The sequence below is a fragment of the Mesorhizobium sp. WSM3879 genome (assembly GCF_002294915.1).
In the GTDB taxonomy this organism is placed as follows: domain Bacteria; phylum Pseudomonadota; class Alphaproteobacteria; order Rhizobiales; family Rhizobiaceae; genus Mesorhizobium.
Genome location: NZ_NSFZ01000014.1, coordinates 1 through 112927, shown reverse-complemented (window position 1 = coordinate 112927; position 112927 = coordinate 1). Strand labels below are relative to the sequence as shown.

General features: G+C 64.4%; 109 protein-coding genes and 1 riboswitch. Of the genes, 59 read left to right on the top strand and 50 right to left on the bottom strand.

Going from position 1 to position 112927, the window contains the following annotated elements; genetic code table 11:
• Window positions 1–94: 94 nt before the first annotated feature.
• A complete protein-coding gene (locus CK218_RS30375) occupies window positions 95–382 on the bottom strand; it encodes a hypothetical protein (RefSeq protein WP_143749702.1) in 288 nt (95 codons plus the stop codon).
• 214 nt (window positions 383–596) lie between these two features.
• Window positions 597–1949: a hypothetical protein gene (locus CK218_RS25410; protein WP_095829280.1), complete on the bottom strand. Its 1353-nt coding sequence runs from the start codon at window positions 1947–1949 to the stop codon at window positions 597–599.
• Between the two features lie 461 nt (window positions 1950–2410).
• Between CK218_RS25410 and CK218_RS25405 the strand changes: the two genes are divergently transcribed.
• From CK218_RS25405 to CK218_RS25395, 3 genes are read left to right on the top strand one after another with little or no spacing between them, the layout of a single operon-like run.
• Entirely contained in the window at window positions 2411–3904 is a 1494-nt protein-coding gene (locus CK218_RS25405) for an efflux RND transporter periplasmic adaptor subunit (RefSeq protein ID WP_245435188.1), read from the top strand.
• On the top strand, window positions 3901–7035 hold the full coding sequence (locus CK218_RS25400) for a multidrug efflux RND transporter permease subunit (protein ID WP_095829279.1): 3135 nt from the start codon (window positions 3901–3903) through the stop codon (window positions 7033–7035). Before CK218_RS25405 ends, CK218_RS25400 begins: the two co-directional genes overlap by 4 nt.
• Window positions 7032–10250, top strand: a complete 3219-nt coding sequence (locus CK218_RS25395) for an efflux RND transporter permease subunit (RefSeq protein ID WP_095829278.1) — start codon at window positions 7032–7034, stop codon at window positions 10248–10250. The genes CK218_RS25400 and CK218_RS25395 overlap by 4 nt, the downstream gene beginning before the upstream one ends.
• 298 nt (window positions 10251–10548) lie before the next feature.
• Here the strand turns inward: CK218_RS25395 and CK218_RS25390 are convergent, their stop codons facing one another.
• Complete coding sequence (locus CK218_RS25390) at window positions 10549–10839, bottom strand: muconolactone Delta-isomerase family protein (RefSeq protein ID WP_066997354.1); 291 nt, start codon at window positions 10837–10839, stop codon at window positions 10549–10551.
• A 117-nt stretch (window positions 10840–10956) separates the two neighbouring features.
• On the opposite strand from CK218_RS25390, the gene CK218_RS25385 reads away from it, so the two are divergent.
• Window positions 10957–11847, top strand: a complete 891-nt coding sequence (locus CK218_RS25385; protein WP_095829277.1) for a LysR substrate-binding domain-containing protein — start codon at window positions 10957–10959, stop codon at window positions 11845–11847.
• Between the two features lie 70 nt (window positions 11848–11917).
• Here the strand turns inward: CK218_RS25385 and CK218_RS25380 are convergent, their stop codons facing one another.
• The gene (locus CK218_RS25380) at window positions 11918–12529 is read right to left on the bottom strand and encodes a TIGR00730 family Rossman fold protein (RefSeq protein WP_066997348.1); all 612 of its coding nucleotides are present in this window, start codon (window positions 12527–12529) and stop codon (window positions 11918–11920) included.
• Between the two features lie 116 nt (window positions 12530–12645).
• Here CK218_RS25380 and CK218_RS25375 point away from each other — a divergent pair, with 116 nt between their 5' ends.
• From CK218_RS25375 to CK218_RS25360, 4 genes are all read left to right on the top strand, one after another.
• Window positions 12646–14238, top strand: coding sequence for a LysM peptidoglycan-binding domain-containing protein (locus CK218_RS25375; RefSeq protein WP_095829276.1), 1593 nt, complete (start codon window positions 12646–12648; stop codon window positions 14236–14238).
• 132 nt (window positions 14239–14370) lie between these two features.
• Window positions 14371–14718 carry a metalloregulator ArsR/SmtB family transcription factor gene (locus tag CK218_RS25370; protein ID WP_066997341.1) on the top strand — a complete coding sequence of 116 codons (348 nt, stop codon included), beginning with the start codon at window positions 14371–14373 and terminating at the stop codon, window positions 14716–14718.
• Window positions 14719–14725: 7 nt separating this feature from the next.
• Window positions 14726–16609: an ABC transporter ATP-binding protein/permease gene (locus CK218_RS25365; protein ID WP_095829275.1), complete on the top strand. Its 1884-nt coding sequence runs from the start codon at window positions 14726–14728 to the stop codon at window positions 16607–16609.
• Window positions 16610–16742: 133 nt separating this feature from the next.
• A complete protein-coding gene (locus CK218_RS25360) occupies window positions 16743–17084 on the top strand; it encodes an antibiotic biosynthesis monooxygenase (RefSeq protein ID WP_095781498.1) in 342 nt (113 codons plus the stop codon).
• On the opposite strand, the gene CK218_RS25355 is transcribed toward CK218_RS25360, so the two are convergent.
• Window positions 17063–17956 (bottom strand): SMP-30/gluconolactonase/LRE family protein, encoded by an 894-nt coding sequence (locus CK218_RS25355; RefSeq protein ID WP_095829274.1) that lies wholly within the window; start codon window positions 17954–17956, stop codon window positions 17063–17065. The two genes, CK218_RS25360 and CK218_RS25355, sit on opposite strands and share 22 nt — an antisense overlap.
• A 128-nt stretch (window positions 17957–18084) precedes the next feature.
• On the opposite strand from CK218_RS25355, the gene CK218_RS25350 reads away from it, so the two are divergent.
• Both CK218_RS25350 and CK218_RS25345 read left to right on the top strand, forming a co-directional pair.
• Window positions 18085–18822: a phosphatidylserine decarboxylase gene (locus CK218_RS25350; RefSeq protein ID WP_280950835.1), complete on the top strand. Its 738-nt coding sequence runs from the start codon at window positions 18085–18087 to the stop codon at window positions 18820–18822.
• 75 nt (window positions 18823–18897) lie between these two features.
• Entirely contained in the window at window positions 18898–19641 is a 744-nt protein-coding gene (locus tag CK218_RS25345; RefSeq protein WP_245435193.1) for a phosphatidylcholine/phosphatidylserine synthase, read from the top strand.
• 254 nt (window positions 19642–19895) lie between these two features.
• On the opposite strand, the gene CK218_RS25340 is transcribed toward CK218_RS25345, so the two are convergent.
• Together CK218_RS25340 and CK218_RS25335 are read right to left on the bottom strand one after the other, a co-directional pair.
• On the bottom strand, window positions 19896–22118 hold the full coding sequence (locus CK218_RS25340; RefSeq protein WP_095829271.1) for an AMP-binding protein: 2223 nt from the start codon (window positions 22116–22118) through the stop codon (window positions 19896–19898).
• A 306-nt stretch (window positions 22119–22424) separates the two neighbouring features.
• Window positions 22425–22832 (bottom strand): 4-oxalocrotonate tautomerase family protein, encoded by a 408-nt coding sequence (locus tag CK218_RS25335; protein ID WP_095829270.1) that lies wholly within the window; start codon window positions 22830–22832, stop codon window positions 22425–22427.
• Between the two features lie 113 nt (window positions 22833–22945).
• Here CK218_RS25335 and CK218_RS25330 point away from each other — a divergent pair, with 113 nt between their 5' ends.
• Window positions 22946–23800, top strand: coding sequence for a LysR substrate-binding domain-containing protein (locus tag CK218_RS25330; RefSeq protein WP_095829269.1), 855 nt, complete (start codon window positions 22946–22948; stop codon window positions 23798–23800).
• 148 nt (window positions 23801–23948) lie between these two features.
• Here CK218_RS25330 and CK218_RS25325 read toward each other — a convergent pair whose 3' ends face one another.
• The 17 genes from CK218_RS25325 to CK218_RS25240 form a co-directional block, all read right to left on the bottom strand.
• Window positions 23949–24848: a DMT family transporter gene (locus tag CK218_RS25325; RefSeq protein WP_095829309.1), complete on the bottom strand. Its 900-nt coding sequence runs from the start codon at window positions 24846–24848 to the stop codon at window positions 23949–23951.
• Window positions 24849–24906: 58 nt separating this feature from the next.
• Entirely contained in the window at window positions 24907–25800 is an 894-nt protein-coding gene (locus tag CK218_RS25320) for a DMT family transporter (protein WP_095829268.1), read from the bottom strand.
• A gap of 141 nt (window positions 25801–25941) precedes the next feature.
• On the bottom strand, window positions 25942–27444 hold the full coding sequence (locus tag CK218_RS25315) for a peptidase S10 (RefSeq protein ID WP_095829267.1): 1503 nt from the start codon (window positions 27442–27444) through the stop codon (window positions 25942–25944).
• A 140-nt stretch (window positions 27445–27584) separates the two neighbouring features.
• The gene (locus CK218_RS25310; protein WP_067001363.1) at window positions 27585–27809 is read right to left on the bottom strand and encodes a hypothetical protein; all 225 of its coding nucleotides are present in this window, start codon (window positions 27807–27809) and stop codon (window positions 27585–27587) included.
• A 130-nt stretch (window positions 27810–27939) separates the two neighbouring features.
• Entirely contained in the window at window positions 27940–28581 is a 642-nt protein-coding gene (locus tag CK218_RS25305) for a hypothetical protein (protein WP_095829266.1), read from the bottom strand.
• 76 nt (window positions 28582–28657) lie between these two features.
• Window positions 28658–29401 (bottom strand): SDR family NAD(P)-dependent oxidoreductase, encoded by a 744-nt coding sequence (locus CK218_RS25300; RefSeq protein WP_067001369.1) that lies wholly within the window; start codon window positions 29399–29401, stop codon window positions 28658–28660.
• Window positions 29402–29428: 27 nt separating this feature from the next.
• Window positions 29429–30910 (bottom strand): amidophosphoribosyltransferase, encoded by a 1482-nt coding sequence (gene purF, locus CK218_RS25295; protein WP_095829265.1) that lies wholly within the window; start codon window positions 30908–30910, stop codon window positions 29429–29431.
• Window positions 30911–31021: 111 nt separating this feature from the next.
• On the bottom strand, window positions 31022–31702 hold the full coding sequence (locus tag CK218_RS25290) for a CvpA family protein (protein WP_095829264.1): 681 nt from the start codon (window positions 31700–31702) through the stop codon (window positions 31022–31024).
• A 27-nt stretch (window positions 31703–31729) separates the two neighbouring features.
• Window positions 31730–33148, bottom strand: coding sequence for a DNA repair protein RadA (radA, locus tag CK218_RS25285; protein WP_095829263.1), 1419 nt, complete (start codon window positions 33146–33148; stop codon window positions 31730–31732).
• A gap of 230 nt (window positions 33149–33378) precedes the next feature.
• On the bottom strand, window positions 33379–34869 hold the full coding sequence (locus CK218_RS25275; protein WP_067330253.1) for a replicative DNA helicase: 1491 nt from the start codon (window positions 34867–34869) through the stop codon (window positions 33379–33381).
• A gap of 269 nt (window positions 34870–35138) precedes the next feature.
• Window positions 35139–36104, bottom strand: a complete 966-nt coding sequence (locus CK218_RS25270; RefSeq protein WP_095829262.1) for a small ribosomal subunit Rsm22 family protein — start codon at window positions 36102–36104, stop codon at window positions 35139–35141.
• Window position 36105: 1 nt separating this feature from the next.
• Window positions 36106–36429 carry a YnfA family protein gene (locus tag CK218_RS25265; RefSeq protein ID WP_095781493.1) on the bottom strand — a complete coding sequence of 108 codons (324 nt, stop codon included), beginning with the start codon at window positions 36427–36429 and terminating at the stop codon, window positions 36106–36108.
• Window positions 36430–36500: 71 nt separating this feature from the next.
• Entirely contained in the window at window positions 36501–37784 is a 1284-nt protein-coding gene (locus CK218_RS25260) for a cyclopropane-fatty-acyl-phospholipid synthase family protein (protein ID WP_066995637.1), read from the bottom strand.
• A gap of 226 nt (window positions 37785–38010) precedes the next feature.
• A complete protein-coding gene (gene rplI, locus CK218_RS25255; protein ID WP_095779181.1) occupies window positions 38011–38595 on the bottom strand; it encodes a 50S ribosomal protein L9 in 585 nt (194 codons plus the stop codon).
• Between the two features lie 207 nt (window positions 38596–38802).
• The gene (gene rpsR, locus CK218_RS25250) at window positions 38803–39051 is read right to left on the bottom strand and encodes a 30S ribosomal protein S18 (RefSeq protein ID WP_006203718.1); all 249 of its coding nucleotides are present in this window, start codon (window positions 39049–39051) and stop codon (window positions 38803–38805) included.
• On the bottom strand, window positions 39051–39545 hold the full coding sequence (rpsF, locus tag CK218_RS25245; protein ID WP_066995640.1) for a 30S ribosomal protein S6: 495 nt from the start codon (window positions 39543–39545) through the stop codon (window positions 39051–39053). The genes rpsR and rpsF overlap by 1 nt, the downstream gene beginning before the upstream one ends.
• Window positions 39546–39905: 360 nt before the next feature.
• Entirely contained in the window at window positions 39906–41852 is a 1947-nt protein-coding gene (locus CK218_RS25240; protein WP_082980493.1) for an LTA synthase family protein, read from the bottom strand.
• Window positions 41853–42109: 257 nt separating this feature from the next.
• Here CK218_RS25240 and fabD point away from each other — a divergent pair, with 257 nt between their 5' ends.
• The 8 genes from fabD to gmk all read left to right on the top strand — a co-directional run bounded on the left by fabD (window position 42110) and on the right by gmk (window position 49002).
• Window positions 42110–43051, top strand: coding sequence for an ACP S-malonyltransferase (gene fabD, locus CK218_RS25235; RefSeq protein ID WP_095829261.1), 942 nt, complete (start codon window positions 42110–42112; stop codon window positions 43049–43051).
• An 82-nt stretch (window positions 43052–43133) separates the two neighbouring features.
• Window positions 43134–43253, top strand: a complete 120-nt coding sequence (locus CK218_RS31495; protein WP_278056440.1) for a hypothetical protein — start codon at window positions 43134–43136, stop codon at window positions 43251–43253.
• A 104-nt stretch (window positions 43254–43357) separates the two neighbouring features.
• A complete protein-coding gene (gene fabG, locus CK218_RS25225) occupies window positions 43358–44095 on the top strand; it encodes a 3-oxoacyl-[acyl-carrier-protein] reductase (RefSeq protein WP_095779178.1) in 738 nt (245 codons plus the stop codon).
• 314 nt (window positions 44096–44409) lie between these two features.
• Window positions 44410–44646, top strand: coding sequence for an acyl carrier protein (locus CK218_RS25220; RefSeq protein WP_006203723.1), 237 nt, complete (start codon window positions 44410–44412; stop codon window positions 44644–44646).
• A gap of 34 nt (window positions 44647–44680) precedes the next feature.
• Window positions 44681–45943, top strand: coding sequence for a beta-ketoacyl-ACP synthase II (gene fabF / locus CK218_RS25215; protein ID WP_095779177.1), 1263 nt, complete (start codon window positions 44681–44683; stop codon window positions 45941–45943).
• A 103-nt stretch (window positions 45944–46046) separates the two neighbouring features.
• On the top strand, window positions 46047–47276 hold the full coding sequence (mltG, locus tag CK218_RS25210) for an endolytic transglycosylase MltG (protein ID WP_067330283.1): 1230 nt from the start codon (window positions 46047–46049) through the stop codon (window positions 47274–47276).
• A 155-nt stretch (window positions 47277–47431) separates the two neighbouring features.
• Window positions 47432–48322 carry a YicC/YloC family endoribonuclease gene (locus CK218_RS25205; protein ID WP_066995699.1) on the top strand — a complete coding sequence of 297 codons (891 nt, stop codon included), beginning with the start codon at window positions 47432–47434 and terminating at the stop codon, window positions 48320–48322.
• 5 nt (window positions 48323–48327) lie between these two features.
• Entirely contained in the window at window positions 48328–49002 is a 675-nt protein-coding gene (gene gmk / locus CK218_RS25200) for a guanylate kinase (protein ID WP_066995702.1), read from the top strand.
• Window positions 49003–49050: 48 nt separating this feature from the next.
• On the opposite strand, the gene rsmA is transcribed toward gmk, so the two are convergent.
• The 6 genes from rsmA to lptF form a co-directional block, all read right to left on the bottom strand.
• Complete coding sequence (gene rsmA / locus CK218_RS25195; protein WP_095829260.1) at window positions 49051–49884, bottom strand: 16S rRNA (adenine(1518)-N(6)/adenine(1519)-N(6))-dimethyltransferase RsmA; 834 nt, start codon at window positions 49882–49884, stop codon at window positions 49051–49053.
• A gap of 23 nt (window positions 49885–49907) precedes the next feature.
• Window positions 49908–50942: a 4-hydroxythreonine-4-phosphate dehydrogenase PdxA gene (gene pdxA, locus CK218_RS25190; protein ID WP_095829259.1), complete on the bottom strand. Its 1035-nt coding sequence runs from the start codon at window positions 50940–50942 to the stop codon at window positions 49908–49910.
• Between the two features lie 78 nt (window positions 50943–51020).
• Window positions 51021–51947, bottom strand: coding sequence for a peptidylprolyl isomerase (locus tag CK218_RS25185; RefSeq protein WP_066995711.1), 927 nt, complete (start codon window positions 51945–51947; stop codon window positions 51021–51023).
• A 206-nt stretch (window positions 51948–52153) separates the two neighbouring features.
• The gene (locus CK218_RS25180; protein WP_179294599.1) at window positions 52154–54568 is read right to left on the bottom strand and encodes an LPS-assembly protein LptD; all 2415 of its coding nucleotides are present in this window, start codon (window positions 54566–54568) and stop codon (window positions 52154–52156) included.
• Window positions 54568–55650 carry an LPS export ABC transporter permease LptG gene (lptG, locus tag CK218_RS25175; RefSeq protein WP_095779172.1) on the bottom strand — a complete coding sequence of 361 codons (1083 nt, stop codon included), beginning with the start codon at window positions 55648–55650 and terminating at the stop codon, window positions 54568–54570. Before lptG ends, CK218_RS25180 begins: the two co-directional genes overlap by 1 nt.
• Window positions 55651–55652: 2 nt before the next feature.
• Entirely contained in the window at window positions 55653–56852 is a 1200-nt protein-coding gene (gene lptF / locus CK218_RS25170; protein ID WP_095779171.1) for an LPS export ABC transporter permease LptF, read from the bottom strand.
• A 349-nt stretch (window positions 56853–57201) separates the two neighbouring features.
• Here lptF and CK218_RS25165 point away from each other — a divergent pair, with 349 nt between their 5' ends.
• Both CK218_RS25165 and CK218_RS25160 read left to right on the top strand, forming a co-directional pair.
• Complete coding sequence (locus CK218_RS25165) at window positions 57202–58728, top strand: leucyl aminopeptidase (RefSeq protein ID WP_095829258.1); 1527 nt, start codon at window positions 57202–57204, stop codon at window positions 58726–58728.
• Window positions 58729–58735: 7 nt separating this feature from the next.
• Window positions 58736–59185, top strand: a complete 450-nt coding sequence (locus CK218_RS25160; protein ID WP_066995722.1) for a DNA polymerase III subunit chi — start codon at window positions 58736–58738, stop codon at window positions 59183–59185.
• Window positions 59186–59378: 193 nt separating this feature from the next.
• Here the strand turns inward: CK218_RS25160 and CK218_RS25155 are convergent, their stop codons facing one another.
• Both CK218_RS25155 and CK218_RS25150 read right to left on the bottom strand, forming a co-directional pair.
• The gene (locus CK218_RS25155; RefSeq protein WP_095829257.1) at window positions 59379–60155 is read right to left on the bottom strand and encodes an OmpA family protein; all 777 of its coding nucleotides are present in this window, start codon (window positions 60153–60155) and stop codon (window positions 59379–59381) included.
• Window positions 60156–60262: 107 nt separating this feature from the next.
• Window positions 60263–63502 carry a DUF6212 domain-containing protein gene (locus tag CK218_RS25150; protein WP_095829256.1) on the bottom strand — a complete coding sequence of 1080 codons (3240 nt, stop codon included), beginning with the start codon at window positions 63500–63502 and terminating at the stop codon, window positions 60263–60265.
• Between the two features lie 257 nt (window positions 63503–63759).
• Here CK218_RS25150 and CK218_RS25145 point away from each other — a divergent pair, with 257 nt between their 5' ends.
• On the top strand, window positions 63760–64713 hold the full coding sequence (locus CK218_RS25145; RefSeq protein ID WP_179294598.1) for a glycosyltransferase family 2 protein: 954 nt from the start codon (window positions 63760–63762) through the stop codon (window positions 64711–64713).
• Between the two features lie 34 nt (window positions 64714–64747).
• On the opposite strand, the gene CK218_RS25140 is transcribed toward CK218_RS25145, so the two are convergent.
• Together CK218_RS25140 and CK218_RS25135 are read right to left on the bottom strand one after the other, a co-directional pair.
• Entirely contained in the window at window positions 64748–65038 is a 291-nt protein-coding gene (locus tag CK218_RS25140) for a hypothetical protein (RefSeq protein WP_127215833.1), read from the bottom strand.
• A 238-nt stretch (window positions 65039–65276) separates the two neighbouring features.
• Complete coding sequence (locus CK218_RS25135) at window positions 65277–67952, bottom strand: DUF6212 domain-containing protein (RefSeq protein ID WP_095829254.1); 2676 nt, start codon at window positions 67950–67952, stop codon at window positions 65277–65279.
• Between the two features lie 206 nt (window positions 67953–68158).
• On the opposite strand from CK218_RS25135, the gene CK218_RS25130 reads away from it, so the two are divergent.
• The 3 genes from CK218_RS25130 to CK218_RS25120 all read left to right on the top strand — a co-directional run bounded on the left by CK218_RS25130 (window position 68159) and on the right by CK218_RS25120 (window position 72300).
• Window positions 68159–68674, top strand: a complete 516-nt coding sequence (locus CK218_RS25130) for a hypothetical protein (RefSeq protein WP_245430699.1) — start codon at window positions 68159–68161, stop codon at window positions 68672–68674.
• 138 nt (window positions 68675–68812) lie between these two features.
• Entirely contained in the window at window positions 68813–69553 is a 741-nt protein-coding gene (locus CK218_RS25125; protein ID WP_143749701.1) for a sulfotransferase domain-containing protein, read from the top strand.
• A gap of 332 nt (window positions 69554–69885) precedes the next feature.
• Window positions 69886–72300: a sulfatase-like hydrolase/transferase gene (locus CK218_RS25120; RefSeq protein ID WP_179294597.1), complete on the top strand. Its 2415-nt coding sequence runs from the start codon at window positions 69886–69888 to the stop codon at window positions 72298–72300.
• Window positions 72301–72328: 28 nt separating this feature from the next.
• On the opposite strand, the gene CK218_RS25115 is transcribed toward CK218_RS25120, so the two are convergent.
• From CK218_RS25115 to CK218_RS25105, 3 genes are read right to left on the bottom strand one after another with little or no spacing between them, the layout of a single operon-like run.
• Window positions 72329–73312, bottom strand: a complete 984-nt coding sequence (locus CK218_RS25115; protein WP_095829251.1) for an NAD-dependent epimerase/dehydratase family protein — start codon at window positions 73310–73312, stop codon at window positions 72329–72331.
• Window positions 73313–73343: 31 nt separating this feature from the next.
• The gene (locus CK218_RS25110; RefSeq protein ID WP_066995901.1) at window positions 73344–74420 is read right to left on the bottom strand and encodes a glycosyltransferase family 2 protein; all 1077 of its coding nucleotides are present in this window, start codon (window positions 74418–74420) and stop codon (window positions 73344–73346) included.
• Window positions 74421–74425: 5 nt separating this feature from the next.
• Window positions 74426–75343: a lysylphosphatidylglycerol synthase domain-containing protein gene (locus CK218_RS25105; RefSeq protein WP_095829250.1), complete on the bottom strand. Its 918-nt coding sequence runs from the start codon at window positions 75341–75343 to the stop codon at window positions 74426–74428.
• 488 nt (window positions 75344–75831) lie between these two features.
• Between CK218_RS25105 and CK218_RS25100 the strand changes: the two genes are divergently transcribed.
• Entirely contained in the window at window positions 75832–76323 is a 492-nt protein-coding gene (locus CK218_RS25100; protein WP_245435187.1) for a DUF995 domain-containing protein, read from the top strand.
• A 190-nt stretch (window positions 76324–76513) separates the two neighbouring features.
• Here CK218_RS25100 and galE read toward each other — a convergent pair whose 3' ends face one another.
• The 3 genes from galE to CK218_RS25085 all read right to left on the bottom strand — a co-directional run bounded on the left by galE (window position 76514) and on the right by CK218_RS25085 (window position 79966).
• Entirely contained in the window at window positions 76514–77647 is a 1134-nt protein-coding gene (gene galE / locus CK218_RS25095) for a UDP-glucose 4-epimerase GalE (protein ID WP_095829306.1), read from the bottom strand.
• The gene (locus CK218_RS25090) at window positions 77647–78708 is read right to left on the bottom strand and encodes a UDP-glucuronic acid decarboxylase family protein (RefSeq protein WP_095829249.1); all 1062 of its coding nucleotides are present in this window, start codon (window positions 78706–78708) and stop codon (window positions 77647–77649) included. The genes galE and CK218_RS25090 overlap by 1 nt, the downstream gene beginning before the upstream one ends.
• 790 nt (window positions 78709–79498) lie before the next feature.
• Window positions 79499–79966 carry a carboxymuconolactone decarboxylase family protein gene (locus CK218_RS25085; RefSeq protein ID WP_095829248.1) on the bottom strand — a complete coding sequence of 156 codons (468 nt, stop codon included), beginning with the start codon at window positions 79964–79966 and terminating at the stop codon, window positions 79499–79501.
• 136 nt (window positions 79967–80102) lie between these two features.
• On the opposite strand from CK218_RS25085, the gene CK218_RS25080 reads away from it, so the two are divergent.
• Genes CK218_RS25080 through CK218_RS25070 form a run of 3 tightly spaced genes read left to right on the top strand, consistent with a single transcriptional unit; the run spans window position 80103 to window position 82239 of the window.
• The gene (locus CK218_RS25080) at window positions 80103–80747 is read left to right on the top strand and encodes a TetR/AcrR family transcriptional regulator (RefSeq protein WP_245322283.1); all 645 of its coding nucleotides are present in this window, start codon (window positions 80103–80105) and stop codon (window positions 80745–80747) included.
• A 12-nt stretch (window positions 80748–80759) separates the two neighbouring features.
• Entirely contained in the window at window positions 80760–81383 is a 624-nt protein-coding gene (locus CK218_RS25075; protein ID WP_095829246.1) for a hypothetical protein, read from the top strand.
• 7 nt (window positions 81384–81390) lie between these two features.
• Window positions 81391–82239 (top strand): 23S rRNA (adenine(2030)-N(6))-methyltransferase RlmJ, encoded by an 849-nt coding sequence (locus CK218_RS25070; RefSeq protein ID WP_095829245.1) that lies wholly within the window; start codon window positions 81391–81393, stop codon window positions 82237–82239.
• Window positions 82240–82263: 24 nt separating this feature from the next.
• Here CK218_RS25070 and CK218_RS25065 read toward each other — a convergent pair whose 3' ends face one another.
• Window positions 82264–83019: a helix-turn-helix domain-containing protein gene (locus CK218_RS25065; RefSeq protein ID WP_095829244.1), complete on the bottom strand. Its 756-nt coding sequence runs from the start codon at window positions 83017–83019 to the stop codon at window positions 82264–82266.
• 181 nt (window positions 83020–83200) lie between these two features.
• Here CK218_RS25065 and CK218_RS25060 point away from each other — a divergent pair, with 181 nt between their 5' ends.
• The 5 genes from CK218_RS25060 to CK218_RS25040 all read left to right on the top strand — a co-directional run bounded on the left by CK218_RS25060 (window position 83201) and on the right by CK218_RS25040 (window position 86191).
• Window positions 83201–83623, top strand: coding sequence for a VOC family protein (locus tag CK218_RS25060; protein WP_095829243.1), 423 nt, complete (start codon window positions 83201–83203; stop codon window positions 83621–83623).
• A 118-nt stretch (window positions 83624–83741) separates the two neighbouring features.
• The gene (locus CK218_RS25055; protein ID WP_245435186.1) at window positions 83742–84011 is read left to right on the top strand and encodes a DoxX family protein; all 270 of its coding nucleotides are present in this window, start codon (window positions 83742–83744) and stop codon (window positions 84009–84011) included.
• 110 nt (window positions 84012–84121) lie between these two features.
• Complete coding sequence (locus CK218_RS25050; RefSeq protein WP_095829242.1) at window positions 84122–84574, top strand: hypothetical protein; 453 nt, start codon at window positions 84122–84124, stop codon at window positions 84572–84574.
• 205 nt (window positions 84575–84779) lie between these two features.
• On the top strand, window positions 84780–85358 hold the full coding sequence (locus tag CK218_RS25045; protein ID WP_095829241.1) for a TetR/AcrR family transcriptional regulator: 579 nt from the start codon (window positions 84780–84782) through the stop codon (window positions 85356–85358).
• Complete coding sequence (locus tag CK218_RS25040) at window positions 85355–86191, top strand: DMT family transporter (protein WP_095829240.1); 837 nt, start codon at window positions 85355–85357, stop codon at window positions 86189–86191. The genes CK218_RS25045 and CK218_RS25040 overlap by 4 nt, the downstream gene beginning before the upstream one ends.
• A gap of 20 nt (window positions 86192–86211) precedes the next feature.
• Here CK218_RS25040 and CK218_RS25035 read toward each other — a convergent pair whose 3' ends face one another.
• Together CK218_RS25035 and CK218_RS30370 are read right to left on the bottom strand one after the other, a co-directional pair.
• Window positions 86212–86805 (bottom strand): TetR/AcrR family transcriptional regulator, encoded by a 594-nt coding sequence (locus CK218_RS25035; protein WP_095829239.1) that lies wholly within the window; start codon window positions 86803–86805, stop codon window positions 86212–86214.
• Window positions 86806–87108: 303 nt separating this feature from the next.
• Window positions 87109–87438 carry a hypothetical protein gene (locus CK218_RS30370; protein WP_128373723.1) on the bottom strand — a complete coding sequence of 110 codons (330 nt, stop codon included), beginning with the start codon at window positions 87436–87438 and terminating at the stop codon, window positions 87109–87111.
• 106 nt (window positions 87439–87544) lie between these two features.
• On the opposite strand from CK218_RS30370, the gene CK218_RS25030 reads away from it, so the two are divergent.
• The 5 genes from CK218_RS25030 (at window position 87545) to CK218_RS25010 (ending at window position 90312) form a co-directional block, all read left to right on the top strand.
• Window positions 87545–87895, top strand: a complete 351-nt coding sequence (locus CK218_RS25030) for a hypothetical protein (RefSeq protein WP_066995775.1) — start codon at window positions 87545–87547, stop codon at window positions 87893–87895.
• 249 nt (window positions 87896–88144) lie between these two features.
• Window positions 88145–88603: a GNAT family N-acetyltransferase gene (locus CK218_RS25025; RefSeq protein ID WP_348628737.1), complete on the top strand. Its 459-nt coding sequence runs from the start codon at window positions 88145–88147 to the stop codon at window positions 88601–88603.
• 120 nt (window positions 88604–88723) lie between these two features.
• Complete coding sequence (locus CK218_RS25020; protein WP_095829238.1) at window positions 88724–89320, top strand: glutathione S-transferase; 597 nt, start codon at window positions 88724–88726, stop codon at window positions 89318–89320.
• 116 nt (window positions 89321–89436) lie between these two features.
• Window positions 89437–89820 (top strand): TfoX/Sxy family protein, encoded by a 384-nt coding sequence (locus CK218_RS25015; protein WP_280950834.1) that lies wholly within the window; start codon window positions 89437–89439, stop codon window positions 89818–89820.
• 75 nt (window positions 89821–89895) lie between these two features.
• A complete protein-coding gene (locus CK218_RS25010; RefSeq protein WP_095829236.1) occupies window positions 89896–90312 on the top strand; it encodes a GFA family protein in 417 nt (138 codons plus the stop codon).
• 93 nt (window positions 90313–90405) lie between these two features.
• On the opposite strand, the gene CK218_RS25005 is transcribed toward CK218_RS25010, so the two are convergent.
• Window positions 90406–91053 carry an outer membrane protein gene (locus CK218_RS25005; RefSeq protein WP_095823622.1) on the bottom strand — a complete coding sequence of 216 codons (648 nt, stop codon included), beginning with the start codon at window positions 91051–91053 and terminating at the stop codon, window positions 90406–90408.
• A 412-nt stretch (window positions 91054–91465) separates the two neighbouring features.
• On the opposite strand from CK218_RS25005, the gene CK218_RS25000 reads away from it, so the two are divergent.
• The 8 genes from CK218_RS25000 to crcB (CK218_RS24965) all read left to right on the top strand — a co-directional run bounded on the left by CK218_RS25000 (window position 91466) and on the right by crcB (CK218_RS24965) (window position 97607).
• The gene (locus tag CK218_RS25000) at window positions 91466–92230 is read left to right on the top strand and encodes an SDR family oxidoreductase (protein WP_095829235.1); all 765 of its coding nucleotides are present in this window, start codon (window positions 91466–91468) and stop codon (window positions 92228–92230) included.
• Entirely contained in the window at window positions 92227–94311 is a 2085-nt protein-coding gene (gene uvrC, locus CK218_RS24995) for an excinuclease ABC subunit UvrC (RefSeq protein WP_095829234.1), read from the top strand. Before CK218_RS25000 ends, uvrC begins: the two co-directional genes overlap by 4 nt.
• Before the next feature lie 104 nt (window positions 94312–94415).
• Complete coding sequence (pgsA, locus tag CK218_RS24990) at window positions 94416–95012, top strand: CDP-diacylglycerol--glycerol-3-phosphate 3-phosphatidyltransferase (RefSeq protein WP_067330383.1); 597 nt, start codon at window positions 94416–94418, stop codon at window positions 95010–95012.
• Window position 95013: 1 nt separating this feature from the next.
• Window positions 95014–95271: a molybdopterin converting factor subunit 1 gene (gene moaD, locus CK218_RS24985; RefSeq protein ID WP_067330385.1), complete on the top strand. Its 258-nt coding sequence runs from the start codon at window positions 95014–95016 to the stop codon at window positions 95269–95271.
• Window position 95272: 1 nt separating this feature from the next.
• Complete coding sequence (locus CK218_RS24980) at window positions 95273–95752, top strand: molybdenum cofactor biosynthesis protein MoaE (protein WP_095829233.1); 480 nt, start codon at window positions 95273–95275, stop codon at window positions 95750–95752.
• Window positions 95753–95971: 219 nt separating this feature from the next.
• Window positions 95972–96388, top strand: coding sequence for a YbaY family lipoprotein (locus tag CK218_RS24975; protein ID WP_095829232.1), 417 nt, complete (start codon window positions 95972–95974; stop codon window positions 96386–96388).
• Between the two features lie 220 nt (window positions 96389–96608).
• Window positions 96609–96682: riboswitch (Fluoride riboswitch) on the top strand.
• Between the two features lie 98 nt (window positions 96683–96780).
• Window positions 96781–97173, top strand: coding sequence for a fluoride efflux transporter CrcB (crcB, locus tag CK218_RS24970; protein WP_066995797.1), 393 nt, complete (start codon window positions 96781–96783; stop codon window positions 97171–97173).
• 32 nt (window positions 97174–97205) lie between these two features.
• Window positions 97206–97607, top strand: a complete 402-nt coding sequence (gene crcB / locus CK218_RS24965; RefSeq protein WP_245299616.1) for a fluoride efflux transporter CrcB — start codon at window positions 97206–97208, stop codon at window positions 97605–97607.
• A 146-nt stretch (window positions 97608–97753) separates the two neighbouring features.
• Here the strand turns inward: crcB (CK218_RS24965) and ndk are convergent, their stop codons facing one another.
• On the bottom strand, window positions 97754–98176 hold the full coding sequence (gene ndk / locus CK218_RS24960; protein ID WP_095829231.1) for a nucleoside-diphosphate kinase: 423 nt from the start codon (window positions 98174–98176) through the stop codon (window positions 97754–97756).
• Between the two features lie 176 nt (window positions 98177–98352).
• Between ndk and CK218_RS24955 the strand changes: the two genes are divergently transcribed.
• Window positions 98353–98568: a hypothetical protein gene (locus tag CK218_RS24955; RefSeq protein ID WP_095829230.1), complete on the top strand. Its 216-nt coding sequence runs from the start codon at window positions 98353–98355 to the stop codon at window positions 98566–98568.
• A 140-nt stretch (window positions 98569–98708) separates the two neighbouring features.
• Here CK218_RS24955 and CK218_RS24950 read toward each other — a convergent pair whose 3' ends face one another.
• On the bottom strand, window positions 98709–99401 hold the full coding sequence (locus CK218_RS24950; RefSeq protein WP_095829229.1) for a glutathione S-transferase family protein: 693 nt from the start codon (window positions 99399–99401) through the stop codon (window positions 98709–98711).
• Between the two features lie 54 nt (window positions 99402–99455).
• Between CK218_RS24950 and CK218_RS24945 the strand changes: the two genes are divergently transcribed.
• From CK218_RS24945 to CK218_RS24930, 4 genes are all read left to right on the top strand, one after another.
• Window positions 99456–99965, top strand: coding sequence for a DinB family protein (locus CK218_RS24945; RefSeq protein WP_066995808.1), 510 nt, complete (start codon window positions 99456–99458; stop codon window positions 99963–99965).
• Window positions 99966–100193: 228 nt separating this feature from the next.
• Window positions 100194–100772 carry a hypothetical protein gene (locus CK218_RS24940; RefSeq protein WP_095829228.1) on the top strand — a complete coding sequence of 193 codons (579 nt, stop codon included), beginning with the start codon at window positions 100194–100196 and terminating at the stop codon, window positions 100770–100772.
• Between the two features lie 186 nt (window positions 100773–100958).
• Window positions 100959–101744, top strand: coding sequence for a GGDEF domain-containing protein (locus CK218_RS24935; RefSeq protein ID WP_066995812.1), 786 nt, complete (start codon window positions 100959–100961; stop codon window positions 101742–101744).
• Between the two features lie 154 nt (window positions 101745–101898).
• Window positions 101899–102462: a hypothetical protein gene (locus CK218_RS24930; RefSeq protein WP_095829227.1), complete on the top strand. Its 564-nt coding sequence runs from the start codon at window positions 101899–101901 to the stop codon at window positions 102460–102462.
• A 302-nt stretch (window positions 102463–102764) separates the two neighbouring features.
• Here the strand turns inward: CK218_RS24930 and CK218_RS24925 are convergent, their stop codons facing one another.
• Together CK218_RS24925 and CK218_RS30780 are read right to left on the bottom strand one after the other, a co-directional pair.
• On the bottom strand, window positions 102765–104846 hold the full coding sequence (locus CK218_RS24925) for an ATP-dependent helicase (RefSeq protein WP_095829226.1): 2082 nt from the start codon (window positions 104844–104846) through the stop codon (window positions 102765–102767).
• A gap of 160 nt (window positions 104847–105006) precedes the next feature.
• Window positions 105007–105162 (bottom strand): hypothetical protein, encoded by a 156-nt coding sequence (locus CK218_RS30780; RefSeq protein ID WP_082980499.1) that lies wholly within the window; start codon window positions 105160–105162, stop codon window positions 105007–105009.
• Window positions 105163–105287: 125 nt separating this feature from the next.
• Here CK218_RS30780 and CK218_RS24915 point away from each other — a divergent pair, with 125 nt between their 5' ends.
• Window positions 105288–105470 carry a hypothetical protein gene (locus CK218_RS24915; protein WP_095829225.1) on the top strand — a complete coding sequence of 61 codons (183 nt, stop codon included), beginning with the start codon at window positions 105288–105290 and terminating at the stop codon, window positions 105468–105470.
• Window positions 105471–105686: 216 nt separating this feature from the next.
• Here CK218_RS24915 and CK218_RS24910 read toward each other — a convergent pair whose 3' ends face one another.
• Window positions 105687–106655: a LysR substrate-binding domain-containing protein gene (locus tag CK218_RS24910; protein ID WP_095829224.1), complete on the bottom strand. Its 969-nt coding sequence runs from the start codon at window positions 106653–106655 to the stop codon at window positions 105687–105689.
• Window positions 106656–106765: 110 nt separating this feature from the next.
• Here CK218_RS24910 and CK218_RS24905 point away from each other — a divergent pair, with 110 nt between their 5' ends.
• The 5 genes from CK218_RS24905 to CK218_RS24880 all read left to right on the top strand — a co-directional run bounded on the left by CK218_RS24905 (window position 106766) and on the right by CK218_RS24880 (window position 110031).
• Window positions 106766–107593 (top strand): hypothetical protein, encoded by an 828-nt coding sequence (locus CK218_RS24905; RefSeq protein ID WP_179294595.1) that lies wholly within the window; start codon window positions 106766–106768, stop codon window positions 107591–107593.
• A gap of 41 nt (window positions 107594–107634) precedes the next feature.
• Entirely contained in the window at window positions 107635–108702 is a 1068-nt protein-coding gene (locus CK218_RS31215; RefSeq protein ID WP_245435192.1) for an EamA family transporter, read from the top strand.
• A 5-nt stretch (window positions 108703–108707) separates the two neighbouring features.
• Window positions 108708–108950, top strand: coding sequence for a hypothetical protein (locus tag CK218_RS24890; protein ID WP_245299618.1), 243 nt, complete (start codon window positions 108708–108710; stop codon window positions 108948–108950).
• A 351-nt stretch (window positions 108951–109301) separates the two neighbouring features.
• Window positions 109302–109742 (top strand): MucR family transcriptional regulator, encoded by a 441-nt coding sequence (locus CK218_RS24885; RefSeq protein WP_095829303.1) that lies wholly within the window; start codon window positions 109302–109304, stop codon window positions 109740–109742.
• Between the two features lie 10 nt (window positions 109743–109752).
• Entirely contained in the window at window positions 109753–110031 is a 279-nt protein-coding gene (locus CK218_RS24880; protein WP_095829223.1) for a hypothetical protein, read from the top strand.
• Window positions 110032–110533: 502 nt separating this feature from the next.
• Here the strand turns inward: CK218_RS24880 and CK218_RS24875 are convergent.
• A complete protein-coding gene (locus CK218_RS24875; RefSeq protein WP_095779140.1) occupies window positions 110534–110788 on the bottom strand; it encodes a hypothetical protein in 255 nt (84 codons plus the stop codon).
• Between the two features lie 128 nt (window positions 110789–110916).
• On the opposite strand from CK218_RS24875, the gene CK218_RS24870 reads away from it, so the two are divergent.
• The gene (locus tag CK218_RS24870) at window positions 110917–112794 is read left to right on the top strand and encodes an ABC-F family ATP-binding cassette domain-containing protein (protein WP_095829222.1); all 1878 of its coding nucleotides are present in this window, start codon (window positions 110917–110919) and stop codon (window positions 112792–112794) included.
• Window positions 112795–112927 lie beyond the last annotated feature (133 nt).

Below are 112927 nucleotides of genomic sequence, written 5' to 3'. Positions count from 1 at the left end.
GTCTGAGCGAGCCGCTGCCGCTCAGACCAGATAAGATGGGCCGCCCATGAAAGGGAAAGCCCGCCCCTGGCAATCTGGGACGGGCTGGCCTTGGCTAGCACCCTTCGGTGGTCTTTTTCATCTGGCCAGGCGCGGCCGTTTTCGCATCGGTATCCTGCTGTCCGGGAGCTGCCTGTTTCGCGCTGCCCGTCTGCTGGCCAGGCGCGCAGTCCTTTGCCGAATTGGTCGCGCCCGTGGTGGTCGGGTCGGTGTCCTGTGTGCTGGGTGTCGTTGTCGTGGTCGTCGTCGTCGTGGACGATCCGCTGGTGGTGCTGCTGGATTGCGCCATGGCAAGGCCGGCGGACATGGCCACAATGGCTGAAGCGAGAAGAAGCCGTTTCATTCATCATCTCCTGGAAGCGGCGATGTCCCTTCTCTTGTGAAACAGCGAAAGGAAGCGTCGGTTCCCTTGGCTGCAGCCGGTGCTTACCAGGAAGGAGCCGGTGCCCTACTTGACGAGGCCGAGCGTGACCCGCGCGCCGGTGCCGGCAGGCGCTTGCGCGAAGGCAAGTCCAGCCCGCAGCTGGCGCCAGTGATAAAAGCAAGACTGAACAGTCCTACTCCTGCTGTCCCGCCAACGCCGCCTGAACGGCCGCGATTCCGGGATCGCGACCTTTGAGCAGATCGTCGATCGACCATGGCGCGGCAATGTCGGGCTCTAGCGTCTTGAGCGCAACCGGCTTGCGGCCCTTGCCTTCGTCGATGGCGGCGACAAGCACGGGCCTCGTGCCGGTGGCGGAACTCGGTTGCGCCATGCCGACGAAACAGTCGGCGTAGGCCTTGCAGCCGTTTTGAAGGTCGTAGCGCTGCGTCGCGGACTGCAGCACGAGGCCCGAATGCGGCAGCGTCACCTGCTGCTGATCGGCGAAGAACATCATGCGGTCGCCGGGCGCTTCGCCGACCAGTGTGACCCTGTCCCCACCAGCCTGCTTGAGATAGGCGACGTCGACAATTCCCGCCGAAAAGGTAATCGGGCTTTCCAGAACGAACAGCCGTCCCGGCGGTTTGACGCGGGACGGCCAGGAACTGAGGACATCGCGGGTCAGCATCAAGTTGCCGCCGGTGTTGAAGCGCATATCGAGGACGAGGTTCTTGCGGCCGAGACGGACCCGGGCGGCTTCGACCTCAGCCAGGAAATCGGCGATCTTCCCGGTCTTGCCGTCGACGTTGCGCCTGATCTCGGCGACGACGCCATCGAGTTCGGGCGCATCGCGCCAGCGGAAAGGCTGTTCCTGATCCTGCAGCGGCCAGGGCGCGCGGCCCTTGGGAAAAATCTTCACCCAGCCGCGGCGCTGCGGCTCCGGGGCGAGCTTGCGGTCGATGATGCGGCCGTCGGGCGTCTGGAAGCGAAAGGTCGCGTCGCCGGCGGCATTGGCGAGCCCGAGCGCATGCAGCAGATCGGGCCGGACGATCGCGTCGGTCGCCTCGATGTCGCGCCATGCCGCCACGCCGCCATGCAGGCTGCGCAGCGCCGAGGAGACTTCAGCAGCCGGATGGCCGTCGATGCCGGCGAGTCGGCTGCCCAGCAGATCGCCGTTTTGCGGGCTGGCCGCTATGACGTAGAAGGCGCCGTCAATGGGTAGCAAAGACATCGCCACACCATTGGCGCGCGGCAACTTGCAGGTCGTGTGACCATTGTCGGCCAGTGCCGCGATCTGGCAGAGATCGACAGCGAAGACGGTCGCGTCGGTCGGACCTGCCGCGGTTTCGAGCGCCTGCAGCCGCGATGCCGCTTCCACGCGGGCGGCGCTGGAAAAAGACTTGTCGACATCGAGGAAGTCGTGACGGAAGACTTTCAGATCCTCGACCTGTGCGTCATGCGAGGTGACCCCGTCCGGACTTTGCACGGTCGCGTGGCCGAGCGCCAACAGGCTGAGCAGGGGCAAGGCGAGCAGCCGTGCAAAGGTCATGGCTTCCCTCTTCGATCGCGATCCGGCCCGCTGCCGATAAAGCTGAGGAATAGGGCAGCTTCGCACGTCGCTGCGTTCACATCTTTGCGAGCGGGATGGAGTGGGGTCCCCCTCGGAGGCTGCGGTTGCGCCGGACGGGAACGACGTCCGACCGTCGAAAAGGCGGTCCGCCGCGCGGGCCGGGTTCACCCCTTAAAGCCTTGTCATCATTGGCCGGCGCGGCGCGGCCGGTCACTCTCACGCGATGGGGGCACGGTAGCCGAACAGCTCGCCCGGGCATGCATTTGTGAGTGTGGTCTTCAACCTAACCCATTCAATTCTTACGGGAATTTAATGTCGCGCACAATTGCATGGCCGGGTTCCGGCGTTATGTTCCCGGCCGGATTGCGTCTTGGGCCTGTGACTCTGGCCAAGGACGTGGTTGACCTGGCCGCATGCTGGTTCGATGGATAGGTGACAAAGTGGACGACGAAGTCGCCAGCCGGCTACAGCCGCTCCGTGAGCCGATGGCAGACATCAAGCCGGTGGTCGTGCGTCGCCGGCGCCGCGGCTGGATGGTCGCGCTGCTGCTGGTCGCGGCTGGAGCGGGCGTCGCCTTCTGGCTCCATCCAGCACCGGTGCACCAGCAAGGCGCGCGCGGCGGCGGGCGCTTCCGGGGCGGCGATCTCGGCGCGCAGCCGGTCGCAGTCGCCTCGGTGACGCAGGCCGACATCCCGATCACGCTGGAGGCGCTGGGCACGGTGACCTCGCTGTCGACGGTGACCGTGCGCCCGCAGGTCAGCGGGCAGATCACCGCGATCGCCTTCACCGAAGGGGAAATGGTGAAGAAGGGCGATTTTCTTGCCCAGGTCGACGACCGCACTCTCCAAGCCTCGCTGCATCAGCTGCAGGGGCAATTGAAGCACGACCAGGCGCTGCTGACCGATGCCAGGCTCGACCTCGACCGCGATCTGAAGCTGACCTCCAACGCCATCACGCAGCAGGCGGTCGACCTGCAGCGCGCGACCGTGCAATCCGACGAGGGCACGGTCATGTCCGACCAGGCGCAGATCGAGGCCGTCGAGGTCAATATCGCCAACAGCCATATCGTTGCACCTGCCGACGGCCGCATCGGCCTCAGGCTGGTCGATCAGGGCAATTACGTCACGCCTTCCGACAGCACCGGCATTGCGGTGATCACCGAGATGCAGCCGATTTCGGTGCTATTCTCGCTGCCCGAGGACACCCTCGCCGAAGTGCTGGAACAGACGCATGGCAATGCCGGGCTCAAGGCTACCTTGTTCGACCGCAACGACACCAAGCAGATCGCCGAAGGCACGCTGCAGACGATCGACAACCAGATCGATCCGACCACCGGCACCGTGAAGCTGCGCGCCGTGTTTGCTAACGCCGACGGCGGGCTTTATCCCAACCAGTTCGTCAACGTGCATCTCCTGGTGCGCACCCTGACCGGCGTGACGGTGCTGCCCAACGCCGCCATCCAGCACGGCGCTCCAGGCACTTTCGTCTATCAGCTCAACGACGACAGCACTGTCTCGGTAAAGACCGTTTCCCTTGGCCCGGGCGACGCCTCGGTCACGCAATTGCTGTCGGGCCTTCCGCCGGGCGCCAAGGTGGTCGTCGATGGCGTCGACCGGCTGAAGGACGGCGCCAAGGTGACCGTGCCTGACAACGGCGCCGCGCCGACCGCCGGCGCTGCATCTCCCGCGCAGCCGCAAGCCGCGGGTAGGGGCAGCGGGGCCGCCGGTGCGCCGGCCGCCGCGACCAGCAATACGTCTGCCGTCAACCCCGGCAACGCGCCCGCGATCTCGAGCAGCCAGCGCCGAGGTTCGGCAGGCGACGGCGCGGACGCATCGGGCGATGCCGGCCGCAAGCACCACCGCCACCATCGTCGCGACGGCAACGGTAATAGCGGCAGCAGCGGAAATGGCGGCGACAGCGGCGAAGCCCAATGAGCACGCCAAGCGGTCTCGTCTCCGGCTGGCTCAACCCGTCGCGGCCCTTCATCCTGCGGCCGGTGGCCACCACGCTGATCATGGCGACCATCCTGGTGGTCGGCATGATCGCCTATCTTTTCCTGCCGCTCTCGGCCTTGCCTGAGGTCGACTACCCGACGATCCAGGTGCAGACCTTCTATCCCGGCGCCAGCCCGGAGGTCATGACGACTTCGGTCACCGCGCCCCTGGAGCGCCAGTTCGGCCAGATGCCGGGGCTGGAGCAGATGTCGTCGGGGAGTTCGGCCGGCGCCTCGGTCATCACGCTGCGCTTCAGCCTCGACCTCAGCCTGGACATTGCCGAGCAGGAGGTCCAGGCGGCGATCAACGCGGCCGGCAACCTTCTGCCCGCCGACCTGCCGGCGCCGCCGATCTACGCCAAGGTGAATCCGGCCGACGCGCCGATCCTGACGCTGGCGATCACCTCGAAGACGCTGCCGCTGACCGAAGTCGAGAACTATGCCGAGACGCGGCTGGCGCAAAAGATCTCGCAGCTTCCGGGCGTCGGGCTGGTCAGCATATCCGGCGGCGAGCGGCCGGCCGTGCGCATCCGCGTCAAGCTCAAGGCGCTGGCCGCCATGGGGCTCAACATCGACGATCTGCGCACCACCATCGGCACGCTTAACGTCAACACGCCGAAAGGCAGCTTCGACGGGCCGGCGCGTTCCTATACCATCAACGCCAACGACCAGATCAGCGACCCCAAGACCTATGCGGATATGGTCGTCGCTTACCGCAACGGCGCGCCGGTCAGGCTGGGCGAGGTCGCCGATATCATAGAGGGGCCGGAGAACTCGAAGCTGGGCGCTTGGGAAAACCGCTCGCCGGCGATCCTGCTCAACATCCAGCGCCAGCCCGGCGCCAACGTCATCCGCGTCGTCGACTCGGTGAAGGCGCTGCTGCCGCAGCTTCGCGCCGGCTTGCCGGCGGCGGTCACCGTCGAGCCGCTGACCGACCGCACGACCACCATCCGTGCCTCAGTCCATGACGTCGAGTTCGAGCTGGCGACGGCGGCGCTTCTGGTCGTGCTCGTCACCTTCCTGTTCCTGCGCAACATTCCGGCGACGATCATTCCGAGCCTGTCGGTGCCGCTGTCGCTGATCGGCACGTTCGCGGTCATGTATCTTTGGGGCTTCAGCCTCGACAATCTGTCGCTGATGGCGCTGACCATCGCCTCCGGCTTCGTCATCGACGACGCCATCGTCATGATCGAAAACATCTCGCGTTTCATCGAGCATGGCGACGATCCGGTCACCGCCGCGCTCGAAGGCTCGGCCCAGATCGGCTTCACCATCATCTCGCTCACCGTCTCGCTGATCGCGGTGCTGATCCCGCTTCTGTTCATGGGCGACGTCGTCGGCCGCCTGTTCCACGAATTCGCCATCACGCTTGCGATCGCCATCGTCATTTCGGCCATCGTCTCGCTGACTCTGGTGCCGATGATGTGCGCCAGGCTCCTCAAGCCGCCGTCCGAACGCAGGCAGGGCGCGCTGGCGCGCGGCGCCGAGGCCGGCTTCGACGCTGTCGCGAATGGCTATGCCGCCGCCTTGCGGTGGGTGCTCGACCGTCAGGCGCTGACGCTGCTGGTCGCCGCAGCCACGCTTGCGCTCACCGTCTATCTCTATGTTGTCATCCCGAAAGGCTTCTTCCCGGTTCAGGACACCGGCGCGATTTCGGCGGTCACCGAGGCCGCGGGCTCGGCCTCCTACGCCGACATGGCAGCGCACCAGCAGGCGCTCGCCGATGTCATCCTGAAGGACCCGGATGTCGCGAGCCTGTCGTCCTTCATCGGCGTCGACGGCCAGAACATGACCGCCAACAGTGGCCACATGCTGATCAATCTCAAGCCGCGCGACGAGCGCGCGGCCGATGCCAGCGCGATCATCCGGCGGCTGGCTCGGGAGACCGACGTCGTGACCGGCATCGCGCTGCATATGCAGCCGGTGCAGGACCTGAGCGTGGACTCCACCTCCAGCGCGTCGCAGTACCAATACGTTCTGCAGGATTCGGATCCGGCCGAGCTGGCGACGTGGACATCAAAGCTCACCGATAGGCTGGTGGCACTTCCCGAACTCGCCGACGTAGCCAGCGACAGCCAGCAGAGCGGGCTTGCGGTCGACATCACCATCGACCGAGCGACGGCGGCACGCTTCGGGATTACGCCAGCGACCGTCGACAACGCGCTCTACGATGCCTTCGGCCAGCGCATCATCTCGACCATCTTCACCCAGTCGAACGAATACCGCGTCATCATTGAAGCCGACCCCTCGGTGGGACAGACGCCGGCTTCGCTGGGCTCGATCTACCTGCCGTCCTCCGGTTCCGGCCAGGTGCCGCTATCGGCGATCGCCAATATCAGTGTCCGGCAGGCGCCGCTGCTGGTGAACCACCTTGCCCAGTTCCCGGCCGCGACCATCTCCTTCAACCTCGCCCCGGGCGTGTCGCTCGGCGACGCCACCGCGGCGATCAGCAAGGCGGAACATGACATGCAGCCGCCCGCCGGCCTGGTCACCGGCTTCCAGGGCGCCGCGCTTGCCTTGCAAAGCTCGCTCTCCAACGAGCTGCTGCTGGTGCTCGCGGCAGTCGCCACCGTCTATGTCGTGCTTGGCGTGCTTTATGAGAGCTTCATCCACCCGCTGACGATCCTCTCGACGCTGCCCTCGGCAACCGTGGGCGCGCTGGTGGCGCTGATGCTCGCCGGCCACGATCTCGACGTGATCGGCATCATCGGCATCGTGCTCTTGGTCGGCATCGTCAAGAAGAACGCCATCATGATGATCGACTTCGCCCTGCAGGCCGAGCGCCTGCAGGGGCTGGACCCGCGCGAGGCGATTTACGAAGCCTGCTTGCTGCGGTTGCGGCCGATCCTGATGACGACGATGGCCGCGCTTTTCGGGGCGCTTCCGCTCCTGCTCGGCGGCCTTGCCGGCTCGGAATTGCACCAGCCGCTCGGCATCACCATCGTTGGCGGGCTGATCGTCAGCCAGGTGCTGACGCTCTTCACCACGCCGGTGATCTACCTTGCCTTCGATAGACTGACGCGGTCGGGGGCGCGTGAAGCGAGAGCGCCGGCCGGCGGGCTCACGCCGTGAACCTCTCCGCGCCCTTCATCGCCAGGCCGGTCGCCACGACGCTGCTGGCCATCGGATTGGCGGCGGCGGGCCTGATCGCATACGTCAATCTTCCCGTCGCGCCGCTGCCCAAGGTGGATTTCCCGACCATCTCGGTGCAGGCTTCGATGCCAGGCGCCAGCCCCGACACGATGTCGACCGATGTCGCGGCGCCGCTCGAACGCCATCTCGGCCAGATCGCCGGCGTTTCCGAGATGACGTCGCGCTCCGGCACCGGCTCGACCAACGTGGTGCTGCAATTCGACCTCGATCGCGACATCAACGGCGCCGCGCGCGATGTTCAAGCCGCCATCAACGCCGCGCGCGCCGACCTCCCGTCCGACCTGCGCAGCAACCCGACCTACCGCAAATACAATCCCGCCGACGCGCCGGTGATGATCCTGGCGCTGACCTCGCGCACACTCACACCCGGTCAGCTCTACGATGCCGCCGCGACCGTGCTCCAGCAGCGCCTGTCCCAGGTCGAGGGCGTCGGCAATGTCGATCTCGGCGGCTCGTCGCTGCCCGCCGTTCGGGTGGAGCTCAATCCAGGCGCGCTGTTCCATTACGGCATCGGCCTAGAGGATGTGCGTGCGGCACTTGCCTCGGCCAATGCCCGCAGTCCGAAGGGCTTCGAGGAAGGCGGCGCGCTCCGCTACCAGCTCTACACCAACGACCAGGCGAGCCATGCCGCCGACTATCGCGACCTGGTGATCGCTTGGCGCAACAGTGCGGCGGTGCGCCTCGCCGACATCGCAGATGTCGAGGACTCGGTCGAGGACGTGCGCAATCTCGGCCTCGCCAATGGCGTGCCGGCCGTGCTTTTGGTGCTCTATCGCGAGCCCAACGCCAACATCATCGACACGGTCGACCGCGTGCGCGCGCTGATCCCGACACTGCAGGCTTCGGTGCCGGCGGATGCACGCCTCAGCATCGCGTCCGACAGCAGCCTCACCATCCGCGGCTCGCTGCGCGACACCGAGCTGACGCTGGTGCTGGCGGTGCTGCTGGTCGTGTTCGTGGTGTTCTGCTTTTTGCGCGACTGGCGCGCGGCGCTGATCCCGAGCGTGGCGCTGGTCGTCTCGATCCTCGGCACCTTCGGAGCGATGTACCTGCTCGGCTACACGCTCGACAATCTGTCCTTGATGGCGCTCACCATCGCCACCGGCTTCGTCGTCGACGACGCCATCGTGGTGCTGGAAAACATCATGCGCCACATCGAGGACGGCATGCCGCGCGGCCGGGCGGCGCTGGTCGGCGCTCAGGAGGTCGGCTTCACCGTTCTGTCGATGAGCGCTTCTCTCGTCGCCGTGTTCCTGCCGATTCTGTTGATGGGCGGCATACTCGGCCGCCTGTTCCAGGAATTCGCCATGACCTTGTCGCTGGCCATCGCCATTTCGCTGGTGCTGTCGCTGACGGTGACGCCGATGATGTGCGCGCATTTTTTGCGCGCGGGTGCAGTCCGGTCGGAGCGCCGTTCCATCCTCGCCCGCTTCGGCGAAAGCGTCTTCGAGCGCGTCCGCGCCGGCTACGGCCGCTCGCTCGCCTGGTCGCTCGACAATGCCGAGGCGATGCTCATCATCCTGATCGCGGCCGTCGCGTTCAACGTCTACCTCTATACGATCGTGCCGAAGGGCTTCTTCCCGCAGCAGGACACCGGCGAGCTGATCGGCGGCCTGCGCGCCGACCAGGCCATTTCCTTCCAATTGATGCGGCAGAAATTCGAGCGGCTGGAGACGATCCTGAAGAGCGACCCGGCGGTGGCGAACGTCGTCGGCTACATCGGCGGCCGCCAGACCAACTCCGGCTTCGTCTATGTCAACCTGAAGCCGAAGGGCGATCGTGCGCCGCTGCAAGCGGTGCTGGGGCGGCTGCGCGCGCAGCTCAGGCAATTGCCCGGCGCGCAGCTCTTCCTCAACCCGCGCCAGGAGATCAGGGTCGGCGGCCGCCAAAGCCTCGCCACGTATCAATACACGCTGCAGGCCGATACGACCGCGGATCTCGACGAATGGGCGCCGAAACTCGTCGAATTGCTGAAACAGGCGCCGGAGCTAACCGACGTCAATTCGGACCGCGACGAGGCCGGGCTCGAAACCAACATCACCGTCGACCGCGAGAGCGCGGCCCGGCTCGGCCTGACGCCGGCGAGCATCGACAACACGCTTTACGACGCCTTCGGCCAGCGCCAGGTGTCGACCATCTTCAACGCCCGCAACCAATATCACGTGGTGATGGAAGTCGCGCCGCGCTATCTGCAGGATCCGAGCGCGCTCAACGGCATCTATGTCAGCACCTCGGGCGCGGCGGCGAGCGGCACGCAGAAGACCAACGCACTGGCCGGCAGCCTGTCGGGCTCGCTGCAGAATCAGGCAACCAATGCGATCGCCGTCACCGGCCACGGCAGCGCCTCGAGCGGCGCCGCCGTCAGCACCTCGGCCGAGACCATGGTGCCGCTCGCCGCCTTCAGCACCTACGGTCCGGCGACCACGCCGCTTTCGGTCAACCACCAGGGCCACTTCGTCGCCACGACGATCTCGTTCAACCTTGCCGATGGCGCCACGCTCGGCGACGCCTCGGCAGCAATCGACCGCGCCATGGCGGAGCTGAAGATGCCGGTGTCGATCCACGGCTCGCTTGCCGGCACCGCACTCGCCTTCCGCTCCAACCTGCTCAACGAGCTTCTGCTGATCGCTGCCGCACTCGCCACGATCTATGTCGTGCTCGGCGTGCTCTACGAAAGCTACGTGCACCCGATCACCATCCTGTCGACGCTGCCCTCGGCCGGCATCGGCGCGCTGCTCGCGCTCATCGTCACCGGCATGGAATTCGACGTGATCTCGCTGATCGGCATCATCCTCTTGATCGGCATCGTCAAGAAGAACGCCATCATGATGATCGATATGGCCTTGCAGGCCGAGCGCCAGGAAGGGCTTGCGCCGCGAGAAGCAATCCACAAGGCGAGCCTCCAGCGCTTCCGGCCGATCATGATGACGACCTTTGCGGCTTTGCTCGGCGCATTGCCGTTGGCGCTCGAGACCGGCACTGGGGCGGAGCTGCGCCAGCCGCTCGGCATCGCGATCGTCGGCGGCCTCATCGTCTCGCAGCTTCTCACGCTCTACACCACGCCGGTCGTCTATCTCTATCTCGACCGGCTCAGCGCCCGCAGACCGACGCTGCGAGTGGCGCCGGCGGAGTGATCGGCACCGCGACCTTGGACTGTTCGACCGCGCGAAGCGAACAGTTCGGCCCATGAGGCGGCGCGCCTTCATATCGCTCGACGCCACCCAACGCGCTTGATCGTGAGATCTGTGCTATCGCTTCGTGAACTGGCACGATGCTTCATCATCGGATGCGCCCTCGAAGGGCGCGACCAGTTCCTGCTCACCCGGCCATGCCCGAGCGCTACACCGGGGCGTCGCGGGCGGGCCTTTTGCGTCGCATCTTTGGTCTATAGGTGCTGCCGGGTGAGCGGCAGCACCTCTCTTCATGCCGGTCTCAGCGCTTCGGGCCGAAGCCGGGATAGGGATTGAGCGGCACGATCGCCGCGATGTCCATCATTCCGGCCTCGACCAGGGGCAGGGTGGCGAGATGGCCGCGCACCTCTTTGTCGTCGGCAGCCTCGAACATCATGCCGCTGCCGGGGATGTCACCGCGGTTCCAGACCTGGCGCACGGCGCCTTGCGCATAGAGCGTGCGCCGCTGCTCGGCTTCGCCCGGAAGCAGCGGCGCGAAATCGCTATCGCTGAACTTTTCGGTGTTGCGGGTGAGAAGGGCAAAGAACTGCATGGCGGTCTCCTTTGTGGCCGGTTGATGCGGAAGATATCGCGCCGGCTGGTCAGACTGTCCAAGACTGATTAGGCTAAAAGATCAGACCTTGAAGGACTTAAATCATAGAGACGCAGAATGCTTGACCTGCGGCAGATCCGCTATTTCGTTGCCGTCGCCGAGGCCGGCAATGTCGGCCGCGCCGCCGAGCAGTTGCATATCTCGCAGTCCCCCTTGAGCCGGCAGATCATGCACCTCGAGGAGCAACTCGGCGTCACGCTTTTCGAGCGATCGAAGCAGCGCGTCCATCTCAACGCCGAGGGCAGGGCTTTCCTTGCCGAGGCGCGCGCTCTGCTCGTCAATGCCGCGCGGCTGGAGGAGCTCGGCCGCAAGCTTGCAAGCGGCGCGACCGGCAGCCTCGCCATCGGCTACGTCGAGGGGGCGGTGCATGCCGGGCTGATCGCCGCGATGCTCAGGGAATTCCGCCGCGAGCGGCCGGATTTTCATCTGCAACTGAGAAGCCGCCGCACGGCCGCGCAGTTCGAGGATCTGCGCCAGCGCGTGCTCGACCTCGGATTCATCTACGCGCCGGCGCCGCAAGGCGATCCGGATATCGAGAGCATGCTGGTGCGGCGCGAACCGCTGGTGCTGGCGATCCCCGAAGGCGATCCGCTTGTCGATGCGAGCGACATCAGGCCCCGCCATCTTGACGCCCGCGTCTGGATCACCGTCGTGCGCCAACCCGACGACACCAACCGAGCCCAATTCCTGGCGGCCTGCGTGGAGGCCGGTTTCGTGCCCGACATCGCCTACGAGACGGCCGATCCCTTGACCTCGCTCGGCCTGGTCAGCGCCGGGCTGGGCCTGGCGACGGTACAGGAAAGCCTGCAAAGCGCCGCGCCGGCCGGCATCGTCTTTCGCGACCTGCCATGGTTCAAGCGCAGCGTTGAAATCCATCTCGCCTGGCGGCGCAATGACCGGAGGGCGGTGATTGAGGATTTGAGGAGGACGGTGAGCGGTGAATGGTGAATAGCGAATAGTTACTATCTGGCAGTGGACAGATTTCGGCTCGCGCGATCCGCACTATTCACCATTCACCTTACATTTTGTCGATCACCGCCTGCACGCCTTCCGTCGGCGCGTCGACCGACGAGCCCGCCACCATGATGGCGGCGACGATTGCCTCGGGGTCGTTGACCACCAGCGGCTTCACCCTATGTGCGGTGTGGATGAAGCCTTCGCCCGACATGTGCTCGATGAGCGCCAGCATCGGGTCCCAGAAGGCCTTGATGTTGGCGAACACGATCGGCTTGCGGTGATGGCCGAGTTGCGCCCAGGTCATGATCTCGACGATCTCCTCGACCGTGCCGATGCCGCCCGGCAGCGCCACGAAGGCGTCGGATTTCTCGAACATCCTGTGCTTGCGCTCGTGCATGTTGTCGGTGATCACCAGCTCGTCGAGCTTGTCGAGAGCGGTCTCGGTCGCCTCCTTGTTGATCAGGAAGCGCGGGATGATGCCGGTCACCTTGCCGCCGGCCTTGAGTGCCCCGTCTGCGACGGCGCCCATGATTCCCTTGGTGCCGCCGCCATAGATCAGGCGCAGGCCGGACTTCGCCAGCGAGCGGCCGAGCAGGTGGCCGGCCTTGACATAGGCCTCGTCGCGGCCCGGAGACGAACCGCAATAGACGCAGACGGATCGAATCGTGTTCATGTCATGATTGGTGATAGGGACGGTTGGCGCGGTCAAGCCCAAGGACGGGCTTTTTCTTGTGAGCTTGGTGAAAACACGCTAGACCGGCGTTAGGTGGCTAAGGGGCAGAAAAGATTATGGCTATCAATTCTTCCAAGGCGTTTTTGTTCGCGGCGGGCGGCGTTGCCGTCGTCGCGGCGGTCGCCTACGGGTCGGGCGCGCTCGACCCATACATCAACAAGCAGAATCCGCCGCAGGTCGCGTCGCTGCCGCAGGCAGGCACGAAGCCGGCTGAATCCTCAAGCACCTCCACCGAGGCGCGCGTACCGCAGGCGCAAGCCCCGGCCAATACAATGGCGCCCGCCAACAACACGATGGCGCCGGCCAACAAGATGGCGCCCGCCAACAATGCAATGGCGCCTGCCAACAACGCGACAGCCCCGGCGGAATCCGCCCCCGCTCAGGCGCCGGCCGCCGCAGGACCCACGCTGCCAACCTTCGATGTCGTGCGCGTCGAAGGCAATGGCTCGATCGTCGTCGCCGGCAGCGCGGCGTCCAATGCCAAGGTCGAGGTCCTGAACGGCGGCACGGTGCTCGGCTCGACCGATGCCGGTCCCGATGGTGCCTTCGCCATCGTGCTCGACGATCCGCTGAAGCCCGGCGACTACACGATCACGCTGCGCTCGACCGCTGGCGGCGTCGCCGTCGCCTCGGCGCAGACCGCCGTCGTCTCGGTGCCGCAGAGCCCGACCGGCCAGGTGCTGGCGATGGTCGAGGAGCCCGGCAAGCCGTCCGAATTGCTGACCATTCCGCAGCCCGCGGCCAAGCCGGCGGCACCTGCCGCCACCGGTCAGGCAGCCGCCCCGGATCCGCAGGTCCCGGCCGCAACCGCGCCGGCGGCGTCTGCCCCGGTGACGGCGCCGGCTGCAACGGCACCGGCAGCTACGGATCAGGCTTCCGCCCCGGCGACCCAGAACGCCGCCGCAGACGAACCGAAGATCGCCGTCGAGGCGGTTGAGATCGACGGCGGCAAGATCTTCGTCGCGGGCAGGGCCGATCCCGGCCGCAAGGTGCGCGCCTATGCCGACGATGTACTGCTTGGCGAGGCGAAAACTTCGCCTGACGGCCATTTCCTGATCGAGGCGGCGCGCGACATTCCGGTCGGCAACCACACCATTCATGTCGACGGCCTTGCCGACGATGGCGATAAGGTCGTCGCCCGCGCCGCTGTCCCGTTCGAACGCGAGCCCGGCGAGTCGATTGCCGCCGTCGCGCCCAACCAGGCCAAGCCCGCCGACAGCAAGCTCGCCCAGGGTGCGGGGTCCCAGCCCGCGGAGGCAAAGTCCGGGGCAGCCAATCCCGCCGAGACGACGGCGCCGGCCACCGCTACCGCCGAAGCGGGCAAGCCCGCCGCGACCGCCGACACGTCGGCCGAGGTCGCCGAAGCGAATCCTGCGGCCGACGTGCCTGAGACCATGGCGCCGAAGCTCGAACACGTCGATGGCGCGGTCATCATCCGCCGCAACGATACGCTCTGGCGCATCTCGCGGCGCGTCTATGGCCATGGCGTGCGCTACTCGACCATCTATCTCGCCAACCAGGATCAGATCCGCAATCCCGACCGCATCTGGCCCGGTCAGGTCTTCAAGGTCCCCGGCAAGTCGAAGGAAGGCGAGCCTGCCGACATGAAGGCCATGGGTGACCAGATGACGGCGCCAAAGACGGAGTAAGAGCGCAATCCCCCTCGTGGGGATGCCCGGCAGGGCAGAGGGCGCTGCCCCGCCGGCGTTCGACACTTCCTACCGTGCTACCCATCCGCCTGGCTTGCCCTCTCATCCTCCATCGTTTATCGGCGATGAACGATGACCGAATCCTTATCCGTCAACCGCGCCCTCAATAGCCGAGCCCTCGACAGCCGCGGCATCGCCACGCGGTTCGCGGCGCTGTCGCATCCGGCACGCATTGAGATCCTGAAGCATCTCTCGGCCAGTAGCTGCTGCTCCTGCCGCGAGGTGGTCGATCATCTCGATCTCGCCCAGTCGACCGTTTCGCAGCATCTGAAGATCCTGGTCGAAGCAGGGCTCGTCCGCTTCGAGGCGGATCGCCAGCGTTCACGCTACGCGGTGGACCGCGCTACGCTCGCTGAAGTCTCGGCGTCGCTCGCGGCTCTGGTCGATTCCTGCTGCGGCAAAAGCATGAAAGAAAGCTAAGAACAAAATGGCCGACAAGACCGTCTCCGCCGAAACCGGCACCCTCACCACACTGCGCAATCTGTGGCCCTATATGTGGCCGGCCGACCGCGCCGACTTGAGAGCCCGCGTTACCTGGGCGACGCTGCTTCTCGTCGTCGCCAAGGTCACCCTGGTCGCCGGTCCCTATTTCTTCAAATGGGCAACCGATGCGCTCGCCCACGCCTCGAAGTCGCCGCCGCCGCTGCCCGCCTTCATGCTCGCGCCGGTGATGCTGGTCATCGCCTATAATGTGCTGAGGCTGGTCCAGCTCGGCTTCAACCAGCTGCGCGACGCGCTGTTTGCCCGCGTCGGCCAATATGCGGTGCGCCAGCTTGCTTTCCGCACCTTCGTCCACATGCACCAGCTGTCGCTGCGTTTCCATCTTGAGCGCCGCACCGGCGGTCTGTCGCGCATCATCGAGCGCGGCACCAAGGGCATCGAGACGATCGTGCGCTTCGTCATGCTGAACACGGCGCCGACCATCCTCGAATTCGCACTGACGGCCGGCATCTTCGCCTACACCTATGGCTGGAAATACGTCGCCGTGGTCGCGGTCACCGTGTGGATCTATGTCTGGTTCACAGTCAAGGCCAGCGACTGGCGCATCTCGATCCGCCGCGACATGAACGAAAGCGACACCGACGCCAACACCAAGGCGATCGACTCGCTCTTGAATTTCGAGACGGTCAAATATTTCACCAATGAGCGCATGGAAGCCGAGCGCTTCGACCGCTCGATGGCGCGTTATGAAATTGCCGCCACCAAGACCTGGACCTCGCTCGGCTGGCTTAACTTCGGCCAGGGTCTCATCTTCGGCCTCGGCACGGTCATCGTCATGTGCATGTCGGCGCTCGAGGTGCAGGCCGGCACGCAGTCGGTCGGCGATTTCGTCTTCATCAACGCCATGCTGATGCAGCTTTCGGTGCCGCTCAACTTCATCGGCTTCATCTATCGCGAAATCCGCCAGGGCTTGACCGATATCGAGCACATGTTCGACCTGCTCGACGTGCCCCAGGAGATCGTCGACAAGCCGGACGCCAAGCCGTTGAAGGTGAGTGCCGGCAAGGTCGAGTTCCGCGACGTGCACTTCTCCTATGATTCGAACCGCAAGATCCTGAAGGGCGTCTCCTTCGAGGTGCCGGCCGGCAAGACGGTCGCCATCGTCGGCCCCTCCGGCGCAGGCAAGTCGACTATCTCCAGGCTTCTGTTCCGCTTCTATGACGTGCAGCGCGGCCAGGTGCTGATCGACGGCCAGGACATCCGCGACGTCACGCAGGAGAGCCTGCGCGCGGTGCTCGGCATGGTGCCGCAGGACACGGTGCTCTTCAACGACACCATCGCCTACAACATCCGCTACGGCCATGTCGGCGCCAGCGAGGAGGAGGTGCGCAAGGCCGCCGAGCTCGCCCAGATCGGGCCGTTCATCGAAAAACTCCCCGACGGCTACCGCTCGATGGTCGGCGAGCGCGGGCTGAAACTGTCGGGCGGCGAGAAGCAGCGGGTCGCGATCGCCCGCACGATCCTGAAGGCCCCGCCGATCCTGATGCTGGACGAGGCAACCTCGGCGCTGGACACCCAAACCGAGCAGGAGATCCAGGCAGCACTGGACCTCGTCAGCAAGGGACGCACCACCCTTGTGATTGCTCACCGGCTGTCGACGGTGATTTCGGCCGACGAGATCATCGTGCTCAAGGACGGCCAGATCGCCGAGCGCGGCACCCACGCCGCGCTCTTGCGCCAGCAGGGCCTCTACGCCTCGATGTGGGACCGCCAGCGCGAGGCCACCGAAGCCGAGGAGCGCCTGCGCATTGCGCGTGAAAGCGACGAGTTCGGCGTGATCGTACGGAGAAGGACGTCGGAGGTGAGCTAGCGCCTCTTCCTTCTCCCACAAGGGGAGAAGGGGAAATCGGCGCAAAATCCCCTTGACCTCAACCTAGCTTGAGCTTGCAAACCGTCTCCGAACCCCTGCGAAGCAAGCCTTCCAAGAACGGAGACTGATCGAAATGAGCAATAAAGATCAACGCGCTGGCAGCGTGTTCCGGGTCGACAAATTCGTCGTGCCCGCGGAAGCCCGCGACGAGATCGTCGGCAAGGTCAGGATGACGCACGAATTGCTGCGCCAGCAGGACGGCTTCGTGCAGGACTTCCTGCTCGAGCAGTTCTCCGGCCCAGGCGAATTCAACATCGTCACCATGGTCGAATGGGAAAGCCAGGCCGCGGTCGACAACGTCGTGCCGATCGTCAAGGCCGCGCACGAGCGCATCGCCTTAAGCCCGCAGGCAACGATCGCACGCCTCGGGGTCAAAGCGGATATCGCGCACTATCAGCGCGTGCCGGAGGCGTAAGACGGCCAGCCCGCGCCGGGTGCAGGCGCGACGACGCCCAGTACCTGGCCGGTGCGGGCGTCGCCGACCATGTTCTCGAAGCCGCGCCATTCGGCGGCGGTGATGAACAGCGTCCTGCCGTCGGCACCGCCCAACATGCAGGCAAAGCAGCCCCGATCGACCTCGACCTTGTCGATTTTCGCACCGCCCTCGCGCACCCTGACACAGTGCCGGTTTGGCACATCCGCATACCAGACGCAGCCTTGGGCGTCGACGCAGATGCCATCGGGATAATCGTTGCCGAGATCTGCCCAGACGCGCCGGTTGGAAAGGCTCCCGTCGTCGCCAATGTCGAAGGCTGTCAATCGCCTGGCGTGGGACTCAGCAACGATCAAAGTCCGGTTGTCCGGCGTTACCGCCATGCCGTTGGCGAAGGCGATGTTCGCGGCGACCTGCTGGACCACGCCGTCTGACCTGATCAGCACGATGGTGCCTGGTCCGAAATGCTCACCCGGCGCTGGCGCCGGCCCGCCGCCATTGACATAGATGTTGCCGCGTCCATCGACGACGATTTCGTTCCAAGGATTTTTCGACAGTCGCCGGAGATCGGCATGGGTCACGAGCGCCCCGTCCGCCTCCTGCCTGAGCAGCAGGCCTCCCCGACCGGAGACCACCAGGAGCCGCCCGTCCGGCAGCCAGTCGATCGAATACGGCAGAACAGCCGGCACGGTTAGCATGACCTCGCTCGTGCCGTCCTCTTCCACGGCGACGATTTCGCCGGTGCCCCAGTTGCAAAGCCAGAGCCGCCCCGCATGCCAGCGCGGGGACTCACCGAAGGCGAGGCCCTTCGTTATGACCGTTGCTGTGCTGGTGGCGGATTTCGGCGATGGCATTGGCTGGCTCCTTGGGCGCCTTGTCTATCCAAGGACGGATGGCAGAGCCGCGTTCCGACAGCCGGCGCTAAAATCACGGCAATGAGTCCTTCCCCATTGTTGCGTTGCGGGGAGGGGGGCTTTCGGCTATTGAGGCCGGACCTGAAACAGGGACCGCCCCAAGCCCTATGACGCTTCTCGATACGATCAAGAATACGTTCGTTCCGATCCATCGCGAGGGCTATCCCTTCATCGCCGCCTTCGGCGCGGCCACGCTGTTCCTCGGCTATTTCTCCTCGATCCTGTTCTGGCTCGGGCTGATCCTCACCGGCTGGTGCATCTATTTTTACCGTGACCCAGAGCGCGTCACGCCGGTCGACGACCGGCTGGTGGTCAGCCCGGCCGACGGCGTGGTTTCGGCGGTCGGGCCTGCCGTGCCGCCGCGCGAGCTTGGCCTGGGCACGGGCGAAATGACCCGTATCTCGGTGTTCATGAATGTCTTTTCCTGCCACATCAACCGCGCGCCGGTGCGCGGCAGGATCACGCGCATTGAGCATCGTCCCGGCAAATTCCTCAATGCCGAGCTCGACAAGGCAAGCTCGGAGAACGAGCGCAACGGGCTGGTCATCGACAGTCCCAACGGCACCGTTGCCGCCGTGCAGATCGCCGGCCTTATGGCGCGCCGCATCGTCTGCTGGGCCGAGCAGGGCGGCTCGATCGGCATCGGCGAGCGTTTTGGCCTGATCCGCTTCGGCTCCCGCGTCGACGTCTTCCTGCCGTCGAACGCCGTGCCGCGCGTCGCCGTCGGCCAGACGGCGGTGGGCGGCGAAACGGTGCTTGCCGAGTTCGGCGGCGCGGCGGTCGCCCCGCTGGTCAGGATTTCCTGAGCGGTGGGCGCGCCTTTCAAGAAGTTCGAGGCACACGCCAGCGGCGGCCCTCGCATCCGCGAGATCCCGATGCGCATGGTGCTGCCCAATCTGGTGACCGTTCTTGCGATCTGCGCCGGCCTGTCCGGCATCCGCTTCGCCTTCGAGGACCGCTTCGAGCCGGCCGTCGTCATGGTGCTGCTCGCAGCCTTCCTCGACGGCATCGACGGCCGCTTGGCGCGCATGCTGAAGGCGACGTCGAAGTTCGGCGCGCAGATGGATTCGCTGGCCGATATCGTCAATTTCGGCGTCGCGCCGGCGCTGGTGCTCTATGCCTTCCTGCTCGACCGCGCCGGCTCGCCGGGCTGGATCGCGGCACTCCTGTTCACCATTGCCTGCGGCATGCGGCTCGCCCGCTTCAATGTGCTGGCCGACGACACCGACCAGCCGGCCTGGCAGACCGAGTATTTCGTCGGCGTCCCGGCGCCGGCGGGCGCGGTGCTGGTCATGCTGCCTTGCTATCTCTACTTCCTGCGGCTCGGCCTGGAACCGACCCGGGCGGCGGCCTTCGTTGCCTCTGGCTTCACCGTGCTCGTCGCCTTCCTCTTGGTCAGTCGCCTGCCGGTGTATTCGGGCAAGAGCGTCAAGGTGCCGGGAGACAGGGTGCTTCCGGTCATCCTCGGCGTCGTGCTCTACATCCTGCTGTTGATGGCCTATCCCTGGTACACGCTGACCGCATCGGTCGCCGGCTACCTCGTCTTCCTGCCGTTCTCGGTGCGCGCCTATTCGAAGCGGGCCATGCGCGAAGGCGAGAAGGTGCCGCCTTCGGATATCGGATAAGCACTGCGCCCATCTCCCGTTGCGGGAGATAGCCATTTCAACATCTTAGCGAAGCTAAGTGTTGGAAATCGCAAGAGAGGGGAAAAGCGCTGACATGAGAAGTTGGCGCTCTAGAAGGAGCAGCCTCTGCGCCCTACGAAATCCCCTCTCCGGTATTTTCCAAGCACTTGCTCGGGGACGAGCCCGCTCGCGAATGCAGGAAAATGCTTTCTCCCCCACAAGGGCTGGCTCACAAGGGGGGGAGATAACCCGCGCTACGCCGCCACCCCCAATCCCAGTCGGTCGATCGCCAGCTTCCGCGCCGACACGTAATCCGTCTTGCCGGAACCCAGCACCGGGATCTCTTCCACCTTGATGATGTCATTGGGCACCATCAACTCGGCCGCGCCGGCCTTCTTGCCGAACTGGCGCAGCTCTTCGGCATTGGCATCGTCGGCCGTGGTGACCAGCACGATGCGCTCGCCGCGCCTTTTGTCGGGCACCGCCACCGCGGCATGGCGCTGTTCCGGCCACAGTGACTGCACCAGCATCTCGACCGCACCCAGCGACACCATCTCGCCGGCGATCTTGGCAAAGCGTTTTGCCCGCCCGCGGATGGTGATGAAGCCGTCGCGGTCGACCGAGACGATGTCGCCGGTGTCGTGCCAGCCCTCGAGCGGCTGCAACTCGCCGGGGCGGTCGGCGGTCATGTAGCCCATCATCATGTTCGGCCCGTCGAGCCACAGCCGGCCGCCCTCGCTGATGCCCTCGACCGGCTCAAGCTTCATGCGGATCGCCGGCAGCAGCCGGCCGACCGTGCCGTCGCGATTGTGGATGGCGGTGTTCACCGCCACCACTGGCGCCGCCTCGGTCAGCCCAAAACCTTCGATGATCGATGCCTGGAAACGGTCGCGGTAGGTGCGCCTTGTCTCGGGCTTTACCGCTTCAGCGCCGGCAACAACGAAACGCAGGCTGGAGAAATCGCCGTCCTTGGCAGTGCGGGCATAGTTGGCGAGGAAAGTGTCGGTGCCGAACATGACGGTCGGCTTCACCTTGCGCGCGATCTCCGGAATGATCTTGTAGTGCAGCGGCGAGGGATAGAGGAATAGTTTCACGCCGGTTACCAGCGGCAGGATAGTGCCGCCGGTCAGCCCGAACGAATGGAAGACGGGCAGCACGTTGAGCAGGATATCGGCCGGCGAGATCGTGATGCGCGCCTCGGCCTGCATGGCGTTGGCGAGAAGGTTGCGGTGCGACAGCACCACCGCCTTCGGCGTTCCTTCCGAGCCCGAGGTGAACAGGATCACCGCTGGTTTCGACGCCTGCTGCCGCTGCAGCGGAAAACGCCAGAAAAGCGCCGCCGCGACCTTGTCGAGCAAGGTCACGCTCTCGCGCACATCCTCCAGCCACAGCATCTTGGCGCCGCCCGCCTCGACGGCGGTGACGATGTCGTCGATGGCGGCCTTCTCGATGAACGCGCGAGAAGAGACCACTGTGCGAATGACCGCCGTGCGGATCGCGGCGGTGACGCTCGCCGGGCCGGCGGTGTAGTTGATCATCGCCGCGATGCGGGCCGCCGAGATAAGCCCGACAAAGGAGAGCACAATGCCATTGGCATTGGGCAGGAGCAGGCCGACCGCTTCGCCGGGCGCCGTCACCGCCTCGAAGCGGCGGCCGAGCACGCGCGCGCCGATGAACATCTTGCGATAGCTGAGCGTGCCCGAAATCACGTCCTCGATGATCGGATGCGAGGCACCGACGCGATCCGCCGCGTCGCGCATGGCCAGGAACAGGCCGCGATCGAGATTGCTGCCGTAGAGCCGCGCCTCGGCAAACCGGTCGAACAGGGCGTTGGTGTTCGACACCATGTCGGGGTTGCGAGCCACGAGCTCGGCGACGGTCATCGGTTCCAGCACGCTGAGCGACAGGCGCGGGAACCAGTGACGCGGCGCCTTGTCGGCCGGCGTCAGCGACATCGGCAGGTCGCGCGCACCGGCGACGAAGATCGGCACGATGCGGGCGTCGGCCTGCATGGCGATGCGGGTGATGGCGCGGAACAGCCGGAACGACTTGACGTCCGGCTCGACGTCGTCGGGCAGATAGACCGCAAGCCGGCCCTTGCCCTTCAAAACGCGCACCAGCCGCCGGCTGACGAAGAGATGTTCGGCATTGAAGGCGATGGTGCGGGCAAGCTCGCGCCACGGCTCCAGCCAGGGCGAGCGGGCCGAGGCCTCGTCCAGAATGTGCAGCGTGTCGTCAGGCAAGAGCGACAGCATCAGCGCCGGCTCGATGCGCGATTGGTGCGAAACGACATAGATCACCGGCGTGCGGGCATTGCGGGCAATGCGGATGCGATCGTCGGCAATGCGGTAGGCGAGCTTGAACGGCACGTAGAGCAACGCCTGGGTAAAGCGCAGGTCGAGCCGGAACCTCTCGATCACGCCAATCAGCAGCCAGGCAAAGACAAGACCGGCAAGCAGCGCCAATGTCAGGATCATGCCGCTCTCTCCCAACGTCCTCCACGGTGCGGCTCTTGCGCGGCCGCTTCGGTGGCAGAAGGTAGCGGAAGTGGGGGCAAGGTCAATGTGGGGTTGGGAGGGCGCTCCGGTCTATCCTTGCGGGAGAAGGTGGCCGAGCGAAGATCGGACGGATAAGGTGTGTCGGACGGACCGCTTCGCTGAATATGCAAGTGCCTGAAAGCAATCGATTCTTCGAGGCCGTGCTTCTTCCAGAACCCCCTCATCCGTCTCGGCGCTGGGCGCCGATCGACCTTCTTCCACAGGGGGAGAAGGGAAGGCGTGCCGCTACGCCACCTTCAGTCTCCCGCTGATGAAGCGGAACTCCTGGCTCTTGCCGCCAAAACCGTAGGCCGCCGCCGGAACCTCATGCACCAGCGCGTAGCTTTCCTCATGGACGCCGCCGAGCAGGCGGCCGAACGCGTCGAAAATCGCCTTGAGATAGGCTTCGAGCTCGAGCTTGGTGTTGGTGCCGTCCACCACCTTGATGTCGAGCCAGAAGGTGCTCGTGCCATGCCCGGCCAGCGACTTGCCGCCGGCGAACCAGTGCTGCGGATCGACGTAGCTGACCGCAACCGCGGTGATGGTCGGGTCCTTGCACAGATGCGTGGCCGTAATCTCGGTAATCTCCTTCGCGATCGCGGCGGAACGCTTTGCGTCGGGCTCGCCGGTGACGCTGACATTGATGATCGGCATTTTTCTCTCCTTCGCTTCTGACGGCTTCGCGCCGCCGATGAAGGGACCATGCCACTAGCCGTGCATCAAAAAAATCGAATTGTCTTTGATAATTACTTCGATATCACCGAAGTATGGAAACTCTCGATCCCGACCTGCTCAAAACTTTCCTCGCCTTCGTCGATGGCGGCTCCCTGGCCAGGGCGGCGTCCGCTGTCGGCCGCTCCCCATCCGCCGTCACGGCGCAGATGCAGCGGCTGGAGGACATCGTCGGCGAGCCGCTGCTCGCGCCCCAGGGCCGGGGCCGCGGCCTGACGCCTGCCGGCGAGGACCTTGTCGGCCATGCCAGGCGCATCCTTGCCGTCCACACTGAGGCCTGGCTGGCGCTGAAAGGCGCGCGCGTCGGCGGTCGCATCGCCATCGGAACCACGCAGGACTTTGCCGATCGTGGCCTGCCGGAGCTGTTGCGCGCCTTCGCCGCCAGCCATCCGCGCGTCAGGATCGAGCTGCGCGTCGGCCGCTCCCTGGAGCTCGGGTCCGCGCTGCAGGCGGGCCAGCTCGATCTCGCGATCACCATGCGCCATGCGCCATCCCCGGATGAAGCGTTCCTGATCAGCGAGCCGATGCTGTGGCTCTGCTCGGAAAAAGGGCTGGCGACGCGGCAGGACGTGGTGCCGCTGACGCTGCTCGATCCCTATTGCGGCTTCAGGGAGGCTGCGCTCAATGCACTCGACGCCGCCGGCCGCCGCTACCGCATCGCTGCCGGCAGCTCCAGCCTTGCCGGCCTGCGCAGCGCGGTCAATGCCGGCATCGCGCTGACGCCGCGCACCCGGCGTCTTGCTCATTCCGGTATCGTGGAAGCGTCCCCCGATCTCAACCTGCCGCCGCTGCCAATGGCCGGCTTCGCCATTCGGCTCGGCCGCGAGGCGGCTCGTCCGGCGCGGGATCTCGCGGAGCTTCTGGGCACCGGCCTGGCGCTGCCGCCCTGAACGGCCAGGAACGCCCAAAGAAAAAGCCGACCTTTTTGCGGGTCGGCTTCTAGTCGGACGGGTCGAGGGGTTTGGGGGGACTTGGGGGGTGACCCGTCGATCTAACAATGCCTGAGTCGAGTGATGGTTCCGTGACCGCGAAAAAAATTTACGAACGCGTCGATTTGGCTCTCGACCAGTCGCGTGCGGCGTGCGCGAAAACCGCGCAAAGCACGATCGCGCCGCCGACGATGCTGGCCAGCGGTGGGAATTCGCCGAGGAACAGCAAGGCGAACAGGATGGCGAACGGCACTTCGGCCGAGCCGAGCAGGCCGGATTCGGCGGCGGGGATAAGCCGCGAACCTTCGGTCCACAGGATCGAGGCCAGCGCGAAGGAGCAGCCGAAGGTGGCAAGCAGCACCATATCGCGGGTCGAAACGGCAACCGGGTCGGTGACGAACCAGCCGAGGACGAAGAGCAGGAAGGCCGACACCGCGCCGGCCCAGACGACGGGCGAGTCGCGAAAGGCGCGCACCATGATCATGTAGAGCGCGCTGCCGGTGGTCATCAAAAGCGCCAGCCCGTCGCCGAACAGGTGACCGCTGCCAAAGCCGCCGCCCACCATGACGGCGACGCCGCATAGCGACACGGCCGCCGCCAGCATCGTCTGCAGCCGGAATTTTTCCCGCACCAGCAGCAAGGCAAGCAGTGCGGCTATGAAGGGTGAGGTGGCGTAGATCACCGCGACATTGGCGACATAGGTGTATTTGAACGCCGCGATGAAGGCGATGCTGGCGGCAGCCCCCTCGACCGCAAGCAGCCAGCCGCGCCAGCCGAGCCTGAGGCTCTCGCGCCCGCCCGAGCGGCGGCGGCGCCACAGCACGTAAAGAGCAATCAGGATCGAGCCGAAGAAGCCGCGCCAGCAGGTGATGGTCAGCGGATCGGCATGGATCGACTTGGTCAGCACGCCGGTGAGCGCGAAGGCGACGGCCGAGGCCGAGACCAGCACGACGCCCAGCATGCGCTCGGCTGTGGCGTCGGCGGTGCCCTTGCCAAGCTTTTCAGGCATGTCGACCGTATCCGTCATGGCACCAGACTATGCCGCTCGTGCTGACAGCCTTCTGTCATCAGTCCTCGACCCGTTTGCGGAAACGCTCGTTGCCGACGATCAGCAGGCCGGCGCCGACGATCAAAGCCGCGCCCGTGAAAACTTCGGTTCTCGGCACGTCGCCCCAGATGGCGAAGCCCAGCGCGAACGCCCAGACCAGCGAGGTGTATTCGAATGGCGCCACGATCGACACCGGCGCCCGTTTCATGCCCTCGAACAGCATGTATTGCGCGACGCCGCCGAGCGCGCCGACGCTCATGAGAAGCATGAGTTGCGGCGCGTCGGGCATGCGCCACCAGATCAGCGCCGGCACTGCCGAAAAAAGCAGGAAGTAGAAATTGTTGAGCACCAGCTGGATCGTCGTGCGCTCCTGCATCGCGGTCTTGCGCAAGAGCACCACGGCGATGCCCCACAAAAGCGCTGCCGCCAGCACAAGCAGCACTGGCACGGAGAAGCCGAGACGCGCCGGGTCGCAGGCGATGAAGACGCCAACGAATCCGACGAACACCGCCGCCCAGCGCAAGAGCGGCACGGTCTCGCCCAGCATCACCACTGAAAGCACGGTGACGATGATCGGCGCGGCGTAGTAGATGGTGGTGAGCTCGGCGAGCTGCAGCGAGCGTGCGGCGTTGTAGTAGCAGAGCCAGGCCGCGAGCGTGAACGCGCTGCGCACCAGCATCGGCCGCACGATCGGCGAGTTTGCGGTGTCGGCGAACAGCGTCCGTCCGCCGATCGCGCCGCAGGCGGCAAGGACGGTGACCGAGCGGAAGAACATGATCTGCCACACCGTCATGCCGGCCACCAACAGCTTGATCGAGGCGTCCTGCGCCGAAAACAGGAAATAGGCGGCCGCGGTGAACAGGATGCCGGCCAGCACCCTTTCGCGGCTTTCGAGGACGACGACATCGGCCATGCGGTATCGATTTGCCAGCGTGGAGGCGGCTCCGCCCCATCGGATCCACTTCTGCCAGCTATACGGGCGAAAGCTTCTACCGCGCTGTTCCAGCGCGGCGCTTGCGTTGGGGCAGAGCCCTCGTGGCCGATCGAGAAGCGCTCACTGCGTCGCCTCGTAGAGCTCGGAGGCTGCCTCCTTCAGCGCGCGCCTTCCGTCGGGCCTGAGGTACATCATGTGGCCGCCCTCCACGACATCGAGCCGGATCGGTTTGGCGTCGGCGAGCGAGGGAAGCTGGTTCACCAGATAGCGCGAAGCGAGATAGGGCGTCACCAGGTCGGTATAGCCGTTGACGATGACCACGCCGAGCGAGGGGTTGAGCGAACGCGCCCGCTGCAGGTCGTTCATCGCCCCGGCATAACCTTGCCCCGAGGTGCCGTACTCCCAATTGCGACTGATCTCGCCGTTGAGAAGGCGGTAGCTGACATCCGTGCGATAATTCAGTTCGTTACGGGCGTAAGCGACAAAGGCCGAGGTCAGCACCGGCACACTGCGGTCAAGCACCGGGTCCGGGCCTTCTATGCGGGCGCTGCCCGGCGAGATATCGGCGGTGCTGATCGTGGCATCGTACGGGCTGAGCACCTTGCCCTTGGCGCGCTGGAACTCGCGGGTGAACAGGCCGGTAGGGACACGGGCGAAATTGCGCTCGACGAGTTCGAGCGGCAGGCCGGTGATTTCCGCCACGCGCCCGCTGGCGAGCTTGCCGCCTTGCTCCAGCCCGCTGGCGAGCGCCGTCAGATAGTCGCCAAGCGCATAGTGCTCGACCTCGGCCAGCCTGTCGCGCAGCGCCTCGCCGCTGACGCCGTCGGCGCGAAGCCGCACTGCCGCCAGCGAAGGCAGTTCGAGCGCCCAGTGCAACTGGTCGAATTGGTCCGGCCGCACCAGCATGAACTCCAGCGCCGGCGAGATCAGCACGATGCCGGAGGGGCTCAAACCGACATCCTCCTGCAGCGTCCTGGCGAGCAGCGCGGCGCGAAAGCCGCCATAGCTTTCGCCGGCGAGGAAGAGCGGTGAAGCGGTGCGGCCGTTCTGCGCCAGATAGAGCCGTATGAAAGCGCCGACCGAGCTGGCGTCCTGGTCGACGCCCCAGAACCCTTTCGTGTCCTGGCCCGGCGCTTCGCGGCTGTAGCCGGTGCCGACCGGATCGACGAAGACGAGATCGGTCATGTCGAGCCAGCTGTCCGGATTGTCGACGAGCCTTTGTGGCGGCGGCAGGAATTGGCCGTCGGCAGCGGTCGCAACGATGCGCGGGCCGATCGCGCCGAGATGCAGGTAGGCGGAAGCCGCGCCCGGCCCGCCGTTGAAGACGAAGGTGATCGGCCGCTCTTTGGCCAGGGCGGGCGACTGCTGCGTGTAGGCGACGTAGAAGATCTCGGCCGTGACCTCGCCCTTGCCGGAAAGCAGCGACAGCGTGCCGGCCTTGGCCTGGTAGTCGAGCTTGCGCCCGCCAAGGGTGATCGAATGCTCGGTGACCTGCGGCGGCGGCAGAAGCGACAGCACGCCGCCGGCCGGCGTCGGCCGTTCAGGTGTCTCGGCGCCGGCTGGCTGCGCAAAGGCTGTGAGCGCCAGGAGGATGAAGGGCAGGAGCTTCAACTTGGACCGCATGCGACCTCCGCGGGAACGACCCCCGCAAAGGTATGGCCGGGGCGGCCGAAGTCAAAGGGCATAGGCTTGGCGCTGCGTTGGAACTGCGATCTCCCCCGTCGCGGGGGAGATTGGCTCACAAGGGGGGAGATCAGCTGGCGCTACTGTGCCGATGGCACTTCCGCATCCCCTTCGTCGGTGAAGGGCGAGGCGCTCGGCACGCACTGCACGGCCCAACCCTGCGGCGTCGGCTGCTTCTGATATTCGGCAATCGCGTTGGTGCACTGTTCGCGGGTGTCGAAGGTGCTGGGCAGCACCGCCATGCCGCCCTGCGGGCCGGCGATCACAAGATACCAGACCAACGCTACGCTGGGGGTGGCAGCCATGGGAATTCCTCTTTGCTGGATGTCGGAGTCGGATCGATGCTAGCAACTCCCAGCAAATGGCGAAAGCGGGGCGGCGGCATACGCTCCCCCGCCCTGGTCACAGACCCGTGAACGACCGCTGGCCGGACGCTTATTCGACAGCGAAGCAGTAGAACAGGCCGTCGCCGCCCGTGCCTCTCAACGCCTCCTGGCTGCAGCCGCCGCGCGAAGCATGTGAGGAATTCCACGACTTCGCCGCGGCCGATTCGTCGAGGCCGGCGCGGTCGTGATGGCCCGTCATGGCCGCCCCTTCCGCGCCGCTCATCGTCCAGTCGCCGCAGGTCTGGTCGGCGATCTTGGTGCCATCGGGCTTGGAGCCGGTCAGCACGTCGTGGCGGTTGGGCTTGTCGCCGCGGCCGTTGACGACTTCGCCTTTCTCGGTAAGCGCCGTCTGCTTGCTGATGGCGTTGGCGTCGCTGTGCAGCGAGGCGACGTCGTCGGCGATCTTCTCGCCCTTGGCATTGAACCAGGGACCCTTGCCGATGCGGTCGCGCGCATCCTCGGCGCTGGAGGAGAGATAGGCGTGCCAGGTCTTGCCGGTGACACCGGCCGCTTCTGCCAGCGAGGCGCAATGCGCGTCCGCACCCTTGAGGCCGCCGAGATCGGCGCCCTTGCCGGAGCCGACGCTGGTGACGAAGAAGCTCATCTTGGCATCTTGCGACAGGGCCGCGCCTGCCGTGGCGGCGAGTGCGGCGGTAATGGCGGTGGCGGCAACGAGAAGAAGTCTGCGCATGTCGGTCCTCCGGTTTCGAATGTTCTACATTCGAAGAACGTAGCCGGAGGCCTGTTTCATCCGCCTTGAGGCAGGTTTATTCCGGTTGCCGATAGGCGACGAAACGGTTGTGCCTGGCCTGGAAGATCAGCCCGGTTTCCTTCAAGTCCGGGCTTGCCAGCGGCACGATGCGTTTGGCGATCTCGGACGGATGCGGCAGCGTCTCGGGATCCTCGCCCGGCATGGCCTGAGCGCGCATTGCGGTGCGGGTGGCGCCCGGATCGGCGGCGTTGACCCGAAGCGGCAGGCTCTCGGTCTCATGCGCCCAGGAGCGCATCATCGTCTCCACCGCGGCCTTGGAAGCCGCGTAGGGCGCCCAGAAGGCGCGCGCCGAGTGCGCCGCGTTGGAGGACATGATGATCGCGCGTCCGGCGTCGGAGAGCCGAAGCAACGGATCGACCGAACGGATCAGGCGCCAGGTCGCGGTGACGTTGACGGTCATTACCTTATCGAAGGTTTTTGCTTCGACATGGCCGATCGGCGAGATCACCCCGAGTATACCGGCATTGGCAACCAGGATGTCGAGCTTTCCCCAGCGCTCGTGGATGGCGCCGCCGAGCCGGTCGATGCCCGCCATGTCGGCGAGGTCGAGCGGCACCAGCGTCGCCTGTCCGCGGCCGTCGGCCTTGATCGCATCGTCAAGCTCTTCCAGCCCGCCGACGGTGCGGGCGACCGCGACGACATGCGCGCCGGCGGCAGCCAGTTCCCTGGCGATGAAGTAACCGATGCCGCGCGAGGCGCCGGTGACGACCGCGACGCGGCCGGAAAGGTCGAGGGTCATGTGAGGGATTCCGTGGGGTGGACCGGCTTATGATCCGCCGCTCGCCAGCAGCGACAGCGTGCGCACGTTGTCGTGGCCTTCGAAGTCGAGCAGGCGGGTAGGGTACTGGCCGGTGAAGCAGGCGTCGCAGAATTGCGGCTGGTCGTTGTCGCGGCGCGCCTCGCCGACGGCGCGGTAGAGCCCGTCGATCGACAAAAACCCGAGCGAATCGACGCGGATGAACTCGGCCATCTCCTCGACCGACATGCGCGATGCCAGAAGCTTCGATTTCTCCGGCGTGTCGACGCCGTAGAAGCACGATGCGCTGGTCGGCGGCGATGCGATGCGCATATGCACTTCCTTCGCGCCGGCGTCGCGCACCATCTGCACGATCTTTTGGCTGGTGGTGCCGCGCACGATGGAATCGTCGACCAGCACCACGCGCTTGCCCTCGATCATGCGGCGGTTGGCATTGTGCTTGAGCTTCACGCCCATGTGGCGGATGGAATCGCCCGGCTGGATGAAGGTGCGGCCGACATAGTGGTTGCGGATGATGCCAAGCTCGAAGGGAATGCCCGCGGCCTGGCTGAAGCCGATCGCGGCCGGCGTGCCGGAATCCGGCACCGGCACGACGATGTCGGCCTCGACCGGGTTTTCCTGCGCCAACTCGGCGCCGATGCGCTTGCGGACCTCATACACGTTGCGGCCCTCGACCGAGGAATCCGGCCGCGCGAAATAGACATATTCGAAGATGCAGAAGCGGGTCTTCTGCGGCTCGAACGGGAACAGGCTTTCGATGCCCTTGGCGGTGATGACCACCATCTCGCCCGGCTTGATGTCGCGCACGAAACGAGCGCCGATGATGTCGAGCGCGCAGGTTTCCGAAGCAAGTATCCAGGCGCCGTCGAGGTCGCCGAGCACCAGCGGACGGATGCCGAGCGGATCGCGGCAGCCGATCATCTTCTTGGCCGTCATCGCGACCAGCGAGAAGGCACCCTCGACCTGGCGAACGGCATCGATGAAGCGCGAGTTCAAATCGCGTTCCTTGCTGGTCGCGACCAGATGCAGCAGCGTCTCGGTGTCGGAAGTGGAGGAGAAGATCGAGCCCTGTTTCTGCAATGCGCGCTGGACGGTGAGCGCATTGGTGAGGTTGCCGTTATGGGCGACCGCAAGGCCGCCTTCGGCCAACTCGGCGAAGAAGGGCTGGATGTTGCGCAGGCCCGCGCCGCCGGTGGTGGCGTAGCGGGTGTGGCCGATGGCGCGGTTGCCCTGCAGGCGATCGATGACGTTCTGTTTGGTGAAGGTGTCGCCGATCAGCCCGACATGACGCTCGACGTGGAACTGGGTGCCGTCATAGGAAACGATGCCGGCGGCTTCCTGACCGCGATGCTGGAGCGCGTGAAGCCCGAGTGTGACGATGGCAGCCGCGTCCTGCCGGCCGAAAATGCCGAACACGCCGCACTCGTCACGGAAATGGTCATCGGCCTCGGCGGAAAGGACTTTGCCTGCGTCTGCCGTTGAGTCTGCCATCTGGGGCTCAAGCTCCGCTAAAACCGCCATATAAGGCGATCGCTCATCGAACGCAACGCATGCGATGCCGCATTCATAAAATGCAGGCCAGTGCCGGAACTGGCCTGGATTTCAGTTTGCCGGCGCCGGAGCGGCGGGAGCCGGGGCGGGGGCTGGGGCCGGCTCATTGTCGGCCGGCGCTTCGCCTTCGCCGTCGTCGGGCGCCGTCGCGCTGTCGTCGCCGGTCGCCGGCGGTTCGGCCGCGGGCTGGTCGGTGGTCGCCGGCGCGCCGGCCTGGGGGGTGCCCTTACGCGTGTATTTGTTGACCAGCTCTTCCGTGTTCTCGGGCAGCACGCTTTCGAGCTTGGCGCCGATCGTCTCGAGCAGCGGCCGGGACTTGGCATTGGCAACCCAGGCGGGCGCCTTGGCGCCGGCCAGCCAGTTGAAGAACAACAGCGCCACCGCGACGACCAGGATGCCGCGCGCCGCGCCGTAGAGGAAACCGAGCGTGCGATCGAGCGCGCCGATGCGCGAATCGATGATCCAGTCGGCGATCTTCATGGTGATCACCGAGACGACGATCAGCGCGATGACAAAGACGATGCCGGCTGCCGCGGCCATGGCGATCTTGTCGTTGTCGACATAGGGCTGAACGTAGGGCAGGACCGGCTTGTAGAAGAAGAAGGCCGCCGCCGCCGCCGCTGCCCACGACACCACCGACAATACCTCGCGGGAAAAGCCGCGCACCATGGCAAGCATCGCCGAGACCAGGGTGAAGCCGACGAGAATTCCGTCAAGCAGCGTAATCGGCATGTCTTTCGCCCCACATCATGAGCTGCATCACTCCCGCTCGTCGGCGCGACTGCGCCGTGAGCCGGCTATGCGCGCCACCAGGTCGGCAAGCTCGGTGGGCTGGAAAGCGCCGGCCGCGATTCCCCCGGCCCCATTACCGCCAACGACTTCCTCGCTGCCGAGCGGCAGCACCGCGCTTCCGAAACCCAGCTTTTCGGCCTCTTTAAGGCGCTGCTGCGCATGCGCAACCGGCCTCACCGCGCCCGAAAGGCTGATTTCGCCGAAATAGACGCAATCGGCGGGAAGGGCAAGACCGGTGAGCGACGAAACCAATGCTGCGGCGACCGCGAGATCGGCCGCCGGCTCCGAGATGCGGTAGCCGCCGGCGACATTGAGATAGACGTCGTGCTGGCCGAAGCGGACGCCGCAATGCGCTTCCAGCACCGCCAGCACCATGGAGAGCCGCGCGCCGTCCCAGCCGACGACGGCGCGGCGCGGCGTGCCGAGCGAAGAGGGCGCCACCAGCGCCTGGATCTCGACCAGCACCGGCCTTGTGCCTTCCATGCCGGCGAAGACGGCGGCGCCGGGCGACTTCGCATGCCGCTCGCCGAGGAACAGCTCGGATGGATTGGCGACCTCGCGCAGGCCGTTGTCCGACATCTCGAAGACGCCGATCTCGTCGGTCGGCCCAAAGCGGTTCTTCACCGTGCGCAGGATGCGGAAGTGGTGGTTGCCTTCGCCCTCGAAATAGAGCACGCCGTCGACCATGTGCTCGACGACGCGCGGGCCGGCGATCTGGCCTTCCTTGGTGACATGGCCGACGAGCACGATCGCGGCGCCGGTGGATTTCGCATAGCGGATCATCGCCTGGGCGGCCGCGCGCACCTGGGTGACCGTGCCGGGCGCCGAATCGGCAAGATCGGTCCACAGCGTCTGGATGGAATCGAGGATCACCAGATCGGGCCGCTTGCCGTCGGCGATTGTCGCGAGGATGTCCTCGACATTGGTCTCGGCGGCGAGTTCGACCGGCGTCGACGCCACGCCGAGGCGCTGAGCACGCAGCCTGATCTGTGCCACCGCTTCCTCACCCGAAACATAGACGATGCGGTGGCCTTTCGAGGCCAAAGCGGCTGCGGCCTGCGTCAGCAGCGTCGACTTGCCGATGCCGGGATCGCCGCCGACCAGAAGGGCGGAGCCGCGCACGAAGCCGCCGCCGGTGGCGCGGTCGAGCTCGCCGATGCCGGAGACGATGCGCGGCGCGTCCTCGATGTCGCCGGAGAGGCTGGTGAGCACCACGGCGCGGCCCTTGCGGGCATTGCGGGTGTTGGCCGGCCCCGAGCCGATGCCGCCCGCGGTGCCTTCCTCGACCAGCGTGTTCCACTCGCCGCAGGCGTCGCATTTGCCGGCCCAGCGCTGATGCACCGAGCCGCAATTCTGACAGATGAACTGAACGCGCGATTTGGCCATTAGCGTTGGGCCGATCGCAAATTTTCGAAGGCCGGCGTTCCCGTCCACCCCCCTCTGACCCGCCGGCCATCTCCCCCGCAGGGGGGGAGATCAGCAGCTTGGCCGCCGGCGCTCTTCTTGCAACGGCGGCGATTGGCGAAGGTCGTGGCAACAGCCAATCTCCCCCCTTGCGGGGGAGATGTCCGGCAGGACAGAGGGGGGTGTGACGGAGCGCTGACGTGGGCCAAAAGCTACTCAAACCTCTCCGGCAAATGATGCTCCTCGGCCAGGTCCGAGAACCGCGTGAACTCGCCATGGAAGGCGAGGCTGACGGTGCCGGTAGGTCCGTGACGCTGCTTGGCCACGATGCACTCGGCCTTGCCGCGCGCCTCGTTCATCTCGTTTTCCCACTTGATGTATTCGTCGGTGCCGAGCTTCGGCTCGCGGTTCTTGAGGTAGTATTCCTCGCGGTAGACGAACAGCACCACGTCGGCGTCCTGCTCGATCGAGCCGGATTCGCGCAGGTCCGAGAGCTGCGGGCGCTTGTCGTCGCGGCTTTCGACCTGACGCGACAGCTGCGACAGCGCGATGATCGGCACGCCGAGCTCCTTGGCTAGAGCCTTCAGGCCCGTGGTGATTTCGGTGATTTCCTGCACGCGGTTCTGCGAGGCGCGCGCGCTCGAGCCCTGCATCAGCTGGATATAGTCGATGACGATGAGGTCGAGGCCGCGCTGGCGTTTCAGCCGCCGCGCCCGCGCGGAGAGCTGCGCGATCGAGATGCCGCCGGTCTGGTCGATGAACAGCGGGATCTTCTGCATCGTCTGCGAGCAGGCGACCAGCTTCTCGAAATCCATCTCGGAGATCTCGCCGCGGCGGATCTTCGATGACGAGATTTCGGTCTGCTCGGAGATGATGCGGGTGGCGAGCTGTTCCGACGACATTTCGAGCGAGAAGAAGCCGACCACGCCGCCATTGGCCGCCTTGAAGGTGCCGTCGGCCTGCTGCGCCGGTTGATAGGCCTCGGCGATATTGAAGGCGATGTTGGTGGCCAGAGAGGTCTTGCCCATGCCGGGGCGCCCGGCAAGCACGATCAGGTCGGAAGGCTGCAGGCCGCCCATGCGGCGGTCGAGATCGCGCAGGCCTGTGGCGATGCCTGACAGATGGCCGTCGCGCATATAGGCGGCGTTGGCCATGTCGACGGCGGTTTTGACCGCGTCGTTGAAGCTCTCGAAGCCGCCGTCGTAGCGGCCGGTCTCCGCGAGCTCGAACAGGCGCCGCTCGGCGTCCTCGATCTGCTCCGAAGGCGACATATCGACCGGCGCGTCATAGGCGATGTTGACCATGTCCTCGCCGACGGTGATCAGCGCCCGGCGCGTGGCGAGGTCGTAGATGGCTCGTCCGTAATCGGCGGCGTTGACGACTGTGACCGCCTCGACGGCGAGCCGCACGACATACTGCGCCACCGTCATGTCGCCGACCTTCTCTTCCGCCGGCAGGAAGGTCTTCAGCGTGATCGGCGTCGCGATCTTGCCCATGCGGATGAGCTCGGCCGCGACCTCGAAAATCTTGCGGTGCAACGGCTCGTAAAAATGTGCGGGCTTGAGGAAATCCGAGACGCGGTAGAAAGCGTCGTTGTTGACCAGAATTGCGCCAAGCAGCGCCTGCTCGGCCTCGATGTTGTTCGGTGCCTCGCGGTAGAGCGGTTGCTCCGCCACGCCGAGCTTGCGCGCTGCTTCAGCCATGATGTCCCCGATTTCGATCCCGCTTCCTCGATATCAGAACTGGAAAAATCGGTGCTGACTTATCTGCAACAGTAAGGTTCCAACCGGCTTCGATGCTCGCGATTCACAACCGAAATTTTTCCGTGGAAAGAATCGTCATTGACTCGAATCGAAGTGCGCAACCCTAGCGGGCCTCGAACGAGAACAAAACAGGAAAATGCGATGCCGGCTATGTCAGTCGTGGCAAGCTCGTCTGCGCGGTGTCGCCTCGCCCCTGAATCACAAGCGGCTCAGCCAAGCGTGTCGCCCCAGTCCGCCCGCCTGGCCGCCTTGAAGACTTCGCCGTCGCGCTTGCTGGAGAGGCGCTCGCCGGCATGGCCGTTGGGCTGGCAGAGCTTGAGCACGACTTTGCCCGAACCGCCCTTTGGTGGCGCGATCACGCGTGACGCGCGCGCCGGCGCCGGCAGTCGCGAGGCGGCGAGGTAGATGAACTTCTCGTCCTCCCACGGCACGTCGGCGTCCTTGGCGAGCCGATGCAGCCGCGAACGCGCGACGCGGCGCGAGAAATGGCACCAGTCAGGCGGAGCGAGCGGGCAAGGCGCTTCATGCGGGCAGGGCGCCGAGACATGCGCGCCGGCCTCGATGAGTTGCCGGCGCGCGGCAAGGATACGCTGCCAGCCGGCCGGCGTGCCGGGCTCGACGATCAGCAGCGTGTCGGCCGTCAATCGCCAGAACCGGTCGACGAGTTTTGGCAGCGAGGCCGGCGCGATCTCGTCGAGCACATAGGCGACGCTGATCAAGTCCGCCGGGTCGAGACCGTCGAGATCGATGGTGGCGTCGCCGGCTACCCAGCTCGCGCGGGCAGCGATCGCGCCGGCGGCCAGCGAACGGCCGACCTTGCGCACCGCCGCGCTTGCCTCGACCAGAACCGCCCGTTCGAGCTCCGGCCAGGTATCGGCCGTGGCCCAAAGCATGGTGCCAGGACCGGCGCCGATATCGAGCAGGCTTTTCGGCTGGAAATCCGGACGGGCGTCCGCCAGCGCGTCCAGGCAAGCGCGAACGGCGGCATAGGTGGCGGGCAGCCTGGTCGCCAGGTAAGCCTTCACCGCCATGTCTTCGCCCATATGCAGGCGGCCGTCACGCAACTCGGCGCGATAGCGTTCCGAAAGCGTTCTCGCGGCCTGTTTCAGCGCCGGCAGCGGTACTTTTTCGAGCAGGCTGTCGACGCCTTGCCGGAGCGCGGTGGGCAGTTCCAATTCAGGCTCCTCTTGGCGCGAGCAGGATCACCGAGACGCCGACGATCGAGAGCGCGGCGCCGGCGAGGTCGAAACGGTCGGGGCGCACGCCTTCGGCTAGCCAAAGCCAGCCGAGCGAAGCGGCAATGTAGATGCCGCCATAGGCGGCGTAAGCGCGACCGGCGGCGCTCGTGTCGACCAGCGCCAAAAGGAAGCCGAACAATGCCAGCGACGCCAGACCTGGCACCAGCCAGAGCGGCGACTTCCCCAGCCGCCACCAGGCCCAGAAGCAAAAGCAGCCGGCGATCTCGGCAAGTGCCGCCGCGATGTAGATTAGGTAGTTCATGAAAAAGGCCTCGCGAACGAGACCTTTTTCGTGGCGTCAGGCCGCAATGGCAAGCGGCAATCGCCGCCGTTCTATTCCACCTTCTTGCGGCGGGTCGGCTTGACGGCGGGCGTCGCCGGCTCCTGATGGCCGAGGTCGCGCAATTCCAGCGCCTTCTCGCATTTGGCCATATAGTCGCGCGTCATCGGCAGCGTGTCGTTCTTCTTGGCGATCTGGAACTGGAAGATCACCAGGTCCTGCCAGCGGAAGGCGGCTTCCGAGGCCGCGAGGTAGAACTCCCACATGCGGCAGAAGCGCTCGTCATAGATAGCCTTAGCCTTGTCGCGGTTGGCGGCAAAGCGCTGGCCCCAATGCTTCAGCGTGTCGGCGTAGTGAAGCCTGAGAATCTCGATGTCCGTGACGATAAGGCCCGATTTCTCAATCGCCGGCAGCACTTCCGACATCGACGGGACGTAGCCGCCCGGGAAGATGTATTTGCGGATGAAGGCGCTGGTCGCCCACGGCACACCGGACCGGCCGATGGTGTGGAGCAGCATCACGCCGTCGGGCTTGAGCAATGTCGCCGCCTTGTCGAAGAAAGTCCGGTAGTGGTTGACGCCGACATGCTCGAACATGCCGACCGAGACGATGCGGTCGAAGCGTTCGTTGAGCGCGCGATAATCCTTGAGGTCGAAATGCGCGCGGTCCTGCAGGCCCAGTGCATGTGCGCGGTCGGTGGAGACGCCCTGCTGCTCGGTGGATAGCGTCACGCCCTGCACGTCGACGTCGAAGGCCTTGGCGAGATAAAGCCCGAGGCCGCCCCAGCCGGAGCCGATATCGAGCACCGTCTGGCCGGCTTTAAGTCTCAGCTTGGCGGCGATGTGGCGCTTCTTGGCGACCTGCGCTTCGTCCAGCGTCATGTCGGGCTGTTCGAAATAGGCGCAGGAATACTGCATGTCCTCGTCGAGGAAGAGCTTGTAGAGTTCGCCGGAGAGGTCGTAATGGCGCTGCACGTTGCGGCGCGATCTCGACGCCGTGTTGATCTGCTGCAGGCGGCGGAAGGCATGGCGCAGACCTTCGATGGCCTTCGACCAGGTCACGTCGATGCCGCCGCTGCCCATGTTCTGGAAAGCGATCCGCATCACCCCGAGGACGCCGCCCTCGGGGATGTCCAGTTCGCCATCCATATAGGCTTCGGGCACGGCCAGCATCGGATCGAAGGTGATCGCGCGCTCGGCATGCATGGTCTTGATGTGGATGTGTACCGGTTCGCCGCTGCCGTCGCCGAACTTATGCGTCGTGCCTTTCGGCCCGGTCACTTTGAGGTCGCCGGTCCGCACCAGCCGTTCGAGAACGTGTTTCAACAGGATGTTCATGACCAAATGTCCCCTCAGACGGACCATCCGGCAGTCGGACCGAATGCCAAATCGAAAGTGCCACAGCGCATCGCCCGCGTCCAATCGACGCGCTACGCCGTAATCTGCAACAAGATATAGGGATCAGAAAAGTTCCTATTGGCACAAAAAAGCCCGGGTCGAAGACCCGGGCGTTGGTCCAGCCGGCGCTGGACGAGGAGCCGCAGCGCGGCTCCTGCCTTGTCGATCAGGCGTTGTCCTCGCCGCCTTCGAATTCGGCGTTCGGATCGAAGAAGTTTTCCGGCCGGGCGTTGTCGTTGATGTCTTCGCCATAGATGGCTTCGGCCGTCGTCAGCGTCTCGCCCTTGGCCTGGCGCTCCGCCTCATCGGCCGAACGGGCGACGTTGAGCGTCACCGTGACCTCGACTTCAGGATGCAGCGCGATCGCCACGTTGGAGAGGCCGATGGTCTTGATCGGCTGGTTGAGCTCGATCTGGTTGCGGCTGACGGAGAAGCCCTCGGCGGTCAGCAGTTCGGCGATGTCGCGGGTCGACACCGAGCCGTAGAGCTGGCCGGTCTCGCCGGCCGAGCGCACGACGATGAAGCTCTTGCCGTCGAGCTTCTCGGCGATCTGCGCAGCCTCCGACTTGCGCTCGAGGTTGCGGGCTTCGAGCTGGGCGCGCTGGCCCTCGAACTTCTTCTTGTTGGCTTCGTTGGCGCGCAGCGCCTTGCCCTGCGGCAGCAGGAAGTTGCGGGCGAACCCATCCTTGACCTTGACGGTTTCGCCCATCTGGCCGAGGCGGGAAATGCGCTCGAGGAGAATGACTTCCATGGTTTCGTTCCTTTGGTTGGCGCCATCGCGGATGACGGCGGATTCTTTGGGAACAGGTCAGGAAGCAAATGGCGTCTTCGCCGGTGTCGCTGTCCTGCCTGTTTTGGCAGTTAGAGGTTTATGGCCTCAACTCGGGATTTGAGCCTGCCCATCGCGGCGCCCGTCGCCGTGGGCCGAAGCGGGCGGCAAGCCGCCCGCATCAATAGCTTAGCGAACCACGTAGGGCAGCAGGCCGAGGAAGCGGGCGCGCTTGATCGCCTTGGCGAGCTCACGCTGCTTCTTCTGGCTGACGGCGGTGATGCGCGATGGCACGATCTTGCCGCGCTCGGAAATGTAGCGCTGCAGCAGACGCACGTCCTTGTAGTCGATCTTCGGAGCGTTGGCGCCGGAGAACGGGCAGGTCTTGCGGCGGCGATGGAACGGGCGCCGGGTCGGGATCTGGTTGATGTCGACCATTATTCTGCACCCCCTTCAACGTTTTCGCGCGGACGGCGCGGACCACGGTCGCCGCCATCACGGTCGCCGAACGAACGCGGGCCACGGTCGCCGCGGTCGCGATCGCCGAACGAACGCGGGCCACGGTCGCCACGGTCGCGGTCGCCGAAGCCGCCGCGCTCGGAGCGCTCTTCGCGCTTCTGCATCATCGCCGAGGGGCCTTCCTCATGCGCCTCGACCTTGATGGTGAGGAAGCGCAGCACGTCTTCCGACAGGCCCATCTGGCGCTCCATTTCGTTGAGCGCGGCCGGCGGGCAGTTGATGTCCATCAGCGTGTAGTAAGCCTTCCGGTTCTTCTTGACCCGGTAGGTGAGGGACTTCAGTCCCCAGTTCTCGATCCGGCCGACCGATCCGCCATTGGCGGCGATGACGCCCTTGTACTGTTCGACAAGCGCATCAACCTGCTGCTGCGACAGGTCCTGCCGGGCAAGAAACACATGTTCGTAAAGAGCCATTATGTTTTTCTGCCTTTCTTCGTTTCTCTCACCGGCCCTCGCGGCTAAGCCTCTGCAACTTGTCTGACCCGGTCGCAAAGGCGCGCGGGGAAGAAAGGAGCATCACGAGACGGTCGAGAGCGGAGACACGGGAGGCCCAAAGCGCTTCTGGCTTCATGACGTGGCCCTCCAAGGCCACGGCCCTCCGTTCAGCCCCCAGCAAGGACCGGCAGATTGCCGGCGTCTATACAGCAATTCGTGAGGAAGGCAAGGGCGGGAGAGAGGGCCGGCGGCTCCGCAGTGTCGCAGGCCTGGCGGCGCTTGTGGGAATTGGCTGACCCGCCGGCCGCAGGTCGGCCATTTCGTCGGAAGGCGATCCACTCAGCTCATATGCGCGACGAGCGGGACTACCGTCTCGGGGAAGAAGTCGGGCGCGACCCGGCGCTTGCCGAACATCATGTCGTACTGGATCAGCCGGAAATCGTTGATCTTCGGATCGATCTTCTTCTGCCGCGCCCAGTCGGGCGTCGCCTCGCCGGAGGGCGACAGCAAAAGGTTGCGGTCAACCACCCGGTAGTGCTCGCGCAGCGCGCCGAGGAAGCCGGTGTAATAAGGGTGGGTGATCCCGGCCGTGGTAAGGATATGATAGGGCAGGAAGGCGGGGCTCACCGAGCCCAGATTCTCGACCGGACCGGAGCGGTTCGACCAGATGATCAGCGGCGTGTCGTGATGCTCGAGCGCTGCCTCGGGCGTCGGCTCCTTGCGCGGCGCGACATTGTCCTTGAGGAAGCCGGTCTCGACATAGACCGGGCCGAGCGGCGGCAGGTGGTCGCCGAAGAAGGCGATGATGGTCGGCCGCTCGCGCTTCTTCGCCCAGTCGATCAGGCGCTGCAGGCCGCGATCGGCGTCGGCCGAGCCTTCGGCATAGGAGAGCAGCGATTCCCGCGCCCAGGTGCTGATCGGCGCGTCGACGCTATGGGTCGGATTGTAATAGCGGTAGGGCTCGTAGGGCCCGTGGTTCTGCAGGCTGACCGCGAACAGGAATACCGGCTCTTCGCTGGCATCGGCCTCGCGCATGATCTCGTCGGTCATCGCCGCGTCGGAGGCCAGCGGCCCGCGCTTTTCCATCGGCGGCAGCGTCTCTTCCGAGCGGAAGTCGCTGAAGCCGAAATCGGCGTAGACGGCGCCCCGGTTCCAGAACCAGTTGGTGCCCGGGTGGATGGCGCGCGCCCTATAGCCTTCGCTCTTCAGGAAAGTCGCCAGCGACGGCGTCGGCGTGCGCACATATTGCTGATAGGGAATCGAGCCCGCCGGCAGGAAGGCGTTGGAGAAGCCGGTCAGCGCCTCGAACTCGATATTGGCGGTCATGCCGCCGAATTCCGGCGAGAACATCGAGCCCGAGCGCAGCGCGCGCACCGTCGGGATCGGATCGGGCTTGATGCTGACGCCGGGAAGCTCCGTCGGATCCCAGAAGGATTCGCTCATCACCACGATGATATCGGGCTTCTGGTCGGGCACCGAGGCGGCAACCCCGGGACGCGCGATCGCATCCATCGTCTTCTCGGAATAGCCGGGCGGGGCCGAGACATGCGCCATCGGCACGTTGAGCGCGAAGGCGAGCGCGAAGCCGTTGGAGGCATAGTTCTCCTTCTGGTCCCACATGATCGGGATGATCTGCAGCCTGTCGCGCGTCCACGAGAAGGTGGCGTAGTCCATGATCGAGACGAAGAAGGCGAGCAGCGGCACGGCAAGCGTCAAGCGCGCCAGCCGTCCCTTGCGGCTGAGGATCGGCACACGCCGGCGCCAGAGCCGCCAGCCATAGACGAGCAGCGCGAGGCTGGCGACGATCGCCGCCGCAAGCAGCACTGCCGTCCAGGGGCGCTCGCGCACCAGAAGCGGCATCAGCGCCATGATCTGGCGGGCATAGAGGAAATCGGTCGGGTAGAGCGGATCGCCAAGATAGTGCGATTTCTGGTGACCGACAAAGGCCAATGCCAATGTCACCGGCGCGACGATCATCAGGCTTTGATGGCTGCGGCCGAGTATGGCGTCGAGCCCGATCAGCACCAGCGAAAAAACGATGATGGTGGTCCAGCCGGGCTTGAAGGGCTGCAGGAAGAAGTCGACGGTGCCGAAGAAGTCGCCGCGCACGATCCATTCGATGGCGAAGACCAGAAGGGCGGAGGCAAGCAGCGTCGCCAGGCCGTAGCGGACAATCGGCCATCTGCGCCCCGGCAGATAGCCGGTGGACGGATCGTCTTCCAAAAATTGCGGCGCGGGTTTGGCCGCGCCTTTCCTGATCCTAGCCACTTTGCTTCCCCGGCCCATGTCACGCGTCTTCCACTCGCGTCACGCCACTGTCATCGAAATGTCACACAAAGCTAGCGCCTGTGGCGGAAATAAGAAGAGCCAGCAAACGATTCGTGAGCGGTTTTCATCAGGTGTGATCGCCAAAAAGCCTTTCAGAACAGGGAACTCGGCCGTTGTCCCGGCTGGAACAGTCGCTGAACTGGCGCTTGCGGGCTTGACTTGGCCGTCCGCCTTGCGCCAGAGGCAGGGAAAAACCAGCTGCTGGAGACGCTAACATGGCCGTCGCATTCACCTTTCCGGGACAGGGCAGCCAGGCCGTCGACATGGGCAAGGACCTCGCCGATGCCTTTCCCGAAGCGCGCCATGTCTTCGAGGAAGTCGATGAGGCGCTCGGCGAGAAACTGTCGAAGCTGATCTGGGAGGGGCCGGAAGAAACTCTGACGCTGACGGCCAATGCCCAGCCGGCGCTCATGGCGGTGTCGCTGGCGGCCGTAAGGGCGCTGGAATCCCGCGGTTTTTCGTTGAAGGACAAGGTGGCTTATGTCGCCGGCCATTCGCTTGGCGAATATTCGGCGCTTGCCGCAGCCGGCTTCGTTTCGGTGGCCGATGCCGCGCGGCTGTTGCGCACCCGCGGCAACGCCATGCAGGCGGCGGTGCCGGCGGGCGAGGGCGCCATGGCCGCCATCATCGGGCTGGAGCAGGCCGATGTCGAAGCCGCCTGCGCCGAAGCGGCACAAGGCTCGGTCTGTCAGATCGCCAACGACAATGGCGGTGGCCAACTGGTGATTTCCGGCGCCAAGGCGGCCGTCGAACTGGCGGCGAAGCTGTGCACCGAACGGGGTGCCAAGCGGGCGCTGATGCTGCAGGTCTCGGCACCTTTTCACTCGGCATTGATGACGCCAGCCGCCGATATCATGCGCGAGGCGCTGGGCGGAGTCGCGAAAAGCGCGCCGGTGGTTCCCATCGTCTCAAATGTTTCGGTCACGCCGACCAGCGACCCGGATGAGATTGCCCGCCGCTTGGTCGAGCAGGTCGTCGCCCGCGTGCGCTGGCGCGAGACGGTGGAATGGTTCGGCGCCAAAGGTGTCGCGACGCTCTACGAGGTTGGCGCCGGCAAGGTGCTGTCGGGCTTGGCGCGACGCATCAACCGCGATATCGCGACCGGCGCCATCGGCACGGCCGCGGACGTCGAGGCGGCGCTGGCAACTTTAGGATAAACGGGAAACTCTTGCTGGCAGGTGCGGCATTCCTACTTCCATCCGTCTTTCTCCCGAAGTCGAGCATCGCCTCGACGATCTCGTGGCGATGACTGATCGAAGCAAAGCCGAATACCTGCGTGACTTCGTTGAACGTGGACTCGAAGATCTCGAGGACTATTACTGGGCTGCGGAAGTGCTGGAGCGGATCCAGGCTTGGTGAAGAATCGGTCGTGAGCGCCGAGAACTTCTGATATGGCCTGGACAACATGACAAATGCGGAACGAGGGTCGCTCGCGGGGCGTCCGGAAGAATGAGGTTGAAGCAATGTTCGAACTGACCGGCCGTAAGGCGCTCGTCACCGGTGCATCGGGAGGCATCGGCGAGGCGATCGCCAGGGTGCTGCACAGCCAGGGCGCGATCGTCGGCCTGCACGGCACCCGCGTCGAGAAGCTGGAAACGCTGGCCGGCGAGCTCGGCGACCGCGTAAAGCTCTTCCCGGCGGATCTGACCAACCGCGACGCGGTCAAGGCGCTCGGCCAGAAGGCGGAGGCCGATCTCGAAGGCGTCGACATCCTGGTCAACAATGCCGGCATCACCAAGGACGGCCTGTTCGTGCGCATGTCGGACGCCGACTGGGATTCCGTGCTCGAGGTGAACCTGACCGCCGTGTTCCGTCTCACTCGTGAACTCACCCATCCGATGATGCGCCGCCGCCATGGCCGCATCATCAACATCACCTCGGTGGTCGGCGTCACCGGCAATCCCGGCCAGACCAATTACTGCGCCTCCAAGGCCGGCATGATCGGCTTTTCCAAGTCGCTAGCGCAGGAGATCGCCACCCGCAACATCACCGTCAACTGCGTCGCCCCGGGCTTCATCGAATCGGCCATGACCGACAAGCTCAACGACAAGCAGAAAGAAACCATCATGGCGGCGATTCCGACGCGGCGGATGGGCACCAGCGCCGAGGTTGCCTCGGCCGTCGCCTATCTCGCGTCCAACGAGGCGGCTTATGTCACCGGCCAGACCATCCACGTGAATGGCGGCATGGCGATGATCTAGGGTATTTGAGATTCAGGTGATGCCGGCCTGCAAACGGCGGCTTCCTGCGCTTCCGCTCCGGCCCTCGAAAGCCGCCATTTTCGGCTCGGCTTGAGCTGAATCTCACACACCTGGGCGACCGAGCCCCGGGCGCCTGTGAAAACAGCCATTTCGGCTTGGACGCCCGCTGTTTTTCGTGTAATGCGGCCGGCAACCCGGCGGTTCGGGCAAAAACCGGTCCTGTGGCGTTGCGTTTCCCACAAGACCATCTTTCAGCTTGATTAGCGGCATTCCGCCCGCTAACGAAGACAACACAACGTAAGACGAGGCCCCAAATGAGTGACACCGCAGAGCGCGTCAAGAAGATCGTCATCGAGCATCTCGGCGTCGATGCCGACAAAGTGACGGAGCAGGCGAGCTTCATCGACGATCTGGGCGCGGACAGCCTCGATACGGTCGAACTCGTGATGGCGTTCGAAGAAGAGTTCGGCGTCGAGATTCCAGACGACGCCGCCGAGACCATCCTGACTGTCGGCGATGCCGTGAAGTATATCGATAAGGCCTCGGCCTGAGGCTTTCCGCGGGTATCGCCGGGGAGGACCTGCGATGAGGCGAGTCGTCGTCACGGGCCTTGGCCTGCTTTCGCCGTTCGGCATGGGTGTCGAGCACAGCTGGAAGGAACTGCTTTCCGGCCGCAGCGCCGCCTGCCGCATCACCGAATTCGAGGTGGACGACCTTGCCTGCAAGATCGCCCACGTCATTCCGCGCGGCGACGGCTCGAACGGCACCTTCAATCCCGAGGCCGTGCTCGAGCCGAAGGAACTGCGCAAGATCGGCGACTTCATCCTCTACGGCATCGCGGCGGCCGACGAGGCGCTGGCCGATTCCGGCTGGAAGCCCGAGACACATGAGGACCAGTGCGCCACCGGCGTGCTGATCGGTTCGGGCATCGGCGGCATCGACGGCATCGCCGAGAACGCGATGATCCTGAAGGAGCGCGGCCCGCGCCGCATCAGCCCGTTCTTCATCCCCGGACAGATCATCAACCTGGTCTCCGGCCAGGTTTCCATCCGGCACGGGCTGAAAGGCCCGAACCATGCTGTCGTCACCGCCTGTTCGACGGGCGCGCACGCCATCGGCGATGCCGCGCGTCTGATCATCTGGGGCGATGCCGACGTCATGGTGGCCGGCGGCGCCGAAGCGCCGATCACCCGGCTTTCGATGGCAGGTTTCGCCGCGTGCCGCGCGCTCTCCACCGAGCGCAACGATGCGCCCGAGATCGCTTCGCGCCCCTATGACCGCGACCGCGACGGCTTCGTCATGGGCGAGGGCGCCGGCGTCGTCGTCCTGGAGGAGCTCGAGCACGCCAAGGCGCGCGGCGCCAAGATCTATGCCGAGGTCACCGGCTACGGCCTGACCGGCGATGCCTATCACATCACCGCCCCGGCCGAGGACGGCGACGGCGCCTTCCGCTGCATGACGGCGGCGCTGAATCGGGCGAAGCTCTCGCCCGCCGACATCGACTACATCAATGCGCACGGCACCTCGACCATGGCCGACACGATCGAGCTCGGTGCCGTGGAGCGGCTGGTCGGCAATGCCGCTTCCAAGATCTCGATGTCGTCCACCAAGTCGTCGATCGGTCATCTGCTGGGCGCTGCGGGCGCCGCGGAAGCGATCTTCTCGATCCTCGCCATCCGCGACAACATTGCCCCCGCCACCATCAACCTCGACAATCCGGAACGCGAGACGGCGATCGATCTCGTGCCGAACAAGCCGCGCCAGCGCCAGATCGATGTGGCGCTGTCGAACTCCTTCGGCTTCGGCGGCACCAACGCCTCGCTCGTCTTCCAACGTTACGATGGCTGAACATTCAGCATACCGGCAGGTCCGCCGCCTGCCGTCATTTTTGCCAAATTTGCCCCTACACTTCGGCTAGGGGATTCGTTGCAAGATCAGACGGTAGGGCGCCATGAATACAAATCCGGGCGGCGGTGGAGAATTCGGACAGCGTCAGGCGCAAGGACCGATCGTGCCCAAGACAGCCGCCGAGGCGCTGCGCCCCGAGGCTGGCACGCCGCCGCCGTCGAAACGCTCGCGCGCGTCGCGCAGCCAGGTCGTCGTATTCCTGAATTTCTTCCTTTCGTTGGTCATCCTGGTCGTGCTTGCCTCGGGTGCCGCACTCTATTTCGGCATGCAGGCCTTCATTGAGCCGGGTCCGTCGGCCAATGGCGACACCTTCATGGTCAAGCCGAACACCGGCGTTCAGGAGATCGCCGACCAGCTGGAGCGGCGCGGCCTGGTCAGCGATGCGCGCATCTTCAGGCTGGGGGTGCGTGCCACCGGCAACGATTCCGCGCTGAAGGCCGGCGAATACGCCATCAAGCCGCGCGCCTCGATGCGCGACATCATGGAGCTGTTCAAGAGCGGCAAGTCGGTGATGTATTCGCTGACCATCCCCGAGGGGCTGACCGTTGAGCAGGCGCTGCAGCGCGTGGCCGAGCAGGAGGCGCTGACCGGCGACATGCCGGCGGCCATGCCGCCCGAGGGCAGCATCGCGACCGACACGCTGCGCTTCACGCGCGGCGCCACCCGGCAGCAGATGGTCGAAAAGCTGGTCGCCGACCAAAAGAAGCTGGTCGAGGACGTCTGGGCGCATCGCGCGCCCGACCTGCCGATCGCCAATATGGAGGACTTCGTCATCCTGGCCTCGATCGTCGAGAAGGAGACGGGCAGGGGCGACGAGCGCTCGCGCGTGGCCGCGGTCTTCCTCAACCGGCTCGCCAAGGGCATGCGGCTGCAGTCGGATCCGACCATCATCTACGGCCTGTTCGGCGGCAAGGGCAAACCGGCCGACAGGCCGATCTATCAGTCCGACATCGAGAAGCAGACGCCGTATAACACCTATCTGATCAAGGGCCTGCCGCCGACGCCGATCGCCAATCCGGGCCGCGCCGCACTCGAGGCGGTGGCCAATCCGTCGAAGACCGACGACCTTTATTTCGTCGCCGACGGCAATGGCGGCCATGTCTTTGCCGCGACGTTGGAAGAGCACAACCAGAACGTCGCCCGCTATCGGGCGGTACAGAAGAAGCAGGCCGATGCGGCGGCCAAGGCCTCCGGCCAGACGACGGCGCCGGCCACTCCCGACGACGGTGCCAGTGCAGGCGCCAGCGGCGAAAATGGCGACGCGGCCCAGTAGGCCGCGGTGATTGCCGGATCTGGCCCGCCTCCTTTGACGCCGGGCCGTATTCATGTTTTGAGGGGACATCCGACGCTGGCCAGAGGTCCGGCGTCTTGCTAGGGGCGCATGCTCGGGCAATCGCGCCGGGCCTGCGTCAAGGGGTGACACGCATCATGAACGTGCAGAGCATGACCGGTTTCGCGCGAGCCGTCGCTGAGCTCGACGGCACGTCGATCGCCTGGGAAGTCAAATCGGTCAACGGCAAGAGCGTCGAGGTCAGGCTGAGGCTGCCGCAGGGTTTCGACCGGCTGGAGCCCGCTGTAAGGCAGACCGTGCAGAAGCGCTTCGCGCGCGGCAATTTCCAGGCAACGCTGACTGTCGCGCGCGCCGCCGCCCAGCAGGCGCAGCCGGTGGTCAACGAGGCGTTCCTGAAGGACCTGGCGGGACTGGCCAAGCGCCTCCAGGAGCAGTTCGGCACCGCGCCGGCGACGGCTGACGGTCTGCTGGCGCTGCGCGGCGTGCTCGACATCCTTGAGACGGTCGAGACCGAGGAGGAGCGCGCCGCCCTCGACGCGACGATCCTGTCGGCGCTGGACATGGCGCTGGCCGGATTGGAGCAGGCAAGGCAGAGCGAAGGTGCCGCGCTGCGCAAGTTGTTGTCCGGCCATATCGACGCCATCGAGGCGCTGACGCTGAAGGCCGAGGCCGACCCGTCGCGCGAGCCGGCGGCGATCCGCGAGCGCATCACCGAACAGGTCCGCCTGCTGATGGATGCGTCGGCCAATCTCGACGCGGTCCGTCTGCATCAGGAAGCGGCCTTCCTCGCCACCAAGGCCGATATCCGCGAGGAGATCGACCGGCTGAAGACGCATGTCGCATCAGGCCGCACGCTGCTTTCCAGCGGCGGCGCCGTCGGCCGCAAGCTCGATTTTCTGGCGCAGGAATTCAATCGCGAATCGAATACCTTGTGTTCCAAGTCGAATGCCGCCGCGGTCACCGCGATCGGGCTGGAGCTCAAGGCGGTGGTCGACCAGTTTCGCGAGCAGGTTCAGAATCTGGAGTGACGGGGATGGTTGCCAAGGAGCCTACGGCCGCCAGGGATCTGGGGTCCCGCATCCGCCGCCGCGGGCTGATGCTGGTGCTGTCGTCGCCGTCGGGCGCCGGCAAGTCGACGATCGCGCGCAATCTTCTGGAAAGCGATTCGAGCCTGGAGCTGTCGGTCTCCGTCACCACCAGGCCGCGCCGCGGCTCGGAGATCGAAGGCGTCCACTATCTTTTCCGCACCATGCGCGAGTTCGAACGGTTGCGCGATTCCGACGCGCTGCTCGAATGGGCCGAGGTGCACGGCAATTTCTATGCGACGCCGCGCGAGCCGGCCGAGGCAGCGCTTGCCGAAGGCCGCGACATGCTGTTCGACATCGACTGGCAGGGCGCCCAGCAGCTCAAGGAGAAGATGCGCGCCGACATCGTCTCGATCTTCATCCTGCCGCCTTCGATGAAGGAGTTGAAGGCGCGCCTGAAGCGCCGCGCCGAGGACCAGGAGCAGGTCATCGAGACCAGGCTGAAGAATGCCCGCGTCGAGATCGAGCACTGGAAGGAATATGACTTCGTCATCGTCAACGACGATCTCGACCGCGCCTTCGCCGAGGTGCGTGCAATCGTTACAGCCGAGCGCCTGCGCCGCGACCGTCGGCCGGGCCTGTTCGATTTCATCTCGGGCTTGCTGGACGAGAAGACGGAGTGAGAGGCAGTGCCTCCCCTTCTCCCACAAGGGGAGAAGGAGGCCGGCGGGCTACAGCGCGTTCGTCAACCTTACGAACTCTTCCACACTCAGCGTCTCGGCCCGGCGCGTCGGGTCGATGCCGGCGCGGGTGAGCAGGGCCTCTCCGCCCAGGCTCTTCACGCTTTGCCGCAGCATCTTGCGGCGCTGGCCGAAGGCGGCTTCGGTGATGCGGCCCAGCCTCTTGCCGTCGGTGGGCAGGGGAGATGGACGCGGCACCAGATGCACCACCGAGGACGTGACCTTCGGCGGCGGAGTGAAAGCTTGCGGGGGCACGTCGAAGGCGATCTTTGCCTCGGTGCGCCAGCCGGCAAGCACGCCGAGCCGGCCATAGGCGCCGCTGCCCGGGCTTGCGGTGATGCGCTCGGCCACCTCGCGCTGGAACATCAGCGTCATCGATTGATAGAAGGGCGGCCAGTCTGCCGTCGTCAGCCAGCGGATCAGAAGCTCCGTGCCGATGTTGTAGGGCAGGTTGGCGGCGATCTTCACCGGGCCGCCGTCCGTCGTGCCGGCAAGCGCGGCAAAATCCGTCTTCAGCGCATCGCCGGGAATGACCTCGAGCCGGCCGGGATAATGGCCGGACACCTGCGCCAACGCTTCCAGACAGCGCTCGTCGCGCTCGATGGCGATCACGCGTTTGGCGCCGTTGAAGAGCAGCGCCCGGGTCAGCCCGCCGGGGCCGGGCCCGACCTCGATCACGGTCGTCTCGCTGAGGTCGCCGGCCGCGCGCGCGATCTTGCTGGTCAGATTGAGGTCGAGCAGGAAATTCTGGCCGAGCGCCTTCTTCGCCTGCAAACCGTGGCGCTCGATCACCTCGCGCAGCGGCGGCAATCCGTCGATGGTCATGCGCCCCCCGCTCAAATCGAGCCTCATGTCGCCGCAGTCCGGCGGCCGCTGTCGGCGAGGCGGCGCGCCAGCCTGAGCGCCGCGATCAGGCTGTCGGCGCGTGCAATGCCCTTGCCGGCGATGTCGAACGCCGTGCCGTGGTCCGGCGAGGTGCGGATGAAGGGCAGGCCGAGCGTCACATTGACGGCCTCGTCGAAGGCCAGCGTCTTGGCCGGGATCAGCGCCTGGTCGTGATACATGCAAAGGGCTGCGTCATAGCCGGCGCGTGCCTGCGCATGGAACATCGTGTCGGCCGGCAGCGGCCCGACGGCGTCGATGCCCTCGGCCTGAAGCGCCTCGACGGCAGGCAGGACGATCGACAGATCCTCCGCGCCCATCGCGCCGCTTTCGCCGGCATGCGGATTGAGCCCGGCGATGGCGAGCCTGGGCCGCGGGATGCCGAAGCGGCTCTCGAGGTCGGCCGCGGTGATGCGTCCTGTGGCCACGATCAGCTCGCTCGTCAGAACCTTCGGCACCTCGGCAAGCGCGATGTGGATGGTGACCGGAACCGTGCGCAATTCGGGCCCGGCAAGCAGCATCACCGGCGTCACCTCGGCGCCGGTGTGGCGCGAAGCCAGATGCGCCAGGTATTCGGTGTGGCCGGGAAAGCGAAAGCCGGCGTCGTAGAGCGGCTTCTTGGCGATGGGGCAGGTGACCACCGCGGCGGCGCGGCCGGCGAGGCAGTCGGCGACGGCGCGGTCGATCGCTTCGATGGTGCCCGCGGCATTGGCCGAATTCGGCTTTCCGAGACTGTCCAGATGCCGGGCGTAGAGTGGGACGACGGGCAGTGCGCGGGGAAAGTGATGCGCCGCTTGCCCCGGCAAGGTCTCCATGATCGCCACGTTGGCCCCGATCTGACGCGCCCGCGCCTTGATCAGTGCAGGATCGGCGAGCAGGTAGAAGGGCGGCACGCCGGCGCTGTCGCCCGCCTGCCAGGCGGTGATGGCGATCTCGGGCCCGATGCCGGATGGATCGCCGACGCTGAGCGCCAGCGGCGCGTCGGTCCTACTTGCGCTCATGGCGTCACGTGGGGCGCCATGCCTGCTTCGAAGCAGGGCGGGTGGCTCGAGCCTTGTTCTGTCATGCGCCGAAACGGCCTATCGCTCGACGATGGTGGCCTTCTTGCGCAGTTCCTCGACATATTTCTTGCTGAGCTCGTCGGCGTCCTTGTCGTTGCTGCCGCCTTCGGCCTGGAACACCATCTGGGCGGCCTTGTCATCGGAAACCTCGCGCGAGGAACAGATACCGATGAACTCGACGCCGCGTTCGGTCTCGCGCGTCGGCGTCGCCCCTCCGACCTTGGTCGCCTTGATCTGTTCGGCCCAGTCCGACGGCAATTGCGGCGCCAGCACGCGGCCGAGATCGCGCACCGTGACGTCGATCAGCCCCTTGGCGAATTCGCGCGTGGTGTTGCAGCCGTTGAAGCGGGCACGCATGGCGTCGGCCTCGCGCTTGCGCTTGGCAAGCGTAGCCGAGCGCTCGGAAGCGGGCACCACGAAGATGACCTGCTGCAGCATATATTCCGTGGCGCTCGGCTTGGAGCCGCCCTTGTCGAGCATGCGGCGGACCGCGTCCTGCTCGGTCACCGAGCCACCCTCGCCGGAGCGGTAGCGCGCGCCAAGCGCCTGGTTCCAGGCCATCTGCGCGCGGATGAACTCCTTGAAATGCTCCTTGGTGACGCCCGACTGCGCCATGACGGCGTCGAGCTTCGCGAGCGGCATCTTGTTGTTGGAGGCAAAACGCTGATAGGCGGCGTCGACCTGCTGGTCGGTGATGCGGATGCCGAGCCGCTTGGCCTCGGCAAGCCGCAGCGTCTGGTCGATCATTTCCTTGGCCGCGTCGCCTTTCTTGCGCTGCAGCTTGAAGAATGCGGCGCGATGGGCGATGTCGCCGGTGGTGATCGGTATGTTGTTGACGACATATTTGATCTGGCTGGCGAATGCCGGCGGCGTCATTGCCGCGATCGAAACCGAGGTCGCCGCCACCAGCAGCGCGAATCCTGCCGAAAACAGGTATTTCCTCATCTCACCTTCCCAATTCCTATCCGCCACGACGGCGCCGCACGTCCTCCGAACGCATGCGCTACGTGGTCGACCCCATGCCCGTCCTATGCGGCGAAACAATGTCGCCGGCGCATGACCCCGAGAATCGGCCCCACTTTCGAAGGATCACGCGCCAAACCAAGCTTCACGCCAGCGACGGCGCACGCCGTGACCGGCGCTGCCTCCGCTTACTGGATCGTGTCGACGCCGCTGGTCGACGAGCCGAAATCGCCGAGCGTGCGGAACGACAGGTTGAAGCCGATATTCTGCGACACCTCCTTGGTGACCGTATCGCGCGTCTGCGAGAACGTCATCACATAGGTGAAGCAGGAATCGTTATAGGCGAAGCCGACGCCGTCCTTAACCAGGACGCTTGTCTCCAGGTCGTAGGTGCCGGTGCCGAAGACCCGCCAGCTCTCGGCCAGGTGCGTAGAGGCTCCGAGCGTGACCTCGTGGCGGTCCGTGGCGAAGCCGTAGAGCGGCTGCGCCTGGATGAAGGCATATTTGGCGCTGAGCGAAACCGGCAGGCCGGAATAGGCCGCCTTGATCTCCGCGCGCCTGACCTCGAATGTCTGCTCGTCGAACCGGCCGCTGAGCGAGCCGGAGAAGCCGCTCGGGCTGTTGAAGCCGATGAGGCCGACATAGTCGGACTTTGCGGTCTGCAGGCCCGAATAGGCGCCGACATTGACGAGGTCCGGCGCGTCGAAGGAGTTCTCGCCGCCCAGTTGGTAGGACTGGCCGAAGATGGCGTTGGTGCCCCAGCCGTTTCCATAGGCGCCGGAGTAGCGGAAGCCGACATTGGCGCGCGTGCCGCCTTCGATGCGATCGTAGCCGGAGAACTTGTCGCGTTCGAACAAGGTCGTGGCGTCGAAGACGAAGCTCTGCGCGTCCTCGTTCGGAATGGCCAGCCCGCCGACATATTGCTCGTTCGGCCGCACGAAGATCTGCGCTGTCGGCTCCAGGACATGACTGGAGTTCGACATCGAGAACAGGAGCGGCCAGCGCATCTCCAGGCCGAGCGTGGCCATGTAGCGGGCGAGCGAGGAGCGCATGTCGACATCCTCGCCGAGATTCGCCGCCATCTGGTTGACCGCCGCCAGCGATTCGGATGTGGTCGACACATAGCCGGCGTCGCCACGGAAGGCGAGCAACGGCGTCAGCTGTAGTCCGTCATCGGTGGTGAAGGTGCGCTTCCATTCGGCTTCCGCCGTCAACCGGCTGGACTGGCCCTCGAGGCCGCGCACGTTGTTGATGGAATTGTGGTCGAGCGGATCGGCCAGCACCGCGTCCAGCCGGTCGCGGCTGATGACCCGCGCATTGACATTGAGCGACAACTGCCCGCCCGCCACCGACATGTCGGGAATATAGGCGTAGTCGAACGACGGCAGCACCCAGGGCTGCTTGGCGGAGCGCGCCGTCGGGTCGCTGGACAGCGTGTCTTCCTGCACCTCGAACCGCATTGCCCTGACGTCGAAATAATTACGGTCGCTCAGGCCCGTCAGATAGATCGACGACTGGTGGACGAGGTCGTTGTAGCCGTCGATGTTATAGGTGCGCGAAAAATTCTTGTCGGTCTGCAGCAGCACGTCCCAGCCGAAGTTCCAGCGCTCGTTGATGGCGAACTGGCCCTTGGTGCCCATCATGCCGCGGAACTTGTTGGGATCGTTTGGCTCTCCCGAATCGACGGTAAAGCGATTGCCCGTGCCGATGAAGGCGTCCGGATCCTGCTGATTGATGCCGGCGATTTTCAGGCTGTATTCGCCATTGTTGAAGCGCTGACGCCATTCGGCCTCGCCGAGGAAGCCCTGCTTGGTGAAGCCGCTGCCGGTGACGGTCAGGTCATAGGTCGGCGAGAGCGCGAAATAGTAGGGTACTTTGAGCCCGACGCCGAGGTTGTTGTTGTAGACGATGCCGGGGATCAAGAAGCCGCTCTTGCGCTTGACCGTCGGGTCGGCGATCTCGAAGGCTGGCAAATAGGCAAGCGGATAGCCGAAGAACTCGAAATTCGCATTCTCAAAGCGAACCGTCTTCTTCTCGCCGTTCCAGATGATCTTCCTCGCCTTGACGCGCCATGTCGGCGCCGAGTCGGGCTTGTCCTCGCAGGGCTCGCAAGCGGTGTAGATGCCGTTGTGGAATGTCGTCAGCACGCCGCCCATGCGCTCGGCGCTTTCGGCGGCGAAATAGGCCTTCTCGACCGTCTCGACGCGCAGCGCGTTGACGAAGCCGTCGGCGAAATCGTCGGTGATGTCGATGTGCTCGGAATTGATCTTGGTGCCGTCGCTGTTGATGAGCTCGACGGCGCCGCTGGCGACGAGGCGCTTGGTGTCGCGGTTGTACACCACGCGCTGGGCGACGAGCTTGTTGCCGCCATAGTCGATCTGCACGCCGCCGACGGCCGTCACCGTGTGCTTGTCGTTGTCATAGACGAGCGTATCGGCGGCCAGCAGCATCTGTGTGCCGGAGGGAACAGGCTTTGCCGTGATGGTCTGCGCCAGCGCCGGCACCGTCGGTACCACGCAAGCGAACAAACATGCCAAGGCTGTCGCCCCATAAAGGCGTGCCAGGCCGGCCTGCCTATGGCTGCGCAAACCAGCCTCCCTCACTAGCCGTCTTCCTTGTATAGCAGAAAAGTCACCCCGAAGAACATAGCCACGACAACCGGAACCCATGCAGCCACCATTGTAGGCACGAATCCGGCGACCCCGAATGCCTTGACCAGTACCGAAACGACATAAAGCAGAAAGCCGGCCAGGACGCCACCCAGAATCATCGTCGCCGACTGCCCCATCCGCGCAAATCGCATTGAAACTGTTGCCGCAATCAGCGTCATGGCGACGAGGAGGAACGGCAGCGCCACCAGCGAATCAAACTGCATGGCGAAGGCATTTGCCTTGAGGCCGAAGGAGCGGGCAACCTCGATCTTTGCCGGCAGATCATAGAACGGGATGGTTTCCGGGCGCGCCAGGCGTTCCTGCACGAATTCCGGCTTGAGGTTGGTGGCCACGCGGTCGGAGGTCTCGGCACGGATGTTGCCGTCCTTGAACAGCTTGACGTCCTGCAATTCCCAGTAGCCGTCGCGCAGGAAGGCGCGCGCGGCGTCCTTGCGCTCGACGATGTTGCCCTGCTGGTCGAGGACGAAGAATACCGCGTCCGCCATCTCCAGTCCTTGGTTGAGGATGGCGCGGGCGCCGATGATGGTGTCGCCGGAGTTGGTCTTTTGCCTCAGCCAGGGCGTCGTGTCCTCCGCGACGGCGTTCGACTTGCCGGCGCGCAACTGGTTTTCCATCTGCTCCGACCAGGAAAAGCCGTGCGCGGCGATCGGGTTGAGCACGCCGACCGACAGCAGCCCGAACATCAGCGCGCCGACGCAGCACGGGAACAGGAACTGCCAGGCCGAAACCCCAGCCGAGCGCGCGATGACAAGCTCGTAGCGGCGGTTGAGCGAGACCAGCGTCGCCATCGCCGAAAACAGCCCGACGAAAGGCACCGTCTGCAGCATGATCATCGGCATCCTGAGCGCCGAAATGGCGAAGGCGGTGCCGTAGGTGAAGCCCGGCAGTCCGGTCGTGCGCCCCGAAAGTTCGGTGAAATCGATCAGGAACACCAGCGCCAGAAGGCCGAGGAAGAACCAGATGGTGATCGACACGTAGCGGAAGAAGAAGTAGCGGCCCAGCGTCCAGCCCATCGTCAGGCTCCCTGGCCGGAGGTGCCGCGCCGGGCGAGCCACAGCTTGAGCGCCGTCCAGCCCTCGCTGACGCGGCCGGCGAGATTCGTCATCCAGTCGGCCCAGGCGGCGGGCAGTTCCATGCTCCGCGACGAGACGATGAACCAGGCGGAGACCGCCGACGCCACGATCGGAACGGCGTAGACCATATAGGCGTAGTACCAGACTTTGTCGGCCTTGCCGGCGGCGAAGAAGCCAAGCCAGCGGACGAAAAGGGCGATAGCGATTGCCGTGATCAGCGGATGGATGCGCGCCTCGCGGTGCGAGCGCGCGTCGCCCGCGACCGCAAGCGCGATCAGCGCGAAGACCAGCGAATAGGACCATTCGGAGAAGCGCTGGTTGACCTCGGCCGTATAGCTGCCCGGATTGCGCTGGTACATCTTGTCGTTGGGATCCGGGTCGAGCAGGTATGGCGTCGTCCGGTCCTTGGGCAGCAGCGTGATCTCGTTCGCCGCCGACATGAAGGCCGACAGGTCGAAGGCGTAGGAGGTGAAACGGATGACCGAAAGGTCGCCGGTCACCGATTTGCGGTTGATGACGCCGTCATTCATCATCAGCACCTTCTCGTCGCCTTTTTCGACGATGCTGCCGGTCTTTGCGTAATAGGTGAGGTTGGCGCCTTCCTCGCGCGAATCGGCGACGAAGATGCCGCCGAGCTTGTTGTCGGGCAGCCGTTCTCCGATCTGCAGGAACAGGCCGTCGTCGATCTTACGGAAGGTGCCTTCCTGGATGATCAGTGACAGAAGGTCGGCGCGCGAGGCCGCCACCAGCTGCCGGTTCTTCTGCCTGGCATAGGGATCGACGCCGTTATCGACGGCAAAGGAAAAGACGCTGGCCGCCAGCGCCAGCAGAAGGATCGGCCGCGCGATCGCCCAACGCGAGGCGCCCGCGGCGTTGATCACCGCCAGCTCCGAATCCGTGTTCATGGCGCTCAGCGTCTGCGCCACCGCGACCACAAGCGCGAACGGCACCACGATCGGGACGATCGAGGGGATGATCAGGGCCGCGACTTCGAAGAAGGTCAACGCCGACTGGCCGCTGTCGGTGACCAAGTCGATCTTGGCGAGCACCTGCGTCGTCCACACGATCGCCAGTGTCCACGCCAGCGCCGCCAGGAACATCGCGGTAGCGCGACGCATGATGTAGCGTTCAACGACCTTCATGAAGGCTTTTCTCGATTGTGCCGAACGGCATCATGCCCGCCGACAAGGTAGTCATCCGCCGACGCCTGCACAACCGGGTCCATAGGCGGCTCATCTGGTTTGTCCTCTCCACGCCACGCGCCCGGCGCGGCGGAGTCTCCGCGTCAATGAATAAGAAATGCGAAACATTGATGGTTAACAACAGGTTGCGGCATGAAGCTTGCGTTCCGCCGCGACGAATCCTTGGTTGGTTTCGGCGCCGATATAGACAGCGATTTCGGCCAAAGTCTTGCCAAATGGCCGAAAACGACCAAATGTCGCGCACGCTTGAAAGCCGGTTCGCGGCGCCTCACCCCGGAAGCAGGATCTGATGACCTCGAGACCTTCGATTGCCTTCGCCAAATTCGCCGCGCCCAAAAAAGGCAGCGTCTTCGTGCTTGCGGCCGACGGCGGCGGCCTTGGCGATGCCGCGAAGGCCTGCGACCCGGCTGGCGCATTGGCGCGCGCGTTTCCGGTCGCCGATTTCTCCGGCAAGTTCGCGAGCTCGGTGGAAGTGCTGGCGCCGGAAGGAACCTCTGTCGACCGGCTGGTGGCGGTTGGCGCCGGCAAGGTCGCAAGCCTCGACGACTACGCCTGGCTGAAGCTCGGCGGCGCGGTTGCTGCCGCGCTGCGCAAGGCTGTGGAAGTCGCAGTCATCCTCGATCTCCCGGACCTCCAGCCGGACGGCAGGCAGGCGGCGCACCTTGCCGCCGGCATCCTGCTGCGCAGCTACGGCTTCGACAAATACAAGACCAGGAAGGACAAGGAAGAAGGCCAGTCCGACGCCAAGGGGGCCGAGATCAAAAAGGCCGAAACCGCAAAGCCGGCCAAGATAACCATCCACTGCGCAGACCCTTCCGCCGCCAAGAAGGCGTTCGCCGCGGAAGAGGCCGTTATCGACGGCGTGCTGCTTGCGCGCGATCTCGTCAACGAGCCGGCCAATACCCTCGGTCCGGTCGAGTTCGCCGCTCGCGCGAAAGAACTGGAAGGCCTTGGCGTCGAGGTCGAGATCCTCACCGAGAAGGAGATGAAAAGGCTCGGCATGGGCTCGCTGCTCGGCGTCGCGCAGGGCTCGCCGCGCGGCGCCCGCATGGCCGTCATGCAATGGAAGGGCGGCAAGGCCAAGGACGCGCCGATCGCCTTCATCGGCAAGGGCGTCACCTTCGACACCGGCGGCAATTCGATGAAGCCGGCCTCCGGCATGGAGGACATGAAGGGCGACATGGGCGGTGCCGCCGCGGTCACCGGGCTGATCCGTGCGCTGGCCGCCCGCAAAGCCAAGGCCAATATCGTCGGCGTCATCGGCCTGGTCGAGAACGCCGTCGACGGCCATGCGCAACGCCCGGGCGACATCGTCACCTCGATGTCGGGCCAGACGATCGAGGTCTTGAACACCGACGCAGAAGGCCGCTTGGTGCTCGCCGATGCGCTCTGGTACACCAACGATCGCTTCAAGCCGAAATTCATGGTCAATCTGGCGACGCTGACCGGCGCCATCATGGTCGCGCTTGGCCAGCACTATGCCGGCCTGTTTTCCAACAATGACGAGCTGGCCGGCAGGCTTTTCGGCGCCGGCCAAGCGACGCAGGAGCGGCTGTGGCGCATGCCGCTTGGCGCCGAATACGACAAGCTGATCGAGTCCAAGAACGCCGACATGAAGAACATCGGCGGCCGCTATGGCGGCGCCATCATCGCCGCGCAGTTCCTGCAGCGTTTCGTCAAGGACACGCCCTGGGCGCATCTCGACATCGCCGGCACCGCGATGGGCGCGCCGGCGAGCGAGATCAACCAATCCTGGGGCTCCGGCTTTGGCGTACGGCTGCTCGACAGGCTGGTGCGCGACCATTATGAAGGATAAGGCTGTCGTGGCTGACATCCTGTTCTACCACCTGACCGAATCGACGCTTGAGGAAGCCCTGCCGGGCCTGCTCGAGCGCAGTGTCGAGCGCGGCTGGCGCGCGGTCGTGCAGACCGGCACGGAGGAACGGCGGGACGCGCTCGACCAGCATTTGTGGACGTTTCGCGACGACTCCTTCCTCGCGCACGCCACCGACCGCGAAGCCTATCCGGCCGAGCAGCCGATCCTGCTCACCACGGGGGAGGGCAACCCCAACGCTGCCCAGATCCGCTTCCTGGTCGATGGTGCGCACCCGCCCGAGCTTTCGGGCTACGAGCGCGCCGTCTTCCTGTTCGACGGCCACGACGCAGCGCAGCTCGAAGGCGCGCGCAGCCACTGGAAGACGATGAAGGAAGCCGGCCACGCGGTGACCTACTGGCAGCAGACGCCCGACCGTCGCTGGGAGCGCAAGGCGTGAGAGTGATCAGCGGTCGCTGATCGTCGTCTTGTTGATTTTCGTGCTGGGCGGGAGGCCCTTCACCTGTCGGTGGACTTGGCCGGCGATATGCACTTTAACCCCGAAGAAAGTGTTCATGATTTGCTCGACGGACATTTCCCCACCGAGCACGGGTGGCCTTTCAAAGTCGTGACATTCGCCGGCGGCAGGCGCTCTACATCAGCGATGCGGTGGCCATGCGGTTTTTGGCGGTATTCGGGTTCTTGTCGCCGACATACTCAACATTCGTATCGACCAGCCGGTCGCTGTCGATACCGGCTGCGCTCAGAATGTCCATGATTGCCTTGATCCGCTGTTTGGCGAGAGTCTTGTTCGCCTTTGCCGCATTGGCGCCCGTGATCTCCTTGGCGGCCAATGCCGTCAGTTCCACGTTGCAACGCGAATCCTTGATGCTGTTGGCGAACTTCTCGAGGTCGCGTTTGACCGGGGGTGAAATCACCGAGGATCTGCTGTCGAAGAAGAGGGCGACCTGGGCAGGGCTTCGCTTTTCATACTGCCGGCAGGAGATCCCTTGCTTCGGCAAGGTATACAGGATAGCGCTCCGCGCCTGGTTCTTATCGCTGGCGCTATCGTCGACCCAATGAGAAAGCGCCAGCACCATTTCGGGCTTGACGCCCTGCGCTTTCAGAAACGCGCGTGTGGCGTTCAGCCTTTGGCCGGCAATGCTGTCCGCCTTGTCGTACGCGCCTTCCTTGCTGGCCGTCGCGTAGAGCCGGTAGCCGCAGTCGCGACCGGCGTCCTTGACGAATGCCGCCAGCCCTTTCGCGGTTTCGTCGGAAATCTTGCCGTCGCCCTTTTTGAACAGGACGCGGTACGAGTTCCACTGGGTGCACTTCGGCCCGACGTCGCGCTCCTGGGCGGCGGCTGTGAAAAATGCGGCGCTGACGGGAATGATGAAAAGACCCAGGACAAGGCCGACAATACTTTTCATTTCTTTGGCGCCTTTCCACACTGACCCGATCTGTTCTTATCGCACTTCGCACCTCTGATTCGCACCCATGAAAGGTCACGTTCGCGCGATTGGCGGGCTCCCGCCCTTCAGTCCCAGACGAGCAGCAATTTGCGCCAGAAGGCGTTGGACGGCATCGGCTTCGAACCGCGCGGCAGTTTGATGGCCAGATAGATGGTCAGCCATTTGCGGTCGATCTCCCGGACGGAAACCTTCAAATCGTGCAACTCGAAAGGTTTCGAAATCCGCGTCCATCCGGAGAATGCCAGCGCGCCGACCGGCGTGTCGTTTTTCCAGACCAGTTTTTCTTCCGGCCGGCCCAGCGCCATGGCGAATTCGAACGGCGAGGCATCCTCGTGGGCGATCTCCACCGTGGCGATGACACTGCGGGCAAAGGTCGGGAAAGTCGAATTGAGGGCGGCGACAACCGGGCCATGGATGCTCGGCCGCAAAAAGATACCGCCATTGTCCCCGGCGACCAGCAATGCCGGCAACTCGGACGGATAGTTCGTTACAAGCGCTGCGCGCTTCAGCTCCTCGCCGGTCAGCCGCCGCATGCGTTGACGTTCTTGCGGCGCGTTGAGACGCGGGTGCTTCCCGCCGGTCGAAACCACATTTCGGACCTGAATGCTTGAAAAGCCCCCGAGCACCCGAGCGTCCGGCCGATTGCCGCCGCATCTGACGGCGAGCAGCAGGTCGCGTCTGCCGGGAGCAGGCGAGTGGACGCCCGTTGCGATCTCGCGTGGTTCGTGCGGGCGGCTGACATCGGCCCAACCGTTCCCGTCGCCATCCTCGATGAGCCGGGCGAGCTGGTCAAAGGTCTGGTTTTCCGCGTCCACGATCGCGATCTGGAACTGCGCCGGTGCGGTCAGTGCCTCATCGAGATAGACCCAGCAGCTGGCGCTGATCGTCCCCGCCGGACAGACGCCCTTCAGCAGCGCCATTGAGACGGTGCCGGCGGTGGCTTGGACAAACAGCTGGTCCGGCGACTGCTCGACATAGCTCAAGAGATCCGCATCGGCAGCCGGATGCGAGCCAACATAGGCGCGGCGCAGGGCTTCGACCGGGAGGTAGCGCTCGCTGTAGAGCGAGGAATGGAGTTCCGGCACTGTTTCTTCAGCGGCGGCGTTGAGCAGTTCGACGACGCCCAGCGTGAAGTCGGACCGTCCGGCGTGAGCGAGCAGCGAAATGGCCGTATCGGCCCTGCCTTCTCGCGCCGCAATCTCGGCCAGCAACTGCACTGCGTCCGCGGAGTTGGGGGAGGCTGCGCTCAGCCGCAGATACCGTTCGTCCTTGACGCGCAGTTCAAGGTTCCAGAGGTTGAGGTCCTTCTCATGATCGGCAGTGTTCGAGCTGATGCCGAGCTGCACGAACATGTCGGTGTGCGCGAACTTGTGCTTTCGAAACACATCGATGATCGGCCGGCGATTCCTCAGCCACTCGGCATTGCGGTTCATGCCGGCCGGCGAAGACCGGTACCAGTACAGCGGCTCCGGCACGGTGACGATTTCCAGACCCGCGAGATCGGCGCGCAGGAAGAATTCCCAATCGCTCGCCGAAAAGCCGCGCTCCTCGTTGAGGTAGCCAACCTTGTCGAACACCTCGCGCCGGAACATCGCATTGGCGTCGCCATACGGATTGGTAATTAGCGCAATGTCCGGCGGACCGCCGACCGGAAAGTAGAGCATATAGCCGCTCTTGGTGTCCGGCGGCACGAAGGGCTCGTTGAGCCATTTGGCGAAAGTCGTGCAGATATCGGCGCCGGACTTTTGCATGCCGGCCACGAACGTGCTGACCGCGTTGGGGAAGAGAGCGTTGTCGTCGTCCAGGAACAGGATAAAGGACCCCTTGGCGGCGCGAATACCGGTGTTGCGCGCTTTGCCGAGGAAGCCGTTCTTCTGCCGGATGATCCGCCAGCCGCGTTGCTCGAACTCGGGCTCGATTTCATTGAGCAGCCGAATTGCGTCCGGATCCGTGCTGCCGTCATCGACGACGATCAGTTCAATATTGGGGTAGTCCTGGCGCCGGACCGAGGCAATCGCCTGCGGCAACAGCCGCGCCCGATTGTAGTGCGCCGTGATGATGGATACCAGCGGCGGTCGGCTGCGGTTCCGGCTTGGGCCGTCGGCTCTGGCCGGATGCCGGCACAATTTGACGTGCAGTTTGCTCCAGGCCTTCTCGCGCGCTTCCCGGTCAAGCAACGGTTTTGCCGGACCGAACGAGCGGCTCTCGAGCACGGATTGGATCTTGGCCGCGATCGCGGAGGGGGATGCCTCCACCATGACCGCCTCGGCGGACTCCGGCTGAAGCAGCCCGCGTATGCTGCCGACGTCCGTCGTGACGAACGGGATCTTCTCGTCAAGGCACGTCACCACATCCAGCGGGAGCTGCGCGGCCGAGTGCGTGATTGCCACCAGCGCATGGCTTTGCCGCAGGTAACGAAAGATCTCGGGCTCGTCCCGGATGGGCAGCAGTTTCAGCTTGAAGGGCCAATGCCGGGCGCGCCGCAGGATCATGCCGCCCGAATGCTCGCCGAGCACATGACCAAATGCGCCGACGATCGTCACGGCCAGGTCCGTCACGCCATTCTCGGCCAGGCGATCCAGTGCGTCGCAAAACAGCGTCAGTCCGCTTCGCGTCTTGGTGCCCGAGAAATGAACCACCTCGGCGGCCGGTTTTTCCCGGGGCCGGTAGTGATCGACGGCGAAGTTCGAACGCCACTCCTCCGGCTGCAACGGCGTCGCGATGTGCTGGCTGGCCGGCAGTCTCCACCCCGCCTTGGTCATCCAGTCGAGCAAGGACTGGCCTGTGACGACGAGATGGTCGCAGGTCTCGGCGGAGGTCCTCTCCATATGGGCGACGGTCATCTGCTCCTTGCGTTCGATCGCCCTGGCGTTAGCCTCCAGATCCCACATGAGCGGCCCATGCGCGAGCACCACGAGGATGGGAGGGTCGGCAAAGACACCCGTGCGCTTGGCGACGGTGGGGAAATGCGCCAGCCCGCCTTCAAGCGCGAAATAGACGACATCGAAGGGGTTCTGTTTGAGGTAGTGGTAGACGGCTACGGAATTCTTGTCGCTGGACTCGAGGCCACGCAGCAATTCGGGTGACCGGGGCAGCAGCTCGAGCCGCACCAGGAAATTATCGAAGCTCCATTTGGCGAGCCTGTCGATTTCCTGCTCGTCGGGCTGGCTGCCGAGCGGGCTCGGCACCCATAGCAGCGTGACCGTGTCGCCGATTTTCGCCAGGTGCTGCGCCAGCGCATATGTCGCCGACCCTGGATCAGCGGTAACCGTCGAGCCGAACTCGACTTCGGAAACGACACACACCCTGCGGGGTTTGTGGCTTGACTGCCGCTTAGGCGTAGAGATTGCGCCCGTCTTCGAACCAACCTTCAATCGGTCCCCCTCGATCCTCAGCCGCAGCAGTCTTGCCAACAGGTGGATAACACTTTGATAATCGTCTGACCGGGATAATCATCGCAAGCCTGTCCAGGCTCCTCGCGCAAACCGTATTGATTGGCGTTCGCATGCTTGCCCATCGACCTCCAAAACACCTTGAGCGGCTGGACCATAGGCCGCTTGACGTGCGCAAGGACGAGATTCTGTGCTTCGTTGCACTGCGCAACGAGAGGACGTTGCTGCCGCATCTTCTCGAACATTATCGAAGGCTCGGAGTCGACCGGTTCTTCTTCCTGGACAACGGCTCGACGGACGGGACGCGAGAACTAGTCCTGCAGCAGCCGGACAGCCATTGTTTCCACACGGAGGGGTCGCATTTCGCAGAGAACATCACCCCGCCGCGATGGATCAACACATTGATGCGCGTGTTCGGCTCCGGCCACTGGTGTCTGTCCGTCGATGCCGACGAGCTTCTTGTCTATCCCGATCTCGAGCGCGTCAGCCTGCGCCGGCTTTTCAATTATCTCGAGTCGACCGGGGCCGAAGCTGTGATCGGATCCATGATCGACATGTACGCGGACGCACCGTTGGCGGAATGCAGCTACGACGGCAGCATCCCTCTGGTGGAGGCATCCCCCTATTTCGATCCGGAGCCGGGGTGGTTGCGCGCTCGGGATGGACTTTATCCTCCCGAGCAAATGTTCGGCGGGGTGCGCGAGCGCGTTTTCTGGCGCGGCCGCTTCAAGCAGACCTTTCCACCGTGCCTGACCAAGGTGCCGATCGTGCGGTGGAGCAGGGACACACATTATCACGCGGCGCAGCACACCATCAGCAAGGTGCGGTTCAGCGAACTCCGCGTCGCGCTGCTGCACTTCAAATTTGTTTGGGGCTTCCAGCAGAAATCGGCATCCTCGCTAGGCGAGAATGCGCAACTGAAAGAAAAGACGCTCGAAGAGCGCGCCGCCTATATGGAAGCCCTGGAGCTCAATCCGAAGCTCTCGCTTCGCAACGACCGGTCCGTGCGCTATCGCGGCGACACAGCCCAGCTCGTGGAACTCGACTGGATGAAAACCTCGGATCGCTACGCCGAATTCGTCGCGACGGGCTGGCCGCGGTTACACGAAACCGCGGCCAGCTGATCTGACGATCTATTGGCGAAAATGCGGCCGGCAATTATCCGCCGTAGCGGCCGCCGCCATCCCCGCCATTGCCGTTCCCACCGCCCCCGGCAAACTGCGACAAGCTGTTCAAAGCAAGCGCTTTGCAGGCCGTTGGCGCATTCGGATAACGATGCAGGTAGTCCTCTAGCGCCTCGATGGTGCCGATCTTGAGGGCCTGCTCGCAGGCGAGCTCGGCTTCCTTGATTGGAGCAACTTCGATTTGCGCTTGCGCCGCATTCGAAAACGCGACGCTCAACCCGAGCAGACTGAGTCCGCCCAGAAGTAGCGACTGTATCTTACGCATTACGCCCACCCTTGCCACTACACACCCCATAGGGTGTTGATACTATTGATTTGTTAGCAATTTGTCAACCATAGCGGAAGAAATCGGCTTGAGAGATGGTTAACTTTGAGCGGCTGCTTGGGCCTGTGAAGGCTATTTCTCGCCGACGGGGCTGAATCGCGTCGTGGCCGCAGAAATGCGGCGCCGAAAAACAGGCGAACGGGGCAGCATGTCGAGTTCAGATTTCGAACGTCCTGCTTTAGTCGCTGAACACCGTCAGCGTCCGAAAGAAGGCGTTGCTCGGAGCACCGTTCGGTCCTTCCGCGAAGCGCACCGCGAGCACGATCGAAAGCGGCATCTTGCGCCTGACATTGACCGTCGCCGCCAGGGCGTGGCGCACGAATCTGTCGCGGACCGTCATCCAGCCGGAAAAGCCGATTGTCTGCGCGCCGACATCCTGCTGCCAGTCTATAGGCCGGTCCGGGCGGGCGAGCGCCAGGCCGAACGCGATTGCCGGAGCCTCGGCATGGGCGAGTTCGATGGCGGCCTCTATTCTGCGGAAGAAGGGCGGGAATTGATGATCGATCGATGCGGCGACCGCACCCTCCGCATGCGGGCGCAGGAACACGCCGCCGCCGTCGGGCGCCACCAGCAACAACGGCAGCGCGGCAGTGCGCGGCGTAAGCAGCCTCGCGCCCCTCAGCACGTCGTAAGCGAGCGCGCCTGAAGCGCCGGCCGCCACGGCTCTGCCTGATGCGTCTGGCTGCGGCCTGGCGAGACCGTCTCCAAGCAAGGCGGCGGCAGTATCGTGGCGGCCGACCGAAGCGGCGATGCCGGCGAGCGTCTCGATCGCTTCCTCGCCGTTCGGCTCGAGGTCGCTGAGAGCCTGATATTTGCGATCGGCAGGCGTATATTTCAGGTTCTCGCGCGCGCTGTCGACTTCGGAACCCGCCGTGTTCTGCGCGATGGCCATCTGGTGGAGCAGCCGGGTGTCATCGGGTCGCAGCGTCCGCAACGCCTCCAGGACAGGCAAGCGGTTGTCGTACCAATTCGACGTGCGGAACATGCCGTCCGGTTTCGACCGGTACCAGTAGAGCGGCTTTGGAATGGGCCTGAGCTTGAGCCCGGCGAGTGAGGCCCGCGCGAAGAACTCCCAGTCGTGCATGGCATAGCCGGGATCCTCAAGCCAAAATCCGATCTGCGAGAAAACAGACCGGCGCACCATCGCATTGGCGTCGCCATAGACGTTGTGGATCAGGCCCAGCGCGTCGGGGCCGCCAAGCGGCAGATACTGGATCAGGCCGTCGGCCCGGTCCTCGGGCACGAAATCCTCATAGAAGAGCAATTGGAAGGCCGTGCAGATGTCCGCGCCCGATGCCGCCATGCCACGGACGAAAAGCTCGACGGCTTCCGGAAAAAGCGCATTGTCGTCGTCCACGAACAGGATCAGTTCGCCGCGCGCGGCGCGCACGCCGGCATTGCGGGCGGCGCCAAGATGCTTGTGCGGCCGGCGCAGGATCCTCCATCCGCGCTTACGGAAGCCTGGTTCCAACGTATCCAGCAATTGCCTGGCTTCTTCCAGATCGCTTCCGTCGTCGACCAGCACCAGTTCAAGATTGCCGTAGGTTTGCGCCTCGACCGCTTCGATGGCTTGTTTGAGATAGAGCGGCCGGTTGCGATGCGCCATCACCACCGAAACCAGGGGCGCCGCTTGGGCCTGCTTGCGAATGCGCTTCCGGGCAGCGGGCACATGGCGTGTATCCAACCATGCCTTGCGGCAGGGGCCCGTCATATCGACCCGCCGTGGCCGTGGCGGTTTCTCGAGCGCCGCCAGCATGGCGGCCGCCAATTGCGCCGCGTCGGGCTCGACCAGCGGCGGCTGGCCGGCTTGAGCCTTCCAGGCTTCGGCATTCGCGCCGGCATTGGTTGCGACGAAGGGCAGCCCTGCCGCGGTGCATGCGCCAACGGCCTCGCCGGTCGATGCGGCAAGGCTAGGGACAACGGCCAAGGCGCCGCTGCGTGCGAGGTAGTCGAGCCTCTCCTCGAGGGTCGCGCGCGGCAACAGCTTGAGCCGGAACGGCCAACGTTCGGCGCGCCGCAGAAGCAGTCCGCCGCTGTGCTCGCCCATGATCTTGCCGAATGGACCGAACGCGGTGAGGGTCAGCCCTTCGGGCGCCGATTGCGCGAGGATGTCGAGCGCGTCGCAGAGCAGCGTCAGCCCGTCACGAAAGCGCGATCCGGCCAGGGCGGCAAGCTCACGCGCCTTGCTCGCGATGGGTGGCTGCGGCGCTTTGGTCCGGACGGCCCGAAGCGGTGGCGGCAGCACCGTCGCCTTCCGCACCTTCCAGCCTCTCGACAGCATCCATTGGCGCAGGGCGGCGGATGCACAGACCGTCCTGTCGGCCATCTCGGCGCAGTACTTTTCCATGTAGGCCGTGGCGATCGCCTCGGTGCTGCCCATGAATGTTTTGTCGGCCTCATGCGCCCATTCTTGCGGAGCGCGGGCAAGGAGGACGATCGGCGGCGTGGCGAAGGCGTCGGTCTCAGCCGCGAGCAGGGTGAAGTAGGGCAGGCCACCCTCCAGCGGCGCGTAGACCAGATCGTAACTGCACCGCTCGAGATAATGCAGCAGCGCAGCGGAGCGGCTTTCGGGCGTCGCCAGCGAGGGAAGTAGCTGGTCGGACCGGTCGAGAACCTCCAGTTTGACCGAGGCGGCCCCGAACTCCGCCCGGCGGGCAGCTACCTCGTCCGTGGATGGCACGTCCCGGCCGGCAACCCACAGCAGCGTGACGTCGTCTCCGTTTTCGGCGAAGAGCCTTGCAAGTTCGCCGGGCGCCGAGGCATCGTCTTTATCGGCGTCACGCCGGATCGCAGGCGTGACCACGCAGATGCGGCGACTACCGCCTTTCGGCTTCGGCTTGCTTGCAGCGGTCATTGAACGTTCCTCTGACCCAAATCGACCGGCAAGGCTTGCCGGATTTACTTTTCAGTGATCATCCTTCTGCGCCGTTGATAAACCAGTGCAATCAAGCGGCTCCTAAAAAGACTGTGCAATCAGTCGATTGTTACAAGTTTATCGACACGGCATAACCAATCTTTACGCGTCCGGGCTAACCGTTCACGGCATAGCAGGAGGCGCGAATGAAAACGATATTGAAGTTTCTCGCTGCGCTCGCCTTGACGGGCGCGATGATCTCGACGAGCTCGGCAGACCAATTGCTGCGTCCGCGCATGAATCTCGGGAAGGGCTACGTCAAGACGATCAGCGGCGACCGCGGCGGCTATGTCATCGACTATGCCATCCGCATGCTGAAGATGCGCCGCAGCGGCGGCTTCGTGCGCTTCAACGGTGCGTGCGATTCGGCCTGCACGCTTTACCTGGCGATGCCCAAGAGCAAGCTCTGCGTCACGCGCAACGCATCGTTCGGCTTCCACCTGCCGTATGGCGCCGGGGCGCGTGGCAACCAGGTCGCGGCCGACTTCATGATGAAGAACTACCCTGGCTGGGTTCGCGGCTGGATCGCTAAGCGCGGCGGCCTGAAGAACTCCGTCACCACCATGACCTATGCGGATGCGAGCCGGTTCCTGCCGACTTGTCCCGCCGAACAGCGTTCGACCATTGCGAGCCTCAGCCCAACGCGCCTGCGCGGCGGTTGAACCCCGCAGCAAGTGCTGGGACACCGACGACGGCGGGTGCTTCAGGGCGCCCGCCGTTGCCGTTTCAAGCGGCCGCTCACATTTGAACGGAGAGGTCGTTTGTGTATGTTCGGGCAAACTCCAACGGGTGTGGCGTGAATGCAGTCTTGTCAGAAGTTCGTGCTGATCGCTTCGCCACGAACCGGTTCTCAAGCGCTCAATCGCCATCTCAACCAATATGACGGGATGGTCCTGCACGGCGAAATCTTCAATCCGAGCTTCGTCGGCTTGCGCCATGACTATCACGAGAAAATCGATCTGCCGCGCGATCGGGTCGATTTGCGAGATGCCGAGCCGCAGCAGTTCATCGCGCGCGTCTTCGACGATCCGTCGGCTCGCTTCGTCGGTTTTCACATATTTCCCGACCAGACGCGCGCGGCCATACTCCCCGTGTTGGAAGATGAAAGCGTCAAGAAGCTCTGGCTTGTCAGGAATCCGATCGCGTCCTTCGTCTCGCTGCTCGAAGCGGAAGCATCCGGAGTATGGACAGTCCATGCCACCGATCGGTTCGCAGCCGACAGCCCGAGAAAGAAGGTGCATTTCGACATAGAACGTTTTAACGCGTTTCTGCGCGAGCTGAATCTGTTTCGCGCAAAGATCAGATCCGTGCTGTTCGAGACCCGACAGCCGTATTTCCCGATCCACTATAGCGACATCGGCGATCCACTGGTTGGCAATGCAATCATTGCCTATCTCGGCGGTTCCCAGCGACTGGACCACTTCGAGGCCGAGATCCTGAAGCCGCCGCAGCGGCCTTTCGTCGACCGCATCGAGAATTACTGGGAATTCGTGACCTATTTCAGGGCAGTCTCGACGGACGATCTGTACGCGTTCGGCTGACGTCGGAATGAAGCCGGGTCGGCGCGCAACACGGTCTCAGCTTTCTTTGTTGCCGCAAGCTCGCCGCTTCCAACGCTGATCGGCCCTTTGGCAAACCCATTGTCTTTCAGTGTTTGCGGTTAACCAGTTCTGAAGAGACGTCGTTAACGCACACTTGATTTTGTTGACTCTTTCCTGCCCCGAACCGATTTTGCGCACGGGGTTTGAAAGCTGCCGGCCGTGGTTTCTGGCCGGAGCACAAACTGGCGGTGGGCAATCTCATGAGTATCGGCGGTATGGGCTCGGCGAGCCGGTCCGAGGGCGGCCAGACGGGATCGAGGACGAAACCTGCATTGACGCAGGAACTTCGCTTCACGCGGACGTCCTTGCGCGTCATTTGCACCAGCCTGTGGTTATGGCTTCTGCTGGGCATCTACCGGGCCGTCATCGTCGATCCGCAAACCACATTTCAAGGGGCTCTGGCGTCCATTCCCATGGGATTGGCGGCAAGCTATTACGACCTGATCCTCATCACATCGGTGACGGCGGCAACGCTGATCCTGCTCTTCCTTACAAAGTCAAGCCGGCTCGCATCCGCGGCCGTCGCCTCCCTTTTCTATCTCGTGGTCCTGGTGTCGCTCGGCTGGGGATTTGCCAACATCAATCTCGTCAAGATGCTGGGTGAGCCTTTCACCTTCCAGTGGCTGGTCTATGGCGACTTCCTGCAGAATGCCGACGCCAAGAGCGCGATGGGCGACGCCCTCAACGTGAGGGATGCCGCGATCCTTTTCGGGTCCATCATTCTGGTGCTGGCCCTCGGCTACGCCGCGGGCAGTTTGTGCCAGCGGCTGAGTTCCGCAGGCCGCAAGAGGTTTCTCATCGCTTTGGTTCTGTGCGTTGGCGCGGCCCTGGTCGGCAGCGGCTATCATGTGCGCGCTCAGTCGCTGCCAGCGTCCAAGGTCGACAATCCTATCGTGTATTTCGTTCAGTCGGCGTGGTTCAGTTCGACGCCGGTGACTTTTGCGATGAGCGGCGGCGGCAATGATGCCGATGTCGCCAGCGTCGGGGAGCGTCCGGCGGAAACCTCAAGCTTCAAGGCGCCGACGCCAAATCCGATCAAGAACGTGCTGGTTTTCATGATGGAGTCCGTGCCGTCGAAATACATCGAGACCTTTGGCGGCCAGTATCCGATCACGCCAAACATAAAGAGCTATGCCGGAGATTCCATTCGGTTCGACAAGATCTATGCGCATGCGCCGTCCACGCACTACTCGATCTTCTCGCTGCTGACCTCGATGTACAACGACATCTCATTCTACGGGATGACCGCCAAATATCCGTACCTGCCGCTGGAGACGATCTCCAACGCCCTGTCCAAGCACAATTTTCGCACCGGGTTCTTCTGGAGCGCCGATTCCCGTTTCCAGCGTGTGGACGAGTTCCTGCTCAACAAGGGACTGGACGTCATCCAGGACTATCGGGGGCAGAAATGCGCCACCCCGACCTTCAAGCTCAGTACCGAGCAGTGGAAGAACATGGACTACAACAGTGACCTCTGCACTGCCCAAACGATCATCGACTGGATGAAGAAGGATCCGCAGAAGCCCTTCTTCGGCATCATGTTCACGGCGATGACGCATTATCCGTATATCACCGGCAGCCCGATGTTCTCGAAGATGGTGCCTTCCGCCAAAGACATCGGGCCGGTGCACTACGTCGATGACGAAAAATTCAATGCCTATCTCAACGCCCTGAAGGTCGGCGACGCAGCGTTCGGTGAAATCCTCGATTCACTGAAGCAGTCCGGCAAGCTCGATTCGACGCTGGTTGTCGTCCTTGGCGATCATGGCGAGGCGTTCGGAGAACATGGCGACTACGTCCATGCCACCGCGATCTACGACGAGAACGTCCACATTCCGCTGATAATGATCAACAAGCACCTTTTCCATGACGAAGTCGCGCATCCGGTCGGCGGCATCGTCGATATCGCTCCGACGATCATGGACATACTGGGACTGCCATTGCCCGAGCAGTGGCAGGGCCGCAGCCTGTTCAGCGCGCAACGGCCAAACAGGACCTTCTTCTTCAATCCGTGGGCCGGCTCCTTGCTCGGTTATCGCGATAATGATCGAAAGGTGATCTTCAACGCTACCACCGGCAGGGTCGAGGAATACGACCTTAAGGCCGATCCCGGTGAAAAGACGAACCTATTCAATGAAAGCTCGAGCGATCGAACGGCGCTGCTGCAGCCGATTGCCGGATGGGTGCAATCGCAAAAGCGGCGCATAGCCACGCTTGTCGCCAACGCGGCCCGGGACGCGGGGCGCTGCACAGCCACAAGCTTGGAGATCGACGCGGCCGGCACCGACTACCAGGGTCAGCCTCGCTTCGACGTCTTCGCCGACGGCAAGCGCCTTGGCGAGATCGCCGTCCAGGGCAAGGAGAGCAACGCCTCGACCGGCGAGCAGCGCGTAGCGGAACTGACGGAGGCGGCCGTCGAGGCGCAACCGTTCCACATCGACCTCAGCGGCGTGCCCAATCCAAAGACGATCGAAATTCGTTATGTCAACGACCAGTGGGCCGGAGACGGCCGGCCCGGCGATCGCAACCTTTTCATCAAGAACATCAAAGTGAACGGGCAGCTTGTGCCCAACAGCAAGCTGCACGTCGACGAGCAATCCCATGGCTACACCGACGACAGCGGAACCGCCATGTATACCAACGGCTCGCTATGGGTCAGCGGTCCGTTTATCGAAGGATGCATGTAGGGCAGGGCATCGGCGGCAGCGTTTCGCTTTACCGCTTGCCCTCCGGCCGCCATTCCCGCCGGTACCAGTCGACGAATTTCGCCAGTCCTTCCTCGATCGGCACTTTCGGCTTGAAGCCGATGTCGCGCTCGAGCGCGCTGGTGTCGGCAAAGGTCTTCTCGACATCGCCGGGCTGCATGGGCAGATCCTCACGGATGGCCTTCACACCGAGCAGCCCTTCCAGCGTCTCGATGAAGCGACCGAGATGCACCGGCTGGCTGTTGCCGATGTTGTAGATGCGGTGGCGCTCGCGGCCGGCCGCCGGCGGCTTGTCGAGAACCGCAATCACGCCCTCGACAACGTCGTCGACATAGGTGAAATCGCGCCACATCTCGCCGTGATTGAAGACGCGGATCGGCTTGCCGGAGAGCATCGCCTCGGTGAAGATCCAGGCCGCCATGTCCGGTCGTCCCCAGGGGCCATAGACGGTGAAGAAGCGCAGGCCCGTCTGCGGCAGCCCAAAGAGATGCGAATAGGTCGAACTGATCAGCTCGTCCGCCTTCTTGGTCGCCGCGTAGATCGACACCGGATTGTCGACGCGGTCGGTTTCCACGAACGGCACCTTGGTGTTGCCGCCATAGACCGAGCTCGACGAGGCATAGACCAGATGCTTGATCTCGGGCGATGCACGGCAGAGCTCCAGCACCTCCAGGTGGCCGGCGATGTTGGCGTGGATATAGGCGCGCGGATTTTCGAGCGAATAGCGCACGCCCGCCTGGGCGCCGAGATGCACGATGCCGCTCAGCAGCGTTCCCTCGAGATTCGCCGCCAGCGCGCCCGGCTCGGCTATGTCGAGTTGGCGGAACGAAAATCCGTGCCGGCCGGAAAGCCTGGCGAGCCGTGCCGCCTTCAATGCCGGGTCGTAGTAGGCGTTCATGCAGTCGACGCCGACAACGGCGTCGCCGCGGGCGAGCAGGCGCTCGCAGACATGGCTGCCGATGAAGCCGGCGGCTCCGGTCACAAGGATGGTCATGCGCGGACCTCGGATGAGGGCAGGGGCGGGATCATTTCCGTCTCGGGGCTTTCTTGGCTTGCGCGGGCGGGCTCGGCCAACGCCAGCCATCGCCTTCGCCGGGCGCGGGCTGCGGGCGCGCCACATAAGCGAGCGAAACATTCGCCTCGAGATAGACGCGCGACAGCATCTCGGCGAGCACGCCCGACGTTACCATCTGCAGGCCGGCGATGACCAGGAAGAAGCCGGTGAACAGCATCGGGCGCGTTCCAATGTCCTGTCCGAAAAACACCTTCAAGCTGAACAGGTAAGCAAGGATCAGCGAGCCGAGCACGCCGAACACGATGCCGATCCCGCCGAAGAAATGGCCGGGCCTGGTGCGGTAGCGCATGAAGAAGAACATGAAGACCAGGTCGAGCACCACGCGGAAGGTGCGCGAGATGCCGTATTTCGACTGGCCGTGGATGCGGGCGTGATGCGTCACCACCTCCTGGGCGATACGGCGCGGCGTCGTCACCGTCGCCAACCAGGCCGGGATGAAGCGATGCATTTCGCCATAGAGCCTGACGCTGCGGATGACGCTGCCGCGGAACACTTTGAGGCTGCAGCCATAGTCCTTCAGCCGAACCCCGGTGACGCGCGCGATCAGCGAGTTGGCGATGCGTGACGGCAGCCGGCGCATCCAGAAACCCTCCTGGCGGTTCTTGCGCCAGCCGGCGACGAGGTCGAGGTCCTCGGTCAGCAGTCGATAGACCATGCGCGGTATGTCGAACGGATCGTTCTGCAGGTCGCCGTCGAGCGTCGCTATGACATCGCCGCGGGCAGCGTCGAGGCCGGCCTGCATGGCCGCCGTCTGCTTGAAGTTCCGCACCAGCTCCACAGCGTGCACATGCGCACCGTATTCGGCCGCCAGGCGGCGAATTTCGTTCGGCGTGGCGTCGGTGCTGCCGTCGTCCACCAGCACCACTTCCCAGGGCTGGCTGTAGTTCTCCATCGCCTGGTGGATACGCACGATCAGCGGCTCGACGTTGTCGGCCTCGTTATACATCGGGATGACGATGGAAAGCTGGTGCTCGGGCATGACGGCACCGGCAGGCAGCCCCGACTGAGGAATGGGAAGCATGTCCATGGCGGTCATTTCCTTGCGGGTCCCGTAGCCGGCGTCTCCGGCAGCGTCGATTTCGAGGGAAACAGCCAGGCGATCGCACCGGTGGCAACGGCCGAGCAGAGGATGAACAGATGCAGCGCCAGCGCCGCCTGCAGCCCGTTCTTCATGGCGATGCCGGAATAGAGCAGCGCTGCGGCGGCTCCAGCCTCGTAAGTGCCGAAGCCGGCGACACCCTGCACCGGCAGGATGGCGGCGGCCTCGGCGCCGACGGCGCCGGGAAAGGCAGTCTGGAAAGAGGTGCCGAGCAGCATGGCGAGCAGCCATCCCTGCACGGCAAGCTTCAGCGTCCAGTTGGCGACCGTCCACCACCAGCCGTAGCGGGAGCGCCTCGTGGCCTCGGTGAAGATATCGCGCAGCTTGCCGAGCTTCGAGACGATGCTGCCGCGCCCGGCCCAGTCATGCGGCGCGCGCGACCAGCGCGGCAGATACCAGGCGGAGGCAATCAGCGCTGCTATTCCCGCGGCCCTGAGCGCCGGGTGAAGACCGGGCCACACCAGGCACGCGAGCACGCCGACGACGAAGGCGTCCTGCAGCCTGAACCACAGGAGCGAAGCGCCGGCGCGCACGATCGAGATGCCGAACACCCGCCGCAACAGCAGCGGGAAGGCGGTCTCGCCGCCGCGGAACGGCACCACGTTGATCATGGCGTTGTGAATGAGGATGACGCGCAGGCAGGCGCCGAAGCGGCCGTTCACCTCGTCGCGGAACTCGTCGCAGACCCGCAGCGCGCGCAGCACATAAGTGACGAACAGCGCCAGCGTCACCGCAGCGAAGGCGCCGGGCGTGATGCTGGCGAAGGCGTCGCCCACCATCTTCCAGCGCGAGTCTGCCGCAAGCCAGGCCAGCAGCGCCAGGGTGACGATTATCGAGAATGCTTTTTTCAACCAGTTCTCCGAATGGCGCCGACCGCCGCACTCCGGGTAATTGCTTCGATTTCGAAATCGGGCGCACGGCCGGGGACGGCTCCAGGCCGCCGGCTCCCTTGCCGGCTTCCAATGGCCTGGCGAGGCGCCAAGATTCCGAGCCCTTCCGTGGTCGCCGGCCCGTTCAACGTTTCTGCTCCATCATAAGCGGCCGATCCTATAAACCAGCGGCTTGCCCATCCACAAGCTTTGGCGCGGCCGCAATCACCGTTCGCGGGCGATCCTGGCTCGCTGCGACGGGAAGGTTGACACCATTCCTCGAGCGGCAGTTAATATCACGTGGGGGCGGTAGCTGCGCATTGGGATCGAATACCCAATCTGGGTAGTGACGCCAGATCGAAAGGCGTCGTCGAAATGTTATCGCTCATCATTCCTGCAGTTCGAAAAATATGCCGTCCAGACCAGCGCGGAGCGTGAGGTGCCGTCGTTCTGCGCGGCGCGCGGACCTGATGCTTCTGCTCTTCTGCGGTGGAGTGGCGCTGTCCGGCGTTGCTCACGCAGCCGGCGCTGGGTCTCCGGCAGCGGCACAAGCAGGCACCACGCCGACGGCATTTGAGTTGCAGTTGTTCTATGCCGACCGCACCTGGAACTGGGAGGACGGAGCCGCCTATTTCGCCCAGGACAGGCGCATGCGTGCCTGGACGTCCAAGCCTGGTTCAACGTCCTTCGCCGAAGGTACATGGCATCTCAGCAATGATGGCAAGATGTGCATGGAGCTCGTCTGGCGGTCCACGGCCTATACGGCACAGCCCATCCGCACCTGTTTCAGCCATCGCGTCCTGAACGGGACCGTCCAGCAACGGAGGGATCCGGATGGCCGGTGGTACAGCTTCAGGCACGCTTCGGACAATTCGGCCGACGAGCTCAAGAAAATTCAGGCGGGCGATACCAGGAGCGTCGATTTCGAAAAGGCCCGCAAGCTGGTCGATCCCAAGAGTTAGTCGCTGCTGAAGCACGTCCAGAAAGATGCCTAGAGCGGCTGGCCGTTTCACGGAAACGCCGAACCGCTCTATCTCTTTGCTCACGCAATTCCGGACGGAAGCCGCTGCGCACGTCCTGGAATTGCTCTAGCAGTTTCCGCTCGGAATTGTCCCAGCGGATCAAATCTAAGAGGCTCGCTGAGAGAAGCCCTCAACCCAGCTCAGCGAGCCCACGCCCCGACACAGTACTCACAGGGACGACTGCCAGCCGTGCAGGCTGGCGTTTTTCCGCGGCGTTCATGCCGCGCGGCGCGCGCTTCGCGCGCGAGACGTCGGTGGACGCTTTGAAAACCTTCGGCTTCAGGGCCGGTCGGAGCCCGAAGACGGGCGCTGCCGTCCTGACGATGGTGTCGAGATCGGAAAGTTCCGCCACAAAGCCCAACTGCTCTTGTGCAAGGCTGGGATCGGCGAACAGCCCGGCCGGGTCGCCGGGCCGGCGCGGTTTATAGGCGACCGGGACCGTCCGGCCGGTGACGCGGCCGACGGCCTCGAGGATCTCCTTTATCGAGATGCCTCGGCCGGTGCCGAGATTGACGGACAGGCTGTCGCCGCCGGCCTCGAGATGCATCAATGCCATGAGATGCGCGCGGGCGAGGTCGCTGACGTGGATGTAGTCGCGCACGCATGTGCCGTCCGCCGTCTCGTAATCGGCGCCGAAGACCTCGATCGCCTCGATCATGCCGGACGCCGCCATCAGCACCCTCGGAATGAGGTGGGTTTCGGGTGTATGCCACTCGCCAAGCTCGCCTTCGGGATCGGCGCCGCAGGCGTTGAAGTAGCGAAGGATCGCGTATCTCGTTCCATAGGCAGCGGCATAGTCCCTGATGATTTCTTCGCCCATCAGCTTGCTGCGGCCATAGGGGCTGATCGGCTTCTGCGGCGAGGCCTCGCTCACCGGCAATGCTTCCGGCACGCCATAGGTCGCGCAGCTCGAGGAAAAGATCACCTTGTCGATGCCGCTTGCCCGCGCGGCGTCCAGTACGGCGATGGTGCCGCCGACATTGGTCGCATAGTAATCCGCCGGCGCGCTGACCGACTCGCCGACATAGGCAAGGGCGGCGAAATGGATGATCGCTTGTGGTCTGTGAGTCTCGATCGCCCGCCGCAACGCTTCGCGGTCGCGGATGTCGCCGACGACCAGCGGCCCCCAGGCGACGGCTTTCTCGTTGCCGCGGCTCAAATTGTCGTAGACCACCGGCAAGTAGCCCGCCGCCGACAGCAGCTTGCAGGCATGGCTGCCGATGAAGCCGGCGCCACCCGTCACCAGAACGGGGCGGCGGGTCATCATGCCGTTGCCTCCCTGGCGGTTGATGCCTGGACCCTGCGCGGGGCGATGAACCGGCGTCCGCCCAGGACGGCGTCGAAATAGGCAGTGGTGTGGGCGAGGCCTTCGCTCAGCGCAACCTTCGGCTCCCAGCCGAGATGCTGCCTGGCAAACGAGATATCGGGCTTGCGCTGCCTAGGGTCGTCGACCGGCAGCGGCCGGTGCACGATGCGCGAGCGTGAATTCGTATAGTCGATGACCAGCTCGGCCAATTCCATGACGGTGAATTCGACGGGGTTGCCGAGATTGACCGGGTGCTGAGGGGCCACGCCGGCGTTCATCAGGCGCACGAAGCCTTCGATCAGGTCGTCGACGAAGCAGAAGGAGCGCGTCTGCCCGCCGCTGCCGTAGACGGTGATGTCGTCGCCGCGCAGCGCCTGGACGATGAAGTTCGACACCACGCGGCCGTCGTCGGGCCGCATGCGCGGACCGTAGGTGTTGAAGATGCGCGCGACGCGGACATCGATGCCGTATGTCCGCGAGTAATCGAAGAACAGCGTCTCGGCCGAGCGCTTGCCCTCGTCGTAGCAGGAGCGCGGACCGTGCGTGTTGACATTGCCGAAGTAACCTTCGGGCTGCGGATGCACCAGCGGATCGCCATAGACCTCCGAAGTCGAGGCCTGGAAGATCTTGGCGTTGTGTCGCCGCGCGAGCTCCAGAAGGTTGATCGAGCCGAGCACGCTGGTCTTGAAGGTGTGGATCGGATCGGCCTGATAATGCGGCGGAGAAGCCGGGCAGGCGAGATTGTAGATCTCGTCGACAGCAAGGTCCGTCGGCAGTTCCTCGACGATGTCGTGCCTGATGCAGGCGAAAGTCGCGTCACGCGCTATCGCTGACAGGTTGTAGCGCTTGCCCGTGTGGAAATTGTCCAGCGCGATGACTTCATATCCATCGGCAAGCAGCCTTTGGCACAGATGAGAACCCAGAAATCCTGCTCCGCCGGCGACCAGCGCGCGTCCTTGATCGGCACGCCTCCGTCCCGGCTTGGTGTCCAGCTTCAGAACTTTGATGACCCTACCCATGGCGACCTCACACTCGCACACACCCACGCATCGTCGTTCCGGGCCGGGGCAACAGCGTTGCCCGACCAGGTGAAATCATGGCGATCCCCTCCGCATGCGCGAAGTCGCCAAAAAACACGATGTGTTTTGTCTGAGTAAGCGGGGTCGTTGCCGTACGGCTTATGTGCTGCCGCTCAGCTTCCCATTGCCCCTAAGTCGCGATCCACGAACATGGTTGCCACCACCGCGGACTGCTCGCCCAAATTGCACACCCAACGTATGGAAAGATATACCTGTGCGCGGCATAGTCAACTAATTTAGGGATTCATTAACTTCAGTCTTTTGCGGTTGGTTAACTGTAAGCGTAGGCAGGCGCGCCTTTTGCGTCATAGAAGGGGTCGGTTCCGGCCGGTTTTCCCGCGGTAAAGCACCGCGTGCCGCGGCCTACGCAAAGCTTGTCGAGCGTTAGGGGCGGAAGGCTTCAAGGTGAAGGACAAGGAACGCGTCTGGCGTCGTCTCTCGGGCTCTGGCATTTCTTGCGGCCGGTCTTTCGGGCTAGAAAATTGCGCAAGTATATCTTAGTTCGCCAACAGGTAGATCTGGCGAGCCTGTAGGCCCTGTCTGCGAAACGCGCTTTCCGAATTGATCGGGGCTAGGCGGCCGTGGTGACGACGGTTCCGCAGCCGTGCTGTCCGGCACGCCGAGATGGCCTCCCGGCATCGCCACCACTCTGAGGTGCATCAACAAGGAGTAGCGCAGGTTGGACAACTGGACGCCGTGCATTCCCGTTTCTACTCCTCATTGCCCCTCCTTATTCTCCGCCCATCTCCTTCTTGAACTGGGCGAAGTCGACCTGCATGCCGTAGAAGATGGTGCTCCAGTGGCGGGTCAAGGCCGCCAAGGCGACTGCCTCCTGGATCTCCTCGTCGGTGGCGCCGGCGCGTTTGGCGTTCTCGGTGTCCGACCAGACACAATAATTGCAGGGGATTTGCGCCGCGACCGCCAGCGAGATCAGCGACTTCACCTTCGGCGGCAGCGCCGTCTTGTCGCTGAGCTCGATGGCCTTGACCTCTGCCCACGCGCCGGGCAGAGCGGCTTTCGGGAACTGCTTCATGAAGCCGGGCACGCCCCCAACGGTCGACTGGATGTCCTTGATGGCGGCGTCGTAGTCGTCCGCGCCGGCAGGCATGGTCAAGGCCGCGGTGAACGCGATAGCGGCGAGCAGCGAGGCGGAACGAAGGTAGGAATGCGCGCTTGAGATGATGCGAATGACAGGCATGGTGTTCTCCTCTGGTTTTTGTTAGCCTTACGGTGTAAGGTGATCTGGAACATGAACCTTACAGTGTAAGTTGTCAAGCGGCGCCATGGACTCACCGAGCAAGAAAACCCGAACCCGCGGAAAATTGTCCCGCGAGATGATCGAGGACGCGGCCTTTGAGGTGATCGAGCGGGAAGGGCTCTCCGGCTTCTCGATGCGCAAGCTCGCCGCCAGGCTCGGCTGCGAGGCGATGAGCATCTACCATCACTTTCCCTCGCAGGCGCATCTCTACGAGGCGCTGGTCGATCGCCAGATGAGCGGGCTCGTGATCCCCGATGACAGCCTTCCTTGGCGTGAGCGGGCGCGCATCGGTATGCAGGAATTCCGGCGTGTGGCGACGGAGCATCCGGCCTTCGCGCCGTTCATCGTCGTCTATCGCATGAACTCGCCGCCCTGCCTCGCCAAGTTGAACGCCATCATCGGCCTGTTCGAGGATGGCGGCTTCGGACCTGAGCTCAGCGCCCGTTTGTTCCGCGCCGCGGGCTATTATCTGATGGGCGCGATCCTCGACGAGACCGCCGGCTACGCCAAGGGGCCATCGGCGGTCACCACGGTCAGCGACGAAGAATTGCAGCGCGACTATCCCAGTGTCGTGGCGGCCGCGGCTTATTTTGGCACAAGCGGTTTCGACAAGACTTTCGAGCTTGGCCTGGAGATGTTTCTGGACGAGATGGAGCGGATTCGCGACGCTGCCCGGGACGAGGCCGCCAAAAGTGGCGATCGCGCCCGCAAGAAACTCTAACCAGGGCTTTCAATGCGCTTCCTCTCGGTTCTTGTCCTCATCGCCGGCGCTGCCATCGGGGTCTTCTATCCCTGGGCGGTGAGCAATTTCTCCGGCCATGCGATCGGCACCTGGCGCGTCTACGAGGGCGGCCGCTTCCGGCCGGCGACCGTACGGCTCGCTGCGCGCGACGCGCCTGTCCGCGTGCTGGTCGACCTCACCGCGCGTGCCGAGCGCGTCGCCTCGCAGCAGCACACGGTGCTGACACTGACCGCGGCAAGCGGCGGCCGCACGGCGCTCGCCTCGACGCTCTCCTTCAACCACACCGACAATCCACGCCAGGTGAGCCCGCAGCTGCCCGACAAGATCTTTCGCGACGAGGCCGGCGTGATAGAGACGGTCACGCCGGGCGCTTACGTCTTCACTGTCGGTCCGGGCGATGCGGACGGGATCGACATGCGCGCCGTCGACCTGATCTTGCGTGCGGGCACCGGCTCAGCCGACGAACGCGCGCAGCCGGCCGGTTACACGCTGATGGGCGTCGGCTTGGCTGGGCTGGTGCTTTCGCTGGTCTTTGGGCGTGGCAACAAGCCGCCGCAGAATCCCAACTCGCAGCCCCCGCCGCCGCGCTGGGGCCGCGGCGGTTCGCAAAGGTGAAGGCGGCATGAATTATCGCCACGCCTACCACGCCGGCAATTTCGCCGATGTCGTCAAGCACGCGGTGCTCAGCCGGCTGGTCGAGTATCTGAAGCAGAAGGACAAGGCCTTTCGCGTTATCGACACTCACGCCGGCATCGGCCGCTACGATCTCGCGTCGGTGGAAGCCGGCAAGACGGGTGAATGGCAGGGCGGCATCGGCCGGCTGTCCGAGGCCGCGCTCGAGCCTCGGACGGCGGCGCTGCTTCAGCCCTATCTGGAAGCGGTGCGCTTGGAAAATCCCGACGGCGGTCTCCGCCGCTATCCCGGCTCACCGCTGATCGTGCGCCATCTCCTGCGCAAGCAGGATCGGCTTACGGCGATCGAGTTGCATTCCGAGGACGCTGCGCGGCTCAAAGCCGTCTTCGCCGGCGACATCCAGACCAGGGTGATCGAGCTCGACGGCTGGTTGGCGCTCGGCGCGCATCTGCCGCCGAAGGAAAAGCGCGGGCTCGTGCTTGTCGATCCGCCCTTCGAGGAGGAGGGCGAGTTCCAGCGTCTCGTCGAGAACCTGCGCCGAGCGCACCGGCGCTGGCCGGGGGGCATCTACGCGCTCTGGTATCCGATCAAGGATCGCAAGGCGGTCGCCGCCTTCCGTGCCGCGCTGAAGGAGACAGGCATTCCAAAACTGCTCGACATCGGCTTCGAGATCCGGCCTGCCTCGAGCGAACCGAGCCTCGACGGCAGCGGCCTTGTGGTGGTGAACCCGCCCTTCACGCTGGAGGCCGAATTGCGGGTGATGCTGCCGGCCTTGCATGGAAGGCTTGCCGTCGAACAGCCGTCGCGCTGGACGATCGAATGGCTGGCCGGTGAGTGAGACCGGGGACCAGCCGAAGATTAGCTACGCCAGCGCCGAGGGTGTCACGCCGGTCAGCCGCCGGGTTTCGCGGATCAGATGCGCCTGGTCGGCATAGCCGGCCTCGATGGCGAGCAGCGCGGTCGAGGCATCGCTATGCCGTCGCTGCAGGCGCCGGAAGCGGTGGAAGCGCAGGATGCGGTCGAGCGTCTTCGGACCATAGCCGAAAGCGTCCTCGAAACGCCGGCGCAGCGTCCGCTCGCTCATGTTGAGGCGGTTGAGCAGACAGGGAACCAGCGGCGTCTCCGGCAACAGGCCTTCATCAATGAACTCGAAGGCCCTGCCCATCAGCGCATCGAGCGCATCGCGCCCCTCTGTATGCGCGCCGACGTTATTTTCCAGCTGCCGCACCATGCCGGCGAGGTCGGGCGCGGCCTTGACGCGATCTGACAGTTCGCGGGCACGCGTACCCCATAAGTCCTGGAGGCTCAGCCGCCCGCCGACGATTTCGCCGGCCGGCACGCCGAGCCACCCGGCGGCCGCGCCCGGCCGGAAGCGGAAGCCGATGATCACCGACCCGGGGGGAAGGCGCTCGATCTGCGGCTCCTTGTCCGGTCCGACCACGCGGAAGCGACCTTCGATCCATTGCAGATCGATAGTCGCGTCCGGCGTGATGACGATTGGCGGGACGTCCTGCTTCGCCATGCGATGCACCCAGACGGCGGAGAAGGCGCCGGCCAGGCCTCGCGGGGCGGGCCGTTCCCGAAAGAAGCCGGTGGTCTGCGCCAGGACCGCTTCCATATCTTCTCCGATCTGCTTCGGCGTGCTCTGGCGGGTCCGCTTCGGCCATTTTGGCCGAAATCTTCAATGCGGGTCGCTTCCGCCGTGGCAAAACGGATGCAGCCTCTTGGCGCGTCCAGCGCCTTCACCGCGCCGCATCCGGTCGCGGATGTGGTCACGAATATAGAAGGGAGTGAGAGAAATGAAAGCTCGCATCACCGTCTTCACCCTTGGCGTCGACGATCTGGAGGCGTCGCTCAAATTCTACCGCGACGGCTTGGGCCTGCCGACCGAGGGCATCATCGGCCGCGAGTTCGAGCACGGCGCCGTCGCCTTCTTCGAGCTTGCCGGCGGCTTGAAATTCGCGATCTTCGAGCGCGCGAGCATCGCCCTCGACGCCACCGTGCCGCAGAGCGGCCGCAGTCCGACCGAGTTCACCATCGGCCACAACCTGTCGAGCGAGGCCGAGGTCGACGCTGCGATGGCCGAGGCCGTCAAGGCCGGCGCCCGCGTCGCCAAGCCGGCGCAAAAGACCTTCTGGGGCGGCTATGCCGGCTATTTCCAGGATCCCGACGATCATCTCTGGGAAGTCGTCTACAACCCCGCTTTCATCCCGAAGGATTGAGCCGGAAGCCTGCAGGAGGTCGACATGTCGATCGATACCGTTCAGGCGATAGGCGCGCTTCTCATCGGCGGCGTGTTCGTCTTTCGCCGGCATCGAGCACTTCCTGAAATTCCAGGCGATGTGCGACTATCTGGCGAGCCGGAAATTTCCGGCTCCCGCTGTCATGCTGGCAGCCGGCTCAGCGCTCGAGGTCGTCGCCGGCATGATGCTCGCGCTCGGCCGTGCCGTGCCTTTCGCCGCCGGTGCGCTTGTCCTGTTCACGCTAGCGACGAACGTCGCGCTGCTGCGCTTCTGGGAGTCCGAAGAGCCGGAGCGGCAGGTGCTGCGCAACGCGTTCCTGATCAACCTGGCCGTCGTCGGCGGACTGCTGGTGGCGGGAACCGTCTGACAGCCGGACCGCATCTGGAACGATGATTTGGGAAACCATTGTCTTCACAACCGCTTGACCGCCGCCAGGCGAATCCGCACAGTGCGTGCAACCGACCTTGAGAGGCTGTCATGACTCGCTTCGCCCATTCCGCCCTTGCCGCGCTGATTTCGCTTCTGACGCCGCTTGGCACGTCGCTTGGTTTCACCCAGGCAGCGCAGGCCGCCGACCTTGCCGTTTTAACCGAGGATGACGGCAGCGTCTGCGCCGAGGCCTGGGTGCTGAGCAAGATCACCGATCGCTTCAGCTATCAGGTTCATCATGTGCCGCACCTGCCGGATGTCGCGATCACCGATTTCCATAACATCCGCCTGCATCGCTATCTGCCGTCGAGCGAGAGATGGCCGATCGGTCGGCACTATTGCCGCGCCACCGTCAGCCTGTCGGACGGCCGCGACCGCTCGATCTTTTACCTGATCGAGGAAGGCCAAGGCTTCGCCTCGATCGGCGACAATGTCGAGTTCTGCGTCTCCGGCTTCGACCGCTGGATGGTTTATAACGGCCGCTGCCGCGTGCTTCGGTAAGAAGCCGCAGATCCATTCCCCCGGTCTGCGCCCTTCAGGTCGCAGGCCACTCCGTTCGGCCCGTCGACGGCATCAGTCCCATCGCGAATAATTCTGAGCTTGCCGGCCATTGCCGGAAGGCAAAATCGGCTAATCGGCTGCCGATTGACGACTGTCGAACTGTCGCCTAAAAAGAGACAGACCTGTCTCATCACGCGGCAGCATAATGCTCTCATCGCCCTCCGCCAAACGCCAGCATGTCGTCGACACCGCGTATTCGCTGTTCAAGCGTGACGGCTTCCACGCCACCGGCATCGACCGCATTATCGCCGAGGCCGACATCGCCAAGATGACGATGTACCGCCACTTCCCGGCGAAGGACGATCTAATCGTCGCGGTGCTGGAGCACCGCGCGGCGCGTTTCGAACGCCAGCTCGACCGGCTGGCCGCGTCGGCGGACACGGCGGAAGCGAAGATCTTCACGATACTGGACTGGCACGAACGCTGGTTTCGCGATCCGGATTTCCACGGCTGCCTGTTCGCGCACGCGCTCGCCGAGTTCGGCGATCCCGATCATCCGGTGTTCAAGGCAGCCAGCCGCCAGAAGAAGGGTTTGCGGTCGCGCCTGCGCGCCATCCTGGAAGAAGAGATGCCGCCGGAGCGGGCCGAGGGCGTCGCCACGGCGCTGCTGATGCTGATCGATGGCGCGACGCTGATGGCCCAGATGGGGGAGGCTGATGCCGCCATCGCCAATGCGCGCAAGGCGGCTTCCGCCATCCTCGCCGGCGCGCGGGGCCCCCAATGAACGCGACGGTCGTCGGGCTCGCGCTGTCCGCGGCCATTTTGCATGCCAGCTGGAACGCCTTCCTACGGACCGGGGTCGACAGACTGTGGACGGTCACAGTCATGAGCTTCTCGAGCACTGCCGCTGCTATTGTCCTGGCGCTCTTCCATCCGCTGCCGGCTGCGGCTGCCTGGTCCTATGTCGTGCTATCGGCCGTCCTTCAGGTCGGCTACAGCGTGTTCCTGGTTGCCGCCTACCGCTATGGCGAGCTCGGGCAGGTTTATCCGATCGTGCGCGGCAGCGTGCCGCTGCTGGTGGCGCTCGGCGGCTTCCTGCTGGCCGGCCAACGGCTCGCCGCGCCGGAACTCATCGGCGTCGCGCTGGTCGCCTGCGGCATTATGGGTCTGTCAGTCGGGCGGGGCAGGGCCTCAGTGACATCGATCCTCTACGCGTTGGCCACCGGCGTCATCATCGCGGCCTATGCGACGGTCGACGCGATCGGCGTGCGCGTCGCCGGCGACAGCGCCGCCTACACCGCCTGGGTACTGCTGATCTACGGTGCCCTGCTGCCGGCGGCTTTCGTCGGTCTGCGCGGCAGGCTCACTGTCGACCTGCGTGCGCCGGAAACACGCAAGGCCTTGAGCGGCGGTCTATTCGCGCTGCTGGCCTATGGCGCGGTGGTCGCCGCCTTCGCGCAGGGGCCGGCCGGGCCGATCACCGCCATCCGCGAGACCAGCGTCGTCTTCGCGGCCTTCATCGGCCGCTTCTTCCTCGGCGAGCAGTTGACGCCGCGCCGTATCGGAGCCTGTGCCGTCGTCGCGCTGGGCGCGATCTGCCTCGGCTATCGACCCTGACGGCGTCGGTATCGCGCTGGTCACGCTCGCGCGCCCTGGCCGGACAGATAGGCGCAGATCAGCTCGCCGAGCTGCTTCTGCAGCTCCGGCGCATCGAGCATGTTGCGGCGCGCCGCATTGTGGATCACGCCCTCGACGGCGGAGGAGAGCACGCGCGCCACGGTCTCGGTATTCTTCAGGCGCCGGCGGTATTGCGCGACGGCCGCCGCATAGTGCTCGAGATAGCGGGCCTGGAACGAGGCATGCGCGGCGCGCGAGCCGCGGTCGACCGGCGTCTCGTCGAGCAGCACCTGATGCAGCGTCGGGTGAATGCTGTGCGCGGCGATCATGCCGCGCACCAGCTCGCGCGCGAATTGCCTGAGCGGCTTCTCCTCAGCCGCGGCGTCGCGAATGACGGACAGCACATGGTCGAAGTGGCGGCGTCGGATGGCGTCGACCAGCGCAAGCTTGTCGGGGAAATATTGATAGAGCGACCCGATGCTCACGCCCGCGGTCTCGGCCACCTTGTTGGTGCTGAAGCCCGCCCAGCCGATCTCGCTTAGAACGCGGGCACCTGCTTCGATTATCGCCTCGACGGTGGCGACCGAGCGCGCCTGGCGCGGCTCCTTGCGCATGCGCGGGGCTGGCTTTGCAATGCGAGTAGACATCCCCAACCTGCCTCCCGAGAATATAAGCAGGATACTCACATTTGGCCTGAGAGCAATTCCAGGAAAAGTGCGAAGCGGTTTTCCGTCCGGAATTGCGACCAAGGAAGAACAGCAATTCCAGGAAAAGTGCGAAGCGGTTTTCCGTCCGGAATTGCGACCAACGAAGAACAGCACTTCCAGGATTGTGCGCAACGGTTTTCTCCCCGGAACTTGCGAGGAGCATGGAACGGGCGGCGTCCTCACGCCGTCTGCAGCGGAGCCTGAGCGGTATCAGGCTCTTCCAGCGGCAGTTTTGAATGTGAGCGGTAAGCTCGCTTTTTGCCGCGCAAGCTTTGCCCCTTCGCCGGTTCGGTTCTGCTCCGCCTTGACTTGTAAATCTTTCCGCTGGACAAGATGAGGTGCTTTGTTTGGTGTGCGTTGTCCATTATGAGCAATACGCTCACATTCTACGCTCTGCGCGGCATCAAGATGTCTGGATGATCCGGCGATAGAGAGCATCGGGAATTCTCGACGGCGCATTTTCACTTCGAAGGGCAAAGATTCTCTGTCGTTTTTTTCGCCGATGCCCTTGTCAACGCGTCTTGCGTAACCAAAATTCAATAACTGAAATTCATTGTGTTGCTTCGCTGGCTAGATAGCCGCGAGTCAGATATGCATGAGCACGCCGGGTCACTCACGACCTTGGGCAAAACGCAAGGGGCATCGCATGGCAAAGACGACAACCAAGGCGCCGGCGGCGAAAGCGCCGGCAAAGAAAGCGGCACCGAAGGCTGCCGCGAAACCTGCAGCAGCGAAGAAGGCAGCGGCACCGAAGGCAGCCGCCAAGGCTCCGGCCAAGGCAGCGGCAAAGCCTGCGGCGAAGGCTGCGGCTAAGCCGGCCGCGAAGGCGGCAGCCAAGCCCGCCGCGAAGGCGGCAGCGAAGCCCGCCGCCAAGAAGCCGGCAGCGAAGGCAGCGGCCAAGCCCGCCGCCAAGGCGCCGATGAAAGCAGCAGCCGCCAAGTCGACGGCAGCCGTGAAGAAGGCAGCGCCTGCCAAGAAGGCGCCGGCCAAGAAGTAATCGCGTAACTTCGCTCGCGAGCCTGAACAGGCGAGGGTGGGTGCCGTCGAGGCGCCCCTCTCGCCAGTTCGGCGTGACAGCGGGCGAAGTGGATGGCAAAGGCCTGTCCTGAAAGCTCCTGGAAATTTGCCGCCCGGCAAACTTCCGGGAGCTTTTTTTGTTGCGCGACCGGCTCGCATCGTCACGATCCGTTCTGGTCCGGGCGATGTCGGCTGCTGCCGCACGTCGATCAGGTGGAAAGGGCTGATCATGGCTTTGTGGCTTGGAATTCGACGGGCAGGCGAGGGCGATGCCGAAGCGGTAAGCCGGGTCATTGTTGCCGCTCTGCGGAAAAACAACGCCAGGGAGTACGGGCCGCAAATCATCGCCCGCGTTGAGCAGAGCTTCAGCCCCTCTGCCGTGCGGCAACTTTTCAAGAAGCGCCAAGTCTTTGTCGCCGTTTGCGGCGACAAAATTGTCGGTACCGCGGGCCTGGACGGAACAACGGTTCGATCTGTGTTCGTCGATCCTGAATTTCAGGGACGCGGCGTCGGCAGCCGGCTGATGCTGGAGATCGAGGAAGCAGCGCGGGCAAACGGCGCGACGGTGCTGACGGTGCCGTCCTCGGTCACCGCGGAGCGATTTTATTTCAGACTTGGCTTCCGCGCGCTCCGGGACTGCTTCCACGACGACGAACGAACCATCATCATGGAGCGGTCCCTGACGTAGCGGCGGCACGCGCCGCTCGAACAAGGTGGGCCAACTGGCGGTAGGTTTTGGCGGCGCTGGCCGTTGCTCTGGCAATAGCATTCGGTCAACAGTGCGCACGGACAATCAGGAACCCGATCCATGCCGAAGCTGCTCTACGCCTCCACCTCTCCCTATAGTTCGAAGGTCCGCATGGCCGCCGCCTATGCCGGCATCGCCATCGAACTCGTGCCGGTCAAGACGGAGGACAAGCCGGCGGAGCTGATCTCGGCCAATCCGCTGGGCAAGATCCCGGTGCTGGTGCTGGAGGACGGCCGCACGATCCACGACAGCCGGGCGATCACCCAGCATCTCAACCGGCTGTCGAAGAACGTGCTGTTCCCGCGCAACCCCGACAAGCGGCTCGAGGCCGAGGTGCTGGAGGCGCTGGCCGACGGCATCTGCGACTGCGCGCTGTCGATGGTCTATGAGCGGCGCACGCGCCCCGACGCCATGGTCTATCAGCCCTGGCTCGACCGTCAGTGGGCGAAGATCACCGCCGCGCTCGACCTGCTCAACGCCAACCCGCCGAAACTGCCGAAGAAGATCACCGCCGGCCAGCTGGCGCTGCGTGCCACTCTCGGCTATCTCGCGCTGCGTTTCGGCGGCCAGTGGGAAAAGGGCCGCGGCCGGCTGACACGTTGGGCCGCGCGCTTCGACGAAAAGTTTCCGGAACTGAAGGGCTGCGTGCCGGGGTAAACAGCTCATCTCCACCCTTGTGGGGGAGATCGGCAGCCTCGCCGCCGCGCCTCCCCATATTGAATTGTCGCCCGGATTCGTGATTGCATAGGCCGTGCAATTACAAAGTGGTTCGCATGGCGAAGTCGGTCACCAAAACAACCGTCGCCCCCGATCCGATAGTCGAGCGCTTGCGCGCGGCCCTTGGCCGGCGCGCTTTCACGGAACAGAAAATGTTCGGCGGCACCTGCTTCATGATCAACGGCAATATGCTGATCGGCACCTCGAAGCGCGGCTTGCTGGTGCGTGTCGGCAAGGACGGGCACGCGGCCGCAGCCGCACGGCCCCATGCGCGGCCGATGGAAATGGGCGGGCGTTCCATGGAAGGCTATGTCCATGTCGCGCCGGAAGGCACTGCAACCGAGGCAGATCTCGCCGAGTGGATCGATCGTGCGCTGGCTTTCGTCGAGACACTGCCGCCGAAGGTCAAACCCGCCAAGGTCGCAAAGCGGCCAGCCTGAACAGATCGCGCCGCCTATCCTTCACATCGGCCGTGTCGGCGGGGTCGGCCCGGGCACGCAGTCGCGGAGGAAGCGATGGCATCTCTGGCGGGACGTTGCATGTGCGGCGCGGTCACCTGGATCTATTCCGGGGAGCTCACGCGAAATCTTGTCTGTCACTGCGCCGATTGCCAGCGCGCCACGTCCGCTCCCTTCACTGCTTTCCTCGGCATGAGGCCGGAGCAGCTGAACTGGGCCGGCGTCATCAGGCGCTATGAAAGCAGCCCGAACACCTTTCGCGGGTTCTGCCCGTCCTGCGGCACCAGGCTCTACTTCCGCTCCGACAGATGGCCCGACGAGATCCACGTTCACGCCGCGACCATGACCGACCCGGCCGACTACCGTCCGGACGCCGAGGTCTTCACGCGCTCGCGCGCGAATTGGCTCGACCAGCTGCAGTCGATTTCAGCCCATGAGGATTTCCAGCAGGCGCCATCCACCGGGTTGCGTTGAAGGCGCGGCCAAACGTGTCGGTCTGGGGCAACGCCAGCCACAAAAAAAGCCGGGCGCGCGGCCCGGCTTTTTCCGTGTCGTGGCTTGGACGACTTAGAACTTCATACCGACGCCGAAAGTGACGCGGTTGTCCTTCGACTTGACGTTGCCGAAGCCGTCAAAGTCCTTGTCGCCGTAGTCGCTGTAGCGGTACTCGACGCGGCCGAACACGTTGTCGGTGATCTTGATGTCGGTGCCGACACCGGCCGTCCAGCCCAGCATACCCTTGCTGTCGCTGAAGCCGCCGCCTTCCACCTTCTGGTTCTTGGCGGCGAGACCGCCGGTGCCATAGAGCAGGATTTCCGGGGTCACGGCATAGCCGAGACGGGCGCGCAACGAGCCTTCGAGGCCGCCCTTGGCCTCGACGCCAGCGCTGTCGCCCTTGACGCCATTGTAGCCGAGATCGGCTTCAGCGCCGTAGACGAAGTTGTCCTGCTGCCAGTTGTAGCCGCCGAAGACGCCGCCGACGAAGCCCTTGGTCTTAATATCCGGGCCGCCGGAGACATCGGCATGGCCGCTGAAGCCGTAGCCGAGGCTGATACCGGCATAGGGGCCGGCCCAGGAAGCGACGGGGAGTTCGGCGACCGGGGCCGGTGCCGGCGGCTCTTCGGTGACGGCGTCTGCGGCATAAGCGGTACCACCGAGGGCGAAGAGCCCGAGCGCAACCGCCAGCGGCCGCGCAAACTTGAGATTAGCTTGCATTGTTGTTTACTCCTTAAGCCACAAGACACGAGGCTTTTTATGTTCATGAATGCCCCCGGCCCGTCCGGGGGGATAAACGGGCCTGGCGTTCAACGGTTCCAAATGTCGTGCTGAAATACGGCTGAAGCGAACCTGAACTTGGGTCATTCCCTGGCGCGAATGAGGCCAAAAGGTGACGTTGCATCTTCGCAACAGCGAATGTCAGCACGCTAATCATGTTGCGCTGCACACCGCTTGGTTCAAGGGGTTCGGGGACATATATTGCATTATGAAACTTCCGCAATCCGGGTCGGCAGCGTGCGTACGGGCCGCTTCGCCACATTCCTGCCCCAGGTAGAAATGGCATTTAACGCTTGGCCCGTCATATTGTGCCGGCTTCCCGGAATCGTGAAGCCGATAGAGGATTGACGACATGAAAGAAGCCTTTGGCGTGGTGCTGGTGACGGGTGGAGCGAAAAGGATCGGCAAGGCGATCGTCGAAGACCTTGCCGCGCATGGCTTTGCCGTGGCCATCCATGCCAATCGTTCCGGAGCCGAAGCCGAGGCGCTGGCCAGCCGCATCAGGAACCAGGGCGGCCGTGCCGCCGTGCTCGTTGCCGACCTCACCGATATGAAAGCCGTCGGCGATCTCGTCGGCCGCTCCGAGGCTGCCCTTGGCCCGGTCACGCTGCTCGTCAACAACGCCTCCTTGTTCGTCGACGACCGTATCGAGGATTTCGACTGGCAGGCCTGGGACCGCCACTTCGCCATTCATCTGAAGACGCCGGCGCTGCTGGCGCAGAACTTTGCTCGCGCCTTGCCGGAAGGCGCGGAGGGACTGATCGTCAACGTCATCGACCAGCGTGTCTGGCGGCCGACGCCGCGTTATTTCTCTTACGCGCTGTCGAAATCGGCCCTGTGGACACAGACCCAGATCCTGGCGCAGGCGCTGGGGCCGCGCATTCGCGTCAATGCCATCGGCCCCGGCCCGACACTGAAGAACAAGCGCCAGGACGACGAAGATTTCGGCAGGCAGGTCGAAGGACTGATTCTGAAGCGCGGCCCGCAATTGCCGGAATTCGGCGCCACCATCCGCTATCTCTGGGAGGCGCGCTCCGTCACCGGGCAGATGATCGCGCTCGACGGCGGCCAGCATCTTGCATGGCAGACGCCCGATGTGACAGGCATGGTGGAATGAGTCCTGCCCAAAAACACAGCCCCATCGGCGCCGGCGATGATTTGCCGCCCGATCTCGATATCGAGGACGAGGCGTCGGAGGAGATCGTCGAGCCGGAGGCGGTTGTCGCCGGTCCCGACGTTGCTTTCACCGCGATCGACTGGACGCCGCATGCCGGCGACGCCGACGGCATGGTCGGTGCCGAGGTCATCCAGACCTTGGTCAAGCGGCTGCCCAACCAGCCGGGCGTCTACCGAATGATGAATGCCGCCGGCGACGTGCTCTATGTCGGCAAGGCGCGCAGCCTGAAGAAGCGCGTCACCAACTATGCGCAGGGGCGCTTCCACACCGCCCGCATCGGCCGCATGGTGCGCGAGACGGCGACGATGGAATTCGTCGTCACTCGCACCGAGATCGAGGCGCTGCTGCTCGAGGCCAACCTCATCAAGCGGCTGAGGCCCCGCTTCAACGTGCTGATGCGGGACGACAAGTCGTTCCCTTACATCCTGCTTACTGGCGACCATGTCTCGCCCGGCATCTACAAGCATCGCGGCGCGCGCTCGCGCAAGGGCGACTATTTTGGGCCCTTCGCTTCCGCCGGCGCGGTCGGGCGCACCATCAATTCGCTGCAGCGCGCCTTTCTGCTGCGAAGCTGCACGGATTCCTTCTACGAGAACCGCACGCGACCTTGCCTGCTCTACCAGATCAAGCGTTGCGCCGGTCCCTGCACCGGCGAGATATCGCATCGGGGCTATGCCGAGCTGGTTGCCGAGGCGAAGGATTTTCTCTCCGGCCGCAGTCAGAAGGTGAAGACCGAGATCTCGGCCGCCATGCAACAAGCCTCCGAAGAGCTCGATTTCGAGCGGGCCGCTATCTACCGGGATCGCCTCGCGGCGCTATCGCATGTGCAGGCGCATCAGGGCATCAACCCGCAGACGGTGGAGGAGGCGGATGTCTTTGCCATCCACCAGGAAGGCGGCCAGACCTGCATCCAGGTGTTCTTCTTCCGCACCGGCCAGAACTGGGGCAACCGCGCCTATTTTCCCAAGGCCGATCCGGCGCTGGAGCCGGCCGAGGTGCTGGGCTCCTTCCTCGCGCAGTTCTATGACGACAAGCTGCCGGCGCGTACGCTGCTTCTTTCCCAGTCGGTGCAGGAGCAGGAGCTGCTCGCCGAGGCGCTGTCAACCCGCGCCGGGCGCAGGATAGCGATCTCGGTGCCGCAGCGCGGCGAGAAGAAGGATCTCACCGATCACGCGCTGCAGAACGCGCGTGAGGCGCTCGGCCGCAGGCTGGCGGAAACGTCGACGCAGGCGCGGCTATTGCAAGGCTTTGCCGAGACCTTCGGCCTCGCAAGGCCGCCAGTGCGCATCGAGGTCTACGACAACTCGCACATCATGGGCACCAATGCGGTCGGCGCCATGGTCGTCGCCGGGCCGGAAGGTTTTGTGAAGAACCAGTACCGAAAGTTCAACATCCGCTCGACCGAGATCACGCCCGGTGACGATTTCGGCATGATGCGCGAGGTGATGGAGCGCCGCTTCTCGCGGCTGCTCAGGGAGCATGGCGACGTCCAGCCTTCAATCGGAGCGGGCGCGGAGGCCGAGGACGATGCGGCCGAGGATCTTGTCGAGGGAAACGGCAGCTTCCCGGCATGGCCGGACGTCATCCTGATCGACGGCGGCCAGGGCCAGATGACGGCGGTGCGCAAGATCCTGTCCGGTCTCGGCATCGAGGACCGGGTCGTCGCCATCGGCATCGCCAAGGGCCAGGACCGCGACGCCGGGCGCGAGCGCTTCTTCGTCAAGGGCAGGGACTCTTTCACGCTGCCGGTGCGCGACCCGGTGCTCTATTTCGTCCAGCGCCTGCGCGACGAGGTGCATCGCTTCGCCATCGGCTCCCACCGCGCCCGCCGCAAGAAGGAGATGGTCAAGAGCCCGCTCGACGAGATCGCCGGCATCGGCCCCGGCCGCAAGCGGGCGCTGCTCCATCATTTCGGCACCGCCAAGGCGGTCAGCCGCGCCGCGGTCGAGGACCTGATCAAGGTCGACGGCATTTCCGAGCACGTGGCGAAGCTGGTCTACAACCATTTTCATGACAGCTGACCATTCTTGCGCCTATTTTGGGTTGACCAATCGAATCTCGCCTGTTGACCCCCCACATTGGCTTCTGATTTGAGTAGGCAGGCGGAGAGAGATCCCGATCAGATATGGCCCAGCGCGCTTTCAACCTGCCGAACATCCTCACCTACGCCCGCATCATCGCGGTGCCGCTGGTGGTGCTGTGCTTTTTTCTCGAAGGCCATCTGAAGTCCTCCGACTTTGCCCGCTGGTCGGCGCTCGCCATCTTCCTGCTCGCCTCCATCACCGACTATTTCGACGGCTATTTCGCGCGCGCCTGGCAGCAGACCTCCAACATCGGCAAGATGCTGGACCCGATCGCCGACAAGCTCCTGGTCGCCACCTGCCTGCTCTTGCTCGCCGCCGACACCGACCGCCATGCCGGCATTGCCGGTTGGTCGCTATGGGCGGCGATCATCATCCTGTGCCGCGAGATTCTTGTCTCGGGCCTGCGCGAATATTTGGCCGCGCTGAAGGTCTCGGTTCCGGTGACCCAACTCGCCAAATGGAAGACGACCATCCAGATGGTCGCCATCGCCTTCCTGCTCGTCGGCCCGGCCGGTGACAAGATCTTCCCGCTGACCACCCAAATCGGTCTGGTGCTCTTGTGGATCGCGGCACTTGTCACCCTCTACACCGGCTACGACTATTTCCGCGCCGGCCTGAAACACATCATGGACGAGTGAGATGTCGACTAAGCTCATCTATTTCGCCTGGGTGCGCGAGCGGATCGGCAAGCCGGAAGAGCATGTCGAACTGCCCGCCGGAGTCGAGACCGTCGCCGACCTGTTGCGCTGGCTGAAGTCGCGCGGCGAGGAATACGAAAACGCGCTGCAATATCCGGACGTCATTCGCGTCGCCATCAACCAGGAACATGTCGGCCACCGCGAGAAAATCGCGGGCGCGCGCGAGATCGCGCTGTTTCCGCCGATGACCGGGGGCTGAGATGGCGAGCACGGTCGTGCCGGCCATCCGCGTCCAGCGCGAGGATTTCGACGTCGCCGCCGAGATTGCCGCCCTGACCGAGGGCCGTGCCGATATCGGCGCCGTGGTCACCTTCTCCGGCCTCTGCCGTGACGAAAAAGGCGCGCTCGCCGCGCTCGAGCTCGAGCACTATCCCGGCATGGCCGAGGCCGAGATCGGCCGCATCGCCACTGAGGCCATCGGGCGTTGGCCGCTGCAGGGGCTCACCGTCGTACACCGCCATGGAAAAATCACGCCGGGCGAAAACATCGTGCTGGTGGTCGCGGCCTCCGCGCATCGCCAGGCGGCCTTCGAGGCGGCGAATTTCCTGATGGATTACCTGAAGTCGCGTGCGCCCTTCTGGAAGAAGGAGCACCGTGCCGACGGCTCCGAAGGCGGCTGGGTCGAGGCCAAGGAAGCCGACGACGAAGCCGCGGGTCGTTGGAAGACCCCGGACAAGTAAGCCAGGACGGCATTGCCTTGGCGATCGCCCCATCTGGCGCGCTTCGCAGCACCTTCTCCCCTTGGGGAGAAGAGGGTCGCCCCGAACTGCTCTTCGCAATTTCGGTTGGCAATCCGCCTGAGGGACAAGCCGGCGAAATTTCCTCCCCAAGGCCATCGAACGACCGCAATCCTTCCCGACCTTGCAAATCGGTTTGATTTGCTGGGCGGGAGCAATCTTATGCTGGACAGGATCGCGGAATTTTTCATCTTCGGCCTTGTGCCGCTGGTGGTCGGCGTGCTTGCCGTGCCGGAGTTCACCAGTGCCGCCGAAAAGACGATTGCCGGCGAGGTGACCTATCGCGAGCGCATCGCGCTGCCGCCCAATGCCGTGCTTTCGGTCGAGCTCGCCGACATCTCGCTGGCCGACGCGCCGGCGACGCTCCTCGGCCAGCGCAAGATCGTCCTGGCCGGCCAGGTGCCGATCAAATTCGAGATCGGCTTCGATCCCAAGGCGATCCAGCCCGGCAGGACCTACGCGCTGCAAGCCCGCATAACTGTCGATGACCGGGTGATCTTCGTCACCGACACTCGCCACCAGGTCGATCCGCTGGACGGCAAGCCGCAGACCATTGTGCTGAAGAAGGTCACGTCGTAGCCTAGCCTGGTTCGCAGGATTTCCGACACGCCGGAAACGCATAGAGACGAGGGATGGCGGCTGCTTCTGCGTCAGCGGCCGCCCCGGGAGTTCCGGCCTCTCGTCCGCCACCGCGTCCGCCACAATAACGGATTTGGCAAATGTTAAGGGGGCGCGAAAGGAACGCGGCGCAACCATAGTGGCCCCGATTGACCGCGAACCCGCGACCACCTAGTTTCCCTCGTCAAATGGGGATGGGGTTCCCCCGAAACCGCCCGAGCTTTTCGCATTCGGGCTGATGACTCCTGCCAGGCGTGCTTTCGCGCGGCAGGATTTGTTTTTTCCGCTCGCACATGCCTGTCTTGATGGCGCGATTCCCGCGAGGAATCGCTTTGTGGAAAGGCAATGAAGCGATGAGCCTTGCGGCCTGCGCCCTGGTCCTGATCGGCGGCTTCCTCGGCGGTATTTCCCGCTTCTTCCTGTCGGGCCTTGTCGGCCGCAGCGTCGGCGAGACCTTTCCCTGGGGCACGCTGGTGGTCAACGTCTCCGGCGCGCTCGCCATCGGCGCCTTCGCCGGCGCGGCGCGGTCGCTCGGCGGCATCTTTTCCGCCGAACTCGTGCGCGACCTGATCGTGGTCGGTCTGTTCGGCGGCTACACCACGGTTTCGTCCTTCTGCCTACAGACGCTGAACCTCGCGCTCGACGACGAGAGGCGGCTCGCCGCTCTCAACGTCGTCGCCTCGGCGGCGCTCTGCGTGCTTGCCGTCGCCTTTGGCTTTTGGACCGTCGAGCGGATGGCAGGGTAGGGCCTATGCTTGGAAACGATAGACAGACAGCCATGCGGCTTTATCTGGCGGTGGGCTGCGGCGCGGCCATCGGTTCGCTGGCGCGCTTCCTGTGCGGCTACGTCGTCGTCTCCCTGCTGGGCTGGAGCGCGCTGCTTGCAACGGCGTTCGTCAACGTCGTCGGCTCCTGGGTCATCATGTTCTTTTCCACGCTGACCCGGCCGGATGGACGCCTGATGATCGGCCCGGCCGGCCGCCAGTTCGTGACCGGCGGCTTCTGCGGCGGTCTCACCACTTTTTCGTCGATGAGCCTCGACACCTTCATTCTGCTTCTCGAGGGCGACCTCGGCCTTGCGGCGACCTATCTTGTCAGTGTGGTGGTGCTGTCGCTTGCGTCGGCCTGGCTCGGCCATCTCATGGCGGCCAGGTTCAACCGCTTGCCGATCACCAGGTGATCAGGGAGGAGAGCATGGCACTTCTCGCCGGCTCGGAGGCCTCCGGCGCTGCCGCGGGCAATCGCCCGTTCCTAGAGCGTGCCCGGCCGGCTGCTCCAACAAAAAGGCGGCCCGAGAGCCGCCTTCATTGCCGGAACCGTAGCGTGTCAGCCGACGATCTCGGTGTCGGAGAACCAGTACCTGATCTCCTGCGCGGCGGTCTCCGGCGCGTCCGAGCCGTGCACCGAATTTTCGCCGATCGACAGCGCATGCACCTTGCGGATGGTGCCCTCGGCGGCATTGGCCGGGTTGGTGGCGCCCATCACTTCGCGGTTCTTGGCAATGGCGTTGTCGCCCTCCAGCACCTGCACGACGGTCGGGCCCGACGACATGAACTCGACGAGCTCCCCGAAGAAAGGACGCTCCTTGTGGACGGCGTAGAAGCCTTCGGCCTCGCGGCGGCTCATCCATACGCGACGCGACGCGACGACGCTGAGGCCCGCGTCTTCCAGCATCTTGGTGATGGCGCCGGTCAGATTGCGCTTGGTGGCATCCGGCTTGATCATGGAGAAGGTGCGTTCGATCGCCATTGGTTTGTCCTTGTTCTGGGAATGGAAATTGGAGTGGCGGGCTCTATACAAGCCGCTTTGCGGCTTGCCAAGGGGAGGCGGCTTCTGGTCAAGGCCGGCCGTTTGCGGGATAATTAGACGGCTGAGAGCGCGCTTCGCGTGCAGTCCGGAGCGCCGCGGCAGCGGAGCAGGAGGCGATGAACCGGCTCTACCTCAGACGCGACGATATCGCCGGCATTTTCTTGATGGCCGTGGTCCTTGCCGTGATCGTCTTCGTCCTGCTGTTCTTTCCGCAAACCGGACAGCAGAATTTCGGCTTCGGCCCGGAATGGCAATGCGCCCGCATGGGAGGGGGCGATCCGATCTGCGTCAGGCTGGTCGAAAACGATGAAGCCGGAAAATTCCCGCCTTGAGGGGGAGATGGCCGGCAGGCCAGAGCGGGGCGCCGCGCGTGAAACGCCGACTTCTTCTCTCGCAAGTAGGCACCGCAGCTGTTGAGGCGCCCACTCTGTCACCTTCGGCGACATCTTCCCACAAGAGGAAGATTAGCGCCTTAGGCCGCCGCGGCGACCTGCCGGCCGATTCCGCCATGCAGGTCGAGGCAGCGTTCGAACCATTCGGCAACGCCGTCGCCCGTCTCGAGCAGCTGGTAGGGCGAGGCGACGCGCGCCCATTGCAGCGCCCCGAACACGATGTAATCGGCAAACAGCGGCGATGTCCCGCCGATGAAAGGCTGGTAGCTGAGCATCGAGCGCAGCGGCTCGAGCGAGGCACGAAAGCCGACAAGCCCCGTGTCGCGGCCGGCCACCACCTCTTCGAGCCGCTTGCCGAGCCGCTGCTCGCGGCTCTCGCGGAAATAGGCGCGGTTCGCCTCGTCCTGCATGCTGTGCAGATCGGTCAGCAGCACCGTTATGAGGTAAGGATGGATGGTGAGCTGCGACCAGCGTTCGATGAAGCGCGCCGTCGCCTTGCCGCCTTCGCCGCCGAACAACGTCGGCCGCTCGGGGTAGGCTTCGTCGAGATAGAGTGCGATGGCAAACGAATCGGCCACCACGCGCTCGCCGTCGCGGATCACCGGCACCGTCTTCGACACGCCGCCTTCCACCTTGGGGACTTCCAGGAAGCGCGTCGGCACCTTGGTGGCATCGAGCCCTTTGTGGGCCAGCGCCATCTTCGTCTTCCAGCAATGCGGACTGAAGGGGCGTTTTGCGTCGTGGCCGACGAGATCATAGAACAGAATGGTCATTACGGTTCCTGCGGGTTACGAAGAGCCGGGATTCGTTGCGAGCCGGGTGGAAGAATGAAACAGCATTTCATGATGTTTGCGGCCTACAATCAATGGGCCAACACGCGCATCTATGATGCCGCCGCCGATCTCAGCGAAGAGGAACTCGGCCGCGATGTCGGCGCCTTCTTCGGCTCGATGCTGGGCACGCTCAATCACCTGCTCGTCACCGACCGCGTCTGGATGAAGCGCTTTACCGGCGAGGGGGACGCGCCCTCAAACCTTGCGACGATCCTCTATCGCGCCTTCCCGGGCTTGCGCCTGGCACGCGAGGCCGAGGACAGGAGGATCGTCGACTGGATGGACGGCATGACCGATAAGGCGCTCACCGGGCGATTTTCCTATATGACCACTGACATGCGCACCGTTTCGCAGCGGCTGGCGCCGGCGCTCAGCCATCTCTTCAATCACCAGACCCACCATCGCGGCCAGGCGCATATGTGCCTTACCGTCCTCGGCAGGCCCTCGGTGCCGCTTGACCTGATGCAGTTCCAGCGCTCCGAAGAAGGCCGCGCCTACGCCTGAAGCTTGCGGGATTCCGGTTGGCCAATTCCGGAAAACTAAAAAACACTTCAATTTCGTCTATATTTTTAAAGCAGAAGTATCGTTTTTGAAAACTAGGATTCGTCATATGCGCAATAGCTAAAGAAACCGAAAGGGCACTCTCGGCGTATTTCTGTCTCAAAAGCTACGCGCGCTAGAAAAGCGCAACAAATGATGCAAGGCGGAAATACAAACCACATGGAGAGTGTCATGGCCAGTATCGTAAAAAGATTCGCCAGCACATTGGCGAGTGGTGCAATCGTCGTTGCTCTTGCCATGCCGGCGAACGCCCAGAGCGTCGGGCTCGGTGGCCTCGGCGGCGCATCCGTAGGCAGCAATAGCGCCGACGCCAATGCGGGCGGCCCAAATGGGGCTGACGCAAATGCATCCTTCGGCGGCAGCAACACCAGCGCCAGGGCTTCGATCGGCGGCGCAAGCGGCGGCACCGGAACCGCCACCATCGGCGGCAGCAGTTCCACCGCAACGGCATCGATCGGCGGCACCAAGGGGGCTGGAGCCAATGCGACTTTGGGCAACGGCACCAATAGCACGCTCAACGTGACGACGGGCGGCACGAGCGGCGCTGGCGTCGCCCTCGGCGCGGGCGCCACCGTTCCTGGAACCGTCGGCGCGACGCCGCCGGGAACGACGAACCTGTCCTCCGCCGTCGCCCAGATGTCGAGCAGCCAGTTGTCGCGGATGAAGAAGCGCTGCGTCGATGTGCTCAGCAGCGAGGGCACCTATGATCGTGATCTGAGGGCGCTCTGCCTGATGATTTCGCGTCGTTGACGGCGCGCTGACGAGCGCCTCCGGCCAATCGCAAAGCCCGCCGCTGCGTCGGCGGGCCTTCTTCAGCTGGTATCGCGGTGCGGCGCGCTCGACGCCTGGTTAACCACATTCCCATTGAAGCCAATATATTAGGACTTCGTTTGCGCTCGCGCTCCACAATATGCCAGTTGTAGTGGGAGCAATGCCATGCGCATCGATTTGTCCCCCACCAGTTGGGGCAGGGTCGCGCTGGTTACCGTTGCCGGCACGGCATTCTTCATTGCCGCGGCCTTCTTTGTCGATTCCTTCAACTTTCCCTCGCTGTCACCCGAAGCGCTGCTCTGGGCCAAGCTCACCGACCTGTTCCTGCCGCTCATCCTTGGCGGCTCCTTCCTGTTCTTCCTGATGTGGAAGATGCGCCAGCTGGCCATCGCCCAGAAGGAGCTCAGCATCATTGCCGCGACCGACAGCCTGACGGCGGTCTTCAACCGCGGCGCTTTCTCGATGCTGGTCGAGGCCTATCTCGACAAGGCTCGCAGCCATGCGGTGGCCGAAGCCGGCGCGCTGCTGATCGTCGATGCCGACCATTTCAAGTCGATCAACGACCGGCTCGGCCACGATTGCGGCGATCAGGCGCTGAAGCTGATCGCGAGCACGATCCGGAGCCAGCTCCACGGCGCCGACATCGTCGGACGCATCGGCGGCGAGGAATTCGCGGTCTTCCTTCCGGGCGCCGACGCGACGCGCTCCTTCCTGGTCGCCGAGTCGATCAGGCTGCGTATCCGCGAGGCCGAGTTCGCTCCAGGCGGGCAGCCGTGCCCGCTTTCGGTCAGCATTGGCGGCGTCGCCTTCAGCGGGCCCACCACCTATCACCACATGTTTCAAGTCGCGGACAGGCATCTCTACAAGGCGAAGTCGAACGGACGCGACCAGGTGAGCTTCGAAAGCCCGCGCAGCAGGCTATCCGGCGAGGCCGCCGGCACCTTCCACTGAACGAACCCGCGCAGCACGGAACGGAGCGCTATTAAAACTGGGTACTAATGATTTTTTATTGACTGTGGGCGAAACCTAAGTTTGTGGCGCATGAAGTCGCCACGCGTTGACATCAAACGCTTATGACGGGCGGCAAATGTCTGGGGAGCCAAATATGGTGTCTGTCAACGCGAGTGCGGCGACTGCGCTTGCCACGCTCAATCTGATCAAATCCCGCACCGATGTAAGCCAGGCTATACAGCCGGCGGGCACACCGAGCGTTGATCCGAAAACAAGCGCGCGGCTGTCGCCCGCTGTGTCCGACGCGATCCTGAAGATCGGGCAGCTGGTACGGGGCTCGCAACTTTCGGACCTGTCGGCCGAACATGCAGAGCGCCTGCGGTCACTCGGCGCTGAGAGTGCCACACGAGTGCAGAAACCGGTGGTCAGCGATGCAGAGTTCCAGAAGACCGTGATGTCCTACGTAAAGGACGCCTGGACCGGCCTCGACGATTTCAATGAAGCACTCGCCGGCGGCAAGGTGAAGATACAAAGAGCCAGCGACGTCAAGGACCTCGGCTACGAGACGATTCAGTACGACCTGTACACAGATGGCAGCCTGATTGGTGGTGCCGGCTGGGACACGATTAACCGGAGCTTCTATGACGCTCAGGCCGCGGCGGGTGTTCGTCAAGGCGTGGGCTCGATCGATGGCCTCGATTACTACGTGACCTGGTAGGCGAAGAACACACCTCTTCTGCTTTCTGAGGTGATTTTCTTAGATCTCATGACAACGAGAGGAAACTGAGATGATTCGCTTTGTTGGCCCAATGGTTTTGATGTGTTTGGCAATGGTCTCCACCACGGCGGCGCTTGCTGCCGACACGATCACGGTCAACTGGTATAATGGCACAGGAAAAATAATCAATCTGTCGCAAAGTTCATGCACACCCTCCGGAGGCTGTACTTTTCCGACGATCAACACCGGGCCCTCACCAAATTAAAGTTGAATCGAGCGTCGTCCAGCCTTCGGATATGCGCCTATTTCCACATGCCGCGCATGCGCGCGCCGAGATCGACCTTAACGCCCGGCTTTTGGCGCGGGTCGTCCGTGATCGCCGCGCTCGCCCAGGATGACTGTTCGAAAGCCGAAAGCATCGAAGCCGGGATGAAGCGGGTGCGAGAGGCATAGACGTGACGGTCGCCGCGCGCCGGCTGGTTGTGCTGATAAAAGCGCTGCGGCACCACCAGGTGCAGGCTGTCCTTGGCGCGCGTCATCGCCACATAGAGCAGCCGCCGCTCCTCCTCGATATCCTCCTTGGTGCCGACGCCGAGATCGGCCGGGATGCAGCCGTCGACCGTGTTGAGCACGAAGACGTTCTTCCACTCCTGGCCCTTGGCCGAATGGATCGTGGACAGGATCAGGTAATCCTCGTCGCGATGCGGCGGGCCGGCCTGGTCGCTGGTGGCGTCGGGCGGGTCGAGCGTCAGCTCGGTCAGGAAACGCTCGCGCGAGGGATAGCCCGACGCGATCTGCTCGAGCTGCAACAGGTCGGCCCGGCGCGTGATGGCGTCCTCGTGGATACGCTCCAGATGCGGCTCGTACCAGAGCCTGATCCGCTCGAGGTCGGCCGGCCATTTGGCGCCGGCGCGCAGCCCGCTGTAGATGTCGAGGAAGACCGGCCAGTCTGCGGCCGCGCGCTGCGGCGGCCGGAAGCGGGCAAGGCCCAGCGTCTCGTCGAGTGACGTCGTCATCGCCTCGACGATCTGCGAGGCGGCCGAAGGCCCGATGCCGGGCATCAACTGCAGCACCCGGAAGCCGGCGACCCTGTCGCGCGGGTTCTCGGCAAAGCGCAGCATCGCCAGCATGTCTTTCACGTGCGCGGCATCGAGGAATTTCAGCCCGCCGAATTTTACGAAGGGGATGTTGCGCCGCGTGAGCTCCACCTCCAGCGGCCCGCTGTGATGCGAGGCGCGGAAGAGCACGGCTTGCGCCTTGAGCGCCGTGCCGGCCTCGCGCTCGGCAAGGATCGCCTGGCAGACATAATTGGCCTGCTCAGCCTCGTCGCGCACGCTTACCAGTTGCGGCTTGTGCGACGACCGGCGTTCGGTCCAGAGATTCTTGGTGAAACGCTCGCTTGCCTCGCCGATCACTTTGTTGGCGGCGGCCAGGATCGGCTCGGTCGAGCGGTAATTGCGCTCCAGCATGACGATCTCGGCGCCTTGCGCGAACTGTTTTGGGAAATCGAGAATGTTGCGCACTTCCGCGGCCCGGAAGGAATATATCGACTGTGCGTCATCGCCCACCACGGTCAAGCCCGCGCCGTCCGGCTTCAGCGCCAACAGAATAGAGGCCTGCAGCCGGTTGGTGTCCTGGTATTCGTCGACCAGCACGTGGTCGAAGCGGGAGCCAAGGTGAGCGGCGATCTCCGGCTCGGCCGCCATCTGCGCCCAGTAGAGCAAAAGGTCGTCGTAATCGAGCACGTTCTGCGCCTGCTTGGCCTCGACATAAGCCGCGAACAGCTCCTTCAGCTGTTCCGCCCATCCTGAGCACCAGGGAAAGGCCGAGCCCAGCACCTCGCCGAGCGGCGCCTGCGCGTTCACCGCCCGCGAATAGATCTGCAGGCAGGTGGCTTTGGTCGGAAAACGGCTTTCGGTCTTGGAAAAATCGAGCTCGTGCCGGGCAAGGTTCATCAGGTCGGCCGAATCCTCGCGATCGTGGATGGTGAAAGCCGGATCGAGGCCGATCTGCTCGGCATAGTCACGCAAGAGTCTGGCGCCGATACCGTGGAAAGTACCGGCCCAGGAGAGCGCATCGGCGATGATCGCGGCATCGCGGCCCAGCACCTCGCCGGCGATGCGCTCGACACGCTTTGCCATTTCAGCCGCGGCGCGGCGCGAAAAGGTCATCAAAAGGATGCGGCGCGGATCGGCGCCCTTGACGATGAGGTGCGCCACGCGATGCGCCAGCGTGCTGGTCTTGCCGGAGCCGGCGCCGGCGATCACCAGCAGCGGCGCGGCCACCTTGCCGTCGCCATGCACCACCGCCAGCCGCTGCTCGTCGTTCAGCCGGGCAAGATAGGCAGGAGTTTCGAAGGACGAATCACGGGCGGCGATGTTCATCGCCCATCAAGCATCGTTTCCGCTTTGTTCGCAATACAGCTGATCTCCCGACAGGCGCCCAAGTGGGGGGCGATGCCCGGCAGGGCAGAGGGGACGATGCACGCGCCGGCATGTGCTGGATAGGCCGGCCATCTTCCCAACAAGCGGGAGATTGGCCGATCTATCTTTTCGGCTCGACACCCATCGCCGCGGACTGGCGCCGCAGCGACCGCCGACCGTCCGGCGGCGCGAGCTCGCCGGACGCCTCCTCGATGATCCTCATCGTGACGCGATAGGCCGTGTAGCCGAACAGGCCGACGAGCAGCAGACGGATCATGACATCTCCTCGTGAGTTATCGAGGTTCAACCGGAGACAGCCGCGTTGGTTCCCGCCGGACGGCGCAACCAAACCGCCGCCGCCTCGTTTGCTTCGAAGAAAGGGGCGAACAAGAGGAGGTCGTCATGATGAAACTTCCTGTGCTGCTGGCACTCGCGGCAGGGCTCGCGCTCGCCGCCTGCGACAACAGCGTGCAGCCCACCAAGGCGCCGAGCGACGCTGTCGACAAAAACCCGCAGGTCGACAAGAACCCGGTGCCGCAATCGACCACCGGCGGCGACCAGCCCGGCACGCCACCGAAGCAATGAAAGCGGACGGTGTTGTCGGGAGGCGAAGCGGCGCCGCCGCAGAAGAAGGCCGGCGCTGCTTGGGAGGAAGCTGGAAAGCGCCGGCCAAGCGGGAAAATCAGGCCCGCCGCAGGATCAAAGATAGCTGAGTCTCTCCGCCGCGTCATGGGGCGATCGCGCTAGCCGGCTATAGCCTTCAAAGATCGGAGAATCTCAGGGGTGTGTTTGCGTCGCGCGTCACGCCATCGCGGCGCGCGCCAGCGGCACGTTGGCGATCTCCAGGTCCAGCTGGCGCTGCGTCAGCGCCGCTTCGGCCGTGATCCACTGCTTGAACAGCTCCACCTTGCGGGCGCCGAGCGCCTTGATGGGGCTGACGAAATACCAGCCGGCGGTGTTGGGATGGTGGACCGCGAAGGGGGCCACCAGCCGCTCGGCTCGGATGTCGCTTGCCATATAGGCGCGGTTGGCGACCGCAAAGCCCATGCCGGCATTGGCCGCCTCGTAGGACATCATGCAGGAATCGAAATAGATGCTCTTGGTCTCGCCAAGCACGAAACTCGCGCCGGCAAAAGCCAGCCACGACTGCCAGTTCTGGGTGCAGGTGTCGGAGTGGAGCAGGATGAAGTGCCTGAGGTCCTCCGGCGTCACCTTGGACAGCGGCTTGTCGCCCAGCACCTCGCGGAACAGCTTGCGGCTGCACACCGGCGTCAGGTCCTCCTTGAACAGCAGCGCGGAGTTGAGGCCGGGGAAATTGCCATCGCCGTAGCGGATCTCGAGATCGTATTCGGAGGTGGCGAATTCATGCGTGGCATAGGAAGTCGAGACCCGCATCTCGATATCCGGATACTGCCGCTGGAAGGTGGAAAGCCGCGGAAACAGCCAGCGCGCCGCGAAGGTCGGCAAGACGCAGATCTTCAGCACATGCGCCTGGGATTGGCCGGTCGCCTCCATGCTGGCAGCCACGATCCGCTCCAGCGCCTCGCGCACCCGCGCCACGTAGGTCTCGCCTTCCGGCGTCAGCGACACCGCATTGCCGCCGCGCTGGAAGATCTTGAAGCGCAGCTGGTCCTCCAGGCTCTTCACTCGCTGGCTGACGGCGGAGGCGGTGATGAACTGCTCTTCGCCCGCGCGCGTGAAGTTGCGGTGCCTAGCGGCGCTCTCCACGATTTTCAGCGAGTTTAAGTTGACCTGGCTGAGCAGACGCACGGGGTTCGACCTTTAGCTATGCTTAAAGTAGCACCAGCATTCCTAAATTTACAGGGGAGGGTGCTCAATCGACTGTTTACCAAGTGTTGCCCCGACCTTGGAGAAGTAGAATGAACGCCCATACAATCCCCGAACTGCGCTATGCGATGAGCCGTGAAGCCATCATCGGTCATGATACGGCGTGGAAAGTGTCGAGCTTCGGCGTCGCCCAGTATCTTCACGGCTACGACCCGCAACTGCTCGCCGCGATCGAGGAGGCGGCGCTCAAGCTCAAGGCCAGCCACGCCGTGCACAAGCATCTCGACCTCACCTTCATCACCGGCGCCGACCGCTACATTCCCGAGATCAAGGAACTGCTCAACGACAAGCTGCGGCTGGAACGGCTGTCCGACATGATGGGCACCAAGCTCGAACCCTATCCGCTGTCTATCGTCGGCTCGACCGTCACCTTCATGAACCCCAAGGACGGCGCCGTCGACTGGCACTGCGATGGCGTTCCGGTGACGGAACTCATTCCGCTCTCGATCAGCGATCCTCTGATCGGCGGCCATCTTGAAATCTATTGCGACGATTCCGAGACGGGGCGTGCCATCCTCGAATCCGGCAGCGACCTGCCGCGCAACAGGGTCATGCGCATCGACCACAAGATGAATTACGCCACGCTCGGCCAGTTCCTCGGCGTGCTCCATCGCACCGCGCCGATCCAGCTCGGCTCGCGCGTCACCCTGGTGCTCAACCAGCGTTCGGTGGCGAAGCCCTATGTCGACGACAACCGCATGTTCTACCTCGCCGCCGACAACGACCAGGACCGCGGCTGGGTGAACGAACTGGCCGAGGACGTCTGGACGAACCAACTGCCGGCCTATCGCCGTCATGCCGAAGAACATCCCGTGCCGGCTGTCGATCCGGTCTCCGGCGGAGCCAGGGAATCGTGGTAGTGCCTGACGATCCGGCCGGTCGCCAGCCGCCTTCAGCATCGCTGAGCCTTGGCCCGGTCACCGCCGACAGGCGGAAGGACCGTTCCAGCGTTGCTCCATCGGCGGCGCTGGCCTTTGCCTTCGGCGCCGTGGCGCTCTGGGCGACCAACGCTTTGGTCGGCAAGACGCTGCTTGCCAATCACCCGGTATCGGAGGTGCAGTTCCTGCAGTTCTCAGGCGCCGCGCTGGTCTTTGCGCTGATCAGGTTCTTCCCTTCTCCCCATGTGAAGTCCGAAGGACGGGGCGAGACCCGTGGCTCGCCCCGGGGCAGCGGCCTCGCCAAGCGAGGTCGTATCAAGGGGGCCGGACGGATCGCCGACGCAGGAGTTTCTTCCAACATCCCTCACCCGTCTCGGCGCTCCGGGCCGATCCAGCTTCTCCCACGAGGGGAGAAGGGGAGTACCGTGCTCGCCTGCGCCGTCGGCTTCATCGGCCTGGTCGGCACCATGGTGCTGCAATACATCGCCTTCGCCTCGATGCCGGTCATCGAGGCCAATCTCGTTGCCTACACCTGGCCGCTGATGGTCGCCGCCGCGGTCATCGTGCTCGGCCGTCCGAGACGGCCAGTGCTGCTTGGACTGACCGCCGCGCTTGGCTTCGCCGGCGTCGCGCTGGTGATCTCCGGCGGAGACGCGCGTGCCTGGTTCGCGGGCAGCCCCGCCGGGTATTGCGCCGCCTTCGGCTCGGCACTTTGCATGGCCTTCTACTCGCTTGCCGTCGGCCGCCTTGCCGTGCCGCCGGATCGGCTTCTGCTGCCTTCGGCGCTGATCGGCGTGGCGCTGACCTTCGCATGGTGTCTGCATGACGGCGTCGCCGCCCTGGGCGGTTTGGACCTGCTGCTCGGACTCTATCTCGGCGCCGGGCCGATGGGGCTCGGCTATTATTTCTGGTCGCGCGCGCTCGGCCTCGATCAGGATGGGCGGCTCGCGGTCGTGGCGTATCTCACGCCGATCGCTTCCACGCTTCTGCTGGCGCTGTCGGGCGAAAGCCTGTCGATGACGGCCATGGCTGGCGCCGTCCTTGTCATCGGCAGTTGCATTGCTGTCGGCATCGAACGTCCGGAGGGCTGAAGACCATGCCAGGGATCGTACCAGGAAAGATGCCAGGGAGCGGGCTTGACGACGACGAACGCCGGGCCAGACAGGAGGCGCATTGGCTGGTCAAGGAATTCGGCGCCGAGGCGCAGCTCTATGCCGCCATGAAGGCTGAGAAGGCCATCGAGCAGAAGGATTTCGGCCGCTGCGCCCGCTGGAAACGCGTGCTGGAGATTCTGGCCGACGGCCCGACCGATCTCCGGCGCGGCGCTGCCGCGAAATAAGCGACTTGCCCTAACGAATCGGGCATGATCGATGATCGGAGAGCTAGCGCTGCTCGCAATTATTGGCTTTCCGTCCAGAATTCCAATTTTTGCAGGAATTACTCGTAGAAATTGAAGTGCTGTTGCGTCATTTACTCGCCCGTGCAGAGCTTCGGTGCTGTAAAGTGTTTGTTGTAGGTATTAGAATTCCTAACTTGCGCGGTCGCGGCCCGCGGTGAAAACATACCTTCGGTATTGAGCCTCGTACGTTTACTGACTCTGGACGTCCGTTGGGGGACAGGTCCAATAAGATACCTAGACTAAAGTCTTAAAAACAGCTGGTCATTTGAGAGCCAGCAGAAGGTGAAAAAATTGTCCAATATCGACGACAAGACTGCAATCGAGCTGACCGCCGACATTGTTTCGGCCTATGTGGGCAACAACCCGCTTCCGGCATCCGGCTTGCCTGATCTGATCGCCAGCGTCAGCGCTTCGGTGCGCAAGCTCGCCGGGGGCGCCCCGGTGAAGGAAAGCGCGCCGCAGACGCCGGCCGTCAATCCGAAGCGTTCGGTATTCCCCGACTACATCGTCTGCCTCGAGGACGGCAAGAAGTTCAAGTCGCTGAAGCGGCACCTGTCGACCGACCATGGGCTGACGCCGGACGAATATCGCGCGAAATGGGGCCTGCCGGCGGACTATCCCATGGTGGCGCCCAGTTATTCGGCCACTCGCTCGGCGCTCGCCAAGTCTTCCGGCCTGGGCCGCAAGCCGGCCGCGGAGTCCGGCAGGGGCAAGCGCAAAGCCAAGGCCTGAGCCGAAGGTCATGCTGCCCGCAACGGACGGCGCCACGCCGTCGGCCGACCGCTTTGCCGCGCTCGACGCGTTGCGTCGCAGGGTGGCCATCCAGTGCGCCGATGCCGGCGAGGGGGTCAAGGCGCGGCGCGTCCTGTTTTCATTGGACCTGCCGGCCATCGATCTGCGTACCGCGCTCGACGCGCTCGACAATTTCGAGCGCGCCATCGTCGAGCATGATGACCGGCCGGTCGTCGCTGCGCGACGGCTGAGATGCCTCGCGGTCCTGGACGGCATCATCGGCGGCTGAAAAGGCGCATGATCAAGGCGGTTCCGGGATAACCGCGCAGCGGTTTTCCGGAATCGCGGGAGGAGCGGTATTCAGCGTCAGCACCTGTCAAAGCCGGACCCGCTCGGGCCGCCTTCAATTGCGCGGCAGCTTGCCCGCCCCGGTGCCTCGATCCTGTTCGGCTGCGAGGCTGTCCGCCTCGACGGCGGTCATTTCCAGAAAATAGACAAGCATTGATAGCGCGTGCTTGAAAGCATCTTCGCCAGCCTGCGCGTGATCTCCGCCACATATCTCAGCATGCGCAGATCGTTTGCCGCCCCGTCCATCGTGAGCTCCTAAACAAGCCAAGTTATTGTTGTTGCTCTTCTTGATCGTTCTTGGCGCTTACGCGCCACTCACAGCGCAATTCCAAATTCGCAGGGTCACGACAAAACTGAAGTCAATTTTCGGAAAGCATCAGGCCTGAGCCAAAAGCTTTCGACGCGCGGCAGCCCAGAGCGGCGCTGCGCCGCCGGCCTATCGGTCATTGCGTAGGCGACGTCTGGGATTGTTTTCCAGGATAAATTTGGATCAGCAGGTGTTTCGTCGCGTCCGCCTCTGGCCTGCCGGTCATCTCCCCCACTTGGGCGGAGATTGGCAGCGTCGGCGCCGCGCTTGCCGGGTCGGTTAAGGGGAGCACTGCAGCCGTCTCGCCCTCAAACAGCACCACCTGCGTCGCCAGCGCGGCGGTCGTGGCGACCTGGAAGAAGATGAACGCGAGGGCGAAATAGCGGATCACGGGGCTCAGAACGCTTCGGCCGGCAACTGGTTCCCTGATTGGGCTCGGGACCGGCGCCCGGAACACGGCGAGCCGTCCTCCAGGCCTGGCTCTTGCGAAGCGCCGACGTCCGGTGCAAAAGCCCGCCCATGCTTATCATCAACGATCTCTCGCTGCGCATGGCGGGGCGCCTGCTTCTCGATCATGCCTCGCTGACCCTGCCGGCCGGCACCAAGGCCGGTCTCGTCGGCCGCAATGGCACCGGCAAGACGACACTGTTCAAGGCAGTCACCGGCGATTTCCCCTCCGAGACCGGCTCGATCAGCCTGCCGAAAAACACCCGCATCGGCCAGGTCGCACAGGAAGCGCCGGGCACCGAGGAGCCGCTGATCGACATCGTGCTGAAAGCCGATGTCGAGCGGCAGGCCTTGCTGGAAGAGGAGAAGACCGCGACCGATCCGCACCGCATCGCGGAAATCCACACACGGCTCGCCGACATCGATGCGCATTCGGCCGAATCCCGCGCCGCCACCATCCTTGCCGGCCTCGGCTTCGACGATGCGGCGCAGAAGCGCCCGGCTTCGTCCTTCTCCGGCGGCTGGCGCATGCGCGTGGCCTTGGCCGCCGTGCTGTTCTCCGAACCCGATCTTCTGTTGCTCGACGAGCCGACCAACTATCTCGACCTCGAAGGCACGCTCTGGCTCGAGAACTATGTCGCAAAGTATCCGCACACGGTTTTGCTCATCTCGCACGATCGCGACCTGCTCAACCGCGCGGTCAATTCGATCGTCCATCTCGACCAGAAGAAGCTGACCTTCTGGCGCGGCGGCTACGACCAGTTCGAGCGCCAGCTCACCGAGCAGCGCGAGCTGCAGGAAAAGAGCCGCGTCAAGCAGGAAGCGCAGCGCAAGCATATGGAATCCTTCGTCGAGCGTTTTCGCGCCAAGGCCTCGAAGGCCAGGCAGGCGCAATCGCGGCTGAAGGCGCTGGAGAAGATGAAGCCGATCGCCGCGGTGGTGAACGACACGGTGCGGCCGTTCTCCTTCCCCGAGCCGGTGAAGACGGTGGCCTCGCCGATCGTGGCGCTCAACGGCGTCAATGTCGGCTACACCGAGGGCAATCCGGTGCTGAAGAAGATGACGCTGCGCATCGATGCCGACGATCGCATCGCGCTGCTCGGAGCCAACGGCAACGGCAAATCGACGTTCGCCAAGATGCTAGCCGGCCGCCTCAAAGCCGAGACCGGCACGATGACGGTGGCGCCGGCCCTGAAGGTGGCGATCTTCGCGCAGCACCAGCTCGACGATCTGCGTCCCGAGGAAAGCGCCTATGAGCATGTGCGCCGGCTGATGCCGGATGCGCCGGAAGCCAAGGTGCGCGCCCGCGTCGCGCAGTTCGGGCTGTCGACCGAGAAGATGAACACCGCGGCGAAAGATCTGTCCGGTGGCGAGAAAGCGAGGCTCTTGATGGGGCTCTCGGCCTTCGATGGGCCGAACCTGTTCATCCTCGACGAGCCCACCAACCACCTCGACATCGACAGCCGCGAGTCACTGATCCATGCGCTCAACGATTTCCCTGGCGCGGTGATCCTCATCTCGCACGACCGGCATCTTCTGGAGGCGACGGCGGACCGGCTGTGGCTGGTCAAGGACGGCGCGGTCAATCCTTATGACGGCGACCTGGAGGATTATAAAACGCTGGTCACCGGCGTTTCCTCAAATCGTCGCGAGCAGAAGGAGGCGGACAAGGCATCCAAGGCCGACCGTCGCCGCGAGGCCGCCGCCCGGCGCTCGGCGCTCGAGCCTCTAGCCAAGGAGATCCGCGCCACCGAGGCGCTGATGGACCGCATCCGCAAGCGCATCGACCTGATCGAGGACGAGCTCGCCAACCCGGCGATTTACGAGAAGGACCCCTCGACCGCGACGCGGCTGGCCAAGGAGCGCTCGCAGCTTGCCCACACACTTGCCCTCAACGAGGACAAGTGGCTGACGATGTCGGCGGAATATGAGGAGGGGATCGCGGAGTAGGGCGGCTTCCCCTTCCCCCCTGTGGGAGAAGGTGGATCGGCGCGCAGCGCCGAGACGGATGAGCGACTATCTGAGGTGTCAAGTTGCATTTGCGAACTCGCTTCGCGCGTCGCGTGCTTTTGCATTGAGAATG

Coding starts and splice junctions, on each gene's coding strand:
- CK218_RS30375 (WP_143749702.1), bottom strand. CDS start 382: ATGAAACGGCTTCTTCTCGCTTCAGCCATTGTGGCCATGTCCGCCGGC.
- CK218_RS25410 (WP_095829280.1), bottom strand. CDS start 1,949: ATGACCTTTGCACGGCTGCTCGCCTTGCCCCTGCTCAGCCTGTTGGCG.
- CK218_RS25400 (WP_095829279.1), top strand. CDS start 3,901: ATGAGCACGCCAAGCGGTCTCGTCTCCGGCTGGCTCAACCCGTCGCGG.
- CK218_RS25390 (WP_066997354.1), bottom strand. CDS start 10,839: ATGCAGTTCTTTGCCCTTCTCACCCGCAACACCGAAAAGTTCAGCGAT.
- CK218_RS25385 (WP_095829277.1), top strand. CDS start 10,957: ATGCTTGACCTGCGGCAGATCCGCTATTTCGTTGCCGTCGCCGAGGCC.
- CK218_RS25380 (WP_066997348.1), bottom strand. CDS start 12,529: ATGAACACGATTCGATCCGTCTGCGTCTATTGCGGTTCGTCTCCGGGC.
- CK218_RS25375 (WP_095829276.1), top strand. CDS start 12,646: ATGGCTATCAATTCTTCCAAGGCGTTTTTGTTCGCGGCGGGCGGCGTT.
- CK218_RS25370 (WP_066997341.1), top strand. CDS start 14,371: ATGACCGAATCCTTATCCGTCAACCGCGCCCTCAATAGCCGAGCCCTC.
- CK218_RS25365 (WP_095829275.1), top strand. CDS start 14,726: ATGGCCGACAAGACCGTCTCCGCCGAAACCGGCACCCTCACCACACTG.
- CK218_RS25360 (WP_095781498.1), top strand. CDS start 16,743: ATGAGCAATAAAGATCAACGCGCTGGCAGCGTGTTCCGGGTCGACAAA.
- CK218_RS25355 (WP_095829274.1), bottom strand. CDS start 17,956: ATGCCATCGCCGAAATCCGCCACCAGCACAGCAACGGTCATAACGAAG.
- CK218_RS25345 (WP_245435193.1), top strand. CDS start 18,898: ATGGTGCTGCCCAATCTGGTGACCGTTCTTGCGATCTGCGCCGGCCTG.
- CK218_RS25340 (WP_095829271.1), bottom strand. CDS start 22,118: ATGATCCTGACATTGGCGCTGCTTGCCGGTCTTGTCTTTGCCTGGCTG.
- CK218_RS25335 (WP_095829270.1), bottom strand. CDS start 22,832: ATGCCGATCATCAATGTCAGCGTCACCGGCGAGCCCGACGCAAAGCGT.
- CK218_RS25330 (WP_095829269.1), top strand. CDS start 22,946: ATGGAAACTCTCGATCCCGACCTGCTCAAAACTTTCCTCGCCTTCGTC.
- CK218_RS25325 (WP_095829309.1), bottom strand. CDS start 24,848: ATGCCTGAAAAGCTTGGCAAGGGCACCGCCGACGCCACAGCCGAGCGC.
- CK218_RS25320 (WP_095829268.1), bottom strand. CDS start 25,800: ATGGCCGATGTCGTCGTCCTCGAAAGCCGCGAAAGGGTGCTGGCCGGC.
- CK218_RS25315 (WP_095829267.1), bottom strand. CDS start 27,444: ATGCGGTCCAAGTTGAAGCTCCTGCCCTTCATCCTCCTGGCGCTCACA.
- CK218_RS25310 (WP_067001363.1), bottom strand. CDS start 27,809: ATGGCTGCCACCCCCAGCGTAGCGTTGGTCTGGTATCTTGTGATCGCC.
- CK218_RS25305 (WP_095829266.1), bottom strand. CDS start 28,581: ATGCGCAGACTTCTTCTCGTTGCCGCCACCGCCATTACCGCCGCACTC.
- CK218_RS25300 (WP_067001369.1), bottom strand. CDS start 29,401: ATGACCCTCGACCTTTCCGGCCGCGTCGCGGTCGTCACCGGCGCCTCG.
- purF (WP_095829265.1), bottom strand. CDS start 30,910: ATGGCAGACTCAACGGCAGACGCAGGCAAAGTCCTTTCCGCCGAGGCC.
- CK218_RS25290 (WP_095829264.1), bottom strand. CDS start 31,702: ATGCCGATTACGCTGCTTGACGGAATTCTCGTCGGCTTCACCCTGGTC.
- radA (WP_095829263.1), bottom strand. CDS start 33,148: ATGGCCAAATCGCGCGTTCAGTTCATCTGTCAGAATTGCGGCTCGGTG.
- CK218_RS25275 (WP_067330253.1), bottom strand. CDS start 34,869: ATGGCTGAAGCAGCGCGCAAGCTCGGCGTGGCGGAGCAACCGCTCTAC.
- CK218_RS25265 (WP_095781493.1), bottom strand. CDS start 36,429: ATGAACTACCTAATCTACATCGCGGCGGCACTTGCCGAGATCGCCGGC.
- CK218_RS25260 (WP_066995637.1), bottom strand. CDS start 37,784: ATGAACATCCTGTTGAAACACGTTCTCGAACGGCTGGTGCGGACCGGC.
- rplI (WP_095779181.1), bottom strand. CDS start 38,595: ATGGAAGTCATTCTCCTCGAGCGCATTTCCCGCCTCGGCCAGATGGGC.
- rpsR (WP_006203718.1), bottom strand. CDS start 39,051: ATGGTCGACATCAACCAGATCCCGACCCGGCGCCCGTTCCATCGCCGC.
- rpsF (WP_066995640.1), bottom strand. CDS start 39,545: ATGGCTCTTTACGAACATGTGTTTCTTGCCCGGCAGGACCTGTCGCAG.
- CK218_RS25240 (WP_082980493.1), bottom strand. CDS start 41,852: ATGGGCCGGGGAAGCAAAGTGGCTAGGATCAGGAAAGGCGCGGCCAAA.
- fabD (WP_095829261.1), top strand. CDS start 42,110: ATGGCCGTCGCATTCACCTTTCCGGGACAGGGCAGCCAGGCCGTCGAC.
- fabG (WP_095779178.1), top strand. CDS start 43,358: ATGTTCGAACTGACCGGCCGTAAGGCGCTCGTCACCGGTGCATCGGGA.
- CK218_RS25220 (WP_006203723.1), top strand. CDS start 44,410: ATGAGTGACACCGCAGAGCGCGTCAAGAAGATCGTCATCGAGCATCTC.
- fabF (WP_095779177.1), top strand. CDS start 44,681: ATGAGGCGAGTCGTCGTCACGGGCCTTGGCCTGCTTTCGCCGTTCGGC.
- mltG (WP_067330283.1), top strand. CDS start 46,047: ATGAATACAAATCCGGGCGGCGGTGGAGAATTCGGACAGCGTCAGGCG.
- CK218_RS25205 (WP_066995699.1), top strand. CDS start 47,432: ATGAACGTGCAGAGCATGACCGGTTTCGCGCGAGCCGTCGCTGAGCTC.
- gmk (WP_066995702.1), top strand. CDS start 48,328: ATGGTTGCCAAGGAGCCTACGGCCGCCAGGGATCTGGGGTCCCGCATC.
- rsmA (WP_095829260.1), bottom strand. CDS start 49,884: ATGACCATCGACGGATTGCCGCCGCTGCGCGAGGTGATCGAGCGCCAC.
- pdxA (WP_095829259.1), bottom strand. CDS start 50,942: ATGAGCGCAAGTAGGACCGACGCGCCGCTGGCGCTCAGCGTCGGCGAT.
- CK218_RS25185 (WP_066995711.1), bottom strand. CDS start 51,947: ATGAGGAAATACCTGTTTTCGGCAGGATTCGCGCTGCTGGTGGCGGCG.
- lptG (WP_095779172.1), bottom strand. CDS start 55,650: ATGGGCTGGACGCTGGGCCGCTACTTCTTCTTCCGCTACGTGTCGATC.
- lptF (WP_095779171.1), bottom strand. CDS start 56,852: ATGAAGGTCGTTGAACGCTACATCATGCGTCGCGCTACCGCGATGTTC.
- CK218_RS25165 (WP_095829258.1), top strand. CDS start 57,202: ATGACCTCGAGACCTTCGATTGCCTTCGCCAAATTCGCCGCGCCCAAA.
- CK218_RS25155 (WP_095829257.1), bottom strand. CDS start 60,155: ATGAAAAGTATTGTCGGCCTTGTCCTGGGTCTTTTCATCATTCCCGTC.
- CK218_RS25140 (WP_127215833.1), bottom strand. CDS start 65,038: ATGCGTAAGATACAGTCGCTACTTCTGGGCGGACTCAGTCTGCTCGGG.
- CK218_RS25135 (WP_095829254.1), bottom strand. CDS start 67,952: ATGACCGCTGCAAGCAAGCCGAAGCCGAAAGGCGGTAGTCGCCGCATC.
- CK218_RS25130 (WP_245430699.1), top strand. CDS start 68,159: ATGAAAACGATATTGAAGTTTCTCGCTGCGCTCGCCTTGACGGGCGCG.
- CK218_RS25125 (WP_143749701.1), top strand. CDS start 68,813: ATGCAGTCTTGTCAGAAGTTCGTGCTGATCGCTTCGCCACGAACCGGT.
- CK218_RS25115 (WP_095829251.1), bottom strand. CDS start 73,312: ATGACCATCCTTGTGACCGGAGCCGCCGGCTTCATCGGCAGCCATGTC.
- CK218_RS25110 (WP_066995901.1), bottom strand. CDS start 74,420: ATGGACATGCTTCCCATTCCTCAGTCGGGGCTGCCTGCCGGTGCCGTC.
- CK218_RS25100 (WP_245435187.1), top strand. CDS start 75,832: ATGCTTCTGCTCTTCTGCGGTGGAGTGGCGCTGTCCGGCGTTGCTCAC.
- galE (WP_095829306.1), bottom strand. CDS start 77,647: ATGACCCGCCGCCCCGTTCTGGTGACGGGTGGCGCCGGCTTCATCGGC.
- CK218_RS25090 (WP_095829249.1), bottom strand. CDS start 78,708: ATGGGTAGGGTCATCAAAGTTCTGAAGCTGGACACCAAGCCGGGACGG.
- CK218_RS25085 (WP_095829248.1), bottom strand. CDS start 79,966: ATGCCTGTCATTCGCATCATCTCAAGCGCGCATTCCTACCTTCGTTCC.
- CK218_RS25080 (WP_245322283.1), top strand. CDS start 80,103: ATGATCGAGGACGCGGCCTTTGAGGTGATCGAGCGGGAAGGGCTCTCC.
- CK218_RS25075 (WP_095829246.1), top strand. CDS start 80,760: ATGCGCTTCCTCTCGGTTCTTGTCCTCATCGCCGGCGCTGCCATCGGG.
- CK218_RS25070 (WP_095829245.1), top strand. CDS start 81,391: ATGAATTATCGCCACGCCTACCACGCCGGCAATTTCGCCGATGTCGTC.
- CK218_RS25065 (WP_095829244.1), bottom strand. CDS start 83,019: ATGGAAGCGGTCCTGGCGCAGACCACCGGCTTCTTTCGGGAACGGCCC.
- CK218_RS25060 (WP_095829243.1), top strand. CDS start 83,201: ATGAAAGCTCGCATCACCGTCTTCACCCTTGGCGTCGACGATCTGGAG.
- CK218_RS25055 (WP_245435186.1), top strand. CDS start 83,742: ATGTGCGACTATCTGGCGAGCCGGAAATTTCCGGCTCCCGCTGTCATG.
- CK218_RS25050 (WP_095829242.1), top strand. CDS start 84,122: ATGACTCGCTTCGCCCATTCCGCCCTTGCCGCGCTGATTTCGCTTCTG.
- CK218_RS25045 (WP_095829241.1), top strand. CDS start 84,780: ATGCTCTCATCGCCCTCCGCCAAACGCCAGCATGTCGTCGACACCGCG.
- CK218_RS25040 (WP_095829240.1), top strand. CDS start 85,355: ATGAACGCGACGGTCGTCGGGCTCGCGCTGTCCGCGGCCATTTTGCAT.
- CK218_RS25035 (WP_095829239.1), bottom strand. CDS start 86,805: ATGCGCAAGGAGCCGCGCCAGGCGCGCTCGGTCGCCACCGTCGAGGCG.
- CK218_RS25030 (WP_066995775.1), top strand. CDS start 87,545: ATGGCAAAGACGACAACCAAGGCGCCGGCGGCGAAAGCGCCGGCAAAG.
- CK218_RS25025 (WP_348628737.1), top strand. CDS start 88,145: ATGGCTTTGTGGCTTGGAATTCGACGGGCAGGCGAGGGCGATGCCGAA.
- CK218_RS25020 (WP_095829238.1), top strand. CDS start 88,724: ATGCCGAAGCTGCTCTACGCCTCCACCTCTCCCTATAGTTCGAAGGTC.
- CK218_RS25015 (WP_280950834.1), top strand. CDS start 89,437: ATGGCGAAGTCGGTCACCAAAACAACCGTCGCCCCCGATCCGATAGTC.
- CK218_RS25010 (WP_095829236.1), top strand. CDS start 89,896: ATGGCATCTCTGGCGGGACGTTGCATGTGCGGCGCGGTCACCTGGATC.
- CK218_RS25005 (WP_095823622.1), bottom strand. CDS start 91,053: ATGCAAGCTAATCTCAAGTTTGCGCGGCCGCTGGCGGTTGCGCTCGGG.
- CK218_RS25000 (WP_095829235.1), top strand. CDS start 91,466: ATGAAAGAAGCCTTTGGCGTGGTGCTGGTGACGGGTGGAGCGAAAAGG.
- uvrC (WP_095829234.1), top strand. CDS start 92,227: ATGAGTCCTGCCCAAAAACACAGCCCCATCGGCGCCGGCGATGATTTG.
- pgsA (WP_067330383.1), top strand. CDS start 94,416: ATGGCCCAGCGCGCTTTCAACCTGCCGAACATCCTCACCTACGCCCGC.
- moaD (WP_067330385.1), top strand. CDS start 95,014: ATGTCGACTAAGCTCATCTATTTCGCCTGGGTGCGCGAGCGGATCGGC.
- CK218_RS24980 (WP_095829233.1), top strand. CDS start 95,273: ATGGCGAGCACGGTCGTGCCGGCCATCCGCGTCCAGCGCGAGGATTTC.
- CK218_RS24975 (WP_095829232.1), top strand. CDS start 95,972: ATGCTGGACAGGATCGCGGAATTTTTCATCTTCGGCCTTGTGCCGCTG.
- crcB (WP_066995797.1), top strand. CDS start 96,781: ATGAGCCTTGCGGCCTGCGCCCTGGTCCTGATCGGCGGCTTCCTCGGC.
- crcB (WP_245299616.1), top strand. CDS start 97,206: ATGCGGCTTTATCTGGCGGTGGGCTGCGGCGCGGCCATCGGTTCGCTG.
- ndk (WP_095829231.1), bottom strand. CDS start 98,176: ATGGCGATCGAACGCACCTTCTCCATGATCAAGCCGGATGCCACCAAG.
- CK218_RS24955 (WP_095829230.1), top strand. CDS start 98,353: ATGAACCGGCTCTACCTCAGACGCGACGATATCGCCGGCATTTTCTTG.
- CK218_RS24950 (WP_095829229.1), bottom strand. CDS start 99,401: ATGACCATTCTGTTCTATGATCTCGTCGGCCACGACGCAAAACGCCCC.
- CK218_RS24945 (WP_066995808.1), top strand. CDS start 99,456: ATGAAACAGCATTTCATGATGTTTGCGGCCTACAATCAATGGGCCAAC.
- CK218_RS24940 (WP_095829228.1), top strand. CDS start 100,194: ATGGCCAGTATCGTAAAAAGATTCGCCAGCACATTGGCGAGTGGTGCA.
- CK218_RS24935 (WP_066995812.1), top strand. CDS start 100,959: ATGCGCATCGATTTGTCCCCCACCAGTTGGGGCAGGGTCGCGCTGGTT.
- CK218_RS24930 (WP_095829227.1), top strand. CDS start 101,899: ATGGTGTCTGTCAACGCGAGTGCGGCGACTGCGCTTGCCACGCTCAAT.
- CK218_RS24925 (WP_095829226.1), bottom strand. CDS start 104,846: ATGAACATCGCCGCCCGTGATTCGTCCTTCGAAACTCCTGCCTATCTT.
- CK218_RS30780 (WP_082980499.1), bottom strand. CDS start 105,162: ATGATCCGTCTGCTGCTCGTCGGCCTGTTCGGCTACACGGCCTATCGC.
- CK218_RS24915 (WP_095829225.1), top strand. CDS start 105,288: ATGATGAAACTTCCTGTGCTGCTGGCACTCGCGGCAGGGCTCGCGCTC.
- CK218_RS24905 (WP_179294595.1), top strand. CDS start 106,766: ATGAACGCCCATACAATCCCCGAACTGCGCTATGCGATGAGCCGTGAA.
- CK218_RS24890 (WP_245299618.1), top strand. CDS start 108,708: ATGCCAGGGATCGTACCAGGAAAGATGCCAGGGAGCGGGCTTGACGAC.
- CK218_RS24880 (WP_095829223.1), top strand. CDS start 109,753: ATGCTGCCCGCAACGGACGGCGCCACGCCGTCGGCCGACCGCTTTGCC.
- CK218_RS24870 (WP_095829222.1), top strand. CDS start 110,917: ATGCTTATCATCAACGATCTCTCGCTGCGCATGGCGGGGCGCCTGCTT.